Annotated in this window: 85 protein-coding genes, 2 tRNA genes and 3 pseudogenes (1 of these 90 running past the window's edge); 47 read left to right on the top strand and 43 right to left on the bottom strand. The window is 69.8% G+C overall.

Annotation, left to right across the window (positions count from 1 at the left end; genetic code table 11):
• On the top strand, positions 1-2011 hold the 3' portion of the coding sequence (gene addA / locus GGD88_RS03470; RefSeq protein WP_184431755.1) for a double-strand break repair helicase AddA. The gene continues 1508 nt to the left of window position 1, outside the view; only the last 2011 of its 3519 coding nucleotides appear in the window; the start codon falls outside the window, past its left edge; the stop codon is at positions 2009-2011.
• A gap of 195 nt (positions 2012-2206) precedes the next feature.
• Here the strand turns inward: addA and GGD88_RS03465 are convergent, their stop codons facing one another.
• The 4 genes from GGD88_RS03465 to GGD88_RS03450 form a co-directional block, all read right to left on the bottom strand.
• A complete protein-coding gene (locus GGD88_RS03465; protein WP_184431753.1) occupies positions 2207-2560 on the bottom strand; it encodes a carboxymuconolactone decarboxylase family protein in 354 nt (117 codons plus the stop codon).
• A gap of 127 nt (positions 2561-2687) precedes the next feature.
• Complete coding sequence (gene mtgA / locus GGD88_RS18655) at positions 2688-3452, bottom strand: monofunctional biosynthetic peptidoglycan transglycosylase (protein WP_184431750.1); 765 nt, start codon at positions 3450-3452, stop codon at positions 2688-2690.
• A gap of 2 nt (positions 3453-3454) precedes the next feature.
• Complete coding sequence (locus GGD88_RS18650; protein ID WP_184431749.1) at positions 3455-4861, bottom strand: hypothetical protein; 1407 nt, start codon at positions 4859-4861, stop codon at positions 3455-3457.
• A gap of 75 nt (positions 4862-4936) precedes the next feature.
• Positions 4937-5524: a hypothetical protein gene (locus GGD88_RS03450; protein WP_184431747.1), complete on the bottom strand. Its 588-nt coding sequence runs from the start codon at positions 5522-5524 to the stop codon at positions 4937-4939.
• Positions 5525-5800: 276 nt separating this feature from the next.
• On the opposite strand from GGD88_RS03450, the gene GGD88_RS03445 reads away from it, so the two are divergent.
• The 10 genes and pseudogenes from GGD88_RS03445 to GGD88_RS03405 form a co-directional block, all read left to right on the top strand.
• Entirely contained in the window at positions 5801-9853 is a 4053-nt protein-coding gene (locus GGD88_RS03445; RefSeq protein WP_184431746.1) for a chemotaxis protein CheB, read from the top strand.
• 395 nt (positions 9854-10248) lie between these two features.
• A complete protein-coding gene (locus GGD88_RS03440; protein WP_184431744.1) occupies positions 10249-10722 on the top strand; it encodes a PAS domain-containing protein in 474 nt (157 codons plus the stop codon).
• A 375-nt stretch (positions 10723-11097) separates the two neighbouring features.
• Positions 11098-13422, top strand: coding sequence for a DNA translocase FtsK (locus GGD88_RS03435; protein WP_184431742.1), 2325 nt, complete (start codon positions 11098-11100; stop codon positions 13420-13422).
• Complete coding sequence (locus tag GGD88_RS03430) at positions 13419-14534, top strand: DUF1835 domain-containing protein (protein ID WP_184431740.1); 1116 nt, start codon at positions 13419-13421, stop codon at positions 14532-14534. The genes GGD88_RS03435 and GGD88_RS03430 overlap by 4 nt, the downstream gene beginning before the upstream one ends.
• Before the next feature lie 233 nt (positions 14535-14767).
• Positions 14768-16357, top strand: coding sequence for an OpgD/OpgG family glucan biosynthesis protein (locus tag GGD88_RS03425; protein WP_184431738.1), 1590 nt, complete (start codon positions 14768-14770; stop codon positions 16355-16357).
• 73 nt (positions 16358-16430) lie between these two features.
• Entirely contained in the window at positions 16431-16859 is a 429-nt protein-coding gene (locus GGD88_RS03420) for a hypothetical protein (RefSeq protein ID WP_184431736.1), read from the top strand.
• Positions 16860-16878: 19 nt separating this feature from the next.
• A pseudogene (gene mdoH, locus GGD88_RS03415) lies at positions 16879-18954 on the top strand (glucans biosynthesis glucosyltransferase MdoH); the annotation flags it as partial.
• Positions 18955-19054: 100 nt separating this feature from the next.
• Positions 19055-19537 (top strand): MmcB family DNA repair protein, encoded by a 483-nt coding sequence (locus tag GGD88_RS03410; RefSeq protein ID WP_343056234.1) that lies wholly within the window; start codon positions 19055-19057, stop codon positions 19535-19537.
• Positions 19538-19632: 95 nt separating this feature from the next.
• Positions 19633-19767, top strand: a complete 135-nt coding sequence (locus GGD88_RS18460; RefSeq protein WP_221236982.1) for a transposase — start codon at positions 19633-19635, stop codon at positions 19765-19767.
• A 32-nt stretch (positions 19768-19799) separates the two neighbouring features.
• Positions 19800-20015: pseudogene (locus tag GGD88_RS03405) on the top strand (transposase); the annotation flags it as partial.
• 265 nt (positions 20016-20280) lie between these two features.
• On the opposite strand, the gene GGD88_RS03400 reads toward GGD88_RS03405, so the two are convergent.
• Together GGD88_RS03400 and GGD88_RS03395 are read right to left on the bottom strand one after the other, a co-directional pair.
• Positions 20281-21915: a hypothetical protein gene (locus GGD88_RS03400; RefSeq protein ID WP_184431732.1), complete on the bottom strand. Its 1635-nt coding sequence runs from the start codon at positions 21913-21915 to the stop codon at positions 20281-20283.
• An 11-nt stretch (positions 21916-21926) separates the two neighbouring features.
• Complete coding sequence (locus GGD88_RS03395) at positions 21927-23465, bottom strand: GlsB/YeaQ/YmgE family stress response membrane protein (RefSeq protein ID WP_184431730.1); 1539 nt, start codon at positions 23463-23465, stop codon at positions 21927-21929.
• Between the two features lie 264 nt (positions 23466-23729).
• Between GGD88_RS03395 and GGD88_RS03390 the strand changes: the two genes are divergently transcribed.
• The gene (locus GGD88_RS03390) at positions 23730-24122 is read left to right on the top strand and encodes a hypothetical protein (protein WP_184431728.1); all 393 of its coding nucleotides are present in this window, start codon (positions 23730-23732) and stop codon (positions 24120-24122) included.
• Between the two features lies 1 nt (position 24123).
• Here the strand turns inward: GGD88_RS03390 and GGD88_RS03385 are convergent.
• Positions 24124-24198: transfer RNA gene (locus GGD88_RS03385), tRNA-Val, on the bottom strand.
• Between the two features lie 1073 nt (positions 24199-25271).
• Between GGD88_RS03385 and GGD88_RS03380 the strand changes: the two genes are divergently transcribed.
• Positions 25272-27626 carry a methyl-accepting chemotaxis protein gene (locus GGD88_RS03380; protein WP_184431726.1) on the top strand — a complete coding sequence of 785 codons (2355 nt, stop codon included), beginning with the start codon at positions 25272-25274 and terminating at the stop codon, positions 27624-27626.
• A 109-nt stretch (positions 27627-27735) separates the two neighbouring features.
• Here GGD88_RS03380 and GGD88_RS03375 read toward each other — a convergent pair whose 3' ends face one another.
• On the bottom strand, positions 27736-29103 hold the full coding sequence (locus tag GGD88_RS03375; protein WP_184431724.1) for a class I SAM-dependent RNA methyltransferase: 1368 nt from the start codon (positions 29101-29103) through the stop codon (positions 27736-27738).
• A 242-nt stretch (positions 29104-29345) separates the two neighbouring features.
• Between GGD88_RS03375 and GGD88_RS03370 the strand changes: the two genes are divergently transcribed.
• Positions 29346-30464, top strand: coding sequence for a CaiB/BaiF CoA transferase family protein (locus GGD88_RS03370; protein WP_184431722.1), 1119 nt, complete (start codon positions 29346-29348; stop codon positions 30462-30464).
• A gap of 8 nt (positions 30465-30472) precedes the next feature.
• On the opposite strand, the gene GGD88_RS03365 is transcribed toward GGD88_RS03370, so the two are convergent.
• The gene (locus tag GGD88_RS03365; RefSeq protein ID WP_184431720.1) at positions 30473-31069 is read right to left on the bottom strand and encodes a nicotinamide-nucleotide amidohydrolase family protein; all 597 of its coding nucleotides are present in this window, start codon (positions 31067-31069) and stop codon (positions 30473-30475) included.
• Entirely contained in the window at positions 31066-31533 is a 468-nt protein-coding gene (locus GGD88_RS03360; protein WP_343056233.1) for a phosphatidylglycerophosphatase A family protein, read from the bottom strand. The genes GGD88_RS03365 and GGD88_RS03360 overlap by 4 nt, the downstream gene beginning before the upstream one ends.
• A 373-nt stretch (positions 31534-31906) precedes the next feature.
• On the opposite strand from GGD88_RS03360, the gene GGD88_RS03355 reads away from it, so the two are divergent.
• Positions 31907-33238 (top strand): M23 family metallopeptidase, encoded by a 1332-nt coding sequence (locus GGD88_RS03355; RefSeq protein ID WP_184431718.1) that lies wholly within the window; start codon positions 31907-31909, stop codon positions 33236-33238.
• Positions 33222-33821, top strand: a complete 600-nt coding sequence (locus GGD88_RS03350; protein ID WP_246423538.1) for a bactofilin family protein — start codon at positions 33222-33224, stop codon at positions 33819-33821. The genes GGD88_RS03355 and GGD88_RS03350 overlap by 17 nt, the downstream gene beginning before the upstream one ends.
• 193 nt (positions 33822-34014) lie before the next feature.
• Here GGD88_RS03350 and GGD88_RS03345 read toward each other — a convergent pair whose 3' ends face one another.
• A complete protein-coding gene (locus GGD88_RS03345; protein ID WP_184431717.1) occupies positions 34015-36030 on the bottom strand; it encodes a protein meaA in 2016 nt (671 codons plus the stop codon).
• 271 nt (positions 36031-36301) lie between these two features.
• Between GGD88_RS03345 and ccrA the strand changes: the two genes are divergently transcribed.
• From ccrA to GGD88_RS03315, 6 genes are all read left to right on the top strand, one after another.
• The gene (gene ccrA / locus GGD88_RS03340; protein ID WP_184431715.1) at positions 36302-37585 is read left to right on the top strand and encodes a crotonyl-CoA carboxylase/reductase; all 1284 of its coding nucleotides are present in this window, start codon (positions 36302-36304) and stop codon (positions 37583-37585) included.
• A 151-nt stretch (positions 37586-37736) separates the two neighbouring features.
• Complete coding sequence (locus tag GGD88_RS03335; protein WP_184431713.1) at positions 37737-39422, top strand: acyl-CoA dehydrogenase family protein; 1686 nt, start codon at positions 37737-37739, stop codon at positions 39420-39422.
• 279 nt (positions 39423-39701) lie between these two features.
• Positions 39702-40673 carry a TAXI family TRAP transporter solute-binding subunit gene (locus GGD88_RS03330; protein WP_184431711.1) on the top strand — a complete coding sequence of 324 codons (972 nt, stop codon included), beginning with the start codon at positions 39702-39704 and terminating at the stop codon, positions 40671-40673.
• A 40-nt stretch (positions 40674-40713) separates the two neighbouring features.
• Entirely contained in the window at positions 40714-42576 is a 1863-nt protein-coding gene (locus GGD88_RS03325; protein ID WP_343056232.1) for a TRAP transporter permease, read from the top strand.
• Positions 42577-42634: 58 nt separating this feature from the next.
• A complete protein-coding gene (locus GGD88_RS03320) occupies positions 42635-44221 on the top strand; it encodes a gamma-glutamyltransferase family protein (RefSeq protein ID WP_184431709.1) in 1587 nt (528 codons plus the stop codon).
• Positions 44222-44349: 128 nt separating this feature from the next.
• Positions 44350-44565 carry a DUF3126 family protein gene (locus GGD88_RS03315; protein WP_184431707.1) on the top strand — a complete coding sequence of 72 codons (216 nt, stop codon included), beginning with the start codon at positions 44350-44352 and terminating at the stop codon, positions 44563-44565.
• A gap of 105 nt (positions 44566-44670) precedes the next feature.
• Here the strand turns inward: GGD88_RS03315 and GGD88_RS03310 are convergent, their stop codons facing one another.
• The 3 genes from GGD88_RS03310 to motA all read right to left on the bottom strand — a co-directional run bounded on the left by GGD88_RS03310 (position 44671) and on the right by motA (position 47720).
• Complete coding sequence (locus tag GGD88_RS03310) at positions 44671-45396, bottom strand: arginyltransferase (protein ID WP_184431705.1); 726 nt, start codon at positions 45394-45396, stop codon at positions 44671-44673.
• Between the two features lie 148 nt (positions 45397-45544).
• Positions 45545-46627: a flagellar motor protein MotB gene (locus tag GGD88_RS03305; RefSeq protein WP_246423537.1), complete on the bottom strand. Its 1083-nt coding sequence runs from the start codon at positions 46625-46627 to the stop codon at positions 45545-45547.
• A 235-nt stretch (positions 46628-46862) separates the two neighbouring features.
• A complete protein-coding gene (motA, locus tag GGD88_RS03300; protein ID WP_184431703.1) occupies positions 46863-47720 on the bottom strand; it encodes a flagellar motor stator protein MotA in 858 nt (285 codons plus the stop codon).
• Between the two features lie 243 nt (positions 47721-47963).
• Between motA and GGD88_RS03295 the strand changes: the two genes are divergently transcribed.
• The 5 genes from GGD88_RS03295 (at position 47964) to GGD88_RS03275 (ending at position 52967) form a co-directional block, all read left to right on the top strand.
• Positions 47964-48437, top strand: a complete 474-nt coding sequence (locus GGD88_RS03295; protein WP_184431701.1) for a flavin reductase family protein — start codon at positions 47964-47966, stop codon at positions 48435-48437.
• A gap of 70 nt (positions 48438-48507) precedes the next feature.
• Positions 48508-50088: an ABC transporter ATP-binding protein gene (locus tag GGD88_RS03290; protein ID WP_184431699.1), complete on the top strand. Its 1581-nt coding sequence runs from the start codon at positions 48508-48510 to the stop codon at positions 50086-50088.
• On the top strand, positions 50078-51199 hold the full coding sequence (locus GGD88_RS03285; RefSeq protein WP_246423536.1) for an ABC transporter permease: 1122 nt from the start codon (positions 50078-50080) through the stop codon (positions 51197-51199). The genes GGD88_RS03290 and GGD88_RS03285 overlap by 11 nt, the downstream gene beginning before the upstream one ends.
• Positions 51200-51214: 15 nt before the next feature.
• Positions 51215-52144, top strand: coding sequence for an ABC transporter permease (locus tag GGD88_RS03280; RefSeq protein WP_184431698.1), 930 nt, complete (start codon positions 51215-51217; stop codon positions 52142-52144).
• A 112-nt stretch (positions 52145-52256) separates the two neighbouring features.
• Positions 52257-52967 (top strand): GGDEF domain-containing protein, encoded by a 711-nt coding sequence (locus GGD88_RS03275; protein ID WP_184431696.1) that lies wholly within the window; start codon positions 52257-52259, stop codon positions 52965-52967.
• Positions 52968-53000: 33 nt separating this feature from the next.
• On the opposite strand, the gene GGD88_RS03270 is transcribed toward GGD88_RS03275, so the two are convergent.
• From GGD88_RS03270 to GGD88_RS03260, 3 genes are read right to left on the bottom strand one after another with little or no spacing between them, the layout of a single operon-like run.
• Positions 53001-54329, bottom strand: coding sequence for an ATP-binding protein (locus GGD88_RS03270; RefSeq protein WP_184431694.1), 1329 nt, complete (start codon positions 54327-54329; stop codon positions 53001-53003).
• Between the two features lie 36 nt (positions 54330-54365).
• Positions 54366-55094, bottom strand: a complete 729-nt coding sequence (locus tag GGD88_RS03265; protein WP_184431952.1) for a response regulator — start codon at positions 55092-55094, stop codon at positions 54366-54368.
• On the bottom strand, positions 55094-55585 hold the full coding sequence (locus GGD88_RS03260) for a MarR family winged helix-turn-helix transcriptional regulator (RefSeq protein ID WP_184431692.1): 492 nt from the start codon (positions 55583-55585) through the stop codon (positions 55094-55096). Before GGD88_RS03260 ends, GGD88_RS03265 begins: the two co-directional genes overlap by 1 nt.
• Positions 55586-55739: 154 nt before the next feature.
• On the opposite strand from GGD88_RS03260, the gene GGD88_RS03255 reads away from it, so the two are divergent.
• From GGD88_RS03255 to aguB, 4 genes are read left to right on the top strand one after another with little or no spacing between them, the layout of a single operon-like run.
• Positions 55740-56654, top strand: a complete 915-nt coding sequence (locus GGD88_RS03255) for a branched-chain amino acid aminotransferase (RefSeq protein WP_184431690.1) — start codon at positions 55740-55742, stop codon at positions 56652-56654.
• A 38-nt stretch (positions 56655-56692) separates the two neighbouring features.
• Entirely contained in the window at positions 56693-57451 is a 759-nt protein-coding gene (locus GGD88_RS03250; RefSeq protein ID WP_184431688.1) for a glycosyltransferase family 25 protein, read from the top strand.
• Positions 57452-57481: 30 nt separating this feature from the next.
• Complete coding sequence (locus GGD88_RS03245) at positions 57482-58543, top strand: agmatine deiminase family protein (protein WP_184431686.1); 1062 nt, start codon at positions 57482-57484, stop codon at positions 58541-58543.
• Positions 58544-58560: 17 nt separating this feature from the next.
• Positions 58561-59481 carry an N-carbamoylputrescine amidase gene (aguB, locus tag GGD88_RS03240; RefSeq protein ID WP_184431684.1) on the top strand — a complete coding sequence of 307 codons (921 nt, stop codon included), beginning with the start codon at positions 58561-58563 and terminating at the stop codon, positions 59479-59481.
• A gap of 124 nt (positions 59482-59605) precedes the next feature.
• Here aguB and GGD88_RS03235 read toward each other — a convergent pair.
• The 6 genes and pseudogenes from GGD88_RS03235 to GGD88_RS18455 all read right to left on the bottom strand — a co-directional run.
• Positions 59606-59863 (bottom strand): annotated as a pseudogene (locus GGD88_RS03235) (transposase); the annotation flags it as partial.
• Between the two features lie 121 nt (positions 59864-59984).
• Positions 59985-62885: a hypothetical protein gene (locus tag GGD88_RS03230; protein WP_184431680.1), complete on the bottom strand. Its 2901-nt coding sequence runs from the start codon at positions 62883-62885 to the stop codon at positions 59985-59987.
• 283 nt (positions 62886-63168) lie between these two features.
• Positions 63169-65118, bottom strand: a complete 1950-nt coding sequence (locus GGD88_RS19255) for an HD domain-containing phosphohydrolase (protein ID WP_184431678.1) — start codon at positions 65116-65118, stop codon at positions 63169-63171.
• Between the two features lie 61 nt (positions 65119-65179).
• The gene (locus GGD88_RS03220) at positions 65180-65926 is read right to left on the bottom strand and encodes a hypothetical protein (RefSeq protein ID WP_184431676.1); all 747 of its coding nucleotides are present in this window, start codon (positions 65924-65926) and stop codon (positions 65180-65182) included.
• Between the two features lie 2 nt (positions 65927-65928).
• Entirely contained in the window at positions 65929-67251 is a 1323-nt protein-coding gene (locus GGD88_RS03215) for an HlyD family type I secretion periplasmic adaptor subunit (protein WP_184431674.1), read from the bottom strand.
• Positions 67248-70934: a type I secretion system permease/ATPase gene (locus tag GGD88_RS18455; RefSeq protein WP_221236981.1), complete on the bottom strand. Its 3687-nt coding sequence runs from the start codon at positions 70932-70934 to the stop codon at positions 67248-67250. Before GGD88_RS18455 ends, GGD88_RS03215 begins: the two co-directional genes overlap by 4 nt.
• 451 nt (positions 70935-71385) lie before the next feature.
• On the opposite strand from GGD88_RS18455, the gene GGD88_RS03205 reads away from it, so the two are divergent.
• Positions 71386-72090 (top strand): transglutaminase-like cysteine peptidase, encoded by a 705-nt coding sequence (locus tag GGD88_RS03205; protein WP_184431672.1) that lies wholly within the window; start codon positions 71386-71388, stop codon positions 72088-72090.
• On the opposite strand, the gene GGD88_RS03200 is transcribed toward GGD88_RS03205, so the two are convergent.
• On the bottom strand, positions 72041-73045 hold the full coding sequence (locus tag GGD88_RS03200) for a helix-turn-helix transcriptional regulator (protein WP_184431670.1): 1005 nt from the start codon (positions 73043-73045) through the stop codon (positions 72041-72043). The two genes, GGD88_RS03205 and GGD88_RS03200, sit on opposite strands and share 50 nt — an antisense overlap.
• Positions 73046-73322: 277 nt before the next feature.
• Here GGD88_RS03200 and GGD88_RS03195 point away from each other — a divergent pair, with 277 nt between their 5' ends.
• A complete protein-coding gene (locus GGD88_RS03195) occupies positions 73323-75461 on the top strand; it encodes an HD domain-containing phosphohydrolase (protein WP_184431668.1) in 2139 nt (712 codons plus the stop codon).
• Positions 75462-75731: 270 nt separating this feature from the next.
• Positions 75732-77369 (top strand): TolC family outer membrane protein, encoded by a 1638-nt coding sequence (locus GGD88_RS03190; protein WP_184431666.1) that lies wholly within the window; start codon positions 75732-75734, stop codon positions 77367-77369.
• A 221-nt stretch (positions 77370-77590) separates the two neighbouring features.
• Here the strand turns inward: GGD88_RS03190 and GGD88_RS03185 are convergent, their stop codons facing one another.
• The 12 genes from GGD88_RS03185 to gap all read right to left on the bottom strand — a co-directional run bounded on the left by GGD88_RS03185 (position 77591) and on the right by gap (position 91969).
• Positions 77591-79108 (bottom strand): GH3 family acyl-acid amido synthetase, encoded by a 1518-nt coding sequence (locus tag GGD88_RS03185; RefSeq protein ID WP_184431664.1) that lies wholly within the window; start codon positions 79106-79108, stop codon positions 77591-77593.
• Positions 79109-79121: 13 nt separating this feature from the next.
• Entirely contained in the window at positions 79122-81461 is a 2340-nt protein-coding gene (locus GGD88_RS03180; RefSeq protein WP_184431662.1) for a penicillin acylase family protein, read from the bottom strand.
• Positions 81462-81587: 126 nt separating this feature from the next.
• Positions 81588-82586 carry a lysylphosphatidylglycerol synthase transmembrane domain-containing protein gene (locus GGD88_RS03175; RefSeq protein WP_184431660.1) on the bottom strand — a complete coding sequence of 333 codons (999 nt, stop codon included), beginning with the start codon at positions 82584-82586 and terminating at the stop codon, positions 81588-81590.
• Entirely contained in the window at positions 82583-83848 is a 1266-nt protein-coding gene (locus GGD88_RS19085) for a glycosyltransferase (RefSeq protein ID WP_184431658.1), read from the bottom strand. Before GGD88_RS19085 ends, GGD88_RS03175 begins: the two co-directional genes overlap by 4 nt.
• A 156-nt stretch (positions 83849-84004) precedes the next feature.
• Positions 84005-84080: transfer RNA gene (locus GGD88_RS03165), tRNA-Glu, on the bottom strand.
• An 83-nt stretch (positions 84081-84163) separates the two neighbouring features.
• Positions 84164-84847, bottom strand: coding sequence for a hypothetical protein (locus GGD88_RS03160; RefSeq protein WP_184431656.1), 684 nt, complete (start codon positions 84845-84847; stop codon positions 84164-84166).
• 148 nt (positions 84848-84995) lie between these two features.
• Complete coding sequence (locus tag GGD88_RS03155; RefSeq protein ID WP_184431654.1) at positions 84996-85481, bottom strand: type II toxin-antitoxin system RatA family toxin; 486 nt, start codon at positions 85479-85481, stop codon at positions 84996-84998.
• A 4-nt stretch (positions 85482-85485) separates the two neighbouring features.
• Complete coding sequence (gene lipA, locus GGD88_RS03150; RefSeq protein ID WP_184431652.1) at positions 85486-86445, bottom strand: lipoyl synthase; 960 nt, start codon at positions 86443-86445, stop codon at positions 85486-85488.
• A 19-nt stretch (positions 86446-86464) separates the two neighbouring features.
• Positions 86465-87868, bottom strand: a complete 1404-nt coding sequence (lpdA, locus tag GGD88_RS03145; RefSeq protein WP_184431650.1) for a dihydrolipoyl dehydrogenase — start codon at positions 87866-87868, stop codon at positions 86465-86467.
• Between the two features lie 169 nt (positions 87869-88037).
• Positions 88038-89318 carry a D-amino acid dehydrogenase gene (locus tag GGD88_RS03140; protein ID WP_184431648.1) on the bottom strand — a complete coding sequence of 427 codons (1281 nt, stop codon included), beginning with the start codon at positions 89316-89318 and terminating at the stop codon, positions 88038-88040.
• Positions 89319-89589: 271 nt separating this feature from the next.
• The gene (locus GGD88_RS03135; RefSeq protein ID WP_184431646.1) at positions 89590-90786 is read right to left on the bottom strand and encodes a phosphoglycerate kinase; all 1197 of its coding nucleotides are present in this window, start codon (positions 90784-90786) and stop codon (positions 89590-89592) included.
• Positions 90787-90961: 175 nt separating this feature from the next.
• Positions 90962-91969 (bottom strand): type I glyceraldehyde-3-phosphate dehydrogenase, encoded by a 1008-nt coding sequence (gap, locus tag GGD88_RS03130; protein ID WP_184431643.1) that lies wholly within the window; start codon positions 91967-91969, stop codon positions 90962-90964.
• Between the two features lie 391 nt (positions 91970-92360).
• Between gap and pap the strand changes: the two genes are divergently transcribed.
• The gene (gene pap, locus GGD88_RS03125; protein WP_184431641.1) at positions 92361-93896 is read left to right on the top strand and encodes a polyphosphate:AMP phosphotransferase; all 1536 of its coding nucleotides are present in this window, start codon (positions 92361-92363) and stop codon (positions 93894-93896) included.
• A 114-nt stretch (positions 93897-94010) separates the two neighbouring features.
• On the opposite strand, the gene map is transcribed toward pap, so the two are convergent.
• The 3 genes from map to GGD88_RS03110 are packed head-to-tail and all read right to left on the bottom strand — an operon-like array spanning position 94011 to position 96530.
• The gene (gene map / locus GGD88_RS03120) at positions 94011-94823 is read right to left on the bottom strand and encodes a type I methionyl aminopeptidase (protein WP_184431639.1); all 813 of its coding nucleotides are present in this window, start codon (positions 94821-94823) and stop codon (positions 94011-94013) included.
• Complete coding sequence (gene sfsA, locus GGD88_RS03115) at positions 94820-95545, bottom strand: DNA/RNA nuclease SfsA (protein ID WP_184431637.1); 726 nt, start codon at positions 95543-95545, stop codon at positions 94820-94822. The genes map and sfsA overlap by 4 nt, the downstream gene beginning before the upstream one ends.
• Positions 95546-95600: 55 nt before the next feature.
• Entirely contained in the window at positions 95601-96530 is a 930-nt protein-coding gene (locus tag GGD88_RS03110) for a methyltransferase domain-containing protein (RefSeq protein WP_246423542.1), read from the bottom strand.
• Positions 96531-96639: 109 nt separating this feature from the next.
• Between GGD88_RS03110 and GGD88_RS03105 the strand changes: the two genes are divergently transcribed.
• Positions 96640-97425: a ComF family protein gene (locus GGD88_RS03105; protein ID WP_184431635.1), complete on the top strand. Its 786-nt coding sequence runs from the start codon at positions 96640-96642 to the stop codon at positions 97423-97425.
• 250 nt (positions 97426-97675) lie between these two features.
• On the opposite strand, the gene GGD88_RS03100 is transcribed toward GGD88_RS03105, so the two are convergent.
• Positions 97676-98626 carry a dihydrodipicolinate synthase family protein gene (locus GGD88_RS03100; protein ID WP_184431633.1) on the bottom strand — a complete coding sequence of 317 codons (951 nt, stop codon included), beginning with the start codon at positions 98624-98626 and terminating at the stop codon, positions 97676-97678.
• Between the two features lie 164 nt (positions 98627-98790).
• Between GGD88_RS03100 and GGD88_RS03095 the strand changes: the two genes are divergently transcribed.
• A complete protein-coding gene (locus GGD88_RS03095) occupies positions 98791-99297 on the top strand; it encodes a hypothetical protein (protein ID WP_184431631.1) in 507 nt (168 codons plus the stop codon).
• A 22-nt stretch (positions 99298-99319) separates the two neighbouring features.
• On the opposite strand, the gene GGD88_RS03090 is transcribed toward GGD88_RS03095, so the two are convergent.
• Together GGD88_RS03090 and GGD88_RS03085 are read right to left on the bottom strand one after the other, a co-directional pair.
• On the bottom strand, positions 99320-100108 hold the full coding sequence (locus GGD88_RS03090; RefSeq protein WP_184431629.1) for a PleD family two-component system response regulator: 789 nt from the start codon (positions 100106-100108) through the stop codon (positions 99320-99322).
• 62 nt (positions 100109-100170) lie between these two features.
• A complete protein-coding gene (locus GGD88_RS03085) occupies positions 100171-101283 on the bottom strand; it encodes a bacteriohemerythrin (RefSeq protein ID WP_184431627.1) in 1113 nt (370 codons plus the stop codon).
• 213 nt (positions 101284-101496) lie between these two features.
• Between GGD88_RS03085 and GGD88_RS03080 the strand changes: the two genes are divergently transcribed.
• The 4 genes from GGD88_RS03080 to GGD88_RS03065 all read left to right on the top strand — a co-directional run bounded on the left by GGD88_RS03080 (position 101497) and on the right by GGD88_RS03065 (position 107051).
• Positions 101497-102750 carry a glycosyltransferase family 2 protein gene (locus GGD88_RS03080; protein ID WP_184431625.1) on the top strand — a complete coding sequence of 418 codons (1254 nt, stop codon included), beginning with the start codon at positions 101497-101499 and terminating at the stop codon, positions 102748-102750.
• An 80-nt stretch (positions 102751-102830) separates the two neighbouring features.
• Positions 102831-104957 (top strand): glycosyltransferase, encoded by a 2127-nt coding sequence (locus tag GGD88_RS03075; RefSeq protein ID WP_184431623.1) that lies wholly within the window; start codon positions 102831-102833, stop codon positions 104955-104957.
• A gap of 49 nt (positions 104958-105006) precedes the next feature.
• Complete coding sequence (locus GGD88_RS03070; RefSeq protein ID WP_184431621.1) at positions 105007-105423, top strand: response regulator; 417 nt, start codon at positions 105007-105009, stop codon at positions 105421-105423.
• Complete coding sequence (locus GGD88_RS03065) at positions 105420-107051, top strand: Hpt domain-containing protein (protein WP_184431620.1); 1632 nt, start codon at positions 105420-105422, stop codon at positions 107049-107051. Before GGD88_RS03070 ends, GGD88_RS03065 begins: the two co-directional genes overlap by 4 nt.
• Here the strand turns inward: GGD88_RS03065 and GGD88_RS03060 are convergent.
• Positions 107035-107988, bottom strand: a complete 954-nt coding sequence (locus tag GGD88_RS03060; protein ID WP_184431618.1) for an ROK family protein — start codon at positions 107986-107988, stop codon at positions 107035-107037. The genes GGD88_RS03065 and GGD88_RS03060 overlap by 17 nt on opposite strands.
• Before the next feature lie 124 nt (positions 107989-108112).
• Between GGD88_RS03060 and GGD88_RS03055 the strand changes: the two genes are divergently transcribed.
• The 6 genes from GGD88_RS03055 (at position 108113) to GGD88_RS03030 (ending at position 115113) form a co-directional block, all read left to right on the top strand.
• Positions 108113-109189 carry an MBL fold metallo-hydrolase gene (locus GGD88_RS03055; RefSeq protein ID WP_184431616.1) on the top strand — a complete coding sequence of 359 codons (1077 nt, stop codon included), beginning with the start codon at positions 108113-108115 and terminating at the stop codon, positions 109187-109189.
• Positions 109190-109281: 92 nt separating this feature from the next.
• Entirely contained in the window at positions 109282-110223 is a 942-nt protein-coding gene (locus GGD88_RS03050; RefSeq protein WP_184431614.1) for an exopolyphosphatase, read from the top strand.
• A 93-nt stretch (positions 110224-110316) separates the two neighbouring features.
• A complete protein-coding gene (locus tag GGD88_RS03045; RefSeq protein WP_184431612.1) occupies positions 110317-111606 on the top strand; it encodes an adenylosuccinate synthase in 1290 nt (429 codons plus the stop codon).
• Positions 111607-111796: 190 nt separating this feature from the next.
• The gene (locus tag GGD88_RS03040; protein WP_184431610.1) at positions 111797-113875 is read left to right on the top strand and encodes a protein kinase family protein; all 2079 of its coding nucleotides are present in this window, start codon (positions 111797-111799) and stop codon (positions 113873-113875) included.
• 52 nt (positions 113876-113927) lie between these two features.
• A complete protein-coding gene (locus GGD88_RS03035; RefSeq protein ID WP_184431608.1) occupies positions 113928-114389 on the top strand; it encodes a hypothetical protein in 462 nt (153 codons plus the stop codon).
• A 94-nt stretch (positions 114390-114483) separates the two neighbouring features.
• On the top strand, positions 114484-115113 hold the full coding sequence (locus GGD88_RS03030; RefSeq protein ID WP_184431606.1) for a ParA family protein: 630 nt from the start codon (positions 114484-114486) through the stop codon (positions 115111-115113).
• The last annotated feature ends 230 nt before the right edge of the window (positions 115114-115343 follow it).

Below are 115343 nucleotides of genomic sequence, written 5' to 3'. Positions count from 1 at the left end.
TGTCTCCTTTCGCTCGACGCAGGCGGTGCTGGACGTGGTCAACCGGGTATTCCGGCAGGCCGACGCGCGCGACGGCGTGGCGGTCGGCGACGAGGACATCACCCACACACCCGCGCGGGCAGGGCAGGCGGGCCATGTGGAGCTGTGGCCCGCGCTGGATCCGCCCGAGGCCGCCGCGCCGGAGCCCTGGAAACCGCCGGTGGAGCGCCTGCGGGTGGAGAGCGCGCCGGCCCGGCTGGCGCGGCTGGTGGCGGACCGCATCCACCGCATGGTCACGCAGGGGGAGCGGTTGCCGGCGCGCGACCGGGCGATCCGCCCCGGCGATATCCTGGTGCTGGTGCGCCGCCGCACCGGGTTCGTCACCGACCTGTCGCGGCACCTGAAAACGCGGGGTGTGCCGGTGGCGGGCGCCGACCGCATGGTGCTGACCGAGCAACTCGCCGTCATGGACCTGATGGCGCTGGGCCAGGCGCTGTTGCTGCCCGAGGACGACCTGACCCTGGCCACGGTGCTGAAGGGGCCGCTGATCGGGCTGACGGAGGAGCAGCTTTTCGAGCTGGCTCACGGCCGCGACCCGGGCGAACGCCTGTGGCACCGGCTGGAGGCGCGCGCCGGCGCCGCCGATGCCTTCGGGGCCGCCTGGGCCTATCTGGCCGGTCTGCGCGACAAGGCCGACGTGCTGCCGCCGCATGAACTGTTCGCCCATGTGCTGGAGGTTCTCGACGGCCGCCGTGCCCTGGTGGCCCGGCTGGGCCGCGAGGCCGACGATCCCCTCGATGAGTTCATGGCGCTCGCGCTGGCCCATGACCGCGATCAGCCGCCGTCCCTGGGCGGGTTCCTGCGCGCCCTGGCGGTCTCCGGGACCGAGATCAAGCGCGACCTGGAGCATGGGGGCGGCGCGGTGCGGATCATGACCGTGCACGGCTCCAAGGGTCTGCAGGCGCCGGTGGTGCTGCTGCCCGATACCCTGGGCACGCCGCCGGCCGGGGACACGCACGTCTATTTCGATGGGGCCGGCGATGATGACACCGCCCTGCTGCTGTGGCCGCCGCGCGCCGCCGACCGGGAGCCGGTGACCCAGGCGCTGCACGACGCCCGTCTGGCGGCGCAGGCCCAGGAGTACCGGCGTCTGCTGTACGTCGCCATGACGCGGGCCGAGGACCGGCTGGTCGTCTGCGGCTGGAACACCCGCCGGGCGGCGGCGGATGACTGCTGGTATCACCTGGTGGCGCGGGCGCTGGACGGTTATGGCGTGGCGGCGCCGGATCCGGATCTCGCGGTCTGCGGGCTGGACGACGAGGCGGCGGTGGTGCTGCGGCACCGCTCCGACCAGACGCGGCCGCCGCGTCCCGATGGATCGGCGGCGGCCGGCGCGGGTGCGGCGGACACGCAGAAAGCGCCGGCCTGGCTGGAGACGCCGCCCCCGCCGGAGCCGCGGCCGTCGCGGCCGCTGTCCCCGTCGCGCCCGCCCGTGGACCCGGCGCCGGTGTCGCCCTTGGTCGCCGCGGGCGGGGCCGGGTTCCAGCGCGGTCGCCTGATCCACCGGCTGTTGCAGACCTTGCCGGATGTCAGGCCGGACCGCCGCGCCACGGCCGCGCGGGCGTGGCTGGCGCGGCCGGCGCACGCCCTGTCGGCGGCGGCGGTGGCGGACCTGACCGGCGAGGTTCTGGGCGTGCTGGAGGACCCGCGCCTCGCGCCGGTCTTCGGCCCTGGGTCGCGCGCGGAGGTGCCGATCGTCGGCGTGGTCGCGGGGGACGTGGTGTCGGGCCAGGTCGACCGGCTGCGGGTGACGGATGAGCGGGTGACGGTGGTGGACTTCAAGACCAGCCGGCCGGTCCCCGCCGGCCCGGCTGAGGTGCCAGCGGCCTACCTGCGCCAGATGGCGCTGTATCGGGCCGTGCTGGCGCAGATCTATCCGGACCGGGAGATCGACTGTGCCCTGGTCTGGACCGCCGGGCCGGGCCTGATGGTACTGGACCCGGCGCGGCTGGAGGCTGTGCTGGCGTCGTAGTCACGGCCCGGCGGGTCGGCGCGCCCACGCGGGAGCGTGGGCGAGAGAGGAAACCGGTCTCGGTCCCACGCTCCGGCGTGGGACCGCATGGTTCGGCCTGACACCCCAGCGCGCCCACGCGGGAGCGTGGGCGCAAGAGAGGAAACCGGTCTCGGTCCCACGCTCCCGCGTGGGACCGCATGGTTCGGCCCCGGTTCACCCCTTCTTCTGGGCGGCGAACTGGTCGTAGGCCTCCAGCGTCATGGCGCCATAGACCGAGGACGGCCCCCCGCCCATGTAGACCGCCATGCCGATGGTCTCCAGGATCTCGTCCCGGGTGGCGCCGTGACGCACGGCGGTGCGCACGTGGAAGGCGATGCAGCCGTCGCAGCGCATGGCGATGGCGATGCCGATGGCGATCAGCTCCTTGGTCTTGGGGTCGATGGCCCCGTCCTTGGTGGCGGCGCTGGCCAGCTTGGAGAAGGCCCCCCAGGTCTCGGGGATGCCGTCGCGGCAGCCATGCATGGCACCCGACAGGTCCTTGGCGTATTGGGGCCAGTCCTTGTACATCGCGCAGTCTCCTGTGAGATCGAGGGAGGGGCGGGGCGGACGCTGCGACGGCGCCCCGTATATTCGTGGCCGCTTATATACAAGCCGGGGGCCGGCCGGTCTACCCCCCGGCCGGTGCCCGGGGGCGTTACGATGGATCCGGGCACGGGGCATTGCGATCGCCCAACCGCACGTGGCGGGCGCGGGCCTGGATGGTGGCGGCGCGGCGCCGCACGTGCTCGCCTGGGGCCGCCGCCGACCAGGTCCGTGGCGCCGGCAGGATGGCGGCGAGGCGCGCGGCCTGGGTCGGGGTCAGCGCGGTGGCCGGCACGCCGAAGTGATGCCGGGCCGCGGCCTCGGCGCCGTACACGCCGGGGCCCCATTCCGCCACATTCAGATACACCTCGACGATGCGGCGCTTGGACCAGCCCCATTCCAGCGGCACGGTGAGCGCGACCTCGGCGGCCTTGCGCACCGCATCGCGGTTCGGCCACAGGAACACGGAGCGCGCGGTCTGCATGCTGATGGTGCTGGCCCCGCGCAGCCGACCGCCGTCCTGCCAGTCCTCCCAGGCGGTGCGGATCTCGCGCCAATCGAACCCGGTGTGGGTGCAGAAGCGGGCATCCTCGCTGGCGATGACCGCGCGCACCAGGGCCGGCGCGATGCTTTCCAGGGCGGTCCAGTCGTGGCGCAGGCCCTCGCCCTGGGCCACGCGGACCAGCATGAGCGGCGTGACCGGCACCGGCAGCCATCGGAACGCCATCAGTCCCAGCGCGGGCAGACCGAGACTTACCAGCGCAACGACCGCGAGCAGGCGGCGCCAGACGCGCCGGCGTGGCCGCGTCGGAGACGCCGGCCGCGAACGGCGCCGCGATCCGCCCCTGCGTCTCCCCGGCGCGGTCGGGTCGGCCACCGTCAGAACGTCTCCGGGTGACCGAGCCGCAGCGACTGGAAGATGGCGGCGCAGACCATGCGCAGGTCCTCGCTGTTGCGCGGGCCATGCCCGGCCAACGCGTCGCGCTGGTAGGTGTAGGCATTGTTGAACTTGGCCGGCAGGGCGTTCCAGATCGGTTTGCGCGCCGGATCGCTGAGGTGAAACGCGAGTTCCTCGTCGGAGAAGGACTGGCGGGCGAACGTCAGCAGGTCCTGGGCCAGGGCGCGGTCCCGGATATGCCCCAGAATGGCGGAGATGTCCGGCGGCACCCGGCGGCTGATCCGACCGAGGACCGGGAGCAGGTGGTCCGGCATCCGGCGGGCGTTCTCCAACGCCTCCGGCTGCGCCATCAGGTCCCAGATCTCGTCGCCGAAGATGGGGGTCAGCTGGCGGACCACGCCGCGGGCGTCCAGGCCGAGCGCCCGGATCATCGCCACGGCGCGGGGATGCTCGACCATGAGCGTATCGAACGTCATGCTCTCGACCATGGCGATGCGCTCCTCGGCCTCGGTGCGCGCGTCCAGGTCCTTGGCCGAGAACTGCCAGCGCGGTCCGGGCTCCAGCTTGAGGTTCAGCCAAACTTCGGCGAAACCACGGCAGACGGTGCGCATCAGACCGATGTCGTCGACCGAGAGGGCAACCACGCGCTCGAGCGCGGGGCGGCTCCTGAACCGGCCGAGCAGGTGGCCCAGGGCCCGCGCCTGGGGGGTCCCGATCCGGGCGTACAGGTCGAGGTGGGCGAACTGCCAGCTTTCCTGGAGGTGCGGCTTCAGCACGGGATACAGGTCGCGCCCGGGGTAGCGGGCGCGGATCGCTTCCGGGTCCGGATCCGCCTCGCCGCCGTCCAGCATGGTCTTCAGCGGGGCCATCAGGCGTGCATGCAGGGCGCCGCGGGTTTCCTCCTGGCGCCGTCTCTGGCGCCGTGCCCGCTCCTGATGCAGGCGCCGGTCGGTCCATTGGCGTTCGAGGCGGTCGAACGCCAGCCGCGCGGCGCCCCACAGCAGCGCCCGCGCGACCTGATCGAAGGTCAGATCGCACGGCGCGATCGGCTGGCCGCGATGGGCGACGGGCGCGTCCCCGGCGCGGTCCAGAAAGAAGGGCCGGAAGTCGGGGGTGTCGCGCAGTTGCCACGCCAGATCCAGGAGCGTGGGGACCTGTTCCGGGCAGGCGCGCAGGACATCGTCGACGCGCTCCAGGCCGGAGAGCGGGGCCAGAACGTCGTCGCGGCCGGCCTTGCGCAGACTCCGGAGCAGGCGCTCGTAGACCGCCTGCAACGCGGCGCGGACGTCGGGGTTGGAGCGGCGCTCCCCACCGCCGCTCGGGTCGCTTGCAGGGGCCCGGCTCCACGGGGGCGACGCGGGCAGCCGCGGGGTCGCGTCCCGTCTCATGGGGGCGTCGCTCCGTGTGCCGTCCGGGCGGCGCTGTAGCCGCGGCCGGTGGCCAGCGACCGGGACCGGACGCGGCTAGCCGAGATCGAGCAGGCGCGGGGCACGGTCAATGATCTCGTTCAGGATCTTCTCGGCCTGGCGATGCTTGCCGAGCAAGGGTGGCGGCAGGCGCTCGGCGAAGCGCTCCTGCGAGAGGGTCCCATGAGCGTCATGTAGTGTCTTGATTTCGTGCAGAAAAACCTCGCGGGAGCCGAGCGGCAGATGCTCCTCCTCCGAAATGGCGCGCAGGAACGCCAGCGAGCATTCGAGCAGGGTGCCCCACAGGGTGATCGTGTGGGTCTCGAAGGCGTCGCGGGGGGCGGGTTGCATGTCCTCGGGCAGGGCCTCAATGCGGCGCTCGATGACAATCATGAACGCCATGCACTCGGACGTCAGACGGCGGGTGCGGGCGTAGTCGATGAAGCGCGGCGGGTGCTCCGCGTCGCCTTCCAGGACGTGACCGGACTCGGCCAGCGTGTCGATGCGTCGCCCCAGGGAGTCCAGGAATCGCTCCAGTTCCTCGGCCTGACGCGCGGCGGCCGCCAGGCGACGCTCGCGGCGGGCTTCGGCGTGGCGGGCGCGCCGACTGTCGCGGATGCGGTCTTCCTCGTCCAACACGTCCATCCGGTCAATCCGATCGAAGTCGTCACCATATCTTCCGCAGGACTGTACCTGCTGCGGCTCGCATGCGAAAGTGGCGGGCCAAGGGCGGTCCACAAGGGGGCTGGTTGCCGTGCGCCGGTGCGCCGCGCCGGTACGCCGGGATCCGTGTCGGGACAACCGGGGACACCGCCTCGAACAGCATTCCACCGCAGCGATGAAACGCGTATGTCTGGCCACAGAACAGCAGGGGCTTCATCGATGACGACATCATCGCCCCCCGGAGGCGGACCGTCACCCATGGAGTCGCCCGAGGCAGGCGGCGCCACGATGCCGGCCGACCGGGGGGACGATCCGGCGGGCGCGGGGGCGACGGCGGCGAGCCCGCCCGACGACTCTCAAGCGGTTGATCCGCCGGTGGCCCCCGAGCGTGGTAAACGCGGCGAGCGCGCGCCGGCCGAGGTGCCGTCGGCCGACGGCAACGCGGGTGAGCCCGACGGCGGTGTTGAGGATACCGATGCGGAGCCGGACCACACGAGTCCGGAAGAAGGCGGCCTGACCGTCGTCGGCGTGGGCGCGTCCGCTGGGGGGCTGGAGGCGCTGCGGCCGTTCGTCGCCAATCTGCCGGCGCAGTCGAACATGGCCTACGTCATTGTCCAGCACATGGCGCCGCAGTATCGCTCCATGCTGGTACAGCTCCTCAGCCGCGAGACCAGTCTGCCGATCAAGGAGATCGAGCACGGCTCGCCGCTGGAGACCAACACCGTTCACATTTGCCCGCCCAACAAGGATGTGCGCTTGGCCGGCGGGCGCCTGATGCTCAAGGAACCGTCGGCGCCGCACGGGCCCAAGCCGTCGGTCGACGTGTTCTTCTCCACCCTGGCGGACGGCAAGGGTCCGAACGCCATCGGCGTGATCCTGTCCGGCACCGGCAGCGACGGGTCCCAGGGGGTGCGGGCGATCAAGGCCCACGGCGGGCTGACCGTGGCGCAACTGCCGTCCACCGCCAAGTACGACGGCATGCCGACGGCGGCCATCGAGACCGGGTGCATCGACCTGCGCCTGGCCCCGCACGAGATCGGCCCCGAGCTGGCCTCGATCGTCCGGTTCCCCCGGGCGATGATGCTGGCCGAGGGCGAAGGCGACCATACCGACGACACGATGGGGAGCATCTTCCATCTGGTGCGCGAGCGCACCGACATCGACTTCTCGAAGTACAAGCCGAGCACCATCCGCCGCCGCCTGGAGCGCCGGCTCGCCGCCAACCGCATCGAGAGCCTCGACGCCTATCTGGAGTTCGTGAAGCGCAACCGCGACGAACTCAACCTGCTGACCAAGGACATCCTCATCTCGGTGACGTCCTTCTTCCGCGACGAGAGGGCGTTCGGGGAGGTTGACGACATTCTGGGCGAGATCATCACGGCCAAGCAGACCGGTGACAGCCTGAGACTGTGGATCCCGGGGTGCGCGACCGGTGAGGAAGCGTATTCCTTCGCCATGCTGCTGGCCGACCGCCTGGCCGGCAATCCGCGCGGCTTGAAGGTGCAGATCTTCGCCACAGACGTGGATCTGGACGCGATGGCGCATGCCCGACGGGGCATCTACTCCGAAACCACGGTCGAGAACCTGGATCGGCGCTTCGTCAAGCGGCACTTCGAGCCCATCGGTCAGGCGTTCCAGGTCCGCAAGGAAATCCGGGACATGGTGGTGTTCGCGCGCCAGGATCTGGCCAAAGACCCGCCGTTCGTGCGCGTCGATCTCGTCAGTTGCCGCAACCTGCTGATTTACTTCGACGCGGCCTTGCAGGATCAGGTCCTGCGCACGTTCCACTACGCTCTCAACCCGGGCGCCTATCTGTTTCTCGGCAAGTCGGAATCCCTGGGCCAGAACACCGAACTGTTCCGCCCGGTAAAGTCGCCGTCGTCGAAGATCTTCAAGAAGCGCGCCGCCCAGGGGCTCTCGCACGCGTTGCCGCCGTTCGGCTCGCTTCGGGCGCGCATGCCCGAGGGCAGCAGCCGCCAGGTGCCGCAGCGCAGCCAGGACACGGTGGAATCCCTGGCCGTCCGCACCTTCGTGAACAGCGCCATGCCGCCCAGCGTGGTGGTGGACGAGAATCTGGACATCCTGTTCCTGCACGGCGACCTGTCGCCGTTCGTCCGCATGCCGCAGGGCAAGCCGGACATGAACCTCGCCCGCATGGTGGTCAATGAGTTGCGCACCGAGACCCGCGCCCTGGTGCACAAGTGCCGCAACGAGGGCGGCGTGGTGCAGGGCATGCGGCGCACCCTGCGGGTCGAGGGCCGGCCGCAGGTCATGGTGCGGGTGGTGGTGCGTCCGATGGGCGCGTCGGTGGATCACGATGCGCTGTTCCTGGTGTCGTTCGAGACCGTGGAGCCGTCGACCGAACTGCTGGCCATGGGAGAGGACGGCGGTGAGGCCGGGGCCGCCGCCGGCCGCGAGGCCGACCTGCGCGCCGTCGAACTGGAGCAGGAACTGATCGCCACCCGCGAGCACCTGCAAACCGTGGTCGAGGAGCTGGAAACCTCGAACGAAGAACTGCAGGCGCTGAACGAAGAGTTGCAGGCGGCGAACGAGGAGCTACAGTCGTCGAACGAGGAACTGGAGACCTCGAACGAGGAACTGCAGTCGACCAACGAGGAATTGACCACTGTCAATGAAGAGTTGCAGATCCGGACCACCGAGCTGGCCGATGCCAACTCCGACCTGATCAACATTCAGGACAACATCGGGTTTGCCATGGTCGTGGTGGACAGCTACTTCCGCATCACCCGCTTCACGCCACCGGCGGTGCGGCTGTTCGGTCTGCTGCCGTCCGACGTGGGCCAGGTCATCACCACCATTCCCACGCACCTGGGCCTGAAGAACCTGCGCGAGCAACTCGCCAAGGTCGTCAGTACGGACGAGGGCGTCGAGGAGATCCTTGAGACCGAGGATCGCGTCTACCGGATGCGGATCATGCCGCATCACAACAGCCAGTCGGAGACCGATGGCGCCATCCTGGCCTTCATCGACGAGACGGAGAGTCGCGAGCAGCAGCACAAGATCTATCAAAGCGAGCAGTGGCTGCGGCTAATCACGGACTCGGTGCCGGTCTCGATCACCTATGTGAACGAGGACCAGAAGGTCACCTTCTGCAACCGGTGCTTCGCCGATACGTTCGCCCTCAACAGGGATGGCGCGGTCGGGTCCCAGGTCGAAACCCTGCTGGGGCGCGCCAACCATCGGCGCCTGCGCGACGCCCTGCGGTCGGCGCTGGAAAACCGGATCCAGTCCGGCGAGGCCCAGCTTCAGATCGCCCGCGGCGAGCATCGCTTCATGTCGTACCACATGGTGCCGCACTGTGACGAGGTCGGGCGCGTGCTCGGTGTCTTCATGCTGCTGAGCGATATCGACGAGATCAAGCGGGCCGAGACCTCGTTGCGCAACGCCAAGGAAATGGCGGAAGAAGCGAACCGCGCCAAGTCCGACTTCCTGGCCAACATGAGCCATGAGTTGCGCACGCCGTTGAACGCGATCCTTGGCTTCTCGGAGATCCTGTCGCACGAGCTGTTCGGCGAGATCCTGAACAAAGACTACAAGGAATACAGCCGCATCATCCACGACAGCGGCCAGCACCTGCTCAGTCTCATCAACGACATTCTCGACCTCTCCAAGATCGAGTCCGGCCGCATCGAGCTGCAGGAAGAACCGGTCGATCTGTACCAGACGGTGGACACGGTCGTCCGGTTGATCGGCGAGCGCGCCCGCAATGCCTCCGTGGACCTGGTGCTCGACCTGCCGCCGGATCTGCCGCGCCTGATGGCAGACGCGACCGGTCTCAAGCGGGTGCTCCTCAACCTGATGAACAACGCGATCAAGTTCACCGAACCGGGCGGGTCCGTCACGGTCACCGGGGCCCTGACCAAGCGGTGGCTAACCCTGGGCGTGGTCGACACCGGCGTTGGCATCTCCCAGGCCGATATCCAGCGGGTCTTCGCACCGTTCGAGCAGGTTCACGGGTCTCTGGCCCGGCGCTCCGACGGCGTCGGGCTCGGCCTACCCATCACGCGGTCCCTGATGCGGTTGCACGGCGGCGATATCAGCCTGTCCAGCAAGGAAGGCGAGGGGACGACCGTGACGGTTCGGTTCCCGCGCGAACGGGTGATGTCCCAGGAGGGATCCCCGGTCGAGGGACGGGGCGGCGACGGAACGGGCGGTGGTCGCGACAGCGACGGTGGGGGGCTTGCCCGGAACGATCAGGGCGGCGTCACCGCAGACGCGGAGGGCCGGGTGGCCGAGCCGGCGGGCGTGCAGTCCGGGGCCGAAGGCGGCGTGGGCAAGACCTCTCCCTGAAACCACGCCTGCCTGCCACCGCCCCGGTCGAGGGCGCCACCGCGCGGGCTGCCCACGGCCGGGCGATCGGGGGCCGGGCGATCGGGGGCCGGGCGATCGGGTGAAGGCTCCTGGGAGCGCCTTGACTGCTGACGTGGCATCGCGGCCTGTCGAAAACGCATCACAGGTCGCAACATCGGGCCGGCATATCCGGGACACGGCCCAAGACCCCGTTCACCCGATTGCCCTGATGCCCATGGGGGATGCCCATGGGGAAAGCCCTTGTCAGGCCGGACCACCGACTGATAACACCACCCCTCGGGCCACACCGTGCCAGCCCTGTCCGCGATGACGGCGCAGGGCCGTGCTGGCGTTGGTCCGTGCCCGTCTTGGACCCAGGATCACGGTCGCCTGCGATGAGCCGCCTCGTTCTCGTTCTCCGCCATCCGAAGCTGAAGAGCCTGTACGACTACTGGCTCGGCTTGTGCGTCGACGAAACGCCCCCGATGGCCGACGACGTCGATCCGGCGGACCTGCGGCCGTGGATGGGCAATCTGGTCGTTATCAAGGTCGATCCCGGGGACGGCGAGACCGTCGGCACGGCGGGTCCGGCAACGTCGTACACCTATTCATTCTACAGTCAGTTCTTCGCCGGCAAGTTCGGGGACGACAAGGCGGGGCAGTCCCTTGACATGCTGCCCGACGGGCCGCGCGACATCATTCGCGCCGAATACGACCGCGTGGTGCGCGAGCACATCCCGGCGTCGCGCGTGTACACGGCGGACTTCGACGGGCTCACACAGACCTGGGAGCGCCTGGTCCTGCCGCTGTTCAACCTCGATGGCGGGGTCGACAAGCTCCTGGTCGCGGCCTACGAGTTGCCGCGCTGAGCGCACCGCGCCTGCGGCCGCATCGTGGCGTGCGGCTCCCCCCTTGCGTCGCCGCCCTGCCGTCGATATCCGGTCGCGTCCCAAAGGGTCGTGGACAATCCGAGGCGATTCATACAGCATTTGGCACTTCGGTGACCGGAGACGGTCACCGGGGACGCGCCGAGCGCGCGCTCTGCGGCGCGGGCGCCGCACAGTGGGGGCGCGTCGGCCGGTCCTGGAGCCGATTGTTCGAAATCGGAACCGCAGATGCGGTCCGATTTCGAGCAATCGGCTCTACATTATTGATTTTACAGCCGATTATCGCTACAAACCGAAATCGTGCCGCGATTCCGGTTTGTCGCAATCGGCTGTAGAGCCCTGGACAGGGAACCATTCATGAATCCGACACCGCCTTCGCCCTCCTACGAGACCGCCGAGTCAGAGGTCCTGACAGCAGACGATTTCAACCTCTGGTGTGCCCTGAACAACATGCCGTTCCGGATGACCGAGCATGTCTGGCCGGACGGGGCGACGGAATGGGACGTCGAGGTGCACCCGGGCCAGGTCAGTGAGACGGTCGCCTACGGCACCGGCCAGAGTGATGAGGGGGTGGCGGCGGCGATGGCCTTCGCCTTCGTGGCTGGCGTCGAATGGGCCGACAACGCGCACCGGGCGGCCAGCGAGGCCGAGGCGGCACTGGATGAGGAGACGGACGACCGGCCGATGCCCCCGCGCCAGGTCGGCGCCGTGTTCACGGCCCCGGTGGCGGCGCTGGCCGGAGGCCTCGATGAGGCTGCGGCACCGAGCGCCGGGCGCGGGTCGGCGTCAGGCACCGACGATGCCGGACCGGAGGCCGATGACCGTCGCCAGGCCGAGGGCACGCTGGCGACCGCGCCGACCGACGCGGCCGCGGACGGCGCCGGCGGTGTGCCTGACAGCGAACCCGATCCCGAAACCGCATGGCAGGACGACGCCTGGGTCGCGGAGGATTTTGACATCGCCGACGGTCTCGATGCCGACGCCGTGGCCTCGATGACCGACGAGATGGTGGCGGAACCGGACGAGGAGACCGCTGGCGCGCTCGCTGCGGAGCCGGCGGACGACGACCGCACGGCGGCCGCCGCGCCGGTGCCGCGTCGCGCCGAGGCGGAGGCGGCGCTGTACAGCCCGCCCGCTCTGGACGTGTTGCAGGATCCGTACCATGACCCCGAGCGCGTGCTGGACGAGCACGCCCTGGCCGAGAAAGCCCGCGCCCTGGAGACGGTACTCCGCAACTTCAAGGTGCGGGGCGAGATCATGCAGGTCCATCAGGGTCCGGTCATCACGCTGTACGAACTGGAGCCGATCCCCGGCACCAAGTCGTCCACCGTCATCAACCTGGCCGACGACATCGCCCGCTCCATGAGTGCGGTGACGGCCCGAATCGCCGTGGTGCCGGGGCGCAGCGTGATCGGCATCGAGTTGCCCAACGACAGCCGCGAGACCGTCTACCTCAAGGAGATCCTGGAGTCCGGGGCGTTCACCGACACCGGCGCCAAGCTGCCGTTGGCGCTGGGCAAGGGCATCGACGGCAACCCCTGTGTGGTCGACCTGTCGCGCATGCCGCACCTGCTGATCGCCGGCACCACCGGGTCCGGGAAGTCGGTCGGGATCAACGCCATGATCCTGTCGCTGCTGACCCGCATGGCCCCCGATCGCTGCCGCCTCATCATGGTGGACCCCAAGATGCTGGAGCTATCGGTGTACGATGGCATCCCGCACCTGCTGACGCCGGTGGTCACCGATCCCAACAAGGCGGTCATGGCGCTCAAGTGGGCGGTGCGCGAGATGGAAAGCCGCTATCGCGCCATGTCGGCAGTGGGCGTGCGCAACATCGAGGGCTTTAACCAGCGCATGCGCGAGGCCCAGGCCAACGGCGAGGTCATCACGCGCCACGTCCAGGTGGGCTATGACCGCCAGGCCAAGGAGCCGGTCTACGAGGAACGGCCGATGGAGTTGCGCACGCTGCCTTACATCGTCGTCGTCGTGGACGAGATGGCCGACCTGATGCTGGTGGCCGGCAAGGAGATCGAGGCCGTCATTCAGCGCCTGGCCCAGATGGCCCGCGCCGCCGGAATCCACCTCATCATGGCGACGCAGCGGCCGTCCGTGGACGTCATCACCGGCACCATCAAGGCCAACTTCCCCACCCGCATCAGCTTCCAGGTCACCAGCAAGATCGACAGCCGCACCATCCTGGGCGAGGCCGGCGCCGAACAGCTCGTCGGGCAGGGGGACATGCTGCACATGGCGGCGGGCGGGCGCATCACGCGCGTGCACGGCGCTTTCGTCTCCGACCGCGAGGTCGAGGCCCTGGTGGCCCAGCTCAAGACCCAGGGCGAGCCGGACTACGTCCATTCGATCATCGAGGAGGACGCGGACGGCGCGCCCCTGGCGGAAGAGCCAGCCGGCGGCGGGGGCGCATCGCCGGTGATCCTGGAGGGCGGATTCGGCGAGGGCTCGGGGGACGATCTGTACGACCAGGCCGTGGCCCTGGTCCTGCGCGAGAACAAGGTCTCGGTCAGCTTCATCCAGCGCCACCTGCAGATTGGCTACAACCGGTCCGCCCGCATCGTCGAACGCATGGAGACCGAAGGGCTGGTCAGCGCCGCAAACCACGTCGGCAAGCGCGAGATCCTCGCCCGCGGCCGGGCCGACGGCTTCGGGGACGACGCCCGGTGACGGGGACCGGCGCCCGCGCCGTCCGCGCCGACCCGGCCGTCACGCCGCTGGGCGGGCGCGCCGGGCGGACGCCGGGTCAGCGGGCGCGGGCCGCCCCGGACGGCACGGCCCCGACCCTGCACGTTCGCTGCGGGTCGGACATCCTGGAGGCCCTGGCACAGGCCGGATTCCAGGGCGACTACCTGGAGATCTCGGATCCCCTGGTGCAGGGACCGGTTCCGGCGCTGCGGTCTCTCGACGCCTACCACGATACCCGCGCGACCTTCATCGCCACGGCCTATGGCGTTCCCGAGGCGAAGGCACGATCCCGGCTGGCGGAGCAGTGGGCCGCCCTGCTGGCGGCGGACCGGTACGACCGCGTTGTGCTCTGGTTCGAACACGATGCCTACGACCAACTCATTCTGGCCCGTGTGCTCGCGGCCCTGCATGGCCGCCGCGCGTTGGTCGGGCGTGTGACGCTCGTTTTGTACGATCCGGCGCGCGACGGTGCCACCGTGGGGCGGGTGCGGGGCCTGGGAGAACTGGCGCCGGCGCAGCTTCGGCGGCTGTGGGGGCGTCAGCGCGCCGTCACGCCGGCCCTGACGGCCCAGGGTGTGCGCGTCTGGGACGCCCTGCGCCAACCCGATCCGCGCGCCCTGGGGCGGCTGGCGGGCGGGACCGTGCCGGGGCTTGCGACCATGGCGCCGGCGTTGCGGCGTTGGCTCCAGGACCTGCCCTGGACCACGGACGGCCTCGGTCTGACCGAACGGGACCTCCTGCAAACCCTGGAGACGGCTGGCGGCACGGCCGGGACCGGCGCGCTGTTTCGCGCCTATCTGGAACACGACCCGCAGCCGACGCTGGGCGACGCCATGTTCGGTGCCGTGCTGCGCGGCCTGGCCCAGGGACCGGCACCCGCGATCGGGAAGACGCCCCCGGATGCCGACGACCGACGCGCCGGCTGGACCCTGACCGACACCGGCCGCGCGCTGCTGGCCGGGACCGTCGACTGGGGTGCCGTGGGCGGTCTCGACCGCTGGATGGGCGGGACGCGGCTGGTCTCCGGCCAACCGGTCTGGCGCTGGGATCCGGCCCTTGCGGCGCCGGTGCCGGACATGCCGACGGCGCCCTGAGCGGGCCCGCACCGCACGGCGCGCCGAAGCCACCACGGAACCGCCGCGTTTCCGCCATAGTCGGTTGATTATCTCTTGCGCCTGATCGCGAGGGAACCAACCCGGTCGCCCCACCTTAGTAGTGTCAGAGGGCGCGGTGACGGGGTGGGACTCGATCGCTTCACCGCCGGATGGGGGCTGACGGAGGTTCCGGCGTCACTCTGACTCTGTCCAGTCGTGGAGGTGTTGCCTGCATGGCGTCCGTGCCCCCTCTGTCCATCGCACTCGACCGTCGCTCCGTCCTCTCCGGTCTTGCCGGCGTGGGCGCCGTCGCGCTCACCGGTCTGCCGCCCTGGCGGGTTGTCCGGGCCGAAGAGGGCGGAACGCTGTTCGACCGCCTCATCGCGGACGCCGCGCGGTTGGCCCAGTCCGCCTACGCGCCGCCCGCCCAGGATCTGCCGGAGAGCCTGCGGGGCTTGTCGTACGATGCCTACCGCGACATTCGGTTCCGGCCGGATCGCGCCCTGTGGCGTGGTCAGGCGCCGTTCGAAGTCCAGGTTCTGCACCTCGGCGGCTTCCTGCGGCAGCCGGTGCGGGTGTTCACGGTCGACAGCGGGCGTCCGACGCCGGTCCTGTACAGCCCCGACCTGTATGACTTCGGCCGGACCGGGCTGGAGGCGGATGGGTTCGGGGAGTTGGGGTTCTCCGGCCTGCGCGTGCACTACCCGCTGAACGATCCGGGCATCATGGACGAGTTGATCGTGTTCCAGGGCGCGAGCTACTTCCGCGCCCTGGGTGCGGGGTGCACCTACGGCCTGTCGGCCCGGGGCGTGGCGGTGAACACGGCGGGTTCCGAAGGCGAGGAGTTTCCCGCCTTTCGGCGTCTTTACGTGGAGCGTCCGCAGCCGGCGGCGGAGTCCCTGGTTTTGTACGGCCTGCTGGATGGTCCCTCCCTGGCCGGCGCCTACCGCTTCACGGTGACACCGGGCAACTCCACCCGCGTCACCGTCCAGGCGCGGCTGTTCGCGCGCCGGCCGGTGCGCCAGCTTGGCGTTGGTGTGCTGACCAGCATGTTTGCCTTCGGCCCGGTGGACCGGGACGGCGTCGACGACTTCCGCCCGCGCGTCCACGACTCGCAGGGCCTGAGCATGCATACGGCGGCGGGCGAGTGGCTGTGGCGGCCCTTGTCCAATCCCCGCAAGCTGGAGATGAATATCTTCGGCGACAGCAACCCGCGTGGCTTTGGTCTGTTGCAGCGGGTGCGTCGGTTCGAGGCCTACCAGGATCTTGAAGCCCTGTATCACCGTCGCCCCAGTGTCTGGGTGACACCGCACGGCGATTGGGGCGCGGGAGAGCTGTTCCTGGTGGAGATCCCGACCCGGGATGAGACCAATGACAACATCGTCGCTTTCTGGCACCCGGCGCGACCGTTCGAGCCGGGCCAGCCGCTGGCCCTGGACTACGACATGGACTGGGGGCTCGACGGCCCGCCGATGGCGCTGGCGGCATGCCGCGAGACCATGGCCGGCCAATACGGCGTGCCCGGCGTGGCCCTCGACGACGCCACCCGGGCGCGTGGGCGCAAGTGGGTGATCGACTTCCAGGGGGGTCCGCTCCAGGGCCTGCGCGATCCGTCCCAGGTCGCGGTTGTGGCGTCTGTCGACGGCGGACGGCTCGATCCGCCGGTGCACATGCTGAACCCCCATACCGACGGCATCCGGGTCGTCCTTGATGCCGTGGCCGACGATGACGCGCCGATCAACCTGCGATGCCATCTGCGGCGGGACGGCGCGCCCGCCTCCGAGACCTGGACCATGCAATGGCGTCCCGCAACGGATGCATGACCCGGGGCAGGGCGGGACCGGGCCGTCGGCCCCGCCCGTCCACCACCTGACCCATCGACGGGGAAACGAAGCCATGCGTGTTCTCACAGCGATCGACGGCATTGAGGCGTCGCTTGAACGCCAGGCCCGGCATTATCTCGTCCACGCCTGCGGCCTCTCGCAGGCCCAGGCCGATGCCATGGCGGCCGAGGCCGCGCGGGCGGTTGTCGTGGCCCGACCCGCGCGCGACCGTGCCGACGCCGGAGCCGCCGTCATCCAGGTCGCCCGCGGTCTGGCCGCCGACGCGACCGCTCCCGACGTGGACGGAACCCTGATGCCGACCGCGGACGGGCGGAGCATGCGCGTGCAGCCGCTCGACCCGGTCACGCTGGCCGAACTGGGCACTCGGTCGCGCCGGGGCGGGCGCCGCCTGGCCCGGGCGTTGCCGGGGCGTGTGTCGGTGGCCTGGGGCGCCGCCGCCTTGCTGACCACCCTGCTGGCGCTGCCGCGCCCGCCGCTGTGACGGTGGTGCGCGACGACAGCCGGACCCAAGCCGGAGAGGGGGCTGTCCCATGGTGACGCGCCGCCGCGGCTTCCTGGCCTGCGTGCTCGCCCTCACGCTCGTGACCACCCAGTCTTTCGTCCAGGTACTGGCCGCCAACGGGCTGTCGGCGCTGCATGTGGCGCTGATCGTGGTCTTCGTGCCGCTGGCGGCGTGGCTGGCCCAGTCGTTCTGTACCCTGACAGCGGGCGCGCTCCTGATCGCCTGGCACCGGGTCCGGGGGCGTCGGGCCGGCCCGCCGGACGCGGCGGCGCGCGCCGCCGGGCTGGACCCGGCGTTGCCCCGAGTGGCGCTGGTCATGCCGGTCTACAACGAGGACACGGCGCGGGTGTTTGCCGGGGTCGCCGCCATGCGGGACGATCTGGCGCGTCTGGGCGTGTCCGAGCGCTTCGATGTCTTCGTGCTGTCCGATACCACGGATCCGGATTTGTGGCTGGCGGAGATCGAGGCCTGGAGTCGCGAGCGCGGCCGCGCGCCCGGGTTGCCGCGGTTGTACTACCGGCGACGGCTGGACAACGCGCGCCGCAAGACCGGCAACATCGCCGAGTTCGTCGAGCGCTGGGGCGGGGGCTACGGCGCCATGGTCACGCTGGACGCGGACAGCATCCTGGAGGCTGTCACGATCTGGCACCTGACCCGCCGCCTCGATGCCGACCCGCGCGTTGCCCTCATCCAGGCCCCCCCGAAGCTGGTGCGCGGGCGCACCGCCTTCGCCCGCCTGCTGCAGTTCGCCGGCGACGTCTACGGACCTCTGGGAGCGGCGGGCACCGCCTTCTGGGCCGGCGGCGAGGGCAACTATTGGGGCCACAACGCCATCATCCGGCTCGGTGCCTTCGCGCGGTGCTGTGGGCTGCCGACGCTGCCCGGGCGGGCGCCGCTGGGGGGCGAAATCCTGAGCCATGACTTCGTCGAGGCCGCGTTGTTGCGCCGCGCCGGCTGGCGCGTCGAGATGGCCTGGGATCTGGCGGGCAGCTGCGAGGAAGCGCCCCCGACGCTCACCGATTTCATGGTCCGCGACCGCCGCTGGTGCCAGGGCAACCTCCAGCACGGGCGCATCCTGTTCGCGCGACGGCTGCATTGGGTCAGCCGACTGCACCTGATGACCGGCATCATGGGGTATCTGACCTCGCCGCTATGGCTTGTCTTCCTGCTGCTGGCGGGCTTGCAGGCCTGGACGCTGACGGTTGCCGAGCCGGTCTATTTCCAGGGCGGGACACCGTGGCCGACCTGGCCGATCTCCCGCGAGGACGAGGCCGCCGTTCTGCTGGCGGCCATGATGGGGTTGCTGTTCCTGCCCAAGCTGTGGGGCCTGGGGCTGGCGCTGGCCGATCGCCGCGGCTGTCGCCTGCGGGGCGGGCGGGCGCGGCTGGTGGCCGGGGTGGTGGTCGAGACCGTGCTGTCGGCCCTGATCGCCCCGGTGATGATGATCCGCCATACCCGGTTCGTGGTCGCCATCCTGACCGGATCCCCGGTCGGCTGGACGGCGCAGCGCCGCCGCGCCGGCCGCGTCACGCTGCGCGACGCCCTGCGTGCGAACGTGGACGTGATGGTGATCGGGGTTGGCGCCAGTGTGGCGGTGCTGATGCACGCGCCGTCCCTGGGCTGGTGGCTGCTGCCGGTTCTCGCCGGCCTGGTGGGGTCTCCGCTGCTGACCGTGATGCTCGACAACGGCGGCGATGACGGCCTGCGACGCTGGGGTCTGTTGACGATCCCCGAGGAGCGGCGGCCGCCGCCCGTCGTGCGGATGGTGGACGCGCACGAGGCGGTGCTGGCGGATACCCTCGCGGTGCCGGCGGTCGAACGCTTCTCGGCGGTGCTGACGGACCCGGCCCTGAACGCCCGCCATTGCGCGCTGGTCGGCGAGACGGGCGGGATCTCCGGCCTCGCCCCGGACGCCGTCGCCCGGGCGGAGGCCCTCGCAATGCAGCTCGCACCGGCCCTCCTGCGCCCCGAGGAGCGGCGGGCGCTGCTGGAAGCGCCGGACAGCATGGCGCGCGTGCATGCGGCGCTGTGGGCCCGCCGCACTGCCGACCCGGCGGCGGCTGCAACCGGGTAGCCGTCGCGGCGCCCCGGGTGCGCGAAACCTTGTCGGCGAGTCCCGAGTCCGATAGCGTCGAGGGTGCAAACAGATAGGAAACGGATCGGAGACGAGCGCCGTGCCGTCGCCCTCCCTGCTGGCGCCCGTGAGCGGGCGCCGGGGCCTCGTCGACAGCGACGCGGCCGCCATGACCCGCGGCATTACCCGCGGCGTCTGCCGCCACCTGGCGAACACCGGACACGCCGTGCTGACGGAGGTCAAACTCCCGAACCGGCGCCGGGCAGACGTGGTGGCGCTCGACCCCGACGGGCGCGTGGTCATCGTCGAGGTCAAGAGCGTTCTGGCCGACTACCGCGCCGACGGCAAGTGGCGCGAGTACCTGCCCTATTGCGATGTGTTCGCGTTCGCGGTGGCGGAGACGTTTCCCGTGGACGTTCTGCCGGCCGAGTGTGGGTTGGTGGTCGCGGATCCGTGGGGGGCGGAGGTCGTGCGCCTGATGACTCTGGCGCCGTTGCACCCGTCGCGGCGGCGGGCGATGACGCTGCGGTTCGCGCAGGCTGCCGCCGAACGCCTCCAGCGTCTGGTCGATCCCCCTGTCTAACCCGCATTTCTCACGAGGGGTGGTGCATCGGGGCGTGAAATCGGCAAAAATGCAAGTGGAACCAAACATATAGGCCGATGTCACAGGAGTCCCCGATGCCGACAGAGTGTACCTCAACCGCGATGACCTTTGCACGCGTCGACGGCCGCGCGGTGGTGGCCGATTTTGATGGCCGCGTCCTCACCTCGGATGCCGGCGCGCTGCTGCTGGGCGCGATCCGGAGCGCGTGATCCACGACCTGCGGACCCTGGTGGGCCAGCGGGTGGCCTCCGTGCTGCTGTGTGCGCTGCGCCGCATCGGCCTGGCCCGCACCCGCCTGGCCAATGCCACCTGCGGTCGCCTGCGCCTGATCCTGCTGAAGATCGGCGCCAAGGTCCGACAAAGCGTGCGACGGGTGCGCGTCGCCATGGCGTCGGCCTGTCCGTATGCCGATGAGTTCGCGCTCGCCCATGCCCGATTGACCGCCGCCGCGGCGTAACGCGGCCCGCCCCGCCCCATCGTCAACCGCAGAGGACCAGACCTGACCTCACCGCCGGGCCCAAACGGCCGGACACCGACGCGCGTCCCCAGCCAATCCCGAAAGGAGCCCGCCACCCAAACGCCAAGCGGACACCGTCCGGTGAGAAATGCGGGTTAGCGCCCTACCGCGAAGCGGTTTCGTTCAATCACGGAAAATGCGGCCTTCCAAACCTTTTGATCCCACTCTTTGATCAGGTCCCGAAACCTTCCTGACAGGCATGCAGTCAGGGATAATCTGTGGAATCAAATTCATAATACAGCTCACACGCCCGCTCGATTATTATATTGCACAAGCCGGAATTTATATTTGACATAACAAGAGAAGCCTGCCCAATAATAATATCTTTTTTCAAATCGACAACAATCCACTTGCTGTCGTCATCACCAACTGCGTACTGCCTAGAAGCGATATTTTTAAAAAGCTGGCCCAGGAAGTCCCAGCCAACAAATTTTTCCACGAGATCCACAACGTCATTTTCTTCAGTGATCCTAAATCCAGAACCAGACCCAATAACATAAAGTCCGCGCCCAGTGCAAACAAGCCCTTCCTTTGCATTCCCAAACAGTGACGTATCAATAATAAATACGATTTCCTCCTCACTCGGCACCCCAACCGAGTTCTTTGCGTTAGTAAGCTGCTTTTGGCTGGCCTGATCGCCAAAAATAAAACGTTTTTCACAGGTGATCATTGGCGCATATTTCCAAGACCGAAGACCAGAACGAATATGCTCGGCAACTTTGTTAATGTCTAAATTATCTCTTCTTTTTTGAGAAGGACGCTGAAGCTTCCCAACGCCCCTGCTTTCAACATCCTTGCCTTCGCCCCCCTGGTCGCGCGTCACCGTAGTACCATCAACGGCACTCAAGTACAGCCTTTCAACTAGGCTGTAACAGAACAAAATCTCACATGCGAAGTCCCGCAAGCTATAATTTGTCGCCTTATCTATACCAGAATCCTCGATGAAGCCAATTATCGTAATCTTCATTGCATCCGCGTGAGTGCAGCTCAGATGCCCAGCCAATCGAGAAATGTGTTTCCCACTAGGACCATAATTTTCCCTCAATTGGAAAATTGAATTAAACAAAGGAGAAGATACATGCTCTATAGCAAATACCCCCTCTATTGGCGCCTTAGCAGGAGGCGAAGTCAGAGAATTAAAAATATCAATGCTATTCAGCTCCAGCTCGTCAATCAAATTTCCAACCAAAGTCTCAATGCTCAAATGAGAATCAGGATCAAGCCCCACAATATCTAGAGCCTTTTCAAGCAAAAGAAGATCATGCGCAGTCCAAGAACTTGGCTTCATAGCATAAAAATCATGAACAATCCTCAAAAGACGAAGTATACTTGGATAGCGCTTTTCGTAACCGCGCCTATCCAAGGTTATGACCCAACCATTAATGCTCTGACCCACCTCCAGGCTGGTAACGCGGTCTTCAAGTTTATTAAACCTGTCATAAATTCTATCTGCGAGTCGTACTATTTCGTTCCGAATATCTTCTTGACCCACCGATAACGCCAATAGATTATTTTTGATAACAACCATAGACTGTGCGGCGAGAAGCTCCCGCTCCTGCAAAAGCGCAAGATAGCGCCACGCATATTTCTGCATCTCCGAAAGATCTGATTGATTGGCTCTCTCTATAGCGGAATTTTTTCCACTAAAAGTGCTCCAGCATCTTTTAAAGAAACCTTGACTCTTATAGTCCTCAAAACGGTCCTCCACGCATGAAAGCAAACGCGTCGCATCTAATGCCAGTTGTTCCGTCTGCGCTCGCCTGTCTTTTGCCCACGCAAGCGCTGGCTCCAACGAATCGTCAATTTCTTTGATTTCCGATTCAGCCAAGTCAAACATCATTTAAATCCCTCTTAGATCTTGTCGATAGACGCCCGCATTTGGGCCGTGCTTTGCCTAGCCCGGCTCTGCATTCGTTGAATTTTGCCGTCAAGGTCGTGGCTTTCTTTTAAAAACTCTTCAAACAGAACCTGACCATTGAAAAACTCTTTAGAAACTTGATCAAGCCATTGAGCTGAATCTTGAAGAGTTTCCAGATCGGCGCATATTTCTCGATAAGGACCATCGATCCCTTTTTCAATAGCGAAGTTCATAGCAACAGCTCCGATAACTCCGCCTACCAGGCCGCCCGCCATAAGGGGCAACGCTGCCGTGGTGGTGAGCGCACCGACCGCTGCCGCTCCTATCGACCCCCCAACCACACCAGATGACGTGGTCATAATGCCCCTGCCCTGGCGTTCTCCAAGTTCCTCTAGAGTGATTTTGCCCGCGGCCATCAGAACGACGTCCTTTACAGCATCTACGGCACAAACGGCTCCCACTGTCACCATATTAGAGCGAAACATCACCCCGAGCGTCTGGCGGGCAAGAGGAGCAACTGCTTGTTGGCCAGTCACCCGAACAAGGGTACTGTGAACACCGGTCACTGCTGCCGCATTAATGGCGCTAGCTGCTGATGCCGCAGCGGTTTCGCCAGTAATCTTCACGACAGCCTCTTGAGTTGTGATTTTGCCGTCTTTAACAAGTTTAAGGTATCGTGAACAATTTACGGTTCCTACAATTATGGCCGACAGCGCAGCAGCGCTAGCAGCTGACCGTTTCATTTGGTAAAGCGTTGATTTTGTTTTATAGCCAGAACGAAACTTATCGAGCTCAGAGGTATTTCCGTCACCAAGCTGATTTGCTCCTTTCTTGCTAAGCGGCGATGATGAAATGCCTTCGTGCTCAATTCGGTCATTAGCTTTTTGGGCAGTCAATCGGTAAGCTTCAGCTTCAGCTTTTTTAGTTGCAATTTCGGCAGGCTCCGCCCCACTTTCTAGTAACTGTTGAGCCTTCTGGAGCAGATCTTCTGATCTCTTTTGGGAGTAGGCTTTTACAGCGCTAAGCTGATCAGAGGGGACAAGGGCTACATCGACATCGGAATACTTTGCTGCTGTATTATTAAAATTAAGTTGGGAGAGATCATGTGCCGTAACCTCCGGTGCTTTATCGTATTTTGATTGCGCCGAACGCGCCACAATGTTATCCTTGTTAACAACAAGGTCATTTATTTCATGATTTTTAGGAACCAAGTTATTATCTAAACCGGTTTCAAGACGCATAGCATTATCTTTATTTATCGCATCCATATTAAATGTATTTGCGTGAAATTCTTCAGCGAGGTGCCCGCCAAGTTGGGCTGAACGCGTATCCCAATTTAGAAATGTATTAATGTTTTCATCTGATCGAGCGATTTCTTCCACCAACGAAGCCATTTGTTGTTTTGCCGCATTGGGAAACAGGGGATTAACAGCGATGCCATTGACTAGTGCTTTCTCGTATCGCTCGCCTATATCATTGTTTTGCTGTGCTCTTTTTACGCCACTCTTAGGTTCGGACATGAAGTTTTCCATAACCGCCTCCTGGCATTGCCATTTGAAGGAAAGGAGCACTGAATAGTTATCTTTATTAGGAAGTTTTGGCCTGCGGTTGTCAAGGTGTTTTGAGTGTGGTCAGCCGTTCTAACCCGCATTTCTCACGAGGGGTGGTGCATCGGGGCGTGAAATCGGCAAAAATGCAAGTGGAACCAAACATATAGGCCGATGTCACAGGAGTCCCCGATGCCGACAGAGTGTACCTCAACCGCGATGACCTTTGCACGCGTGGATGGCCGTGCGGTGGTGGCCGATTTCGATGGCGGCGTCCTCACCTCGGATGCCGGCGCGCTGCTGCTGGGCGCCACCGACCGGGCCACCCGCACGGTCACGCCCTACACCGTGCGCCGGTCCATGGCCCGCCTACTGCGGGCGAGAGGTGTGCCGATGGCCGACACCGCCGCGTGGCTCGGGCACAGCCTGCGCGGCATGGCCACGACAGAGGAGTACGCCGACGTCGACCCGACGTTTTTGCACGTCCCGCGCGGTGTGATCGACGATCTGGCGGCCGAGATCGACGGCCACATGACCGGCCCCCGCCGCCTGGACGCGACCAAATTGCGACCAAAAGAAACGGCGACCAACGTTCTCACGCTGGCCGCCGTTCCTAAAACCCGAGCCGCTTCAGGCTCTTGAATGGTGGGCGCGGCTGGGATTGAACCAGCGACCCCTACGATGTCAACGTAGTGCTCTCCCGCTGAGCTACGCGCCCAAAGAAGCCTGAGAACCGGGGCCCGATCCGGACCCTGGCTTGCCGGGCTTGGTGCCGGTTCCGGTACTCCGGATGGGCCGGCAGCGCCCCCGAAGGCGGCCCTTCTACTCCGGCCGAACGCGCAATGCAACCCCTTTGCGGCCGTTCGTCTCGCCCGGCCCGCGACGGCCGACCCCGAGTGGGAGCCGGAGCCGCCGCCGCCCTGCGCCCTAGATGGCCGTCCACTCGATGACGGCGACAATGCTGAGTACGCCGTAAGTCATATATAGGAAGGTGGTAAGCTGTCGCCTGAAAACGAACATGACATTCCTCCTATGTCGAAAGACTGCGTGTCCGCTTTGTTGATCATGATTAGAGTATCAGCGTAGCAAAGTTTTCTGTACGTAAGGTTAATCGGTGTGGGCACCGCGAGCTGTCTTCCTTCTATATATCTTCGGATTCGGATTGCGCCGCTGCCCGCGGCTCATTTCGTGGACCCGCGCCGTCCCCCGGCTCGATGCCGCTCGAACCGACCGCAGGGGCCGGATGGTCCCGTCAGGCCACGCGTGGCGGGGCAAACCATGGCACACCGCGGACAGATCGCACGGCGCCGGGCGGGATCCTCGGCCCGGGACCGGCGTCCGGGGCAGGGGGCGCGACGTCGGTCACCTTCGGGGGCCGTGGAAACCGTCCTGCAAACATCGGCAGCCGTCCCGACGATTGTCATTGCGCCGTTCGGCTCACGGCGTTCATGCTGCGAAAGAATGAAGGTGGCCGAGAGGAGCGCGGGACTTCCGCCAGTAGAGGGATACCGCCGCCGGCGGAATGCTTTGGGGGTGCCTTCGTGAGGGGCGGGGCGCTGAACTAATACCTCCCAAGCCATATTCACAACCCGTGCCACAGTATACTAGGGTTTTCACTCATCTTGGCCGGTAGCGGGTTAGTTAAGAACGAATAAAAGGAACAGTCGGCCACCTGCCAAGAGTTGAGGTGGCGGACATGTTGGACGAGCCTGGGTTTGGCGGTCGGAACAGCGCTTGGACGGGCGACATGCCGGACGGACACGCTTTTCGGTGGGGCAAGAAATGAACCTTATGAAGTCGTTGACCGCGAAGATCACTGCGACCGTGGTCGTGCTCGTGATTGTGATCGCGCTGATCAACACCGGCCTCGTCTACTACTTCTCGACGATCGTCCGGTCCGAGACGCAGGACTTTGCGTCCGACGTGAACGCCATCATCGAGCAGAAGGACGCCTTCATCGGTGAGGTCGTCGACGAGGAGGTCAAGGCCGGGCTGGCGCGCCTGGCGGCCGAGCACGAGGCGGCCACCACCGAGGCCCGCGCCGACAGCGTCGGTGAGCGCCGGTTCATCGCCGGCAAGCATGCGGGCATCTCGGCGTCGGCGACGACCATGATCCGCGCGGCCATGATGAGCGGCGAGGCGACCACGGCCGAGGACATCATGTACACGCTGTCGGAAAACCCCGACATCCTGTCGATCGACGTGTGGCGGCCCACCGGCATCGCGGCCTTCTCGGACAACAGCACCATCGAGACCGTGAACGCCACCCTGGGGACCACCTACTTCGAGGCGCGGTCGAGCGAGAACCCGGTCCCCATTCCCGACGACCGCCGGCCGGGGCTCGAGACCGCCCTGGCGGCCGACGACGGCGAGGCCGTGTTGCCGGGCGAGGTCGAGGACGACCAGGGCGCCCTGCAACCGGTGCTGTTCTCGTTCGCGGTGCTCGACAACGATCCGGAATGCCAGGGGTGCCACGGGCGCACCGACGAGCCCCGCGGCGTGCTTGAGGTGGCGGTCTCGCGGGCCGGTCTGGTGGCGCTCGAAGAGCGGGCGGCCGAGCGTCTGGAGGCGCTGGAGGCGGAGCAGGCCCAGGAAATGGCCGCGCTCACCGACGTGACCGAAGCCCAGCGCCAAGAGGTCAAGGAGACGTCGGCGCGCTACGGCGAGCGTCTGGACGCGCGCGTGCAGGAACTGAGCCAGACTCAGCTTCAATCCACGACGGTACAGGCCATCGTCAACCCGCTGGCCGCCCTCGTGGTGCTGGGTTTGATCGTGTTCCTGCTGAGCCGTCTGCTCAGCCGTCCGCTGCGGGCCATGACCGGTGCCATGGAACGGTTGGCCCACGACGACCTGGAGGTCGAGATTCCGGGGCGGTCGCGGACCGACGAGATCGGCGATGTGGCCGATGCCATGCAGGTGTTCAAGGAGAACGGCTACAAGCTGCGTGAAATGGCCGCCGAACAGGAGGCGATGCACCGCCGCAACGCGCGCAAGGTCAAGGCGGAGATGTTCGGCCTCACGCATGCCCTGGATGAGGAGGTGCGCAGCGCGATCGCCCTGGTGCAGACCCAGGCCGACGCCATGCACGACGCCGCGCGGGAGATGGCCAAGTCCGTCGGCCAGACGGAGAACCGGTCCGAGGCGGCAGCCGGCGCGTCGCGGGCGGCCGCGCAAAGCGTCGACGCGGTGGCCGCGGCGGCCGAGGAGATGGCCGGGTCCGTGGCCGAGATCAGCCGTCAGGTGAGCGCCTCGACGACGACCGCGCATCGCGCCGTGCAGCAGGCCGAGACCACCAACGAGCGCATCCAGGGGCTGGCCCGGGCGGCCAACGAGATCGGCGAGGTTGTCGGCCTCATCAACGATATCGCCAAGCAGACCAACCTGCTGGCCCTGAACGCCACGATCGAGGCGGCGCGCGCCGGCGAGGCCGGCAAGGGGTTCGCGGTGGTGGCCAACGAGGTCAAGACGCTGGCCAACCAGACCGCCAAGGCGACCGAGGAGATTGCCACCCAGATCGGCGCCATGCAGGCGGCCACCAAGGAGGCGGTCGACGCCATCCAGGAAATCGCCAACGTGATCGGCGAGATGAACGAGATCACGACGGCCGTCTCCGCCGCCGTCGAGGAACAGACCGCCGCCACCCAGGAGATCAGCAGCAACGCGCAGCAGGCTTCGCACAACACCCAGGAGTCGGCGCAGAACATCGGCGAGGTCTCCGAGGCGAGCACGGTCACCGGCGGGCATGCCCGCTCGGTCGAACAGGCGGCGCAGGACGTGCAGAAGCGCGTCGACGAGATGCAGGCGGCCCTGGAACACCTGGTGCGCGGCGGCACGGAGGAGGACCGGTTCGCCAATGACCTGCATGCGGTCAAGCTGTCGGTGACGGTGGACACGGGCGACGGCCGGGCGCAGATCTGCCAGCTGCGGGCGCTGGCGCGCAGCGGCGTGGGGGCGCTGGACCGGGTCCTGGACCAGCCGCGCGGGCACGCGTTCACCATCACGGTGCCGGGCCTTGGGGCGCTGCCCGGCTCCATCGTCGCCAAGACCGCCAAGACCACCCACATCCGGCTGGAACTGGAGGAAGGCGACGCGGCCGCCGCCGCGCTCGAGAAGGTCGTCGCCCGGGCCGGCCGTCTGGCGGCCTGAGACCCCCGGCCGCCTGGCGGCCTGAGACGCACGTCGTCGCAGCCGACGCGCTGGAACGGACCCACCCTGTGGGTCCGTTTTGGTTTGGTCCCCGGCCTGGGGTTTGCGGTCAGGTGGGATCGCGCCGGAACACCGCCACCACTTCCACATGGGCCGACCACGGGAACTGGTCGATCGGGGTGACCGGACCCAGGCGATAGCCACCGTCGACCAGCGTTCGTGCGTCACGGGCGAAGGTCGCGGGCTTGCAGGACACCGCCACCACCTGCGGCGGCCCGTGCGCGGCCAGGGCGGCCGCCTGGGCGGCGGCTCCGGCCCGCGGCGGATCGAACACCGCCGCGCCGTAGGTCGCCAGCGCCGCCCCGTCGACGGGATCGCGGGCCAGATCACGCACCGTGGTGGTGAGCCGGCCGCGCGGGGCGGGCGCGGCCGCCAGCGCCGCGATGGCCTCCGCGGTGCCGTCCACCGCGTGCACCGGGCGGCCGGTCATCGCGATCGGCAGCGACAGGGTGCCGAGGCCGGCATACAGGTCCAGCACGGGGCCGGTGCCGGCGGGCAGCCGGGCCAGCACCGCCTCCGTGATCGCCGCGGCGCCCTCCGGCGAGGGTTGCAGGAACGCCAGCGGCGGCAGCCTGACCGGCACGCCGGCGAACCGCACCACGGGCGCCCGGCGCTCGGCCACAGGTTCCGCGGTCTCTCCCCACTGACCGGACAGTCGCGCCACGTCTTCGGCCTCTGCGAACGCGGCCAGTCGCTCGCGGGCCGCCAGATCCGGCGGCCCCGGCAGTGTGAGGGTGCAGTCCACCCCCGTCTCGGTGTCGGTCAGGCTGACCTGTCCCGCCTCCGGACCACGTCGTCCGTCCGTCGACCCGATGGCGGCCAGCAGCGCGCGCAGCGGCGCCAGCAGAGCCCCCAGGCGCGGCGTCAGCAGGGCGCAGGTGCGGACGTCCTCCAGGCGGTGACTGTCGGCAGCGTGAAAGCCGAGCACCACGCCCGCGCCGGTACGGCGCCACGCCAGGGTGCAGCGGCGCCGCGAGCCCGGCGGGATGGTCACCACGGCATCCACGGTGACCGCGCCCAGGCCCCGCCGGGCCAGGGCCTCGACGACCTGACGGTGCTTCCAGGCCGTCAGGGCGGGCGGCGCCAGGTGCTGGAGACTGCACCCGCCGCAGGGGCCGAAGTGCGGGCACGGCGCCCCCACCCGGTCCGGGGCGGGCGTCAGCACCGCTTCCACGCGGGTCCGCCAGCCATCGCCGGTGCGGTCCCCGACGCGGGCACGCACGCGCTCCCCGGGCAGGGCGCCGGGCAGGAACAGGCGCTCCGGGCCGTGTCGGGCCAGGCCGTCGCCCTGAGCGCCGAGGGCGTCGACCGTGAGGTCCAGCGGATCGGGTCCGGTCCAGCGCGCCCGGGGCCGGCGTCGACCGGCGCCGGTCCGGCGGGGCGTGCGGCCGGGGGCGGGGTGCGGGTGTCGGGTCATGGCGCCGGAGTACGCCAGCCGGCGTGTGGCCGCAAGGCTTCCCGGGGTCTGGCGCCATGCCTATACAGCCGATTGCGACAAACCGGACTCGCGGCGCGATTTCGGTTTGCCGCACAAATCGGCTGAGAATCATATAGGTCGCGCGGATTCACGCGATCAATCCGAACCACATCGTGGTACCGATTGATCGCGATCCGCGCTAACGGGGTCTGCCTGTCCCGTGTCCGTCCGAAAGGCGCGCCATGCTGACCGATGCCATGAAGGGCCTGAAGGTGCTCGACCTGGGCCAGTACATCCCCGGCCCCTACGCCGCGCTGCTGCTCGCCGACCTGGGGGCCGAGGTGGTGAAGGTGGAGCCGCCGGGAGGAGACCCGATGCGGACGTTCGGCCCGCCCGATCCGGATGGACTGTCGCCCTTCTATCGGGTGCTGAACCGCAACAAGACGGTGATCCGGCTGGATCTCAAGACCGAGGAGGGGCGCGCCCACCTGGAAGCACTCTTGCGCAAGGCCCATGTGCTGGTGGAAAGCTACCGCCCGGGCGTGCTGGAGCGGCTTGGCTTCGGGCGCGCGCGGCTGGAGCAGATCGCCTCCCATCTGGTGCATTGCGCGCTGTCCGGTTTCGGACAGGAGGGGCCGTTGCGTCTGCGCGCCGGCCACGACCTGGGCTACCTGGCGCTGAGCGGCGCCCTGGACGCCACCGGACCGGCCGAGCGCCCGGTCATGCCGTTCCCGCCGCTGGCCGATCACGCCGGCGCGCTGACGGCGGTGATCGGGGTGCTGGCCGCGCTGCTGCGCCGCCTGCGCACCGGGCGCGGGGCCGTCCTCGACGTCAGCCTGTTCGAAAGCGCCGCCGCCCTGAACGGCCTTGGCCTGGTGTTGGGCCAACGTGGCGGCCTGGCCCGCGAGGCCGACGCGCTGAACGGCGGCGCGGCGTACTACCGCTGTTACCGGACCGCTGACGGCCGCTTCGCCGCCCTGGCCGCCATCGAGCCGGTGTTCTGGCGCGCCTTCTGTGGCGCTGTCGCGCGGCCGGACTGGGCCGACCGCCAGGCCGAGCCGCTGCCCCAGAGGGGGCTGATCGCGGATCTGGAGGCGCTGTTCGCGACCCGGCCGCTGGCCGAGTGGCAAGCGGTGCTGGGCGGCGTCGACTGCTGCTTCGAGCCCGTGCTGCACGCCGACGAGGTGCCGGACCAGCCCCATGTCCGGGCCCGCGACCTGATCCACCGCGACGGGGCGGGCGACGGCCTGATCGACACGGTGCTGCCGGTGCTGCTGGACGGGACGCCACCCCCGCCGCGCCGCCCGCTGGTCGAGGCGGACGCGGCCGCCGTGGTCGCGGCCTGGCAGGGCAGGGGATAGGGCGCCGCTCAGTCGGTCCGCTTGGGCGTTCCCGCTGCGGGGCCGATCCTGTCCGTGGCGGCGTCCGTGTCCTCGTCGTCCACGTCCTCGTCGTCCTCCACGTCCTCGTGCAGGGTGGCGAGTTCCTCCAGGAGATCGAGGGCCGCGTGGGCCGCGGCCAGGCGCACGTCGTCGCGGCCGCCGGCGAACACATAGCGTTTCGGCCGCACCAGACCGTCGATGCGGGCGGCCGCCAGGTGTACCAGGCCGAGCGGCTTGGTCTCGGTGGCGCCGCCCGGCCCGGCGATGCCGGTGATGGCGACGCTGAGGCCCGTGCCGCTGGCCGCGAGGGCGCCCAGGGCCATCGCCACGGCCACGTCTTCGCTGACCGCGCCGACCGAGTCCAGAAGCTCCGGTTCGACCCCCAGGAGCTGGGTCTTGGCGGCGTTGGAGTAGGTGACGAAGCCACGGTCGAACACCGCGCTGGCGCCCGGCACGGCTGTCAGGCTGGCGGCCAGCAGTCCGCCGGTGCACGACTCGGCCACGGTGATGAGCAGGTCGCGGTCGCGGCACACCGCCATCACGGCGCGGGCGTGCTCCACGAGATCCTTGGCCAGGGCGCTCATAGCGGCGGGCTCCAGAGCAGAAACACCAGCGATAGGGCCGCGGCGGCGAGCGCACCGGCCACCATGTCGTCGGCCATGACGCCGAAGCCGCCGCCCACGCGGCGGTCGATCCAGCCGATCGGCCACGGCTTGACGATGTCCGCGGCCCGGAAGGCGACGAAGCCAAGGCCGTAGGCCACAGGGTCCAGCGGGACCACCGTCAGCGTCAGCCACTGGCCCGCGACCTCGTCAATGACGATCTCCGGTGCATCATGACGGCCAACCCTTCGACCGTAGACCGCGCTCACCGGCACGCCAAGGGCGAACACCGCCAGCGCCGCCCCGAGCAGCAACCAGGGGCCGCCGAGCCAGACCAGGCCCCAGGCGAAGGGCAGGGCGGCCAGGGAGCCCATGGTCCCCGGCGCCCACGGGCTGAGGCCGCTGCCGAACCAAGTCGCGAGGCCGCGGATCAGGGGGGCGGGCACGGAGGGGCGCGGGGTCGGCGGGGGTGTATCGAGCGGTGTCTGTGACAATTCGGCAACGGTCCAGGTGGTTCGTCACACGATCGGCCGATTCGCCTTTTTTTCGCCCCGGTGTTGCCGCAAAGGCGCGGCGGGCCCGGCGGAGAGCCCTGAGTCACAACGGACTTCGGCGATCGGGTTGCGCACGACGGCGTTTACTCATAAGCGTACGCGGGGCGTCGGGACCCCCGCCACGGCTTCGAGACAGGGGTCGGTCCAGCTCCGGACCGCCCCGGTGTGGCATGCCTGCGGGTCCCTGGCAAGCGCCCTCACGGCGGTCGCGCGGCGGCGGCCGCTGAAGGACACGGAGCAGGACACGGACAGGAAGACGCCATTCATGTCGGAGTTTGATCCCCAGCAGCTCAGCCTGCCCCAATGGAAACGTGCCCTGCGGCGGGCGTTTCCCGAACGTCACGTGATGATCCGCACGGATACGGGGGGCTTTCAGTCCTGGACCCTGGGCAGCCTCAGCCAGGCGGTCGCGGCGGTGGTCGGCGTCATCATGCTCGGGGTCGTCACCTACAGCGTGGCGATGGTGATCTGGGTCGACGCCGTCATCGACGCCAAGACGGCGGAGGTGCAGGAAGCCCAGGACAGCTACAAGCAGCTCCTCGCGGAGGTGGCTCTGTACCGGGATCAGGTCGCCGCCGTCACCCGCAGTCTGGAGGACAACACCGCCGTGATGGCCCGGTACGTCGGCAGCGAGGACACGCCGGCCCCGCGCCAGCGGGCGGACGCGGCGGCCGGCGACGACGGCGCCGCGACCTGGCAGGAGGAAGCCGGCCGGGCGCGTGACGCGCTACTCGGCCAACTGGCCGAGATGGAAGCGGGCATGGCCGAGCTGTCGGAGGCGCACCAGCTCCTCACGCGGTTCGACGATTTCGAACTCGAAATGCGCAAGACGGTGCTCCAGCGTGATCTGGCGCTGGAGGAGAACCAGGCCCTGACCCGGCGGGTCAACGACCTGGAAGACCTGGTCATCGAGATGGAGACCGCGCAGGCCGCGCTTCTCGATCACTTCGGCGCCGTCGCTCAGACCCGCATTGCCGACATCGAGGGCAGCCTGGCCGAAGTCGGGCTCGACATCGACAGCATGCTGGAGGCGATGACCACGGCGGGGGACGGCGACGGCAAGGGGGGCCCGTTCGTCCCGGCCGATCTGCCGATCCTGGACAAGCCGGTGCTGAAAGAGTCGGTGACCCTTCTCAACACGCACGTCGACCGGCTGGATGCGCTGCGGGATCTGACCGAACACCTGCCGCTGACCCGGCCGGTGCTCAGCGGGTATCGCCTCAGCAGTCCGTTCGGGGTGCGCCGGGATCCGATCAACGGCCGCCTGGCGCGCCACGAGGGCCAGGACTTCTCCGCGCCCCCGGGCACGCCGGTGGTGGCGCCGGCGGCGGGAAAGGTTGTTTACGCTGGGTGGCGCGGCCGCTATGGTCGGACGATCGAGATCAGCCACGGACTGGGCCTGACCACCTTGTACGCCCACCTGTCGAAGATCACCGTGGAGACTGGAGAGTCGGTCTCCCGCGGCGATCTGATCGGCCAGGTCGGCAATTCAGGGCGCAGCACCGGGCCGCACCTGCACTATGAGATCCGCGTCAAGGGTACCCCCCGGAACCCCGCGAAGTTCATGAAGGCCGGCCAGCATGTTTTCCCGGGCTAACACCAAACCCACGCCGGCGGCCCCGGCGGCCCAGACCCAGGCCCCGGAGCGCAAGCCCGAGCGCCGCACCGCCGGCGAGTCGGCGCCCGAGCGGGTGGTGCCGTCGATCGTCAGCGCGGACCTGACGGTGACCGGGGACCTGGTCAGCGCCGGCGAAATCCAGATCGACGGCCGCGTCGAGGGCGATATCAAGTGCGCGTCGTTGATCATCGGCATCGCCGGGGCCGTGACCGGTGAGGTCAGCGCCCAGACCGTGCGCATGCATGGGTCGGTCAGCGGGCAGGTGATCGCCAAGTCCGTGTTCCTGGCCAGCACGGCGCGGATGATCGGCGACGTCACGCACGAGAGCCTCGCCATCGAACCCGGCGCCTTCCTGGAGGGGCATTGCCGGCGCATGACCGAGATGCCGGATCTCAGCCTGCCAGACCGCAACGCGGCGGTGGCGGAGGCCGCCGAGGCCAAGCCGCGCCTGGCCAGCAGCCGGTCCGCGGTCGGAGAGCCGGCGGCGGCCGGCGGCGCGGGCGCCAAGACCGACGAGTCCGGAACCGAGCCGGTGAGCGCGGACAGCAAAACGGGCTCCTGACCCGGCCGCGCCGGCCACCCGGGTCTTCTCTTCCGATGCCTTCATGTCTCCACCCTGGCGCGTCCGTGAGGGGCGCGCCGGACGTCCGGTGTCGCCGGCCACGCGGCCGGTCGCAGCGGGAGCGATGGGGCATGAACGGGACGACCGGGCGGATGAGGGACGCTCATCCGCCCGGTCTTCGGGGGTCTCCGCGTCAGGCGGCGCGCTTGTGGTCCGGATCGACGATGGACACGATGTCGTCCATGATCGCGGTGACGTCGTAGTCCTTCGGCGTGTAGATCCGCGCCGCCCCGGCGGCCAGCAGGGTGCGCTCGTCCTCGGGCGGGATGATGCCGCCGGCAATCACCGGGATATCGCCCAGGCCGATGGCCCGCATCCGCTCCAGCACGTCGGTGACCAGCGTGACGTGGGAGCCCGACAGGATCGACAGCCCGACCACGTGTACGCTCTCCTCCAGGGCGGCGTTAACGATCTGCGCCGGGGTCAGGCGGATGCCCTCGTAGACCACCTCCATGCCGGCATCGCGGGCGCGCACGGCGATCTGCTCGGCGCCGTTGGAGTGGCCGTCCAGGCCCGGCTTGCCCACCAGGATCTTGACCCGGCGACCGAGACGCGCGGAGACGTCGTTGACGCGCTGGCGCACCGCGGTCATGCGCTCACCCGCGGTGATCTCCCCGGCATTGCGGGCCACGCCGGTCGGCGCGCGGTACTCGCCGAAAATGTCGCGCAGCGTCTCGCCCCATTCGCCGGTCGTGACGCCGGCATGGGCGCAGGCGATCGACGGCTCCATGATGTTGCGCCCCTCGCGTGCGGCCGCGGCGAGATCGGCGAGGGCGGCCTGCACCGCGGCGTCGTCGCGCTGCGCACGCCACGCTTTGAGGCTTTCGATCTGGGCCCGTTCCGCGCCCTCATCCACCGCCATGATGGCGCCGTCGCCGGTGGACAGCGGGCTGGGGGCGCCCTCGGTGTACTTGTTGACGCCGACCACGACCATATCGCCGGATTCGATGCCGGCCAGCCGGCGGGTGTTGGACTCCACCAGCTTCTGTTTCATGTAGCTGGACTCGACGGCCGCCACCGCGCCGCCCATGGCGTCGATGCGGTCCAGCTCCGCGCGTGCCTCGGCCTTCAGCGCCTCCACCTTGCGGGCGATCTCGGTCGACCCGTCGAAGATGTCGCCGAACTCCAGCAGGTCGGTCTCATAGGCCACGATCTGTTGCAGCCGCAGCGACCATTGTTGATCCCACGGGCGCGGCAGCCCCAGGGCCTCGTTCCACGCCGGGAGCTGCACGGCCCGGGCGCGGGCGTTCTTGGACAGCACCACCGCCAGCATCTCCAGCAGGATGCGGTAGACGTTGTTTTCCGGCTGCTGTTCGGTCAGGCCCAGGCTGTTGACCTGCACCCCGTAGCGGAAGCGGCGGTACTTCTCGTTCTCCACACCGTAGCGCTCGCGGCAGATCTCGTCCCACAGGTCGGCGAACGCCCGCATCTTGCACATCTCGGTGATGAAGCGGATGCCGGCGTTGACGAAGAAGCTGATGCGCCCGACCACGACCGGGAAGTCTTCCGGCGGCACCTGGCCGGAGTCGCGCACCGTGTCCAGGACCGCGCGCGCGGTCGCCAGCGCGTAGGCCAGCTCCTGCTCCGGGGTCGCGCCCGCCTCCTGCAGGTGATAGGAGCAGACGTTGGTGGGGTTCCACTTGGGAACCTCCTTGTAGGTGAAGGCGATGACGTCGTTGATCAGCCGCATCGACGGCTCGGGCGGGAAGATGTAGGTGCCGCGCGACAGGTATTCCTTGATGATGTCGTTCTGCACCGTGCCCTGGAGCTTCTTGCGGTCCGCGCCCTGTTTCTCTGCGGTCGCGATGTACAGCGCCAGAAGCCAGGCCGCCGGCGCGTTGATGGTCATCGACGTGTTCATCTTCTCCAGCGGGATCTGGTCGAACAGCGTCATCATGTCGCCCAGGTGACAGATCGGCACGCCGACCTTGCCGACCTCGCCGGTGGCGAGAACATGGTCGGAATCGTAGCCGGTCTGCGTGGGCAGGTCGAAGGCCACGGACAGGCCCGTCTGGCCCCGCGCAAGATTCGTTCGATAAAGCTCGTTCGACGCCTTGGCCGAGGAGTGCCCCGAGTAGGTGCGGATCAGCCACGGCTTGTCGCGCTGCGGTGCAGCAGGCTTGGCGGGGGATTCGGGCGTACCGGTCATGCAGACCTCCATCGCAGCGCGAAAAGTTACGGAAACGTCAACCATCATGGGTTGTCCGGAGCGGAACGATAATTTCTCGCCCTCTGAGTCAGGCGCAATTATTTATCACTTTGTGCATTGCGATGGAAGGCCGGAGTCGGGTATAGCCTGACGGAGAACGCAACGCGGGACCGAAGCCCTTCGCGCCTGCCGCATGGATCGGCGCCATGCCCTGCATCATGATCGGGGCCGGGGCCGCGCAGAAGGGTGACGAACAAGGGAGAGCACACGCATGAGCAACGCCACGGCCGAGGTCATTGATCTTCAGGCGAACCGGGAGAAGAAGGACCTGTACGAGGTGGGCGAGTTCCCGCCGCTGGGGCACGTGCCCAAGCAGATGTACGCCTGGGCGATTCGGCGTGAGCGCCACGGCCCGCCGGAGACCGCGATGCAGGTCGAGGTGGTGGACGTGCCGAAGCTGGAGTCGCACGAGGTCCTCGTGATGGTGATGGCTGCCGGCGTCAACTACAACGGTATCTGGGCGTCGCTGGGCGAGCCGATCTCGGTCTTCGACTCCCACAAGGAACCGTTCCACATCGCCGGCTCTGATGCCTCGGGGATCGTCTGGGCGGTCGGCTCGCAGGTCAAGCGCTGGAAAGTGGGTGACGAGGTGGTCGTCCACTGCAACCAGGACGACGGCGACGACGAAGAGTGTAACGGCGGCGATCCGATGTTCTCGCCGACCCAGCGCATTTGGGGCTACGAGACGCCGGACGGCTCCTTCGCGCAGTTCACCCGTGTGCAGGCGCAGCAGCTCATGCACCGGCCCAAGCATCTGACCTGGGAAGAGTGCGCCTGCTACACCCTGACGCTGGCGACCGCCTACCGCATGCTGTTCGGCCACCGCCCGCATGTGCTGCGCCCGGGTCACAACGTGCTGATCTGGGGCGCGTCGGGTGGCTTGGGCGCAATGGCGGTGCAGCTCTGCGCGGTCTCGGGCGCCAACGCGATCGGCGTGATCTCCGACGAGAGCAAGCGTGACTTCGTCATGTCGCTGGGCGCCAAGGGCGTCATCAACCGCAAGGACTTCAACTGCTGGGGCCGGCTGCCCGACGTCAACGGGCCGGACTTCAAGGCCTACATGAAGGAGTCCTACAAGTTCGGCCGCGCCATCTGGGACATCACCGGCAAGGGCAACGACGTCGACTGCGTGTTCGAGCATCCCGGCGAGGCCACCTTCCCGGTCTCCTGCCTGGTGGTGAAGCGCGGCGGCATGGTCGTGTTCTGCGCCGGCACCACCGGCTTCAACATCACCTTCGATGCCCGCTTCGTCTGGATGCGCCAGAAGCGTATCCAGGGCAGCCACTTCGCCAACCTGATGCAGGCCGCCCAGGCCAACCAGCTGGTGATCGAGCGGCGCCTGGATCCCTGCATGTCCGAAGTGTTCACGTGGGAGCAGATCCCCTACGCCCACACCAAGATGTGGAAGAACGAGCACAAGCCGGGCAACATGGCGGTGATGGTGCAGGCCGTGAAGCCGGGCCGGCGCACCGTCGAGGAATGCCTGGAGGGCTGATAACGCCGTCGCGACGCCCCCCTGCGCCGTCGGGCGCGGGGGGCGGGCGGTCCGCGGCGCCCCAACCGACCGTATGCCCCTCATGACCGCCCCGGGTGCCCCGCGCGCCCGGGGGCGTCATTTCGAGGAAAGACCGTTTCAGGGGAAGACGATGTCTGGACCACTCATCATTCAAGATCTGCTGCACACCTGCGAGCGCTCCTACGAGACCGCGCGCCAGGTGCTGGGCGCCATCCGCGACCACCTGGCCAGCGAGGTCAGCGTCGAGGGCAAGCTGGATGCCGCCGTGATGGAGCGCGAGCAGCACGCCACCCACGGCTTCGCCTGGTTCGCCACCTGCGTGACCGCCCTGGGCGAGATGCTGGCGTGGGCCAAGCGGCTGGAGGCCGACGGACGCCTCGGCGAGCTGGAGCAGCTCATTCTCCAGGGCGCGTTCTCCGAATACCTGCATCAGATCTTCGGCGGCGTGCCGATGAGCCAGGGCGAGTACGTCCGGCTGGCCGACTTCGGCATCGAGGTGCGCGAGCGCCAGGCGTTGCAGACCCCGTACACCACCCTGCTGCGCGAGCACGGTTTCACCGCCGCCTGCAAGGCCCGGATCGCCGAACTGATCAAGGACGGCAATTTCGGCGAGGTGGGTCTGGAGGACGAGACGCTGGACATGGTGCGCGACCAGTTCCGGCGATTCGTCGACGAGCAGGTGCAGCCGCACGCCCACGGCTGGCACGAGAAGGACGAACTCATCCCCATGGAGATCATCGACCAGATGGCCGAAATGGGCGTGTTCGGCCTCACGGTGCCGGAGGAGTTCGGTGGCAGCGGCCTGGGCAAGATGGCCATGTGCGTGGTCACCGAGGAGCTGTCGCGCGGCTACATCGGCGTCGGCTCGCTCGGCACCCGTTCGGAGATCGCCGCCGAACTGATCCGTCTGGGCGGCACGGATGCGCAGAAGCAGCACTATCTGCCCAGGATCGCCAGCGGCGAGATCCTGCCCACCGCCGTTTTCACCGAGCCCAACACCGGCTCCGACCTCGGCTCCGTGCGCACGCGCGCGGTGCTGGAGGGTGACGCGTGGGTGGTGACGGGCAACAAGACCTGGATCACCCACGCCGCCCGCACCGACCTGATGACCCTGATGGCGCGCACCGATCCGGACCAGCCCGGCTACAAGGGCCTGTCCATGTTCCTGGCGCCCAAGCCGCGCGGCACGGACGCGGATCCGTTCCCGGCCGAGGGCATGTCCGGCGGCGAGATCGAGGTGCTCGGCTACCGCGGCATGAAGGAGTACGAACTCTCCTTCGACGGCTTCACCATGCCCAAGGACGCGCTGCTGGGCGGGGTCGAGGGCCAGGGCTTCAAGCAGCTCATGGAGACTTTCGAGTCGGCCCGCATCCAGACCGCCGCGCGCGCCGTCGGTGTCGCCCAGTGCGCGCTGGAGGAGGGCCTGAAGTACGCGCAGGAGCGGATCCAGTTCGGCAAGCCGCTGTTCGCCTTCCCGCGCGTCCACGGCAAGCTCGCCTGGATGGTGGTCGAGACCATGATCGCGCGCCAGATCACCTACATGTCGGCGCGTGAGAAGGACAACGACATCCGCTGCGATATCGAGGCCGGCATGGCCAAGCTGCTGGCGGCGCGGGTGGCGTGGTCGAACGCCGACAACGCGTTGCAGATCCACGGCGGCAACGGCTACGCGCTGGAGTATCCGATCAGCCGTATCCTGTGCGATGCCCGCATCCTCAACATTTTCGAGGGCGCGGCCGAGATCCAGGCCCAGGTGGTCGCCCGCGGCCTGCTGGGCGGGCGCGGCAGCGTGCAGGCGAAGAAGAGCGCGGCCTGACCGGTCGCGCGCCTGCGGCCTTTGTCGAACGGCCCGGCCCCGCCCCGTCCGGGCGGGGCCGCGCCTGTCTGGGCCGTTCGGCGGCCGGCGCGGGCGTTTCGGCGGCCCATTCCGGAACGGTTGCTTGGCCCGCGTGCTTTTGTCGCCGTGCGCGCCGGACCGGCGCCAAGGGACTTGGAGTTCCCCGCGCGGCCTGACACAGTGCCCGCGTCCGGGACGGCATGGACGGCCGCTGTCGACGCCGGACGACACCACGACCGATTGCGGGGAGACGCATTCATGACCTTCGTGCGGAAACTGGCCCTTGGACTGGCGGTGACGGCGGGCCTTGGTCTGGCGACGGTGGCCCAGGCGCAGGAGCGGGTCACGCTCAAGTCGGCGAAATCGACCTCATCCTATTACGTGATGATGGTGCAGCTCGCCGAGATGACGCGGAAGGCCAGCGACGGCGCCATCTCTCCGACCGTCGAGGAAAGCCAGGGCTCGGTTCAGAACGTCAAGGAATCGTTCGTCCGGCCGGGCAACTTCCTGTTCACCACGCCGCCCAGCCTGCTGGCGGCTGCGCGCGCCGGCGATGCGCCCTTCGAGGGCCAGACCAACGACGACGCCCGCACGCTGTTCGTGATGCCGTTCGTGACCATTCACTTCGTTGTCACGGCCGACGGCGGCATCGACAGCGTCTCGGACCTGGCCGGCAAGACCTTCATCGCCGGCGGCAAGGGGACCTTCTGCGAGAAGCGCACCAACACCATCCTGGACCTGCTCGGTCTGGCCGACCAGGTGGAGATCGTCGAGGTCGAGCTGTCGGCCGCCGGCGATGCGATGCGCGACGGCAAGGTGGACGGGTTCGCCACCTGCTCGGCCCATCCGACCCCGCAGCTTGTCGAGCTGTCGACCACCACGCCCGTCAAGATCCTGAGCTTCACCGACGCGGAACGGGAGAGGATCCTGGAGCTGGATCCGCTGTCCGGACCGCTGACCATCGCCGCGGGCACCTACGAGGGCCAGGACGCGCCGGTCGACACCGTGGGCGTGCCGGTCGGCGCCTACGGCACCGTGCGCATGAGCGACGACGTGGCCTACTTCCTCACCAAGACCTTCTGGGAGTGGAAGGAGACGCTGGCCCAGGAAAACCCCTGGTGGGACGGCGTGACCCGGGACCTGATCGTGCAGATGGGGGCAAAGGTCCACCCCGGGGCGCTGCGTTACTACGAGGAGCAGGGTGTTTCGATTCCCGACGACATGAAGTAACGCCCCAAGGTAACACCGTAGCAGCCGCGATCCCGTCACCGTGACCCAGCCCGCTCCCGTGGCCCACGATCCCGCCCCTGGCGGGATCGTGCCGCCCTCCGGTCCGACCCCGCCGCGCAGCCCGGCCGAGACCGTCCGCACCCTCGGCCGCCTGCCGCTCCTGTTCGGCCTGGCGACGGTGGGCTTCCATCTCTACCTGGTCTTCGCCGGTCTGCTGCCGCATCTGGTGACGCGGCCACTGCACCTGATGCTCGCCATTCCCTGGGTGTTCTTCATCGACAGCCAAGGCGGGCGCTGGGCGCGCTGGTCCGGCTACGGGCTGGGCGCGGCCGGCCTGGCGTCCGCGGCCTACATCGTCGCCAACCACGGCGCGCTGGCGGACCAGTACGGCTCGTTGCAGGGCGGGCTACAGATCGCGGTGGCCGTGGTCCTGATCGCCGTCGTCCTGGACATGGCGCGCCGGGCCATCAAGGCGGTGCTGCCGGCGGTGGCGCTGGTGGTGCTGCTCTACGGGCTGGTCGGGCACTGGGTGCCGGGCCATTTCGGGCATGGCGAACTGCCGCTGAACTACTTCCTGGGGACCCTGATCATCACCGAGGGCGGGCTGTGGAGCGGCCTGACCGGGGTTTCGGTGACCGTGATCGCGCCCTTCATCATCCTGGGTGCGTTCATTTCCGCCGGAGCGGCGGGCACCGGCTTCATGGCGCTGGCGACCCAGTTGGCCGGACGGTTTCGCGCCGGCGCGGCCAAGGTGGCGGTGCTGTCCAGCGCCATGTACGGCACCATCTCCGGCGTTGCGGCGGCCAATACGGCGTCGACCGGCATGGTCACCATCCCGGCCATGAAGCGTTTGGGCTATCCGCCCAGCCTGGCGGCGGCGGTCGAGGCGGTGGCCTCGACCGGCGGTCAGATCATGCCGCCCCTGATGGGCGCCGGCATTTTCGTGATGGCCGAACTGCTGCACCGGCCGTATCTGGAGATCATGGGCGCGGCCACCCCGCCGGCGGTGCTGTTCTTCCTGACCGCCTGGTGGGGGGTGCACCAGTTCGCGATCCGGCTCGGGCTGAAACCGATGGCGGCCGCGGCGATGCCCGGGTGGACCGTGGTCGGGCGCACGGTGCCGTTCTTTCTGGTGCCGTTCACCATCCTGATCGTGTTCCTGACCGTCACCGCCTTCACGCCGGCCTATGCCGCGGCGGTGGCGATCGTGGCGACGCTGCTGATGTTGATCGCCGACGATACCGGGCGGCTGTCGGTGCGCGGCTGGGTATCGCGCGTGATGACGGGGACGGTCGAGGCCGGCCGCCAGGTCGCCAACATCGCCGCCATCATCGTGTGCGCCAGCATCATCGTCGGTGTCTTCAACATGACCGGCGTGGGGGTGAAGATCACCTCGCTGATCCTGTCGGCCTCCGGCGGCGAGCTGTGGCTGGCGCTGATCCTGACCGGCCTGGCGAGCCTGGTCCTCGGCATGGAGCTGCCGACCACCGCCGCCTACATCATCGCGGTCAGCGTGGCCGGACCGGCGCTGGTGGAACTGGGCCTGCCGGAGTTGTACGCCCATCTGTTCGTGTTCTGGTATGCGTTGCTGTGCACCATCACGCCGCCGGTCTGCGGCAACGTGTTCATCGCCGCCGGCATCGCCCGGACGCCGTGGATTCCGGTGTCGTTGCGCGCCATGCAGCTCGGCATCGGCCTGTTCATCGTGCCGCTGGGGTTCGTCGCCAACCCCTCGCTGCTGGCCCTGGCGCAGGATCCCCTGATGACGCTGGCGGCGGCGCTCAAGGTGGGCGTCGGGGTGTGGCTCATCAGTTTTGCCGCCATCGACCCGCTGCGGCGCTGGTGGGCCCGTCCCCTGGCCCTGGCGGCGGGGGCGGCGCTGATCTTCGTGGGCGGGATCTGACCGGCGGTCGCCCGGAGCCGCCCGGAGCCGCAGGACGAACATGGGAGGACAGCACCGCATGTTGCGCACCACGACGAGCCTGGGCGGGATGGTGAGCGCCCCGCATCATCTGGCGGCCCAGGCCGGCCGCGATGTTCTGCGCGAGGGCGGCACGGCGGTCGAGGCCATGGTGGCCGCCGCCGCCGCCATCGCGGTCGTCTATCCCCATATGAACGCGCTGGGCGGCGATGGCTTCTGGCTGATCGCGGAGCCGGGCCGCGATCCGGTGGCGATTCGGGCCTGTGGGCCGGCGGCGGGGCGCGCCACGGCCGCGTTCTACCACGCCGAGGGTCATCACCGGATCCCGCCGCGCGGTCCCCTGGGGGCGCTGACGGTGGCCGGCGCGGTGTCGGGGTGGGCCGAGGCGCTGGCGGTCTCGCACGCCTGGGGGGGGCGGCCGGTGCCGCTGGCCCGACTGCTGGAGCCGGCGGTGCGCCAGGCCCGGGACGGCGTGGTGGTGACCCGCTCCCAGGCCGCCCTGACCGCCGCGAAATGGGAGGAGCTGTCGGACCAGCCCGGCTTTCCCGAAACCTACGCGCCCGACGGGCCCCCGGCCGAGGGGGCGGTGCTGCGCTACCCGGCGCTGGCGGTGACCCTGGAGCACCTGGGCCGGACCGGCCTGGACGATTTCTATCGCGGCGACCTGGCGCGCACGCTGGCGGCCGGGCTGGCCGAGTCCGGCTCGCCCCTCACCCTGGCCGACCTGGAGGGCTACCGCGCCACCCGCGTGACGCCGCTGGCGGTGGACCTGACCCAGGGCCGGGTGTTCAACCACCCGCCCCCGACCCAGGGGGCGGCGGCGCTGATGATCCTGGGGCTGTTCGACCGTCTCGGGGTGCGGTCGGCGGAGAGCTTCGAGCACATCCACGGCCTGATCGAGGCCACCAAGCGCGCGTTCCTGAAACGCGACGCCCATATCGGCGACCCGGACCGCATGACGGTCGATCCGGCGACCTGGCTGACGCGCGAGGCCCTGGCCGACGCGGCGGCGCGCATCGACCGCGCCCAGGCGCTGCCGTGGCCGCAGGCGGGCGGGGCCGGGGATACCGTCTGGATGGGGGCGGCCGACGCCGCGGGGCGTGTGGTGAGCTACATCCAGAGCATCTTCTGGGAGTTCGGGTCCGGCGTCGTGGTGCCGGACACCGGCATTCTCTGGCAGAACCGCGGCGCGGGGTTCTCGCTCAGCGATGGGCCGAACACGCTCGGCCCCGGCCGGCTGCCGTTCCACACCCTCAATCCGGCGCTGGCGCGGCTGAAGGACGGCCGCACGCTGGCCTACGGCACCATGGGCGGCGAGGGGCAGCCGCAGACCCAGGCGGCCGTGTTCACGCGCCACGTGGTGTTCGGGCAGGATCTTCAGGCGGCGGTGACCGCGCCGCGCTGGCTGCTGGGGCGGACCTGGGGCCGCGAGTCCACGACGCTGAAGGTGGAGAGCCGCCTCGACCCGGCCCTGTGCCAGCGCCTGCGCGACGCCGGTCATGAGGTCGAGATGGTCGGTCCGTTCGAGGACATGATGGGTCACGCCGGCGCCGTGTCGGTGGCGCCGGACGGGGTCATCGCGGGGGCGGCGGACCCGCGCGCCGACGGCCTGTGCGCGGCGCTGTGAGGGAAAACACCCGGCGCGGCATTGACCCGCCGGGGCGATCCGTGCTGGATCCGGGGCGCGTCGATGGGACCGGCGGGACCGGCGCAACCGGGGTCGTTGGCCACGCATACACATCAGGGGAGGCAGCCGTGAACCGCAAGGAAATCGCATCAGTCCAGACGTACATGCGGCGGCTGTTCGGCAACGACGGGATCTCGCTCGGCATCCCCAAGAAGCCCAATGACCCGGTCGAGGTGTGGCTGAACGGCGAGTTCATTGGCACGCTGTACCGCGACGAGGAAGAGGGTGAGATCTCCTACGACTTCAACATGACCATTCTGGACGTCGACCTGCCGGTGCAGTGACCTGCCGGTGCAGTGACACCGGGGCCGGGCACCGGTCCCGGACATTGAAGTGTCCATGTCGGAGGCCCGGCGCGGCGGTCGGCTGGTCGCCCGGGTCTTTCGCGGTCACTCCGCCAGGCGGTACCAGCCCTCGGGGCCGAACGCCTCCAGCGGGCGGAAGCGCTGCTTATAGGCCATCTTGCGGCTGTTCTCGATCCAGTAGCCGAGATAGACGTAGTCCAGCCCCTCGGCCCTGGCCTGATCCACCAGCCACATCACCATATGGGTGCCCAGGCTGCGGCGCGGCGGCGCCTCGGGATCGAAGAACGAATACACTGCCGACAGGCCGTCGCCCATGCGGTCGAGCAGACAGCCGGCCAGAAGGGTGCCGTCCGCGGTGCGGAACTCCGCCATCGCGGTGTCGATCGGGCTGTCTTCAACCATAGAGCGATAGTCGAAGAACCCCATCAGCGCCATGTCGCTCTCGCCGTGCCGGTTCTGCTGATAGCGCGAGAACAGTTGGAATTGCTCGGCCGTCGCGACCGCCGGCAGCAGATGCGTGGTCAGGTCCGCGTTGGCCTTCCAGACCCGCTTGAGGGTGCCGCGTGGCACGAACTCCTCCGCGACGATGCGCACCGGCAGGCAGGCCTGACAGCCCGGGCAGGCGGGGGCATAGGCGATGGTGTGGCTGCGCCGGAAGCCGGCGCGGGAGAGCGCGTCGTGCACCGTGTCAGCGCCGGGGCCGGACAGGTCGGTGACGATCTTGCGCTCCAGGCGGCCGTCCAGATAGGGGCACGGCATCGGCGCCGTGGTGAAGAAGAACTGCGGTCGTTTCAGCGGTGTCTGATCCATGGCCGGCCTGTCGCACGGGGGGTCCGGTTCCGTAATATGGCCCGCATGGCCGGTGCCGCCAACCCTGCCCCCGGTCTATGCCCGGGTCTATGGCCCGGTCCACGGCGTTGCCGCAGCCGTGCTTCCGCTCGCCGCAACCGGGCCGGCGCTACAGATCGTTGGAGGGCTCCAGGTCGATGATGCTCGGCAGGGTCGGCACGCGGTCGGCCTGGGCCTGGGCGTACAGGTCGGCGTCGCGCAGCAGCACGATGTCGATGCGCCGGTTGCGCGGATCATCGGGGTTGCCCTCGATCAGCGGTTCGGTTCCGGCCTTGCCGGTCACCCCGCCGATGCGCGCCGGCGCGATGCCGGCCGACAGCAGCACGCGCCGGCTGGCGAGCGCCCGGTCCGCCGACAGCTCCCAGTTGCTGTAGCCGGTTGGATCGGAGAACGGGGCGGCGTCGGTGTGGCCGGTGATGAGCAGTTTATTCGGCAGATCGGCGATGGCTTCCGCCACCAGCCCCAGCAGCAGGCGGGTGTGCTCGTACATCGCCGACGACCCGCCGGGGAACATGGCGAGCCGGTCCTGATCGAGGAGCTGGATCTTCAGCCCGTCCCTGGTCTCCTCAATGATGAGGCTGTCCTGGAGCCGCTCCAGATCCGGCACCGCCTGGATGGCCTGACGCAGCGCCTGGGCGGTCTGGTCAAAGCTCGCCTCTTGCGCCGCTTCGCGGGCGGCCTCGGCGGCCGCTTCGGTGCCGGCCCCGGACGCGCCGTCCTCCGCGCTGGGGCCGTCGCCCGGCCCCATGTTCTCGCCCTCGCCGGACGGAAAGTCCGGCTGGGTCTCGTCCAGGCTGAGACCCTCGGCGGGATCGGTGAAGTCGTTGCCACCCATGCCCACCGTGGGCGGGGGCAGCATGGGCTGCGAGGCCGTGGAGGCGCTCATGGACTGGTTGGCGCCCTGGCCGACGATCTGGCCCCCCAGGATGCCGCCGGCGCCGCTCTGGCTGGACGACACGGCCGTCGGCGCGAAGTAGTTGGAGATGCCCTCAAGCTGCTCCTCGGTGACCGAGTTGAGCAGCCACAGGAGCAGGAAGAAGGCCATCATCGCCGTCACGAAGTCGGCATAGGCCACTTTCCACGCGCCACCGTGGTGGGCATGCCCGCCCTTCTTGACGCGCTTGACGATGACGGGAGTCTTCTCTTCGGCCATGCCTCGGTCGTCGTGCTCCTCGGGCGGATCGCGCGGCATTGGGCCCACTCTCGGGCTCCCATGCCGTGTGTGACTCCGCCCTCACTCTTTGAATCAGGGCCGCGTCACGTAATCGAACCGAAGCCCCTTGGTGAGTCCGTTCGATCACAATCGGCCCTGGCGAAGCGGGCCGGCCCCGCTCCCGTGCACCGGCTCCTGACGTTACCGACCGTCGCTAAACAAACCGTGAAGGCGACCCAGGGTGAGGGCGTCGCTCACGGGGTCCGCCCCATCATCAGTCGGACAGATTGGTGACCGCGTTTTCGACCTCGGCGAAGGAAGGCCGTACGGAGGGCGAGAGGATTTTGCGGGCGAACTCAATCGACACCTGCGGCGCATAGCCCTGCATGTGGGCCAGCAGCGCCGCCTTGATGCACTGCAGGTATTCCGTATCGGCGTCATAGGCGGTGCCGATGGCGCGACCGAACGGGGCGAAGAAGCCGTACGAGAACAGCACGCCCGAGAAGGTGCCGACCAGGGCGGCGCCGATCAGGTGGCCCAGCACCTCCGGCGGTTCGGTGATCGACCCCATGGTGTGGATCACGCCCAGCACCGCCGCCACGATGCCCAGCGCCGGCATGGCGTCGGCCATGTTGGTGACCGCCTCGGCGACGGCGTGATGCTCCTTGTGGTGCGCCTCGATCTCGCCGTCGATGATGGTCTCGACTTCGTGGGCGTTGTTCGTGCCCAGTGTGAGCAGGCGCAGATAGTCACACAAGAATTCAAGGTTGTGATGGTTGGAGGAGAAGCCGGAGAACTTCTGGAACAGCGGGCTCTCTTCCGGCTTTTCCACATGGCTTTCGAGGGCCAGGTCGCCCTTGGTCTTGGCCAGACGGAACAGCGAATAGAGCAGGCTCAGCAACTCCAGGTAATCCGGCTTCTTGTATTTCGGCCCCTTCAGCATGGGGCCGATGGCCTTGATGGTGTTGGACAGCAGGGTCTTGGGGTTGCCGATGAGATAGGCGCCGATGGCGGCGCCGAAGATAATCAGGAACTCGAACGGCTGCCAGAGAACGTAGAGATGGCCGCCCGCAAGCGCATACCCGCCCAAGACACTGACTGTCACCACGATGGTGCCGATGATGACGAGCATCGATCTCCACAACCCTGACTGTATGCATGCCGTCCCTGCGGACCGGCCCGCGAGTCCTGTCGCTGGTCACGCCCGGCGCGGCCCGAGTCTCGGCGCGCCGACCGCGATGACGCGGACTCCGGACGGCTGTCCATGCAGCCCACATACCCGAACATCCCAGTTCGGCCAAAGGAAATCAAACATTGGCGCCCGAGCGGTGATGGGGTAAGACGCCTGGGCCACATGGCGAGCGAGGCGTAGCGTATGTCCGTTGACCAGTTGTCGTTCCGGAAGACCATGGGTTGTTTCGCGTCCGGGGTCACCGTGGTGACCGCGCGGACGGGGCAGGGCCGGCCGGTCGGCCTGACCGTGAACGCGTTCTCGTCGCTCTCCCTGGCGCCGCCCCTGGTCCTGGTCTGCCTCGATCACCGGGTGGCGCACCTGGAGGCCTTTCGCGCCGGTCCGTTCGTGGTCAACATGCTGACCGAGGCCCAGCGCGACCTGTCGCAGCGATTCGCCGAAAAGCGCGAGGACCGCTTCGACGGGGTGGACTACGTTGACGGCCGCAACGGCGTCCCGGTGCTGAGCGGCGGCCTGGCGTGGGTGGAGTGCGAAACCCAGGAGGTCGTCACCGGCGGCGACCACGACATTATCATCGGCGCGGTCACCCACGTGGCGCATCAGGCGGCCGCCCGCCCGCTGGTGTATTTCCGCGGCGACTACGCCGGGCTGGCCTAAAGGGGGCCGCCCGCGCGACCCGGGACCGACGGCGGTCCGGTGGGTGCCGCAGGCTTGTGGACGACGGCCCATGGACGGCAGCGTGAGGGACCCCGTGGACGCCCCGCCGCGTCTCGAATTACGGGGCATCTGCAAGAGCTTTCCCGGCGTTCTGGTCAACGACCGGGTCGACTTGACCGTGCGGGCGGGGGAGATCCACGCCCTCCTGGGGGAGAACGGCGCCGGCAAGTCGACGCTGATGAAGATCGTGCACGGCGTGCTGGCGGCCGATTCGGGCACGATTCTGTGGCAGGGCGCGCCGGTGCGCATCGCCAGCCCGGCCGATGCGCGCCGCCTGGGCATCGGCATGGTGTTCCAGCACTTCGCGCTGTTCGAGTCCCTGACGGTGGCCGAGAACGTCGCCCTCGGCCTCGAAGAGCGCGTGCCGATGGACGCACTGGCGGCGCGCATCCGCGCCGTCTCGGACGGCTACGGCCTGGCGGTTGCGCCCGAACGGCACATCCACGAGCTTTCGGTAGGCGAGCGCCAGCGCGTCGAGATCGTGCGCTGCCTGCTGGGCGATCCGCACCTTGTCATTCTGGACGAGCCCACCTCGGTGTTGACGCCGCGCGAGGCGCTGGCGCTGTTCGACGTGCTGCGCCGGCTCCAGGCCGAAGGGCGCTCCATCCTCTACATCTCTCACAAGCTGGACGAAATCCGGGCGCTATGCGACCGCGCGTCGGTGCTGCGCGGAGGGCGCCTGGTGGCGACCGTGGATCCGCGCCAGGAGACCGCGCGTTCGCTGGCCCGCATGATGATCGGCACGGAGCCCCCCGACCTGACCGCCCGCGCCGACACCGGGGCGGACGCCGCAGCGCCGATGTTGGAGGTCGAGGCGCTCGACCTGGACCGTGACGACCCGCACGGCACCGACCTGCGCGACGTATCGCTGACGGTGCGCCCGGGGGAGGTCCTGGGAATCGCGGGGGTGGCCGGGAACGGCCAGAACGCGCTCATGCGCGCTTTGTCGGGCGAACGCCTGCTGGCGCGGCCGGGGGCGATCCGCATCGGCGGGGTGCCGGCCGCCCATCTCGGCCCGCGCGCCCGGCGCGACCTGGGCCTCGCCGTGGTCCCGGAGGAGCGTCTGGGGCAGGGGGCCGTTCCCGAACTGACGCTGGCCGAGAATGCCCTGCTGTCGGCGTACCGCCACGGCGGACTGGTGCGCGGCGGATTGGTGCACCGCGGCCAGACCCATGGCTTCGCGAGCCGGGTCATCCATGCCTTCAACGTCATCGCGCGCGGCAGTGCGGCGGAGGCCCGCAGCCTGTCCGGCGGCAACCTGCAGAAGTTCATCATCGGCCGCGAGATCCTGCAGAAGCCCCGCGTCCTGGTGGCGGCGCACCCGACCTGGGGCGTCGATGCCGGCTCGGCCGCCGCCATCCACCAGGCGCTGGTGGACCTGCGTGACCAGGGGGCGGCGATCCTGGTCATTTCCCAGGACCTGGACGAGTTGTACACGATCGCGGACCGCATCGCGGTCATCGCGGCCGGGCGATTGTCGGAAAGCCGGCCGACCCACGCCGCCACCGCCGAGGACATCGGCCTCATGATGGGCGGCCTGTTCGAGGGGGCCGCGCCCGAGCCCGCCGGAGGGACGCCGCATGTGGCTTAGACTGGAGCCGCGCCCGGAGCGCTCGCGGGTGATGGTCTACCTGACGCCGCTGGTGGCGGCGGGCCTGACCGCCGTGGCCGGTCTGATCCTGTTCGCGGCCCTGGGTCACGATCCGGGGCACGCCCTCTACGTGTTTTTCGTCGCGCCGCTGACCAGCAGTTTCGGGCTTTCGGAGCTGTTCGTCAAGGCGACGCCGCTGGTGCTGTGCGCGCTCGGCCTCGCCGTCGGGTTCCGGGGCAATGTGTGGAACATCGGCGCCGAGGGCCAGCTCATCCTGGGCGCCATCTTTGCCGGCGGGCTGGCACTGTGGGCGGGGGACGCCGACCTGCCGTGGCTGCTGCCGGCGATGGTGGGGGCCGGGATGCTGGGCGGGATGGCCTGGGCGGCGATCCCGGCGCTGCTGCGCACCCGCTTCAATGCCAACGAGATCCTGGTCAGCCTGATGCTGACCTACGTCGCCGGTCTGCTGCTGGGGTATCTGGTGCACGGCCCATGGCGCGATCCGGGCGGTTTCAATTTCCCGGAATCGGCGCTGTTCGGGGACTCGGCGCTGCTGCCGGCACTGGTCGAGGGGACCCGGCTGCATGTGGGGGCGCTGTTCGCCCTGGCCGCGGTGGGGGCGGTGTGGGTGCTGCTGATGCACTCCTTTATCGGCTTTCAGGTCAAGGTCATCGGCATGGCGCCGCGGGCCGGCGGCTATGCCGGCTTCAGCCAGGCCCGGGTGGTGTGGCTGGGCCTGCTGTCGGGGGGGGCGCTGGCCGGGCTGGCCGGCATGGTCGAGGTCTCGGGCCCGATCGGGCAGTTGCATCCGCAGATCTCGCCCGGTTACGGCTTCACGGCGATCATCGTCGCCTTCCTGGGGCGGTTGCATCCGCTGGGCATCCTGCTCGCTGGGCTGTTCATGGCGCTCACCTACCTGGGGGGGGATACCCTTCAGATCGAACTGGGGCTGCCGCGCGCGGTGACCGGGGTGTTCCAGGGCCTGATCCTGTTCTTCCTGCTGGCGTCGGATGTGCTGATCCATTACCGCCTGCGGCTCGGGCCGGTGCGGGTGCCGACGGCCCCGCCGGGATCGCGGCCGCAGGCGCAGCCGGCCCAGAGTGGCGAGTGACGGGGGGCGCGTGACATGGAGGGATGGGAGGGCCTGGCGGCTCTGCTGGTGGCCATGATCCGGGCCGCGACCCCGCTGGCGCTGGCCGCGATCGGCGAACTGGTGACCGAGAAGTCGGGCGTGCTGAACCTGGGCGTCGAGGGCATGATGCTGGTCGGCGCGGTGGCCGCCTTCGCCACCGCGGTGGCGACCGGCAGTCTGGTTCTGGCGCTGCTGGCGGCGATGATCGCGGCCATGCTGATGGCGGGGCTGTTCGGGGTGCTGACGCTGTCGCTGATGTCCAACCAGGTCGCCACCGGCCTGGCGCTGACCATCTTCGGCGTCGGCCTGTCGGCCTTTATCGGCAAGGATTTCATCGGCATCCCCATCGCCGGGTTGGGCAGCGTGTCGATTCCCGGTCTGTCGGACCTGCCGCTGGTGGGGCCGGTGCTGTTCGGCCAGGATCCGCTGGTCTACGCCTCGCTGGCCCTCGCCGCCGGGGTGAGCTGGGTGCTCTACCGCACGCGGGCCGGCCTGGTGGTGCGGGCGGTGGGCGAGAACCACCATGCGGCCCACGCCATCGGCTACCCGGTGATCGGCATCCGCTATCTTTGCGTGCTGTTCGGCGGCGCCATGTCGGGACTCGCCGGCGCCTACCTGTCGCTGGCCTACACCCCGATGTGGGTGGAGAACATGACCGCCGGACGCGGCTGGATCGCGCTGGCCCTGGTGGTGTTCGCGACCTGGAAGCCGGGCCGGGTCCTGCTCGGTGCCTACCTGTTCGGGGGCGTGACCATCGTGCAGCTCCATGCCCAGGGGATGGGGCTGGAGGTCTCGTCGCATATCCTCTCGATGTTGCCGTACCTGGCCACCATCCTCGTGCTGGTGCTCATCTCCCGCGACCGGGTGAAGATCCGCCTCAATGCGCCGGCCTGTATCGGGAGGGTCTTTCGTCCGGAACACTAAGGCAGGCCGGCGGTTTGCCGGATTGTTTTCACCGGTTACGTCACATTAAGGTGTTGGCGTTAGGGTTTCGCTCGGGCATTCACGGTCGGGGGCAGCGGCGGTGTCAGAACGGATGCGGATCGGCGATCGGCCGGTCTCGGAGGTGGCGCGGGCGTACACCCGCACCGGCGCGACGCCGGAAACCGCGCCGGTGGACTGGGGCAAACCGACGGCACAGGTGTTGGGCATCCCGGAAGGGGACCTGACGCCGGCGGTGCTGTCCGCCATGGAACGTCTGCTGGGCGAGGTGCGCCAGCTCCACGACGAGGTGGAGGCCCTGCGCGAGCGGCTGCGCCGGGCCGAGACGCTGGCCGATATCGACCCGCTGGTGCCCCTGCGCAACCGCAGGTCTTTCGTGCGCGAACTGGAGCGCATGATCGCCTACGCCGAGCGACACGACCACGATATCTCGCTGCTGATGCTGGACGTGGATGGTCTCAAGCCCATCAACGACCGCGGCGGCCATGCCGCCGGCGATGCGGCCATCAAGGAGGTGGCGGCCGCCCTGATCGAGGGCACGCGGTCGTCGGACCTGCTCGGCCGGCTGGGCGGCGACGAGTTCGGCGTGGTGCTGATGGACATGGACCATACCGGGGCCGAGCAGATCGGCAGTCGCATCCGCGCGGCCATCCGCCAGCGCACCGTCGACCTGCCCGAGGGCCCGGAGCCCCTGTCGGCCTCCTGCGGCATCTGCACCTTCCGGCCCGGCCTGTCGCTGGAGGAGGCGCTGGAGACCGCCGACCGCAACATGTACCGCCAGAAGAGCGAGCGCCGCCGGCCCTGACACCGCCGCCACCGGCCGCGCTCGCCCGGTCGCTCACAACGGCAGCAGCAGGCGCACCCGCAGCCCGCCCAGAGGGCTGTCCAGGAGCGCGATCTCCCCCCCCATGCCACGCACCAGGTCGCGGGCGATGGTCAGGCCCAGGCCCATACCGCCGGTCTTGAGGTTGCGCGAGGTCTCCAGGCGCTGGAACGCCTTGAACACGTCCTCGCGCTGGGCGGCCGGGATCCCCGGGCCGTCATCGTCCACCAGGATCTGGGCATGGTCGGGGCGGGCCGTGGCGTGAACCTCGACCCGGGTCGCGTGCCGCACCGCATTGCCGATGATGTTGCCCACGCAACGCTCGAACGCCTGGCGCTTGAGCGGCAGCACGATGGGCCGCGGCACCGTCAGTGCGACGGCGCCGCCGGACCGGCGGTGACGCTCTACCACGTCGTGCAGCAGGGCGCCCAGTTCGGTCTCGGCCGCTGTCTCGGTGCCGGCGCCGCGGGCGAAGTCCAGGTAGGCGTCCACCATGCGTTCCATCTCGGCCACGTCGGCGCGCAGGTCGTCCACCCCGTCGACCCCGTCCAGCAGCGCCAGTTGCAGCTTCATGCGCGTCAGCGGCGTGCGCAGGTCGTGCGAGACGCCCGCCAGCATGGCCGTGCGCTGGTCGATCTGGCGCCGGATGCGGTCGCGCATGGCGATGAAGGCGCGCGCCGCCTGGCGAACCTCGGTGGCCCCGGCGACCTTCAGATCCGGGGCCTCACGGCCCTTGCCGAAGGCGTCGGCGGCGCGGGCCAGCCGCAGCAGCGGCCGCACCTGGTTGCGCATGAAGATCGCCGCGACGCCGAACAGGACGATCGACGAACTCGCCATCCAGAACACGAACAGGAAGATCGACTCGGTGAACAGCCGTTCCTTCGAGACCTCGACCGACAGCACCCCGCCGGTCGTCTGCATGTGCACCACCAGATTGGCCGCACCGGGACGGCCGTCGATGACGAAGGGGTGCGGCACGTACCCGCCCAGGCGCCGACTCAGGGCGCGCTCGATGGGGTCGCTCTGGCTGGGCGGGATCTCGGGCAGGCGGGCGCCCGGCCGGAAGTCGAACACGAGGCCCTGGGTGATGCGCGCGACGCTGAAGGCCCACTCCTGCACGTCTTCGCGGGGGTAGGTGCGCAGGATGCGCACGACCATGCCGATCTCCGAGGCCACCGCCGTGTTGAGGCGGCGCGAGACGATGTCCCAGTGCCGGTCGAAAAACACGTAGGCGGTGATGATCTGCAACAGCACCAGCGGGATGACGATGATGAGCAGGGACCGCGCCATCAGGTCCCGGGGCGCCAGGCGCTTCAGCAGGCGGAAGGGGCGGAGAGGGGCCATGGGGGGCTCCGCACGGGCGTGTCGGTCGGGATGGCGTCAGTCCGGCCGCAGCAGGTAGCCGCGCCCGCGCACCGTATGCAGGTAGCGGGGCGTGCGCGGGTCCGGCTCCAGCTTGCGGCGCAGCCGGGTGACCTGCACGTCGACGCCGCGCGGGTTGGCGGCGGTTCCGGTCACCTCCGCCAGGGCCTCGCGCGAGAACACCACGCCCGGTTGGCCGGCCAGCACCATCAGGAGCTGCGTCTCGGTGGTGGTCAGGTGCAGCGGCTCGCCGTCGCGCAGCAGGGTTTCCCGCCGCAGGTCCAGGGTCAACGGGCCGAACCGCAACGGGTTCGGCGCCGGGGTCGGGTCGTCGGGCGGCGCGGTGGGCCGCTCCGCCACCCGGCGCAGGATGCCGGTGATGCGCAACAGCAGCTCGCGCGGCTCGAATGGCTTCGGCAGATAGTCGTCGGCCCCGGCCTCCAGACCGCGGATGCGGGCCTCGGGATCCCCCATCGCCGTCAGCATCAGGATCGGCACGGTGCTGCCCCGCCGCAGGTCGCGGGTCAGCGACAGGCCGTCCTCGCCCGGCATCATGACGTCCACCACCAGCAGGTCGAAGGCGAGCGCGGCGAGATGCGCGCGGGCCTCCTCCGGATCGGCGGCGGCGGTCACCAGGAACCCGTTGTCCGACAGGTAGCGGGTCAACAGGGCGCGCAGGCGCTCGTCGTCGTCCACCACCAGGATGTGCGGTGTGGCGGCAATGTCCGGGCCGTCGGCCGCGGTCATCATGGCTGGTCCCGGCGTGCGAAGCGGCCGCGTTCCGGGGCATCCATGATGCCCAGCAGCACGGCCCGGAAGCCCTGCACCGCGTCGCCGCCGGCCTCGCGGTACGCGTTCGCGATGCGCTGGCGCTGTGCCTCGGTCAACTGGCGCTCGATCTCCACCCCCTTGGCGGTCAGTTCCAGCAGGCGCTGGCGCCGGTCGGCGGTGCCGCGGTGCTGGACGATGAAGCCGTCGCGCACGAGCTGCCCCAGGACGCGCGACAGGCTCTGCTTGGTGATCTTCAGGATATCGAGCAGGTCGCTGACCGAGATCATGGGATGGCGGCCGACAAAGTAGATCACGCGGTGATGGGCGCGGCCGAATCCGTACTTTTCGAGCATCGCGTCCGCCTCCGACGTGAAGTCGCGGTAGGCGAAGTACAGCATCTCGATCGCCTGGCGCAGTTCCTCCTCGCGCAGGAACAACGGATTGGCACCCGTCTTCAGGTCAGTCATGGGCGCCGGGCCCCGGTACCGCGTCGCGCATGCGGCCGTCCGATGGCAGGCATGCGGGCCGAAAATAAGTCAGTGTTGTTGACATATCGTCCTAACGATGTTACCCGGTTCCTGTCATTTGCGGACATATTCCATCACCGGGAGGCGACAGACCATGGCCATGATTCCCTTCGACGATCGCGACGGCGTCATCTGGTACAACGGTGAGCTGGTCGAGTGGCGCGAGGCCAAGCTGCACGTGTTGAGCCATGGTCTGCATTATGCCTCGTCGGTGTTCGAGGGCGAACGGGTCTACAACGGCACGGTCTTCAAGCTCACCGAGCACACCGAGCGTCTGCACGAGTCCGCCCGCCAGATGGGATTTCAGATCCCCTATTCGGTGGAGGAGATCAATGCCGCCCATGACGTCGTCCTGAAGGCCAACGGCATCGCCGACGGCTACGTCCGCCCGGTGGCGTGGCGCGGCTCCGAGATGATGGGCGTGTCGGCCCAAAACAACCGCATCAACCTGGCCATCGCGGCCTGGCAGTGGCCGTCGTACTTCTCGCCGGAGGCCCGCATGGCGGGGATTCACCTGGCGATCTCCGACTGGCGTCGTCCCGATCCGCGCTGCGCGCCGGTGCAGGCCAAGGCCGCGGGCCTGTACATGATCTGCACCCTGTCCAAGCACAAGGCGGAGCAGGAGGGATACCATGACGCGCTCATGCTGGACTGGCGCGGCCAGGTGGCCGAGGCGACCGGCGCCAATATCTTCTTTCTGATGCCGGACGGCAAGCTGCACACGCCGACGCCCGATTGCTTCCTCGACGGCATCACCCGGCGCACGGTGATCGGGCTGGCGCGCGAGGCCGGTCTGGAGGTCGTCGAGCGCGCCATCATGCCGGAGGACATGGCACAGGCGCGTGAAGTGTTCCTGACCGGCACGGCCGCCGAGGTGACGCCGGTCGGCCGCATCGCGGATCTGGCGTTCACACCGGGTGAGGTGACGCGCACGCTCATCGACGCCTACGATCGGGCCGTCAATCGGCCGCACGACCTGACCGCCGCCGCCTCCGTGTCCGCCGCCTGAGGCGGCGACAGGACCGCGGTCACCGCGGAGGACTGCCTGTGCCGCTGCCCGTCTTCGTGCTGAACCTGCCGCGCGATACCGATCGACGGGCGCGCGTCGAGGCGGACCTGGCTCGCGTCGGCCTGCAAGGCGTATTCGTGCCGGGGGTCGACGGTCAGGCGCTGACGGCGGCGGACTGGGCGCGCTACGACGGACCGCGCTGCCGGGTGCGCTATGGCACCGACATGCTGCCCGGCGAGCTTGGATGCTACCTGGGTCACGAGCGGGTGCTGCGGCGCATGCTGGAGGGGTGCCACCGGGTGGCCCTGGTCCTGGAGGACGACGCTCGGCTGTCCGAGGACCTGAGGCCGCTTCTGGAGGTTCTGCTGAGCGGACCGCCGTCGTGGCAGGTGGTGCGGCTGTCGTCGATGCGACCGCGTCAGGTGGCCGAGGCCGTGGCGGGGCGGCGCCCGGATCTGCCACTGACCGAGGGGCGCGGCCTCTTTCGCCTCAAGACCCATGTTCTGGGCGCCCAGGGATACGTGGTCACGGCCGAGGGCGCGCGCGGCCTGCTCGCCTGCGGCCGCCGGATCGTATTGCCTTGGGACCACATGATGGACCGCTTCTGGGAGAACGGCATCGTCCCCTATGTGGTCTGGCCGCCGCCGGTGCGGCACGGCACCGAGCTGCCCTCCTGTATCGGCGCGCGCGATCCGCGCCGCCGCTACGAGAGCGGCGTGGTCACCCTGTGGCGGCGGCGCATGAACCGATGGCGCGACGGCCTGGGGAAGCGGTGGTACACTCTGCGCCATCCGTGACGTTGGCATGTGTCCGGTGCCGAGGCTGCCATGACCGACTTCTCCGCCGCCGCGCCGCCGCCGGGTTTCCGCCTGCCCGGGGAGTTCGAGCCGCACGATCGCTGCTGGATGTGCTGGCCGTCCAATGCCGCGCTTTGGGGGCCACACCTGGCGGCCGCGCGCGCGGCATATGCCACGGTTGCGCGCACCATCCGCGCGTTCGAGCCGGTCACCATGGTGGCGCGGCCGGAGGACGCCGAGGCGGCCGCCGAGGCCTGCGGGGACGAGATCGAGGTCTGGGTCCGGCCGATCGACGATTCCTGGGCGCGCGACAGCGGACCCACGTTCCTGGTTGACGATGCCGGCGGGGCCATTGCCGTCGACTGGGTCTTCAATGGCTGGGGGGGCAAGGCCGCCGCGGTGGCGAACGACGATGCCCTGGCAAGCGCCCTCGGGATCAGGGCCGGTGCCCGCGTGGTGCGCGCGCCGCTGGTCCTGGAAGGCGGATCCATCTGCTCGGACGGCGAGGGCACCCTGCTGGTGACCGAACAGTGCCTGCTCCACCCCAACCGCAACCCGGGGCTCGACCGCGCCGCCCTCGAACGCCACCTGATGGCCCTGTTGCGGGTCGAAACGGTGCTGTGGCTGCCGTACGGCTTGGCCGACGATGCCGAGACCGACGGCCATGTGGACAACGTGGCCTGCTTCGTGCGGCCCGGGGTGGTCATGATGGTGGCGCCGCCGCGCGACCCGGATCATCCGGATCATGCGCGTCTGAGCGAAAACCAACGCGTGCTGATGGCGGCAACGGATGCCCTGGGGCGACAGCTTGAGATCATCCCGCTGCCGCACGCCCCCGGACTCGCGGGGCCGGACGGCCGCCCCCTGGCACGGTCCTACGCCAACTTTTATATCGCCGACGGCGGCATCGTGATGCCGGGGTTCGGCCTGGAGACCGACACCGAGGCGCTGGAGGCGGTGCGCGACGCCTTTCCCTATCACGATGTCGTCATGCTGCCGGAGGGCGCCGTGATCGCCCACGGCGGCGGCAACATCCATTGCATCACCCAGCCGCAGCCCACCGCCGTGCGCAAGCCGGGCTGCCCGGGTTGACCGAGGACGGCTCGTCCATGCCCCTTGCACCGTCGCGAATGGCCCCGCCGCGCAGCATCACCCTGGCCGCCACGCAGATGGCGTGTTCCTGGGACACCGCCGCCAACCTGGACCGTGCCGAGGCGCTGGTGCGGCGCGCGGCGGATGCCGGCGCCCGGGTGATCCTGCTTCAGGAGCTGTTCGAAACGCCGTACTTCTGCAAGGACGAGGATCCGGACCACTTCGCCTGGGCGCGGCCCGGTGCCGGGCATCCCGTGTTGGCGCGATTCGCGCGACTGGCGCGCGAGCTGGACGTCGTCTTGCCGGTCAGCTTTTTCGAATGCGCCGGCCAGACCCAGTTCAACAGCCTGGCCATGATCGACGCCGACGGCACGGTGATGGGCGTCTACCGCAAGAGCCACATCCCGCAGGGGCCGGGCTACGAGGAGAAGTTCTACTTCAGCCCCGGCGATACCGGCTTCCGCGTCTGGCACACCCACTACGCCACGCTCGGGGTGGGCATCTGCTGGGACCAGTGGTTCCCGGAGGCCGCGCGGGCCATGGCCCTGATGGGCGCCGAGGTGCTGCTCTATCCTACCGCCATCGGATCCGAGCCGGACGCGCCGGACCTGGACACCGCCGGGCATTGGCGCCGGGTGATGCAGGGCCATGCCGGGGCCAACCTTGTGCCTGTGGTGGCGTCGAACCGTATCGGCCGCGAGGAGGGCCGGCGCTGCGTGGTGACGTTCTATGGGTCCTCCTTCATCGCCGATCACACCGGGGCCGTGGTGGCCGAGGCCGACCGCGACGACGAGACGGTGCTCACGGCCACCGTGGACCTGGAGGCGGCCGCCCGGCATCGCCGCGCCTGGGGCGTGTTCCGCGACCGCCGGCCCGATCTGTACGGGGCGCTGTTGGGCCTGGACGGCGCGGACCGGGCTCGGCCCTACAGCCGGTAGCGACACACCGGACTCGCGGCGCGATTTTGGTCTGTCGCAAAAATCGGCTGAGAGCCATATCGTTAGCGCGGAGTCACGCGGTCCATCCGAACCCCGTCGTGGGTCCGATTGGTCGCGATCCGCGCTGGCCGTCGATCACGCCGGCCGTCGGGCTCGACGTGCGCCCGGCCGCCTCCCGCGCCGCCATGACGAGACGATGGTTGTCCGTCCGCAGCAGGCCATTGTCGCGCCAGTCGTTGAAGTCGCCCCGCACCGTGGACACCGGCGGAACGTCGTTCGGCAGGAGGCGCCATTGGCACCCGGTGGCGGCCATGTGCAGGATCGCGTCGAACACGTCCCGCAGGTCCGTCGTCCGAGGCCGGCCCGTCCGCTCATCCTGGGGGCGAGTGATGTCAGTCCACATGGTGCGCTTCCTTGGCTGTCCAGACACCGAGCATGGAATGCCAACTGACTGAAATCACTCACCTCTTTTCCGATCAGGCTCTCAAGGGGCGTCCCCCGTTTCACGGCGAGCGGGGGCCAAGGCTATTGCCATCCGTTTCGAGGCCGAGCACGTCGGCCCGAAAGGCAGCCAGCTTCTGCATCCCCCTGTCGATCTCCCTGGTTTGCATGGCCTTGATGTCTGCCTCGCTGTACAGTCCGGAGCGCGCGTAATAGTCCGGCGGGTGGTCAGGTCCCCAGGCCTCCGGCCGGAACACCTGGTAATAGGGGACCCACGCGGTGCCGACGCGGATCTTGAGATCGGGGTCGACGATGTAGTGCCCGTGCCGGAAGCGCCGGAACAGGAACCGATTGTACGGCGACGTGCCATCGACCTCGTTCTTGGACAGGATGCTTGAGATGTAGGTCCGCTTCTTGCGCCGGTCCGGAAGCACTTCCTCGGGCAGGATGGTGACGACCTCGGCCAGGGCCTTTGCCGTGAAGCCCTCGTTGTGCCCGTATCGCGTCGCGATCCAGGGACCCAGGCGGCGATAGAACAACGCCCCCATGATGCGCAGCAGGACGTATTCCATCAGGTGACGGTCGAGTTTGATCAGCCGACCCCGGGCCTGGACGTCGATGCTTGGGGGCGCCAGAAGGTCGAACAGCTCGGGCAGCTTCTGGCGGGCAAAGCGTTCATCCGTCAGGCCGCGTTCCAGGGCGAAGTCCACGGCGGTGAAGCCGTGGTTGGCGGTCAGGGTGGGGTCGGCCCCACGCTCGATCAGCGTCTTCGCCACCGGGATATTGCCGACGCGGGCCGCCACCATCACCGGGGTCAGGTTGAAGGGAGTGCGGTGGTCGATGCCATAGCGCTCCACATCCCGCAGCACCGTGCCCGGGTTCTTGAACGCGTAGGCCTCGAAGTGCTTCCGGTGCATCAGGGTGACCGCCTTGTCCTCGGGGTCCAGGGCGGGCTTGAAGCCGTCCAGGGTCAGCCGGTTGAGGATCGGTCGGTACCAGTGCAGCAGGGCATGTTCGAACACCGGCAGAAGCTGCTTGCGGGCACCGGACGCAAACGCGGCCTCGCTTTGCGCATCGAAGGTGGCCCGGTCCACCACGCTCCACGGTACCGGCTTCTGCTGCAGGACGCGGTCGCGGATGTCCTGGGCCTGTTCCGTCTTGCCCTGCATCTCCAGGCGGCTGGCCTCGCGCTGCCACTGCTCCAGGCTGGAGTCCTCCCGCTCGGCCGAGACGGTGACCTCCGAGAACCGGGCCATCTGCAACACATCGATGAGCGGATGGCCGTGGTCGGATTCGACCCAGTACAGGTTGCGCACGGCACGGGTGATGGCGACGAACAGGGCGTTGATGTAGAACTTGTAGACTTCCAGCGACTTGTCGCGCTTGTCGCGGGCACGCGCATAGGTCAGCGTGTCGGTCTCGAGGGCCGCCGGATCGACGTCCCGGGTCACCTCGCGGAAAGCCTTGGCTTCGTCGCTGACCACGTTGAACAGGATGATGCTGTCGTATTCCAGACCCTTGGCTTCCTGGACGGAGAACACCAGCGGGGTATTGAACCAGCGCCGGGCCTCGTCCTTCTGGTCCGGGTGCAGCACCAGCACCGCGACCCGCGTGGAGCGCCGGGTGCGGTCGTCCAGATCACCCAAGACTTCCGGGGTCTGGGGCAGCAACTGCAGCCGGCCCGGCTCGCGCGCCACGCTGCGGACCAGATAGTTGCTTTCCCGGTCAACGGACCCGAAGCGAGCGTGCTTGAGCTTCAGGATTCGGTTGGCCACCTCGGTGACGGTCGCGGTGTTGCGATAGTTGGTGCGCAGAATCCGCACGATCTCGCCGTCGTGTGCCCCCGAAAGCCCGCGCGCCTCAAAGAACAGCGACTTGATGTGCGCCCAGGAGAAAAAGTTCGGGTGCACAATCTGGTTGGAATCGCCGGTCAGGATGAACTCGCCGGCGGTGCGGAGTGACTTCAGGATCAGATAAAGCTGGATGTTGGTGATGTCCTGAACCTCGTCCACCACCAGGAAATCATAACGTGGTACCACCGCCCCCACGTACTCGTGGCTGACGATATTGGAATCGTACAGATTTGAGTCACGCAGAAAAACCCTGTACTTCTCGAAAAGATCATAGACCGCCGGCCGGTCCTCCTCGCTGAAGATCGATTGCTTGACCCCCAGGTCGAGATAGTCCTCGCGGCTCAGCCAGCCCTCGTCGCCGACCGGGCCGGTGATGACGCCCCGGATTTCCTCGAACACCTTGTGAGCGTCACGCAAGCGGCGCGCCGCCGGCTGACGGACGAACCACGCCTGGAAGTCGCGGGGCGTGACCTCGCGGCCCTCGGGCACGCGGATGCTCTCCAGGAATTCCTGGAACGACAGGAAGTCGATCTCCTGATCGTCGTTGGTGTAGTTCCGGGCGTAGTACAGATCGCGCGCATTCCGGACCAAGTATGGCGACAGGCTGACATACAGCATGTCGCCGACCATCTGCTTCATCTTCTCCAGGGTCAGCGCGGTCTTGCCGCTGCCCGCCGAGCCGATGATGATGACGGGCGGCGACAGCCCGTGAATGGCCTCCTGCTCGTCGTCGAAGGTCAGGATCTTGTCGAGGATGTTGAAGCGCGGCTTGTCCGGGTCCAGCAGCGGCAGGTCACCGGCCGGCGTGGCCGCGTCGGCCTCGATCACCGGGATCTTGTCCTCGTCGATCTCGGCGCCGCGGCTGAGAAAGCGGGATTTCTCGTAGGCGTGATTGCGGATGTGCTCCAGGATCAGGCAGCAGGTCTCGCCGCGCGCCCGGTACAGCGAGAACAGCAGCCGGTCGCTTTTGTTCAGGCGGGCGCGATAGAGCGTGTCCGTCAGCTTGCGGACGTCGGCGCGGGCGAAGTCGCGCTCGCCCAGGGCGTGGACGACCTTGTCGAAATTGGGAATCTGCTCGGGGATCAATTCGTTGTAGACAAGAACGCGCATCGGCCTTTTCCGGCGACGGTGGGAATGAACGCTTGCGCCGTCCACTCACCCGTCCACTCAGAAGCGCGGACCAAGCCGTTCGCGTGGGCGGCCAAGCGGGCGAAGGTTACCGTCACAACAACACCATGCCAAGGCCGGTCCCCGGGGCGCCCCGGCGGGGCGGTTCATCCAAACCGACATCCTGGCCCATGGCGGCTCCCCCTTCATGGCCCTACTCCTGGGGTGCGTTTGACGCGACCCCGTGCCGATCGGGAGAGCCGCCACAGGCCGCTTACGCCATGTCTCAGTAGCGCCCGGACTCCACGAGTCCGGCCAGCACCGCGACCACCTCCGCGTCATAGCGATCCGGCAGCTTTTTGAGGATGTCCAGAATATCCTCCGGCGACGCCGCGTGCCGGTAGGATCGTTCGGCCGTCCGCGCGGCGAACACGTCGGCGACCGCCAAAATCCGGCCGGGCAGACTGATCTCGTCGCCCGACAGCCCGTTGGGGTAGCCGGAGCCGTCCAGGCGTTCCGTGATCTCCGTCAGGGTATGCGTGATCGGCAGGCTCGGATCGAGATCGTCGAGCAGGGCGCAGGCATGGCCGATGTGGGCCTTGATGACCTCGCGTTCTTCCGGGGTCAGGCGCTCGGTCTTGGTGAGCAAATCGCGGGGCACGAACAGCTTGCCGATCTGCGAGACCTGTGCCGTAAACTCCAGGGTCAGGCGGTCGTCGTGGTCCAGGCCCATCTCGTCGGCGATCAGCAGGGCGATGCGCTCCATGCGGGAGGCCTGGTCGGCGAGATAGGGGTCGGCGGCCCCGGCGGTGCGCCCCAGCGCCCGGACCACGGCACGTTGCAGGCTCTCGGTGCGGATCCGCTCCTGGACCAGATCGGTGATGTCCTGGACCAGCACCACCCAGCCGTCTTCGTGGTCATGGCCTTCGCCGCGCAGGGGATTGCGCAGGACCATCACCCAGCGCGATTGTCCGCCCAGAGGACATTCGGTGGGCCAGGACAGGCGGCCTTCCTGGCCCAGGGTCAGGAGCCGGGTCGCCGTCTCGGTGTCGTCCAGAACGTCGGCCAGGGGGCGCCCGATCATGGCGGCGCGCGGCTCCCCCACCAGCGCGCAGGCGGCGGCGTTGGCATGGCGCAGCCGCCCCCGGCTGTCGACCACGAACAGGTATTCCGTGATCCCGTCGATGACGGTGTCGAGCAGGTGGCGTTCCGACTCCATCCGCGTCGCGAAGCGCTGGTACTGGTCGGCGAGCTTGCGGTTGGTGGCGGTGCCGTGGCGCCAGGAGAGCCCGAGAATGAGGGTGATCACGGCCAGGGCCGCCGCGCCCGACACCAGGTAGCCCGCGACGAGCGGTCCCCGGCTGTCGGCGAGGATGGCATCCCACGGCCGAGTGTAGTGGAGGCTCCAGGGCAAGCCCTCCGGCTGGCGCGTGGCGACCAGCAGACCGTCCGTTCGCGGGGTCGGTGCGGACGTCGCCGTGACCTCGATCGACTCGCCCGCCGTGGCGAGTGCGTCCGGGGCTTCGATCGCCGCCATCAGCGGCCCCGCCGGGAACCGGGCCGCCAGCGCCGCCACGGTCTCGCCGGCGTCCTGCAGCGAGCGCACGGGCACCACCAGGTCGACAGCGCGCGTCTCGGCGGTGCCGGCATCCGCCGTGACCGGCGTGCCCGTCTCCATGATGGTGCTCAGGCGCGCCGGCGGCATCCGCGCCAGGTCGGGCCCGGCGTCGCCCACGACCATCCAGGCCTCGCCGTCCGGGCGCAGCAGCGTCAGGCCGCTGGCCCCGAACGCCATGGCCTGCCGCTCCAGGGCGCCGCGCAGAAAGATCAGTTCCGGGGTCACCGATGTCTGGCGCCCGCTGGCCTGGGCGGCGGCCAGTTCCGTGGCCAGGATGCGCAGCGCCTCGCCGCCCGCCAGGGCGCGCAGGCTCTGGCGGCGGCTGTCCAGCCAGGTCTCGATGCGGTCGAGGCGCGTCGTCAGCACCGCCGCCGCCCGCACCTCGGCCGCCGCGCGTTCCTCGGCGCGCTCGCCTTCGGCGTACAGGTGGGTCAGGCCGATGCCCCCAAGCAGAACCAGTCCCCCGGCGGCGGCGGCGATCCACAGCGCGGTGCGCTTCTCGGACCGGCCGGCGCCATATGCCGGCTCGGGGGCCGGCGCGCCGGCGGCCTGGGCGGCCGTATCCGCGACGGGCAGGGGCGCGGGGAGGGGGGCGTCTGGATGCACGACGGTCTTCACCTTCTGTCGTCTCCCGTCATGGCGGTCGCGGTCCGGGTCCTCCCGGCGCGGGGCGCGGCCGTCAGTCCGATGGTGCCGGTGCCGCCTCGTCCAGCACCGTCTCGGGAAAATACAGCCACCGACCGCTGTGGTCGAAGGCGTAGACCGGCACGAAGGCATGCTCCCGGCCGGAGTCGGGTCTGTGCACGCCGTAGCGGGTCATGGCGATCTGAACCTGCGGGGTCTCGACCAGCACCACGTGGGTGGTCTCCAGGGTCAGCGTGTCGCGGGCGACGATCAGGCGGACATGATCCGGGTCGAGACCCGCGGCCCGCAGCGTATAGTAGCGGGCCAGGGCCCGGCCCAGGCCGTCCCGCCCGTCTCCGGCGAGGAGGTTCTGCATGGTCGGCCAGGGGCCGACATGCTCGGCGGCGATCGCCTCCGGGCTGAGCGCCAACAGGTCGTCCAGGAATGTCGCGACGGCCCGCGCCAACCGGTCCGGCGGCAGCCGGGACAGTCCCTGGATGCGGTTGAGCCACACCTTCTCCGGCAGGCTGAGGTCGGGACAGGGCCGCTCGGCGCAGGCCGCCATGCGCGCCAGCCAGGGTTCGACCTCGGCGAGGGCGGCCCGCCAGCGCGGAAACGCCGACAGGTCCGGCGCGTGCACCGACACGGTGCCCATGATGTCCAGGCGCATAGACTCGAGCGGGTCACGCTCGGCGGCCCGGCCCGGCAGCGACGCGACCAGGGCCGCCAGCCCGATCAGGCCGGCGAGCAGCACCCCGGGGCGTCGGGGGCGGGCAGGGGGGGGACCGGCGCAGGCGGCCATGGTCAACGCTCCGTCAGGGCGCGGGACTGCGTCTTCAGGATCGGCTTCAGCAGGTAGTCCAGGATGGACCGCTTGCCGGTCAGGATGTCCACCGTGGCGATCATACCGGGCATCAGCGGCAGGGTCTCGCCGTTGCGGTTCAGGGTGTTTTCGTTGGTGCGCAGCGTGATGAGGTAGTAGCTGTCGTTGGTGATCTCGTCGACGATGGTGTCGGCGCTGATCGACTCGAGGGTGCCCTTGAGGCCGCCGTAGATGCTGAAGTCATAGGCCGTGAACTTGATCATGGCCTCCAGCCCCGGCCGCAGGAACCCGACGTCCGCGGGCCGGATCTGGGCCTCCACCAGCAGGGTGTCGTCGACGGGGACGATTTCCATGATGTCCATGCCCGGTTGGATCACGCCCCCGATCGTGCGGACGGTCAGGGTCTTGACCACGCCGTGCACGGGCGAGCGGATCTCGGTGCGCTTCACCCGGTCCTGGGCGGCGGTCAGCCGTTCCGCGATCCCGGCCAGTTCGCTGCGAGCCTCCAGCAGCGCGGCCTGTGCCTCCGTGCGGAAGGTCAGGTACTTCTCCTCGATCCGTTCGCTCGCCTCCTGGAGGGCGGACTCCGCTCGGGGCAGCGCCAGTTCGGCCGCTTCGATCTCGCCTTGCAGGTCGTTGGCCTCGCGCCGCAGGCGCAGCAGATTGATGCGCGGCACCACGCCGTTGGCCACCAGCGGGCGGGTGATCGAGATCTCCTCGTAGATCAGGCCCAGGCTGTCGCGGGCCTGCTCGACCCGGTTTTCGAGTTCCAGCAACTCCTGGCGCCGTTGCGAGACCTGCCCTTCCAGGATGCTGATCTGCACCTCCAGGTTCTCGCGCCGGGTGCGCATCAGTTCGCGCTCGGACTGGGCCACGCCCGGCGCGCGCGCGACGAAATCGGCCGGAAGCTGGAGCGGTGTGCCCTCCACCTCGGCCTTGAGGCGCGCGATCCGGGCGATCAGCGTCGTGCGGCGGGCCTCCAGTTCGCCCAGGTCGGAGCCGAAGCCCACGTTGTCCAGGCGCATGAGAACCTCGCCCTGGCTGACCAGTTTGCCGGGCTGGACCAGGATCTCCTCGACGATGCCGCCTTCCAGGTTCTGCACGACCTGGATCTTGGAGGAGGGGATGACGCGGCCCTGGGCGCGCGTCACCTCGTCGATGACGGTGTACTTCGCCCACAGGAAGGCGAGCACGAAGAACACGACGATCACCATCAGGACGATGTACGCCACGCGGCTGGGGCCGATGACCTCGGCCTGAACCCGATGCTGGGCAAAGCGCACGTCGTCCCAGGATACCGTCATCGCGATCCTCCGCGGTTACGTCCGTACGAAGCGGTCGGACCCGAGGAGTCGGGCCCGGCGTCCGGCCGTCGGCCCTGGGCCGGGATCGGTCGTAGGCCGCTGGCCCGCCCGGGGCGACCGCCCTCAGCCTTGGGCCGGGTGGTCTCCTCGGCCGATGCCGGCAGGTTGGCCGCGACGGCGAGCTTCGGCCGGGGCGGGGCGGACGGCGCCAGGACTTCGCCGGGTCGCCGGCGCATGGCCACCATCGCCGCCTTGCGGGGCCGGGTCTTGCCGTTGGACGGCGCCGCGGCCGGCGGCTTGGGCGGCGCGGCGGTGCGCCAGGCCAGGGAGTCCGGCGGTGCGGTGACCCGCGACGACAGCCGCTGCGGATCCTCGAGGCGGGACGCGGGACGGGTCCCGGCGGACGGCGCCGTCCGCGCCGCGGTCTCCGGTTGCCGGGCCGCCGGCTCGGGTCTGCGCTCGGCGGCCGCTCTGGCCGTGGCGCGGACCGCAGACCTCTCGGACGCCGGTTCGGGCGTCGCCTCAGGCGCCGTCTCGGGCACTGCGGTGGGGGCGGCGGTCGGCCCCGTGCTCGACGGTGTGGTCGCCGTCGGGGCGTCGGCGGGTCCCCCGCGCGTGTTCGCACGGTCCCCGTCTTCTTGAAGCACCGCGGCGGGTGCCCTGTCAACGGGCGGCGCGGGTGGCGCCGGAGTCCGGACGAGGGTGGGGCGCGGCGGCGCAGTGCGCAGGCCGGGCGCGCTCACCGGCCGTGTCGGTGCCGGTCCGGCCGCCGCCGGCGGTGTCCGGAGCACCGGGCGCTCGGACTTGGCGTCGCCGTGGGCGGTGAGTGCGGCCGGAGCCGTCGGATCCGGCCTTTCCTCGGCCGACGCGGCGGGCGCGTCCACGGGCGCCGGGGGCGGCTCGTCGGCGGGCTGGCGCCCCGCCCGCAGGGGAACGGTGAGGGGGCGCCGGATCGACTTCGGCGGTGTCTCGCCTGTCGCGGCACCGGCGGTGGCCGCGGGGGCTGGGGCCTCGGTGGTCGCAGGTTCGGGCGTCCGCTCCACGGCCCGGGGCGGCGCGGCCGCGGCCGGAGGCTCCGGCGTCTGTGCCGGGGGCACCATTGGGGCGGAGCCGGGCCGTGGACCGGCGTCGTGGCCATCGTTGGCGGCGCGCACCCGATGGGTCGCGCTTTGGGCCGCCGGCTTCTCCGGGCGAGGGGGCGCCGGCGGCCGCGACGGCCTGGCCGCTTTCTCGGCCGTGTCGCTGTCCGTCTTCGCCTTCTTCGCCGTCTTCGCACTCTTTGCCGTCTTCACCGTCTTGCCGGCGCTGTCCGCCGCCTTGGCGTCGTCCGTCCTGGTGTCGCCGGCCTTTGCCTCACCGGACTTCGTCTTGCCCGCCGCGGCCAGATCGCCGCGCTCGATATGCGCCTTGAGGGTCCGGGCCGGCGGCAGCCCGCGGCCGCTGACGGCCCCCTTGGGCAGCAGCTTGGGCAGCACCTCGTTGACCGGACCGTCGGCGATCGCCTCGCCCTTCCGCAGCACCAACAGCCGGTCGGCGATGCTCAGCAGGGAGGGCCGGTGGGTGATGATGATCAGCGCCTTTTCCTTCAGGGCGGTGCCGAGTCGTTCCACGAAGGCCTCCTCTGTCGGGATGTCCATCATGCTGGTGGGTTCGTCGAGGACCAGGATCGGCGGATCCGGCAGCAGGGCCCGTGCCAGGGCGACCGCCTGGCGCTGCCCGCCGGACAGCAGCGAGCCGCGTTCGCCCACCGGCATGTCGTAGCCCAGCGGGTGGCGGCTGATAAACTCGTGGGCGCCGGACAGTTCGGCAGCGCGCAGGATCATCTGATCGTCGGCCTCCGGGGCGCCCATGGCGATGTTGTCGCGCACGGTGCCGGTGAACAGGACGACGTCCTGGAGCACCACACCCGCCGTGCGGCGGATGTCGGCCGGGTCGATCTGCTGGATGTCGGCGCCGTCGATCTGGATCGAGCCCTCGCCGGGGTCGTACAGACGGGTGAGCAGGCGGGCGACCGTCGACTTCCCGGATCCGATCGGCCCCATGATGGCGACGCGCTCGCCCGGGCCCACGGTGAAGGTGACGTCCTTGAGGGCCGGCGTCTGGGTGTTCGGATAAAAGAAGGTGACGTTGCGGAAGTCGATGCGGCCGGCGAGGGCGGGGCGGCTGAGGAACTGCTTGCCGGCGGGACGGTCCACCGGCAAGGCCATGATCTCGTCGATCGACTTGCGCGCCGAAAAGGCGTGATGCAGGCGGGCGACCAGACCGGCCACCTGGCCGAGCGGCGCCATGATACGCCCGGTCAGGATGGTCGCGGCGATCAGGGCGCCCATCGTCATCGCGTTGTTCGAGATCTGATAGACGCCGATGATAATCACCGAGACCGTGACGATGTGGCGCACGAAGTCGGCGAAGTGGACGCCCAGACCGGACAGGAACTTGACCCGCGCCCCGAGGCTCGCGGACTCGCCGGTGAAGGCTTCCCAGTCGCGCTGCATGCGCCCTTCGGCGCCCAGGCTCTTGATCGTCTCCAGGGACGAGATGACCTCGACCAGGATCCCGTGCTTCTGCGAGTTGCGCTCGTTGGTGCGTTGCACGGCCCGGCGCAGCGGCGCCTGCAGCAGCAACCCGCCGATGATGACCACCGGGACCGCCAGCAACGGCACATAGGCCGCGGGTCCGGCGATCCAGTAGATCACCGCGATGAACAGGAAGATGAAGGGAATGTCGACGAGCGCGACCACCGTGGCCGAGGCGAAGAAGTCGCGCACGGCCTCGAACTCCTTCAGCTTGTTGGCGAAGGCGCCCGAGGAGGCGGGCCGCGCGCCCATGCGGACGTTGAGCGCGTGGCCGAAGATGATCGACGACATCACCACGTCGGCGCGCTTGCCGGTGTGGTCGATCAGGTAGGCGCGGATCAGGCGCAGCACGAAGTCGAAGGCGTAGACGATGACCACGCCGCTCGCCAGCACCCACAGCGTCTCCAGCGCCTGATTGGGCACCACGCGGTCGTAGACGTTCATGGTGAACAGCGGGCCGGCGAGGGCGAACAGGTTGACCATGATCGCCGCCAGGATGACGTAGGCGTAGACTCGGCCCATACGGCGCAGGGTCGACCAGAACCAGTCGCCCTTGGGCGGTTCGACCCGATCGTCGGATTGGCCGCGATACGTCACCTCGGGGCGCGCCAGGATCGCGTACCCCTCGTAGCGGGCCTCAATGGCGGCCCGCGACAGGATCTCGGTCCCGGTCCCGGTCTCCGGCAGCAGAACCTCGAACTGGTCGCGGCGCACCTCGCGCAGAACGACGTAGGTCGTGCGCCCCTTCATCAGCAGCACGACCGGATAGAGATGATGCGGGATGTCGGCGAAGGGGCGCCGCACCAGCCGGGCACTCAGGCGGGCACGCTCGGCCGCGACCGGGAACAGGTGCGGCGTCAGGCGGTTGTTCTCCAGCGGCAGGCCGGCGGTGAGCGAGGCGGCGGACCGGGGCCGGCCGTGCAGCCGGCATAGCGCCAGCAGGGCGCCCAGCAGCGGATCCGCACTCTCCGGCTTGAGGTCGGTCGGACGCAGATCCCAGCCGCGCGACTCCTCGCTCCCCGCGCCGCCCCGGGAACTGTCCGGAGGCGCCGAGAACCAGGAGTCGTCTGACCTGGTGTCCTTGCCGACCATGTGGCGAACCACCATAATTCGTTTTTTTACAAGCAGGTAGAGCCTTAGGTTCGACCCACTTCTGAAGGATAGTCCTGTTCTTGACAGAGAGCAAGCGCCGAATCCGGGGTGCCCTCCCCCACCAGTTTCGCAGCAGTCTCCTGTTATCCGTTGAAGTCAGACACTTTTTCTCGCTCGTGACATCCAGCGGCGCGCCGCCGACTCCGATGGCCGCCGTCGCGGATGCGCCGGGATCGGTCTCGTTGCGGTCCACGACCCGCCGTGGCCGCTCTTGTGCCGACTCCCGCCGGTGTCCCTCTCACATATATAAAATTTATGTCTTATCAAGATGATAACGCGGCCTTCGAAGGTGTGACGTCAATCACTGCGCGGGCCACAGGGGACTGCTCCAGTGAGTCGGACGTCAGGGCTGGCTGGCGCTCTCTGCGACGGCGATCAGCCCGTGCCTTCCTGGGACCGAGACCGCATGAAGGGCCGTCCGCTGCGCGTCCGCCGGGCCGTGGCCCCTCTGCTGGCCGCGGCGCTGTCGGTCGGGCTGGCCACGGCCGTGGCGGCCGAGCCCACGACCGGCGTGTTCGGCAGCATCGAACACGAGCGTGTCGACATGACGGCGTTCCCACGCTGGGCGGCGGTCCTGCGCGACAGCGCCCAGGCCCGCCGGCCGGCGGTGGCGGCGGACTGCGGGGCGGCGCGGAGCGCGGCGTGCCAGAGCGACCCCTGGGCCGCGATCATCGGGACGGCCCGCGGCCTTGAGCCGATGGCGCAGCTGCAGCGGATCGACGCCGTGCTGGACCAACAGGACTACGTGTCCGACTCGACCAACTGGGGGCGGTCCGATCACTGGGCCACGCCGGCGCAGTTCCTCGCCCGCGGCGGCGATTGCGAGGACTTCGCCATCGCCAAGTACATGGCGCTGCGGGCGCTGGGGTGGCCGGCCTCGGCGTTGCGCGTCGTGATCGTGTCCGACCTCAACCTCGGCATCCGGCACGCGGTGCTGGAGGCACGGCATGCCGGCCGGCGCTACATCCTCGACAACCAGATCGACCGTCCGGTCACCGATGACCGGATCTCCCACTATCGCCCGATCTACTCGCTCGGCGAGGGGCGCTGGTGGCGCCACATCACGCCGGATCCGGCGAGGCCTCGGAGTCGGCCGCCGATGCGGCAATGACCGCGGGGCCGGACAGCACCATCTTGATGACGTCGGCCTGGCGCTGGGTGCTGGTCTTGCGGAACACCGATTTGAGCTGGCTGCGCAGGGTCGCCAGTTGCTGGCCGCGGTCGGCGGCGATCTGGTCCAGGGTCTGGCCACGGGCCAGGCGGGCGACGATCTGGGCCTCGGAGCGCGTCAGGCCGTACAGGGCCGAAAGACGGGCGTCGCTGATGGTGAAGGTGGCCTCGGGGTCCGCGATGAACAGGGCCGCGCCCGGATTGGCGGGGCCGGCCGGCACGACGATCACGGCATAGGGGGTGCCGCCGTCACGCGGCCGCACGGCGATGGCGCCCTCCGGCATCGTTCCATCCGGGAGCGCGCCGCCCTCGGCCACGGCCTCGATCGTGCTGCGCAACCGACTGGTCTCGTCGGCATGCGCGGCCACCAGGTAACCGCCGCGGTTGCGACCCAGGGCGGTGCCGGTCTCCAGCAGCCGCTTGGCATGGGTGTTGGCATGAACCACGCGGCCGTCGGGTCGGACCAGAACCAGTGCGAGCGGGAGCCGGTCCAGCATGTCGTAGGCGACGGTGCGGGCCCTCTCGGCGTCGTCCGAGAGAGTCCGCCGCAGGCGCGCCCGGTGCAGCGCCCGAGTCAGTCGCGCCGGCGTTACGTCAGCAAGGTCCAGAACCTCGTCGGCCCCGGCCCGGACCAGGGCCTCCTCGCCGGCCGCGGTCAGGCCGCGGACCACGACGGTCGTGTCCGCCGTCCGGCCGCGCAAGGCGGCGATCGCCTCGGCGTCGGTCTCGTCCAGCAGGACCAGCACAGGAACCGCCCCCATGCGGGCCAAGTGCTCGCGGTGCTCCAGAATGCGGTGACGCAGGCCGGCGTCCCGCAGGGCGTTCAGAACCGGGGCGGGGTCGCCCGCCAGAGGAACGCAGACCAGGGCGGGCGGTTCTTTCTGGGCTTGCAACATGGGGTCAGGCTTTCTTGTCCAAGACCACCGAATGTAGCGGCGCGGGTTGGTACGACAGTCCTTGCCGTTGGGGATGCCCCCCACACGCGCAGCCGACCCAACAACACTCCACCCAAACAGTTAACATTTTTACACAGTCCGGCGTTATTGTTTTTCGACATGGCGCCCGTGCCGCCGGTTTCACCCCCGGCCGCGCAGCCGAATTGCCGGCACCGGGGCGGCATGGCACCATGCCGTGCGGGGCGTGATCGCGGGGCGACGGCAGGAGGCGAAGCCGATGGACGAGGACGCGGGTCCGAACGCGGGTCCCAACGCGGGTTCGAACGACGTGGACCAGACCGGCGGCCGGCGGGCCCGGCGCGGCATGCTGGTGGTGATGATCACCCTCGCGGTGGTGACCGTGGTCGGCATCGGCCTGGTGGTCTCGTTCGTGCAGGCCGAGCGCGAGCGCGAGGTGCAGAACTGGCAGGTGCGGCTCGGCATCGTGGCCGACGGCCGCGCCGGCGCCCTGGCGCAGTGGCTCAGCGAGCAGGTTGGCGTGCTCAGCCACCTGTCCACCAACGCCAACCTGCAGCTCTATGCCATGGACCTGGCCTCCGGGATCGGCGACGACATCGACCAGGTCGAGGGCAATTTCATCCGCAACTTCCTGAACGCGACCGCCGACCAGACCGGGTTCGTGCCGAGCCGCCGGGCGAGCCGGGTCGATGCGAACGTCAGTGCGCCGGTCACCGCCGGGCTGGCGATCGTCAATCCCGGGGGCGGCCTGATCGTGGCCAGCGAGTTCATGCCGGGGCTGCCGGACGGCTTCGGCCCCATCCTGGCCGCTGCGTCCGACGGCAAGCCGGCGGTGTACGGGCCGCAGGACGGCCCCACCGGCGAGCCCCTGCTGGGGTTCGCCGTGCCGCTGTACGCCGTGCAGCAGGAGGCCGGCAGCGGCAACGAGATCGGCTACATCGTCGGGCTGCGGCCGTTCGACCGCACGGTGTTCGATCTGCTGGAGCAGCCGGGCAACGCCTGGGAGACCGCCGAGACCTACCTGGTGCGGCAGCGCGATCGCTCCGTGCAGTACGTCACGCCGCTGGCGGACGGCACGCCGCCGATGGGCAAGAGCTTGTCCCTGGACACGCCGGAACTGGCCGCCGCCCGGGCCATCGACGATCCCGGCCTGTTCGGCTTCGGCCGCAATCATGCGGGCGACGACGTGCTGTTCACCAGCCGCGTCATCCCGCGCACCGACTGGGTGCTGGTTCACGCCATCCACGAGGCCGAGGCCCTGGCCGCCTCCGAATCGCGGCTGCGGACGACGCTGATCGTGTTCGTGCTGCTGATCGTCTTTGTCCTGGTGGGGGCGCTGGCCCTGTGGCGTCATGGCACATCGGTGCGGCTGGCCGAGGTGGCGACCCGGCACCGCATCGCCGCCGATCGGCTGCGCAACTACATGAAGTTCGTGCGGGTGGTCACCGATGGCCAGCCGACGGCCATCGCCGCCGTGGACGAGGGCGGGCGCTACACCTTCGCGAACATCGGCGCCACTTGGGGATCGGGCCTGACGCCGGACCAGATCGTCGGCAAGACCATGTCCGAGGTCATGGGGCCGCACACCGCCCGTCAGTTCCAGGAGTTGAACGACCAGGCCTTCCGGACCGGCAGCCCGGTCTCAGAGGTGCGCGCGCTGGAGCGCGACGGCCACGAGCGGATGATCAAGTCCGACCACATTCCGCTGGCCGCTGATCGCGACCACCCGCGCTCTGTGCTCATGGTCCTGGAGGACGTGACCGAGTTGATGGCCGAGCGCGCCCGTCGCGAGGCCATCATGCGCCAGCTCGTGGGCACCCTGGTCAGTCTGGTGGATCGGCGCGATCCGTTCTCGGCCAACCACTCGGCCCTGGTGGCCGAACTGGCCCGCGACATCGCGGAGGAAATGGGCGAGCCGGAGGAGATGTGTCGCACCGTGGACATCGCCGGCAATCTCATGAACGTGGGCAAGATCTTGGTTCCGGAGGAGATCCTCACCAAGACGGGGCCGCTGACCGAGGACGAGATGACGGTGGTCCGGGACGCGATGGTGCAGACCGCGGATCTGCTCGGCGCGGTCTCGTTCGACCTGCCTGTGGCGGAGACCCTGCGCCAGCTTCAGGAGCGGTGGGATGGGCACGGGTACCCGGATGGCCTGGCCGGAGACGCCATCCTGCTGTCCGCCCGCATCGTGATGGTGGCCAATGCCTTCGTGGGCATGGTCAGCCCGCGCGCCTTCCGTGGGGCGCTGCCGGTCGACACCGCCAGCGCCGAATTGCTGAAGGACGCCGGCGCCCGCTTCGACCGGCGCCCGGTGGCGGCCCTGCTCAACTACCTTGAGAATCGGGGCGGCGCGGAGCGCTGGCGCCGGGTGGGCGAGGATGATGGCGGCGGCTAGGGGGCGGCGTCCGGCCCGCTTCCGCCGGAGCCGCGCCGGCGCGCGCGACGCCGACTCCGGTTCGATCAGGTGCCGCCGGTCGCTTTCCGGGCGTCGAACAGACTGAACAGGGATAGGGCGCGAACGCGAAACAATAGGGCTAGCCCTCGATTGACAACATCATGTAAGGTGCTCTAACCGTTATACAAGACTCGTAACAATACCTGGCCCGTCATCCTGGAGACTGCCACGCGTCGGTGTGCTGTCAGGCTTGCCCCAACGGAGGGAAACATGCGTCTTTTTCGGCCCCTGCTTCTGGCCACCAGCGCGTTGACACTCCTCGGCGGCGCCTCGGCGTCTGCCATGTCGCTTCAAGAGGCCGCGTCTCGGGCGGTGACCACCAACCCGCAGATCGAGGCCGCCAAGGAGAACCGGCGCGCCCAGGTCTACGAACTGGAGCAGGGCCGCGGTCTGTACTTTCCGCGCCTCGACCTGAGCGCGGATGTCGGGCCCGAGTGGACGCAGACGCGCGCCATCGACCCGGACAAGACCCTGCTGCGCTACGATTCCCAGCTCCGCCTGACCCAATTGCTGTTCGACGGTTTCAGCCGCGAGGCGCTGATCGAGCAGCGGGCCTCGCGCCTCGACGGGGCCTCGTACCGGGTCGAGGAGCGGGTCGAGACCCTGTCGCTGGATGCATCCGAGGTTTATCTGGACGTGTTGCGCTTCCAGGACCTGCTGGGGATCGCGCGCGAGAACGTCGCCGTGCACGAGAGCATCCTGGCCCAGGTGCGCCAGCGCGTGGAAGGCGGCGAATCCGGCGTCGGCGACCTGCAGCAGACCGAGAGCCGGCTGGCGGCTGCGCGCGAGACCGTGGTCAGTTCGGAGCAGGATCTGCGTGATGCGCGTGCCCGCTTCATGCGGGTGGTGGGCGCTGAGGCCGAGGGCCTGAATCAGGCCCCGTCGGTCGCCGGCTCGTTGCCCGGACGCCTGGACGAGGCGGTCGCCTACGCCATCAACAACAGCCCGACGCTGCGCGCGCGGGCGGCGGAGATCGACGAGGCCGCCGCCGTGCACCGGGAGGCGGCGGCGCGCTACTACCCCACCATCAATCTCGAACTCCAGCACAGCCGCAATTACAACGTCGACGGCGCCAACGGTGCCAACAATGACGCCAGCGCCCTGCTGCGCCTGAACTGGAACCTGTTCAACGGCGGCATCGACACCGCGCGGCGCTCGGAACTGGCCCACCGGGTCGGCGAACAGCGCGCCGAGACCATGAATGTCGAACGCGCCATCGCCGAGGAGACCAAGATCTCCTGGAATGCCCTGGACGCCGCGCGTACCCGGGTCGGCATCCTGCGCGAGCAGGTGTCCTCCAATACCGAGGTCGTCGCGACCTACCGCCAGGAATTCCTCATCGGCCAACGCGACCTTCTCGATCTGCTGGACAGCGAGAACGAACTCTTCCTCGCCCGCAGCGCCCTGGTCAGCGCCCAGTACGTGACGGAGTTCGCCGCGTACCGCATCCTCGCCGTCATGGGGGCGCTGTCCTCGACCCTGGGCATCGGGGACCCGGCGGAGGCCGTGGCGACGGCGCGGGCCGGGGCCGAGGTCGTGCCGGACTACAGTTTCGGCAACCGCAGCCCGGCCGACGCCAACCGGCCGGCGCCGGATCAGCCCACCATGACGTCGTCGACCGCTCCGGCGCAGCCCGCCGCACCGATGGCGGCGCGGCCGGCCCCGTCGTCGGGGCAGCATCTGTCCGCGCCGGCGGTCCCGGCCCCGGTCTCCGATCCGTCGTTGGCCTACGCACCGCCGGCGCCGTCCCCGCAGGCCGCTGCGCCCGTGATCCGCGTGTCGGGCGGCGACAACACGACGGCGTCCCTGAACGCCCGCAGCCTGGCCGCGGCCCGCGGTCAGCAATAGGCGCGCCAGGGTGGAGAGCGGACGGGGCGCCGCGTGGCGTCCCGACGGCCGGATCATCGTATGGCATCGGACCCGCTCTCGGGCTCCGATGCCGGACGAGAGTATGCCACAGCCTTTCTATATCAATGCTTTGCGGGCGTTTCCTGATAAGCGACGAGAGCATCGCCGGCCAGACGACAAGACGGTCTGACCAGTGACGCGACGGTCGGAGCGCCCGCCCGTCACCGGCCGGTGAGGGCGTCCGCCATCGCCGCGAACCGGGCCGGATCGGCCACCAGGCGCGGCACCTTGTGTTGGCCGCCGGCCTGACCTCGGGCCGCCATCCAGGCCGCGAACCGGCCCGGCGGCAGCACCGTGACCGCCGGCGGGTCCAGGCCCTCGCCACGATGGGCCTCGAAGTCCTCGTTCTCCGCCGCCAGCGCCTGGTCCAGGGCCGCCGCGAACGCCGCATTCGCGGACTCATCGGGTGGTGGAGCGGCGAACTCGATCAGCAGGCGGTGGCGACCGGTCTGGCCGGGACGGTCGGGCACCACGGCGCCCATGGTCCAGTCCGTCACCTCCAGGCCGGCGGCGCCGGCCGCCCGTGCCACGGCGGTTTCGACCTCGCTGGCGATCAGGTGCTCGCCGAACACCGACAGGCTCCAGCGGGTCCGCCCGGTGACCAGCAGCCGCGGCGGGGCGTGCTCCACCAGCCGCACGGTGTCGCCCAGGACATAGGCCCACTGGCCCGCGCAGGTGCTCAGGACCAACGCATACTCCCGGCCGATCTCAGCGTCCGCCAGCCAATGGCGCCGGGGCGCCTCCCGGTCCAGGTCCTCGACCGGCACGAACTCGTAGAACAGGCCGGTGTCCACCATCATCCGCAGACCCTCGTCCGGACCCCGGTCCTGCACCGCGATGAACCCTTCGGAGGCCGGGTAGACCTCGGCGCATTCCGCGCGGCTGCCGGCCAGCAGGGCCTCGAAGCGATGGCGGTAGGGGGCGAAGGCGACCCCGCCGTGCACGAACAGCTCCAGGTTGGGGAACAGGGCGCCCAGGGTGTCGGCCCCGGTGGCGGTCCGCAGCCGCTCGGCCAGCACCAGCACCCACGAGGGTGTGCCGGAGAGAAGACGCACATCCCGCCCCGGCAGGTCGGCGGTCAGGCGGTCCAGCTTGGCTGGCCAGTCCGGGATCAGCGCGATATCCCGGGGCGGGTAGTTCAGGGGCCGCGCGAACCACGGGATCTCCGCGGCCGCGATGCCGGACATGTCGCCGACGCGCACCTCCGGGGCCAGCCGCTCCAGGTCCGTGGAGCCGCCCAGCATAACGTTCGGGCCCCCCCAGACCCGACTGTCCGGACGGCGCTGGAGATGAAAGGTCAGCAGATCGAGGGCGGCGGCGCGGTTGCCGGCCAGCATCGGCCGCGTCACCGGGATGTGCTTGGTGCGGCCGGTGGTGGTGCCGCTGGTGACGGCGAAGTACGGCACCCGTCCCGGCCAGGTCACGTTCTCCAACACCGGGAACGGCGCCTGCCAGTAGCGCGCCCACATGTCCTCCCAGGTCCGCAGCGGGACCCGGGCCTGGAAGTCGGCCACCGAGCGGATCCGGTGGAAGGCGTGATCGCGCCCGAACGCGGTATCCTGGGCATGCCGGACAAGGTTGGACAAGGTGCGGGCCTGGACCGCCACGGCATTCTGGCGGGCCAGCCGTCGGGCACGCCGGTGACACCACAGGCGCAGCAGCGGGGTGACGTCGAGCATGAGCGCCGTCGTCTCAGCGGTCTCCGTGGGCGGGACTCAGACGATGCACCACCACGGCCTCGCGCGCCACGGTTTCCGGCCGCAGCGGCACCCGGATCAGGCGCCCGGCCCGCCACAGGTCGATCTGGTCGAGCTGGGTCGCGCTGTTGAACCAGCCGTCCTGCCCGCCCAGCAGCACGAAATGGTTGTCGTCCGGGTCGGACAGGTCGGATATGTGGCGCGCCTGGGCGCCGTAGCGCACGGTATGGGGCTCCGTGGTCTCCGGATGGGCGGCCTTCATCAGCGTTTCCTGGCTGCCCCCGGTCGGAAAGGTGCCGAACCGATAGCGGCCGCCCAGCAGCGGCACATTGCCGAGCACGGTCGCCATCGGCATGCGGTGGATGTCGCCCCACACCCGGTGGGTCTCCAGGGTCTCCGCCGCCGTCGCCAGCGCGCCCTCGGCGACCGCCAACAGCGCGGGGTCCTCCAGCGCGCGCACCACCTCGAACACACGCCACTTGCCGTCGCCCCCGCCCCAGTCATCGGGCCTGTCGAGGTCGCGCCACACCGCGGCGGCGAACGGGACATAGAAGGCCTGGAACGCCAGCGCCCCGCGGCTGTCGCCATCGAAGCGGCCGTCCCAGGCGGCGATCAGGTCCCAGGCCGGACGCCCGGCGAGGCGCGCGCCCAGCCGTGCGACCAGATGATCGCGCAGGGTCACGGCCCCCAGGCTGTAGGTGTCGGTCTGCAACTGCGCGAGTTCCTCGACCGTCCAGGGGGTATCTTTGGTGCGCACCCGCTCGCTCAGGCGGTCGATGCGGTCGGGCCCGGAGAAGAACCAGCCGAGCGGAAACGGCGCCGGCCCGGGCGGGTTGTTGGCCGACGCCACGAAGCCCTGGGGCGGGTTCTCGATCACCGGCAGCTCGGCCGTGGTCGCCAGGTCGGCCCACCAGCGGCGGACGTCGTCGGGGTCCTGGATCAGACGGTCGGCCGCATCGGCGTCGCGGCGCGGGATCTGGGTGGCCGCCACCAGGCCGATGGTGCCGTGGCGGTCGGCGTAGACCATCGACTGCGCCGACACGCCGAAGGGGGCGAAGGCGGCCCGGAAGGCGTCGAACGTCGTCGCGCGGGCGGCGTTCAGCAGGGCCGTGATCTCGTCCGTGGGCGTGTGGCCGACCCAGCGCAGGGCCACCGTCTCGTCGTCGCGGAACGGCAGCAGCGGGGCGTCCGACAGGACCGGGCCGTATGGCGAGACCCGGTTGGTGCGGGTGGTGTCGAACCAGGCCCGCACCCCCAGGCGGTGGGTCTCGGGGGTCAGGGCCGCGGCCGGCAGACCGCCGACATCCACCAGGTCACTGGAGGCGGCGCGCATATTGGTCCCGCCCCAGGCGATATCCGGGGTTCGGCCCAGGGCGAACAGCGGCAGCCCCACCGGCATCAGGCCGACCACGTGCAGCGTCGGGCTCTTCACGCCGGCGATCAGCCACAGGTTGGGCTGGCTCACGCCAAGGTGGGGGTCGCTGGCGATCAGGGGCTTGCCGCTGGCGGTGCGGGTGCCGGCGAGCGCCAGGCTGTTGGAGCCGCGCGCCCAGCCGTCCAGGATCTCGGTCAGCAGGGCAAGGGCGCGGTCGCGTCCCGGCCGCACCGGCGCCTCCGCCAGCACCGCCTCCCGGCTGCTGGGGGCGAGGCGGCCGTACTGCAACTCGCGGGCCAGAACCGCGGCGAAGTCCGGGCGGTCGCGTTGTCCCAACAGCCGCACCCACATCAGCCAGGTGATGTCGGTGCCGGCGAGCCGACCGATGGTCAGCACCTCTTCGGGCGTCCAGGGCTCGCGCTCCAGTCCGAGCACCGCGAAGTCGTGCGGCAGGTCCTCGACGGTCATGAGGTAGTGGTTGAGGCCGTCGGTGAACCGTTCCAGCCAGCGCCGGCTCTCGGGCGGCATGGCGGCCAGGATGGCGGGAGCGGCGCGGCCGAACCCGAGCACGCGCAAAGCGTGGTCGAGGTCGAGGATGAACGGGATCGGCCCGGCCATCTCCGCCACCCGGCCCTGACTGAGCCGGCGGGCGGTCTCCAGTTGCCCTAGGCGCAGGTGGGCATGGACCATCCCCAGCACGAAGGCGGCGTCGGCGTCCGTCTCGGCCTCCACGAACGGCACCTGGTGCGCGGACCAGGATACCGTGGCCGGGCGTTCCAGCGGCAGGGCGTCGGTGGGGAAGATGGCCAGGCGCTGCGCCAGCGTGGTCGGCTCGGGCAGCGGGGTGACCAGCGCGCAGCCGGCGGTGCCCAGGGCGGCCACCGCAATCAGCGGCCAGCGGGCCAGGCGCGCGCCGAGGTGGGATCGGCGGGGACGGCGGGGACGGCGGGGGTGCGGCATGCGGCGATCCCAGGGCCGTGTGGGGGCCGTGTGGTGGGCGATACGGGGGCAATATCTCAGAGCAGATGGTCTCCCGGGCGGGAAACACAAGCCCTGGGGGGCGTCGCCGCGCCCGTCGCGTGATGGTCAGTCGGCGGACTCTTCGGTATCGGTCGGCAGGGTGGCGGCCTCGCGCCGCGCCCGACCCAACGACGCCAGGCCGTCGCGGTCGCCGACGGTCCAGATGGCCGCGCCGATCAGTCCGGTCACCACCGCCGACACGCCGTACAGCAGGGAGCACGCCAAGGCCACGTCCCCCGGCAGACCGACCAGGCTGAAGCCCAGCACCAGCGCGCCCTCGCGCAGGCCCCAGCCGGCGATGGACACCGGCACCGCGGCGGTCAGGATCGCCGGCGGGAACACCAGGGCGATGGTCCACCACGGGGCCGCGACGCCCAGCGCCAGGGCGTACAGCCACACCACGGTGATGTCGAGCAGGTGCGGCAGCAGCATCAGGCCGAGAACCGGCGGCAGCGCCCGCCGGCTCCCCAGAACCCGCCACGCCGAGTCCGACAGGGCGACGAACGGACGCACCGCAGCGCGCCCCGTCAGGCCGGACGGCAGCAGGCGCAGCGCCAGCAGCACCAGCAGGCACGCGAGGCCCCCCAGCACCAGGATCAGCAGGCCGCGCGCCACCAGCGGGTCCTCGGCCCGCGCCGCCAGCACCGGCAGCCCGGCGACGCACAGCAGGATCAGGCCCAGGAAGCTGAACACCCGGTCCACCACCAGCGTCCGTGTCGCCAGCCCGATCGGCAGGCCCAGGCGCCAGCCGTTCCACAGGCGGAGCGCGTCGCCGCCGATGGTCGACGGCATGGCCTGGTTGCCGAACAGCCCCAGCAGCACGTTGCGCCAGGCGGCCGGGTAGGGCAGGGGCCGGTCGTGCACCGCCAGCACCAGGCGCCAGCGCGCCGCCGCCCCCGCGGCCTGGACCTGCAGCAGCACAAGGGCGGCGGCGGCCGCCAGGGCCACGTCGGCGTCCAGGCGCGCCCACAGGGCGCCGATGTCGACGCCGGCCAGGATGATCGCCAGCAGGCCGAGCGAGACCGCCGCCTTGAGCGCCGTCACCACCAGGGCGCGCGGGCTCATAGGCGAGGCTCCGCGCGGCCGTGGTCGCGTGCGGCCGCCCGCCAGACCGGCAGCAGGTCGGCCTCTAAAACGTCACGCCACGACGGCACCGTCTGCTCGACGATGGCGCGCGCCCGGGTGCCAAGCGCCGCCCGGGTGTCTGTATCGGCCAGCAGCGGGGCGAGGGCGCTCGCCCAGGCGGCCGGGTCGGGGCCGTCCACCAGGACCCCGTCCAGGCCGTGGGCGCGCACGAAACGCGCGCCGCCATCGCGGGCCGAGAGCACCACCGGCAGGCCGCTGGCGCGGGCCTCCAGCACCACGTTGGGCGAGACCTCGCTCTCCGATGGGAACACGAACAGATCGGCGCTGGCATAGAGTGCCGGCAGAACGTCCTGCGGCAGTGTGCCGGGGGCGGTGACGTCGTCGGGGCCGAGCAGGGCCAGGATGTCGTCGCGGCGATTGCCGGCCCCGACGACCAGGACATGCAGCGGATGGCCCGCGTCCCGCAGCAGACGGGCGGCGCGGGCCAGGGTCATGACCCGCTTGCTGTCGTCGGCGCGGCCCACGAACAGCAGCAGCGGACGGTCTGCCGGCACGCCCAGGTCCAGGCGCAGGTGGGCGCGGTCGCGGTGGCGCGGATGGAAGCGGTCCAGGTCGAGGCCGCGCCGCAACCACGCCACCCGGTCCGCCCCCACCGCCCGCGTGGCCAGGGCGCGGTCGGCGTCCTTGGACACCAGCACACGGTCGCAGGCGGTCAGGACGCGGGCGACCGTGCGGCCGGCGTTGCGACCCAGGCGTCCCGGCAGGTCGAGCCCGTCCAGAAGCCAGCGTCCGATCCGGCCGGTGCCGGTCAGGCGGGCCAGGATCTCGCGGGAATAGACGGTGGTGAAGGCCGGCAGGTCGGTGTGGACCGAGGCCACAAGGCCGGCATCCCGGGCGCGGGCAACCCGCTGGGCGGTGCGCGAGAAGGTGAAGGTGTCGGTGGCGTGCAGCACGTCGTGCCGCCGCAACAGGCGGGCCAAGCGGCGGTGATGGGGCGCCAGGTCGGTGTGACCGGCGCCCTGCTCCAGGAACGGGATGCGGGCGGTGCCCAGCACCGGGGGCAGCGCATGATGCCGCACGTGGGGGGCCAGCGGCTCCACCGCCTCGGTGTCGGCCATGGTGTAGATGGTCAGGTCGAGCGGGCCGGAGGGCAGGGTGGCCGCCGCCTCCGCGAACCGCTCCCAGCACTTGACGTGTCCCCCGGCGCCGGGACCGCGCGCCAGTGTGACGAGGACGGCCACGGACAGTGGCCGGGACAAAACGGGAGCGGGCGCGGGGGTCATTGGCGGGGTCCGGAGCAGTCTCGGGTCCAGGTCGGGCCCCAACAGGTCAGGCGAGTATCCCGCCGCCGTGACCACCACAGCCGCCCACAGGCAGCCGCGCACTCCTGAATGACGTGGCGTCCCCTAGGGGATTCGAACCCCTGTTGCCGCCGTGAAAGGGCGGTGTCCTAGGCCTCTAGACGAAGGGGACCCGGTTTAGGCGGCTGTTCTACGGTCAGCGCCGGGCCGTGTCAACACCATGGTTGGGGGATCGTGGAGCGCGCGCGCCGCCGGTCAGCGCGCCGCCGTGGCGCCCAGATGGGCGGCGAGGGCCGGCAAGGGGGTCTCGGTGCCGTCCGGTCGCCGGCAGGCGGCGGCCAGGGCCTCACCGGTCAGGCGTGTGAACACCGCCGTGGGCTGGCCACCCTCGGCGCGGCAGGCGGCCGCGCCGGCGCTCACCGCGTCCGGCAGTCCCCCGCCGTCCGCCGCCACCGGAATGCCGACCGTGGGCGCGGAGCGTCCGCCGCGCGGTGGAAGGCGCTGGAACGCCGCGGGCAGGCCGCGCGGCGCGGCCTCCTCGGTCTCTTCCAGGACGACCGTCGGGGCCGGCGCGGGCGTCGCCTCGGGTGCGGGGGCCGCCGCGCGTGCGGGCGGCGGTTCGGGGCCAGCGCCGGCGACCAGCTTCATGACCGTGGCGCGGTTGGTGGCATCTAGAAAGGACGTTTCCGCAATGGCCGTCAGGGTCGTGATGCACCAGGGTTGCAGGGGCGCGTCCGGTGTGGTGCCGCGCGGCGCCCAGACCTGGAAGGCCGTCTCGCCCAGGCGCCGCAGATAGAGGGCCTCGGTCGGGTCCGGGAAGCTGGCCGCCATCGGCTCCAGCCGCGCGGCGCAGGCGCGGGCCTCGTCCTCGCTGACCGTGAGGGTTGGACCGGCCGCGTCCTCGGCGCTCTCCGCCCCGCCGTCCGCCCGTCCGTCCATCTGGGCGATGGCTCCGCCCGTGAGCGCGGCCCAGACCACCGCTCCGCCGACAATCGCCCTTGCTGCTCCAATGCCCGCGGCCATGCCCGTCCCCGCCCGGTCGCGTCCCGCGTCTGTGTCGCGCCGCCGCGCCATGCCTGTCGACCGGCTACAGGGTCGACGGGCTCGGCCGCGGCTTGGGCGGCCGGCCCGGTGAGGCTGGTGCGCGCCCGTAAAGCTGCTCGGCGCGGCGTTCGAAAGCCGCGACCATGCGCCGGACCGCCTCGTTGAACAGCGCGCCCATGATCTTCTGCAGGAACGCCGAGCGGAACTCGAAATCGACATAGAAGTCGATGACGGTGCCCCCCTCGGTGGGCTCGAAAATCCAGTGATTGTTGAGATACTGGAATGGCCCTTCCGTGTAGGACACGTCGATCCGTTCGCCGCTGGTCAGGGTGACGCGGGATGTGAACCGCTCCCGCACCATCTTGAAGCCAATCACCAGGTCGGCATAGAAGACGTTGCCCTCGCGCTTCTTGATGCGCGACGCCAGGCACCACGGCAGGAACTTGGGATACTTCTCGACGTCCGCGACCAGATCATAGAGCTGCCACGGCTCGTAGGGCAGAAACCGCTTTTCGGCGTGTGTGGGCATGGGATCAGGCGGTCCTCAGGCGGTCCAAGCGGGCGGCGCGCAGCGCCTCGAAGTCGCGGTCGGCATGGTAGGAGGACCGGGTCAGCGGCGTGGCCGAGACCAGCAGGAACCCCTTGGCCCGGGCAAGGCGGGCGTAGTCCTCGAACTCCTCCGGCGTGACGTAGCGGTCGACGGCGGCATGCTTGCGGGTCGGTTGCAGGTACTGACCGATGGTCAGGAAATCGACGTCGGCGGCGCGCAGGTCGTCCATGACCTGGAGCACCTCCTCGCGGGTCTCGCCCAGGCCGACCATGATGCCGGACTTGGTGAACACCTCGGGGGCCAGTTCCTTGGCCCGCTGCAACAGCCGCAGGCTGGCGAAGTAGCGCGCGCCCGGGCGGATCGACGGGTATAGGCGCGGCACGGTCTCCAGGTTGTGATTGAAGACCTCGGGCGGCGTCTCCATCACCGTCTCAAGCGCGCCGGCCTTGTCGCGGAAGTCCGGGGTCAGGATTTCCACCGTGGTGCCCGGCGCGGCGGCGTGAATCCCCGCGACACAGCGCTGGAACTGGCGGGCACCGCCGTCCGCCAGGTCGTCACGGTCCACGGAGGTGATGACCACGTGCTTGAGCGCCATGGCGGCCACGGACTCGATCACCCGGTCGGGTTCGTCGGGATCGAGGGCATCGGGTCGGCCGGTGCGCACGTTGCAGAAGGCGCAGGCGCGGGTACAGGTCTCGCCCAGGATCATGAAGGTGGCGTGGCGCCGCTTCCAGCACTCCCCGATGTTCGGGCAGGCGGCCTCCTCGCACACCGTGGCCAGCTTCTTGTCCCGCATCAGGCGCCGCACCTCGGCGGCCTCCCGCGAGGTCGGGGCCTTGGCGCGGATCCAGGCCGGCTTGCGCGGCGACGCCTGGTCCGGACGATGGGCCTTCTCGGGATGGCGCGGCCGCGGCGCGGCCGTCTCGGACTCCGACGATGTCATGGGCATGTCATTCATGGGCTTAGAAATGGATGGCCCGTCCGTAGGCGTCAAGAACGGACTCGTGCATCATCTCGGACAGGGTGGGGTGGGGGAAGACGGTATGCATCAACTCCGCCTCGGTGCTCTCCAGGGTCATGGCGACGGCGTAGCCCTGGATCAGCTCGGTGACCTCGGCGCCGATCATGTGCGCCCCCAGGAGCTCCCCGGTGCCCGCGTCGAACACGGTCTTGACCATCCCGTCGGGCTCGCCCAGGGCCAGCGCCTTGCCGTTGCCGACGAACGGGAAGCGGCCGACGCGCACCTCGTGGCCGGCGGCGCGGGCCTTCTCTTCCGACAGGCCGACGCTGGCGATCTGCGGGTGGCAGTAGGTGCAGCCCGGAATGCGGCGGGGGTCGAGCGGGTGTACGCCCTCGACGCCGGCGATGGCCTCGACGCAGACCACGCCCTCGTGGCTGGCCTTGTGGGCGAGCCAGGGCGGCCCCGTCAGGTCGCCGATGGCATAGACGCCGGGCTCGGCGGTGCGGCCGTAGCCGTCGGTGACCACGTGGCCGCGCTCGACCTCGACCTTGGTCTGCTCCAGGCCGATGTCCTCGACGTTACCGACAATGCCCACGGCCAGGATGACGCGATCCACCGTGATCTCGCGGGTGGCGCCGTCCTTGCCGGCAAGGGTACAGGTGACGGCGTTGTCGTGGCGGGTCAGCGCCTTGACCTGGGTCTCGGTGTGGATGGTCAGGCCGTCCTTCTCGAACCGCTTACGGGCGAAGGCGGAGATCTCCGGGTCCTCGGCCGGCACGATCCGGTCCATCACCTCGACCACGGTGGTCTCGGCGCCCATCTCGTGGAAAAAGCTGGCGAATTCGATCCCGATGGCCCCGGACCCGATCACCAGCAGGGACTGGGGCATGGCCTCCGGGACCATGGCCTCCTTGTAGGTCCACACCAGGCGGCCGTCCGGCTCCAGCCCCGGCAGCACCCGGGCACGGGCGCCGGTGGCCAGGATGATGTGGCGGGCCGACAGCTCCGAGACCGTCGCGCCGTCCTTGTGCACGGCCAGCCGACCGCCGCCCTTCAGCACGCCATGGCCGTCGATCACCGTCACCTTGTTCTTCTTCAGCAGGTGCCCGACGCCGCGCGCCAGTTGGCCGGCGACCGTCCGCGACCGTTTGACCACCTTGCCCAGGTCGAAGCGCACGCCGTCGGCCTCCAGGCCGAAGTCGCTGGCATGGCGCAGGGTGCGGTAGACCTCGGCCGTGCGCAGCAGGGCCTTGGTCGGGATGCAGCCCCAGTTCAGGCAGATGCCGCCCAGATGCTCGCGCTCCACCACGGCGGCTCGAAGGCCGAGCTGGGCCGCCCGGATGGCGGCGACGTAGCCACCGGGGCCGCCGCCGACGACCACGATGTCGAAGGACGTTTCACTCACAACACTACGCTCCCGGAGACAAGAGGTCGGGGGTCGGGGGTCGGGACCGGGGAGGGACCGGCACGGTAGCCGGTGTCGGCGGGGCGGTCCCGTACACATTGGCATCCCCGCCGGTCTCGTCCAGGGCCGTCCAGGACCACCGGGGCGGACGGCCTGGAGGGGCGGCCCGCTACGGCTCCCAGCGCAGGAACCGGTGGGCGGTCAGGCCCTTGAGGTCCAGACCCGGGGTCCGGCCGGTGATGAGATCCGCCGTGACCTGGGCCGAGCCCGCCGCCATGGTCCACCCCATGGTGCCATGCCCGGTATTGAGAAACAGGTTTTCGATGTTCGGATAAGCCCCGAGAATCGGGACAGAATCCGGTGTCGCCGGCCGCAGGCCACACCACGGCTGCGGGTCGTCGTAGTCGCCGCCGCGCGGGAACAGCGATCGGGCATGCCGGATCGTCACCGCCACCCGGCGCGGGTTCAGCGTGGTGTTCCAGCCCTCGAAGGCGGCGGTGCCGGCGCAGCGCAACCGGTCGCCCAGGCGCGAGAACACCATGCGGTGCTCGTCGTCGGTCACGCTGACCGTGGGGGCCGCGGGCGCGCCGCGCGTGTCCAGGGTGATCGAATAGCCCTTGGCCGGGTAGATCGGCAGCGACAGGCCGATGGTGCGCATGACCCGCGGCGCATAGCTGCCCAGGCACAGCACCACCGCGTCGGCGGTGAGGGGACCGCGGCTGGTGGTGGCGCCCATTACGCGACGCGGCACTCGCAACGCGCGCAGCAGGCCATGCACCTTGGTGTCGTAGAGAAACGTCGCACCGCGCCGTTCGGCCTCGGTGGCCATGGCGCGGCTGAACAGGTGGGCGTCGCCGCTTTCGTCGTCCGGGCTGTAGAAGGCGCCGGCGAGGTGTGGCGCCACGTCCGCCAACGCGGGTTCCAGGGCCACCGCCTCGTCGATGCTCACGGGGTGGCGGTCCAGGCCGGCGGCGGTCATCAGTTCGGCCGCCGCCGTCGCCTGCGGCAGGCTGCGCCGGTCGCGGTAGATGTGAAGGATGCCGCTTGAGCGGCCGTCGTATTCGGGGGCCACCTGCTCGCGCATCAGGCGCAGACGCTGGCGGCTGTACAGGGCCAGACGCACGGCCCGCTCCAGGTTGCGCGCCTGCGCCCCCGGCCGGCAGTTGTACAGAAACCTCAGGCCCCAGGACCACAGGGCCGGATCCCATCGCAACCAACGGACCTGAAGCGGGGCGTCGGCCCGACCGATCCACTGTGCCAGCTTGACCAGGGTTCGCGGACTGGCCCACGGCTCGGCGTGGCTGGCGGCGATCTGACCACCGTTGGCGAAACTGGTTTCCAGCGCGGGGCCGGGCTGGCGGTCGACCACGGTGACGGCATGGCCGTCCCGGGCCAGCAGGCAGGCGGTGGTGGTGCCGATGACACCGGCCCCCAGGACCAACACCTTCACAGGACCAACACCTTCAAACGGGTTCTCCTCCGTTTCGGAACCCATGCGATCGGGAGCGGCCGGCCGGTCCCGCCGCGCGAGACTCTCCGGCCGGTCGCCACGGCCATGATGCGGTCGGCGCGCCGCTGCTTGGCGAGAGCCGATCATGACGATAGGAAACCGCCAAGGTGCTTCGGTATCGTCGCGTCAATCGGCCCTAAATCAAAGGGGGAGAATCGAGTCACGGATCCCCTGTGACCCGTTTTGTGGGTCACAAGGGACGCGATCCGTCCTAGTCGCGCAACGCGGCCACGCCCGGCAGCGTCTTGCCTTCCAGCCACTCCAGGAAGGCGCCGCCGGCGGTTGACACGTAGGAGAACTGGCCCTCCACGCCGGCGTTGCTCAGGGCCGAGACGGTATCGCCGCCGCCGGCGACGGTGAGCAGCTTGCCCTCGGCGGTCAGGCGCGCGGCCGCCTGGGCGACGGTGTTGGTGGCGGCGTCGAACGGCTTGATCTCGAAGGCGCCGAGCGGCCCGTTCCAGACCAGCGTCTTGCAGGCCCCCAGCTTGTCGATGACCATCTGCGCCGACGTCGAGCCGACGTCCAGGATCATGCGGTCGGCGGGCACGGCGTCGATGGCGACGGTGCTGTTCTCGGCCCCTTCCTTGAACTCGGCGGCCACCACCGCGTCCACCGGGAGCACGATCTCGCAGCCTTCGGCCTTGGCCTTCTCCAGGATGGCGCGGGCGGTGTCGGCCATGTCCTTTTCGCACAGGCTGGCGCCGACCTCGACGCCCTTGGCGTAGAGGAAGGTGTTGGCCATGCCGCCGCCGATGATGATCTTGTCGACCTTGGCGACCATGTTGCCGAGAAGGTCCAGCTTGGTGGAGACCTTGGCGCCACCGACGATGGCCGCCACCGGCCGGGCCGGGTTCTCCAGCGCCTTGCCCAGCGCCTCCAGTTCCGCCTGCATCAGGCGCCCGGCCGCCGAGGGCAGGAGCTGGGCGATGTATTCGGTCGAGGCATGGGCGCGGTGCGCCGACGAGAAGGCATCGTTGACGTAGATGTCGCCCAGTTCGGCGAGCTGGCGGGCCAGCGCCGGGTCGTTCTTCTCCTCACCGGCGTGGTAGCGCACGTTCTCCAGGAGCGCCACGTCGCCCGGGGCGAGGCCGTTGACCAGCGTCTCGGCCCCGGGGCCGATGCAGTCGTCGGCGAAGGCCACCGGCACGCCGCCGAGAGCCTTGGACAGCGGCTCCACGATCGGGCGCAGCGACATTTCCGGCACACGCTCGCCCTTGGGGCGGCCGAAGTGGGACATCACGACGACGCACGCGCCCTTGGCCATCAGGTCCTTGATGGTCTCGGCGGAGCGGTCGATGCGGGTGGTATCGGTCACCACACCGTCGCGAATCGGTACGTTGAGATCGGCGCGCACGAGCACGCGCTTGCCGTTGACGTCCAGGTCGTCGATGGTCTTGAACTCGGGCATGGTGGCCTCTCCGAATCAGGGGGCAGAGTCCGGTTCACCCGTCCCGGCGGCCCTGGTCGCGCGATGCGAGCCGGCAGTCCTCTGGCCGGCCACATCGCACGGCGGGGCCCCACGGTGAACCGGAGGTCGCGCCGGCCGGCACCCGGGTTCGGGCCGGCGCGCCGCCCCGCGCAGGTTACAGGGTCTTCGCCATCTCCACGGCCACGTCGGCCATGCGGGTCGAGAACCCCCACTCGTTGTCGTACCAGCTCATGACCCGGACGAAATTGCCATCGATCACCTTGGTGCCGGTGGCGTCGAACACGGAGCTGAAGGGGTTGTGATTGAAGTCGCTGGAGACCAACGGCGCCGTGTTGACGTCGAGCACGCCCTTCAGCTCGCCCTGGGCGGCGGCGGTCATGGCCGCGTTGATGGCGTCGGCGTCGGTCGCCTGGTTCAGTTCGGCCTTCAGGTCCACCAGCGAGACGTTCGGGGTCGGCACGCGGATGGCCACGCCGTCCAGCTTGCCGGCCAGCTCGGGCAGCACCAGGCCGACCGCCTTGGCGGCGCCGGTGGAGGTCGGGATCATGTTGTCCGCGGCCCCGCGGGCGCGGCGCAGGTCCTTGTGCAGCGTGTCGACGGTCCGCTGGTCGCCGGTGTAGCTGTGGATGGTGGTCATGAAGCCGCGCTTCAGGCCGAACGAGTCGTTCAGGACCTTGGCGACCGGCGCCAGGCAGTTGGTGGTGCACGAGGCGTTGGAGACCACCAGATGCTCGGCCGTCAGCTTGTTGTTGTTGACGCCGTAGACCACGGTCAGGTCGGCGCCGCCGGCCGGGGCCGAGACCAGCACGCGCTTCGCGCCCGCGGTCAGGTGCAGGGCCGCCTTGTCACGGTCGGTGAAGATGCCGGTGCATTCCATGACGATGTCGATGCCCAGGTCGCCCCAGGGCAGCTTGGCCGGATCGCGTTCGGCCAGAACCTTGATCGGCTTGCCGTCGATGACGATGCTGTCGTCGGTCGCGGTGACCGCCTTCGGCAAGGTGCCGTGGACGGTGTCATACTTCAGCAGGTGGGCGTTGGCGGCGGCCGACCCCAGGTCGTTGACGGCCACCACCTCGACGTCGGTTCGCCCCGTCTCCAGCAGGGAGCGCAGGGTCAGACGCCCGATACGGCCGAAACCGTTGATCGCAACACGAACAGCCATTCAGAGTTCCTCCTCCGGGTCACGGACCAAGGCATGGTCTTGTGAAGGCATGCGATTGAGAGGAGGCATCCGCGCAAGGGACAGCGCATCGGCGGCCGCGGTGCCGCCAAAGCCCCTGTCCCGCGTTCGGTGACGCGGCCTGCCGGGGCGAGCGCCCGACACGACCGGCACCCGGGAGGCCTGCCCTCCAGGATGGCGACACCCTAGCAGAGGGTCCCGCATTTTCACACCCCCTTGGTCAAGCGTGTGCCGCGGGACCCGTCTCGCGCGGTTTTGGCGCCCGCGTCCGGCGCCCGCCGAACCTTGGCCTCGCCGCCGCTGGGGCGGTAGGGTGGGGCCGAGGGCGTCGTCTCCGGGGGGGCGGGCGCCGCAGGGCCAGGGGGAGGCAGCCATGTTCCGCACCGCCGAACTGGGACGCAAGGTCAGCAAGGAGGAGTTCGAGCGCCAGGCCCCCGACCTGCGCATCGAGCTGGTGGACCTGCAACAGGCCCTGCGCCAAGCCGATTTCCCCGTGATCCTGGTGTTCGCCGGCGTCGACGGCGCCGGCAAGAGCGAGAGCATGAACCTGCTCAACGAGTGGCTGGACCCGCGCTGGATCCTGACCCGCGCTTATGGGCCGGCCTCGGACGAAGAGCGCGAGCGGCCCGAGTACTGGCGCTTCTGGCGCGACCTGCCGCCGAAGGGGCGGATCGGCCAATTCCTGTCGTGCTGGTACTCGCGACCGTTCATGGACCTCGTCAACGGCGCCATCGACGTGGCGACGTTCGACGAGTACATGGCGCGGGTGATCACCTTCGAGAAGACGCTGGCCGATGATGGCGCTCTTATCCTCAAGTTCTGGATGCACTTGAGCAAGAATGCCCAGAAGAAACGGCTGAAGGCCCTGGAAAAAGATCCGAACCAGAGCTGGCGCGTGACCAAGCAGGACTGGCGGCATTGGGAGATGTACGACTCCTTCATGTTCGCCGCCGAGCACCTGATCGCCCGCACATCGGTGGCCGATGCGCGTTGGAGCATCGTGGAGGGCGAGGACCATCCGTACCGGTCGCTGACGGTGCTGTACACGCTGCGGGATGCGCTCAAGCACCATCTCGACCGACGCCGCACGCTGGCCCGGGCCGACCTGCCCCCGGCCATCCTGGGGGGCGGGGGCGGTGGCGTGGCCACCGCCGCCCCGCCCGTCACCGATGGCCTGCCGACGGTGCTGGACGCGCTGGATATGTCCGCCACGCTGTCCAAGGGCGACTATCGCAAGGATTTGGCCCGCCAGCAGGGGCGGGTCGCGGTGCTGCAACGCAAGGCCCGGGCGCGCGGGATCTCGACCGTGCTGGTGTTCGAGGGCTGGGACGCCGCCGGCAAGGGAGGCTCGATCCGCCGCCTGACCCGAGCCCTGGACGCCCGTCAGGTGACCGTCATTCCAGTGGCCGCACCCACCGACGAGGAACAAGCCCAGCACTACCTTTGGCGCTTCTGGCGCCAGCTCGGTCGCGCGGGCCGGGTGCTGGTATACGACCGATCGTGGTACGGCCGGGTTCTGGTCGAACGCGTCGAGGGATTCGCGGCCGATACCGAATGGCGCCGGGCCTATGCCGAGATCCGTGACTTCGAGGACCAGCTTGTGCAGCACGGCATCGTGCTGTGCAAGTTCTGGCTTCACATCACCAAGGACGAGCAACTGGACCGGTTCCGCCGGCGCGAGGAGATTCCCTACAAGCGCTGGAAGCTGACCGACGAGGATTGGCGCAACCGCGAGAACTGGCACGCGTATACGCTGGCCGTCAACGAGATGGTGGAACGCACCAGCACCCACTTCGCACCCTGGACCCTGGTGGAAGCCAACGACAAGCGCCACGCGCGCGTCAAGGTCGTCCGGACGGTCGCCGATGCCCTCGAAGCGGCGTTGGCAGACGGGGCCGGGAAGACGTGAGCGGACGGAGGCCGGCGCGATGACCGCCGATCGCGACACACCGGATTCGCGCCGCGATTTCGGTTTGTCGCAAAAATCGGCTGAGAATCATATAGTTAGCGCGGCGTCACGCGATCAGGCGCCCTCGTACGGCGGGCAGTGCCAGCCCTTCGGCGACAGCGTGAAAATCTCGCAGCCGTCCGCGGTCACGCCGATGGTGTGTTCGAACTGGGCCGACAGGGACCGGTCCTTGGTCACGGCGGTCCAGCCGTCCCCAAGGATCTTGGTCTCCCAGCGCCCGGCGTTGATCATCGGCTCGACGGTAAAGATCATGCCTTCCTGCAACGTCATGCCGGTCCCCGGCTGACCGAAGTGCATCACGCTGGGCGCGGTGTGGAACACCCGGCCGACGCCGTGACCGCAGAAGTCACGCACCACCGAATAGCGCTGGGCCTCGGCGTAGGACTGGATGGCGTGGCCGATGTCGCCCAGGGTGGCGCCGGGGCGGATCACCTCCAGGCCGCGCATCAGGCAGTCGTAAGTGATCTCGCACAGCCGCCGCGCCTTCACGCCCACCGTGCCGACGTAGAACATGCGGCTGCTGTCGCCGTGCCAGCCGTTGACGATCGGCGTGACGTCGATGTTGAGGATGTCGCCGTCCTTGAGGGTCTTCGGCCCCGGGATGCCATGGCAGACCACATGGTTGACCGACGTGCAGATGCTCTTCGGGAAGCCCTTGTAGTTCAGCGGCGCCGAAACCGCGCCGTGATCGGCGATAAACGTCGCGCACAGCCGGTCCAGTTCCTCCGTCGTCACGCCTGGCTGCACGTGGGGCGTGATGAAGTCCAGGGTCTCGGCGGCCAGACGGCCGGCCAGGCGCATGGCGGCGAAGGCTTCCGGGCCATGCAGGACAACCTGGTTTTCGGAACGGGCGGCGGCTTCGATCATGGCGGCGGAGAATCCAGGTCCAGGGGAAGGGGGCCGGCCACAGAAATGCGCTCCGGCGTGACGGTACAGGACACGCAGAGCGCCTCGACACCGAGCGACAGGGCGCGGTCCAGGGCTTCTAGATAAGCCGGATCGATATCGCCTGCAATCCGGAAGCGCCCGCAATCGCCGCGCTGGACCAGGAACACCATGACCGCCCGATAGCCCGACGCGACCATATCGACCAGTTCATCCAGATGCTTGGCGCCGCGGGCGGTCACGGCGTCGGGGAACTCGGCGGCGCCCCCCTCCGCGGGGTCGCGCTTCATGTGGACGTTCTTGACCTCGACGTAGCAGGTCGGGCGGTCCCGGCCTTCCAGGAGCACGTCGATGCGGCTGTTGCGGCCGTACTTGACCTCGCGCCGAAGCCGGTCGTAGCCGGCCAGTTCGGGAATCGTGCCGTCCGTGATCGCGTCCGCCACCAGCGCGTTGGGGTGATTGGTGTTGACACCGACCAGGTGGTCCCCGATCCGCACCAACTCCCAGGTGTACTTCAGCTTGCGCTTCGGGTTGTCCGACCGCGACAGCCAGACCTCGGCGCCGGGCGGCTTGACGGTCAGCATGGAGCCCGAATTGGCGCAATGCGCGGTGACGGGCGTGCCGTCATCGAGCACGACGTCGGCCATGAAGCGCTGATAGCGGCGCACCAGCGTGCCCCGGATCAGAGGGGTGGGAAAGTCCATCGCGGTCGCATACCTCGGTCGCGCTGCGGCGCGGGCGTCAGGATTGGAAACAGGGTCAGTGAACCGCCGTTGGATCGTCCTGGGGATCGTCCAAGGAACCGCCCAGGGTCTGGCGCAGGCTGGTCTGGCCACTTCCCGGCGCCAGCGGTTGCGGTTGATCGGGGGCGGGCGCCCAGGCGGTCAGCGTGATGACCTCGAAGGTCGCGGCGACGCGTCCGTCCGGCCCGGCGTGGCGCTCCTGGTACATGTGGGCGGCGCGCAGGATGAGGTCACGCCGCGTCGGGGTCCGGCGCCGGGCCAACACGGCGTTGCTCTCGCCCATCCCGCGCAGATCCTGAAACAGCTTGAACGGATGCTCGTAGTGCACCGTAATCACGTCTGAATCCGCCGTCGGCAACGCGAACCCGGCGCGCGCCAGCAGGTTGCCGGCGTCGCGCACGTCGGCCAGCGGCGAGGTGCGCGGAGACAGGCCCCCGGTGATCTCCTGCTCGGCGTCGGCCAGGCAGGTGCGCAGCTCGCGCAGTGTGGCGCCCCCCAGCAGGCAGCCCAGGAACAGGCCATCCGGCTTGAGGGCATGGCGAATCTGGATCAGCGCGCCGGGCAGGTCGTTGACCCAGTGCAAGGACAGATTGCTCAGGACGGCATCCAGGCTACCGCGCGCGAACGGCAGCGCCTCCTCGTCACAGGCCAGCCCCGGCCCCGCCCCACGAGCCGCGGCGCGGCGCGCCATCGCGGGGGCGAGGTCGGCCTGGATCAGGGTCCGGATACCACCCCGTCCGCCCAACGCCCGGCCCACCTCGCCGCCGTGGCAGCCCAGGTCGAGCGCCAGCGGGAAGGCGCGGGTCATGTCGTCCAGGCGGTCCACCAGTCGCGCGGCGGTTTCGCGCACCAGGAAGTCGAAGCCGTCCCAGCCGCCGGCGGCCCGCTCGCGGTGGTGGCGGACCAGGCGGCGGTCGAACACGGTCATGCTGTCGGGGCTGTCCATCATGCCGGGGAATATGGCGCGCGGGCGTGGCGTTGTGAAGGCAACGGCCCTCGCCCGCGCGCGGGTCGGGACGCATACTCATCCGAGGACCCTCTGTCCGGGACGTGCCATGACGGGATTCGCACACCGCCCGACGGCCGCGAGCCGGGTCGCGGCGCGGCTGCGGCCGGCCCTTGATCTCGTGCTGCCGCCGCGCTGCCTGCGTTGCGGGGCGCTGGTGGCGGCCACCGGGGCGCTGTGCGCCGACTGCTTCGCCGAGGCGACGTTCATCACCCCACCGCTGTGCGACCGCTGCGGCGTCCCGTTCGGGGGCGACTGGGGCGCGCCGGCGGCGGAGGAGGCCGCCGGTCTGCTGTGCGGTGCCTGCGCCCGGCGCCGCCCGGCCTGGCGCCGGGCGCGGGCGGCATTGGTCTATGACGACGGCGCGCGGCCGCTCATCCTGGCTTTCAAGCACGGGGACCGCACGGATGCGGTGCCGGCCCTGGCGGGCTGGATGGGCCGGGCGGCCGGGCCGTTGCTCGATACGGCCGATCTGATCGTGCCGGTCCCTCTGTATCGCTGGCGCCTCTGGCGGCGCCGGTTCAACCAGTCGGCCCTCCTGGCCGGCGCGCTGGCGCGCCTGAGCGGGCGCGCCTGGGCACCCACGGGCCTGATCCGGTGGCGCGCGACCCCGTCGCAGGGCGGACTCGGGCACGCGGGCCGGGCCGCCAACGTGCGCGGTGCGTTTCGCGTCTCCCGGCCGGAACGCATTGCCGGGCGGCGGGTCCTGTTGGTGGACGACGTGCTGACGACCGGGGCGACGGCCGCCGAATGCTGTCGGGTCCTCGATCGCGCCGGCGCCGACTCGGTCGACGTGCTGACCCTGGCCCGGGTCATCCGGGACGAGTGCGGGTAGCCCCCGGACGCCCACAACCGCCCGCGTCATGCGATTTTTGCATCGCAGCAACGAATTTCCTTGCATGGAACGCATGGCTGGGGTGTCATCGCGTCGACCGCGCAAGTGGGTCAGGGAGGACCGTCCGGCGGCGCCACCACACAAACACAACCGCGCCGCAGATCGAGCCGCCGCGAGGACATCCTCGCGGCGGCTGTTCGTTGTGGGGGCGGATACGTGCCCCAGGGTCGGGCCGGAACACCGGCCGCCGTCACGACCGCGCGGGGTCGACCCCGAGGCCGGCGAGGGTCTCGCGCAACAGGGCGCCCTCCGCCGCGTCCAACGGGCACAACGGCGGACGTGGCCGGCGCCAGGTCTCGTCTTGCAGGGCGTCGGCGAGAATCGCCTTGAGGGTCGGGATCAGGGGGCGCCCGTTGAACACGGCCCGAACCTGGGTGGCCCGCGCCTGGGTCTCGGTGGCGTCGGCCGCCTGCCAGCCGGCGATGACCGCGGCGATGCCGGCCGGGTTGACGTTCGCCGTAGCCGAGATGCACCCGGGCGCGCCCAGTCTCAGGGCCTCAAGGAGGCGGGCCTCCGAGCCCGGGAAGACACCGAATCCGGGGAACCGCTCCAGCAGCGCCCGGGTGTTGTCCCAGTCCCCGGAGCTGTCCTTGAGGCCGGCGACGGTCTCCGGGTGGGCCGCAATCAGGCGTCCCACCAGGTCGAGGGACAGCGGCGCCTGGCTGAGCTGGGGGAAGTGGTACAGGTAGACACGCAGCCGGCGGTCGCCGACCGCCTGGATCACGGCGTCGAAGCTCGCGAACAGGCCATCATCGGACACCCCTTTGTAGTAGAACGGCGGCAGCATCAGGACCCCCCGGCAGCCGGCCTCGACGGCGGCCCGGGTCAGGCGCACGGTCTCGGGCAGGGCGCAGGTGCCGGTGCCCGGCAGCAACCGATCCGGGGCGATGCCGCCCTCGTCGATCAGCCGGGCCAGCAGGTCCAGCTTTTCGTCAACCCCCAGGCTGTTGGCTTCGGAGGTTGTTCCGAACACCGCCAGGCCATCGGCGCCGTGCGCCAGGAGCCAGCGGCAATGGTCGAGGAAGCGCGGCACGTCGACGGACAGGTCGGCCCGGAACGGGGTCAGGACCGGGACGAACAGACCGTGCGCCGGGGCGGGCGCCGGGGTGGGCGCCGGGGCGGGAGCAGGAGTCGGAGTCATCGAAACCTCATGGCGGCGAAAGACCGGAGGCGGTGCACGATAGACGGCCCCGCCGGCCTGTCCAGCGGTCCGGGCGGAGGTGGTCCATATGGTTGCGGGCGGCCCAGCCGCCGCCCATCTGCTGAGGGGAATACTGCGTCGCGGCCCAATGGAAGAGCCCGCCCATGACCCTGTTCCCCCTCTCGCCCCTCTCGCCCGCGCGACTCCGCGGGGTGCGCCTCGCGGGGGTCTCGGTTGCCATCCTGCTGGGCGGGGCCGTGGCGGCCTGCGCTCCGGATCCCCCGTACGCGCATCTGCCCGAACCGGGCCAGGGGAGGGCGGTGGGCGAGGGCGCGGCTGGGCGCGCGGTGGTGCGCGACGCGACCGAGGCGACAACCGACCTGGGCGCCGGGCCGGACTCCGGCGGCGAAGCCGCGCCGGCGTCGGGCGCCTGTGGCCGGCTGTTGGCGTTGCAGGACTACCAGGCGCGCCTGCGCGACCTGATCGCAGCGATCGAGGCCGACGGCGTGACCGACGCCGAGCGCACCGACCTGATGCGGGCCTACAGCCGCCTGCACGAGGCCGAGGCCGAAGCCGCCGCGGCCGCCCGTGACGTGGCGGGGGCGCGTTACCGGCTAGAGGCACTGACCGGCGGCAGCCTGAAGGCGCATGAGATGCCGGCGTGTCGGTAGCGCGCCGGGAATGGGGCACCGATCAGATCAGGAACAGGCTGTCCAGGGCGCGAAACAGGTCGTCCCCGAAGCTCGCCCCCTTCTTGATGATCGGCACGCGTTTAGGCAGCAGGCTCAGAAGGTCGCTGTCGGGATCGAGGCTGGTGATGAGGGCCGCCGGCACGTTGCGGGTCTGGGGCATCGCCGTCAGCCCGATCACCAGGTCGATGCCGCTCAGCCCCGGCATGACCGCCGAGACGATCACCATGTCGGGATTGGTGCGCACGATGAGCGGCAGCGCCTCGAACGTCGAGCCAATCTGAGCCGTGCGGTACCCGCACTGCTGCAACTCGCGCTCGACGTAGTGGGTCTGGGCGCCGGGCTCCATGACCAGCATCACCTCGATGTCCCGGACCTCGATCTCCGCCGGGGCGAACCCGCGCTTGGCGGGCAGGCGCCGCACCAGAGGACCCTGGTCGGTGTCGGGGGCGATGCGGCCCTCGCTGACCCCCACGATGACCTCCAGGAACCGCTCCAGGTCACCCAGGATGAGGGACGGGGCGACGTTCCGGGTTTCCGACAGGTAGTCGCCCAGGCGCAGGCCCAGCGCCGTCAACGGGCTGAGGCCCAGCGTCTCGCCCTGGCCCCGGAGGGCCAGGCCAAGCCGCTGGCCGAGGCGGATCGCGGCCGCCAGGGCCTCCGGATCGCGCCGGGCGGTGTCCAGGGCGAGGGTGAGATCACGGGCGAAGTCGGCAATCTCGTCGAGGAATTCCTGGCGCATTTCGGCCAGCACGACCTCGGCGCCGCTTCCGTTCTGACGGGCAGCACCCATGCCAACGGCTCCTTCCAGTCCGGCAGGGACAGATAATGGCGCGAGGAGACCCGCGGGGTTCGCTAGGGCCGGTCCGGGTCCGTCGGCACGATTGCCTCGGCCGTACTACCCAGCCTGTCGAGCAGGTGCGGGTCGGCCACAACCGCCGCGGCGATGGCCTGGGCGTCCGTGTTGTTCTCTACGTACGGCTTGTAGCGCATGTCCTCGCCCAGGATGTGGTTCATCAGCCACCCCTTCAGGAACGACAGCAACTCGCGGGCGTCGACCGCCGCCGGATCCGCCTGATAGCGATCCAGCCACGTGCGGATCTGCTCCTTCAAGGTGGCATGACGCGCGGCATGCTCCGCGGCCCCTGGAAAATTCGCGGCGCGGAGCAGAGTCTCCTCACGGTCGAAATGGAAGGCCGTATAATCCCATAGATTGTTAAGGACGCTGCCGACCACCCACTCGCTGTCCGGCGCGCGGAAGGCCTGCGGCAGCGCATTGACCAGATTGACCAGGATGCGGTGATCGCGGTCCATCGCTTCGGCCCCGACGGTCCAGGTCTCGCTCCAGGTCAGCGGTTCGCTCGCCTCGTCGTCGATGTCCGCCCGGGGTTCCGCATCGCCGACCGGCGCTCTGCCGTCGTCTGTGCTCAGGTCCTGGTCCGGCACCAGGGCCAGCTCCGTGTCCTCGGCCTCCGCCGCCTCCGGTCCGGGATCGAGCGCCACCGTATTGGCGTCGACCGCCTCGTCCGCCTCGAACCCGAGAGCCGGCTCGGGCGGGGCCTCTTCGAACACGAGTTCGTCGCCGTCCAGCGTCTCCAGCATCGACGAGGCGCCCGCGGCCACCTGCGGCGGTCCCTCGTCCTCTCCGACGATCGCACCGGCGAGGTCGGTCTCCTCGGGGGTCGGCCCCGCATCCGGAGGCCGCGTCGGATTGGCGTTGCCGCCGGTTCCGAAGGCATCCGAGACCAGGGATTCGGAGCGGCCGATGGTGTCGGCCAGGGCCGTATCGTCGAGCGCCAGGGCGTCGGCGTTGTCCTGCACGCGCGCCGTGAGGGCGCGCAGGGCCGTGACCAGCGAGTCGTTCACCTCCTCCAGAACGCGGATCTGCGCGTCCCGCTCCCGCAGATCCTGTTGCAGGGCCTGATAGCGCTTCTCGACCACGACGAAAAGCGACGCCAGCTTCTGCAACTGATCGGCTCGCCTGCCCTGCTGATCGCCGAGGGTCGATACGGCGGCTTCTGCCGCTGCGATCGCACCGTTGGCGACATCTCTGTATTCGCGTTCGCCCATTGTCTCGCGACCCCCTGCCCGCGCTCCCGTTCTGGCGTCCGGTACAGTAGCATGGCGATTCTGCGGGCTCAAAGTAGACAGAGGTCACACGACTGACACCCCGAAAGCACGATGAAGTCACTGCTTGCGTCCTATGATCGGCGCGTCGACGTGCAGGTGGTTCTTCCGGCGCCCGGCCCGATGCCGGTTCTCGACCGTTTGTGGGAGGTCGGGGTGTCGGTGGCGCCCGTCTTGGTTCCGCAGGGCGGAGCGGGCGTGGCACCGGGGGCTGTCGAGACCGGTCCGGCGGCCTTTGCCCGCCGCGTGGCGGCGCGACTCGCGCGGCTGCCGCCGGCCGCGAGCCTGATCCTGATCGGGCCGCCGTGGTGGTTCGGCATCGCTGCCCAGGCCCGCTGCGCGGTGGCGGACTCCGACCCGCCGCTTTGCATCCTGTTGCCGACCCCGGAGTCGGCCCCGGACCCGTCGCGCCGGACCGTGCTGCTGCGGGCCTGGCTGGGTGCGCGGACGCAGGAGGCCGCGGACTGGAGCGGCCCGGTGCGCCCGGTCACGGACGTGGACCTGCCGCCAGAGGCGGGCGCCGACCCGCGGGGCTGGCTGGCGTCGCGGTGCCGTTCGGCGCGGACCGGGGTGGGCGCGGCGGCGCGGGTGTCGATCGGCGTGGTGCTGGTGCATCGGGACCGGCCTCGGTGGGCGGCGCAGGCGCTTGCGTCGCTGGCGCGCCAGACCCGCCCGCCCGACGATCTGGTGGTCGTCGACGCCGCCAGCGCCGACCCGGCCGCCCGCGCAGCCGTGCGGCGGGCGGTGGCGGGCTTCGGGGTGGCGCCGGCCCGGGTGCTCGAATGCGCGCAAGCCAGCCTCGGCGCGGCCAGGACCGCGGGGGCCGCCGCGCTGACGACGGACTGGGTCCTGTTCATGGACGACGACAACCTCGCACCGGATGACGCGCTCGCCACCTTCGCCGGCGCGGCCGCCACCGGGGCCGCCGCCATCTGGACCTGCTGGGCGGCGCTGTTCTCGGGCGAGCCGCCGTCGCCCGGGACCGATCCGGCCACGGCCCCGCTGTACATGCCCCTCGGCCCGGTGCCGGGGCTGTTGGCAGAGGGCAACGATCTGGGCGACGCCAACCTGCTGATCCGCCGCGACGCGTACATGCGGCTCGGCGGCTTCGATCCCGATCCGGCCGTCGGGGCCGAGGACTGGGATCTGCTGGTGCGGGCCTGGCTTAGCGGCGTGCCGCAGCGGGTGATCCCGCGGCCGCTGGTGTGGAAGCGGCAATCGCCCGACTCGATGTCGGCCACCATGGACCGGGCGCGGGCGCACCAGCGGGTGCGCGACCGCCTGCGCGCCGCGGGTCTGCCACTGTAACGCCCGGCGGTGTGGGCTGTGCGCCGCCGTCGCGCCGGGATAGGATGCGGCACGGGACACCCCGCACCCAAAGAGGATCCGTGTCGCAGGAAACAGGCGCCCGCATCTGTCTGGTCACCACCGAGATCCTGGGCGTGACCCGGACCGGGGGCATTGCCACGATGCTGTCGGCGCTGGCCGACCTGCTGGTCGCGGAGGGCCATGCGGTCACGGTCCTGTGCGTGAACGGCCCCAGGGCCATGGATGGGACCTTCGCCGACTGGGTGGCGCACTACCGCCGGCGGGGTGTGACCCTGGCAGCCCTGCCGGCCCCGGGCACGGATCCGCTTGCTCCGGTCATGGCCGGGGTCTGGGTGCGGGGCACGCTGGCCCGGCGCTGGGCGGTGCTGGCATGGCTGGCGGCGCGCCGCTTCGATCTGGTGCACTTCAACGACTGGGGCGGCGATGCCCTGTTGTGCGGCCGGGCGCGCCGCCAGGGACTGGCGCTCGGGACGACGCGGCTGGTGCTGGGGCTGCACGGCGCCTCGGACTGGACCCTGATCGGTAACGACACCCCGCTCGACGACCTCACCCGGCTGATCCAGATCGAGATGGAGCGGGCCGCGCCGTCGCTCATGGACGCGGTGTGGGCGCCCGGGCCGTTCATGCCCGGGTGGCTGGCGCGACGGGGGGCACCGGTGCCCGGCGTGCGCATCCTGCCGCAGCTCGTACCCGATCCCGGACCACGACGCCCGTCGCGGCCCGCAACGCCGGTCACCGAACTGGTCCTGTTCGGACGCCTGGAGGATCGCAAGGGACTGCCGGTCCTGTTCGACGCGCTCGACCGGCTGACCACGGCTCCGGGGCCGCACCCGACCCGAGTCACGTTCCTGGGCCGGGCGGCAACCGTCCACGGCGAGCCGGCCGGGCGCGTCATCGCCCGGCGGGCGGCCGCCTGGCCCTGGCCGGTCTCGGTGCTCGATACGCTGGACCGGGACGCGGCGCTGACCCGGCTCCAGGCGCCGGGCTGCCTCGCGCTGGTCCTGGCGCCGATGGAGAACAGCCCGCTCACCCTGCACGAGTGCCTCGCCCTGGGGGTACCGGTGCTGGCCAGCGCGACCGGCGGCATACCGGACCTGATCGCGCCGGAGGACCGCGACCGGGTCCTGGTTCCTTATGCGGCGCCCGCGCTGGCGGCGCGCCTGTCCGCCGTGCTCGGCACCCCCTTCGCGCCAGCCCGGCCGGCCGCCGAGGCGGCGGCGGCGGCAGCGGCGTGGCGGGCCTGGCATCGGGCACTGCTCGCGCGGCCGGCGGCGCTGCACGGCCCCCAGACACACGCGCCCGCGCTGTTCCCCGTGCAGGCGCCGGCGAACCGCGCCTGCGCGGCCTGGGCGGCGGCGCTGGCGCGGGTGGAGGACACGGAGGGCCCGGTGTGCCTGTTGACGGATGCCGACCACCTGGACCCCGACGCCCTGCCGACGGTGGCCGCTATCCTGGTGCGCACCGGTGCCGACCTGCTGGCCCCTGGCTGGCACGAGGGCACGCCGCCGCGCCTGCGGCTGTGCCTGGATTCGGTGCCGGCCAGCGCCTGCGCCGTCAACCTGGTCGCGGGACCCGGCCTGGTGCTGGGACCGCGCGCGCGGCGGGTGGCCGTGCGCGACTGGGACCCGGACAGCGGCCTGTGGGGGCTGGTGGCCCTCTGTGTGGCGGCCGGCCTGCGGCACGAGGCCGCGCCGGTGAGCGTGCTGACGCGGGCGCCGGTATGGCGGGATCCGAGCGCCGCCCTGGCGCGGGCGCCGCGCCTGTGGGCGGGGCCGGCGGCGGCACGGGACGCCGATCTGCTGGCCGCGACCCTGGCCGGCACCCTCGCCCAGACGGACCCTGCCTCGAACGCGCAGCGCGGCGACGCCGGAACCGCCGATCCCTGGCGGCCTGCCGCCCGGCGCGACCGGCGGCGGGCGCGGGCGCTATGGCGGTCCTGGCCCTGGCGGATGACCCGGCCGCTGCGCAACCGGCGCCGCCGTCGGCACGGACTGGCGCCGGAGCCGGCGGAGCCGCCGCCGCTGACGGCGCCCGGCACGGCCAGCGCGGTGCTGTGGGAGATTCTGGTCTCGCGGTCCTGGGCGTTGACGGCGGCACCGCGCGCCGTCGCGAGCCTGCTGCGGCGCCTGCGAGGATCGCTGCGACACGCCGCGGGTTGCATTCGCTCCGGCCGCATGGATAGTTGACCCGAGACCCGTACGGAAGTGGTCCGACCGGAGAAGAAGGGCAGGGCCGATGACCGATCGACGCCGGGATGTCCAGGACCTGCGGACGGTCCTGGTCGTGGAGGACGACGAGGCGGTCCGGAGCCTCGTGGCGGCGGCGCTGGGCGATATCGGCGGACTGGACGTGAGGAGCTGCGGCAGCGCCACCGAGGCCCTGGCCGTGGTGTCCGATGTGGCGCCGGATCTGTTCCTGCTCGACGTCCAGTTGCCCGACATGGATGGCGCGGCCTTGGCGGGGGCCCTGCGGACGCGGCCCGGTCTGGCGGGCACGCCGACGGTGCTCCTGACCGGACGCCCCGATCTGGCCGAGCGGATGCGGCACGACGACGCGGCCATCATCGGGGTGTTGGGCAAACCCTTCGATGTCTTCGCCCTGGCCGATGCCCTGCGGGCGGTCTGGACCGCGTGGCGGGACTCCAGGGCATGACCGATCCGGCGGGGCATGGGGGCCATAGCGGGCCCGTGCGGCGCAGCGTCACCCTGTTCGTGGATCAGGCGCGCGGACAGGTGGCGGCGCTGGAGCGCGCGGTGGCCGACGCCGGCCCGGGGGATGCCGACGCGGCCTTGGGAGCCGCGCGAGGTCTGGCCCACACGCTGGCCGGGGCGGCCGGGTCGATGGGCTTTCCGGATCTGGGGCGCCTGGCCGCGGCCTTGGAGATCCTTTTGGAGGGGGCGTCGACCCACGGCCCGTCCCGCCGGGTGTGGGCGCAGATCCGCGTCCTGGCACACCGGGTGGTCGGTCGGGTCGAGGCGCTGTCTGTCGACGATTCAAGCTTGGTGACCGGCCCCGGTCCCGCACCGCCACCGGCCCCGCTGGCGCCGGGTCTCCCGGGGGCGCGCGTCCTTGTCGCCTGGGGTGGAACCGGCACCGTCGAGGCCGGGTCGTCGGTGGCCGAACGCCTGGCGCTGTACGGCTGGAAGGTGCGCTTGGTCGCGGATACGACCACCGCCGACGAGGGGTTGACCGCGCAAACCGGCGTGAAGCCCGACCTGGTTGTCGTGGATCTGGATGCCCTGCCGGAGGGTGTGGCGACGCTAACGCGGCTGACGGGTCCGGACGGACCGTGGTCCGGCGTCCCCTGGTGCGGTGCCGCCGCGCAGCCCTCCGCCGCCTTGCGGATGCGGGTGGTGGCGGCCGGGGCTGCCGGCCTGCTGTCCGTGCCACTCACCGCCGACGCCGTGGTCGATCGGCATGCCGATCTGCGGGAGGGTGGGCATGAGGAGGCGGTCCGCGTGCTGGTCCTGGAAGGCGAGCCCACCCTGGCCAACCTGTGGCGGTGGATCCTGGAAGGCGCGGGCGCCCTGGTCGACGTCGTCGACGGACCCGACGCGGTGCCGTTCGGCGGCAGCGATGATCCGGACGAGGGGATCTGGGATGCCGTCCTGCTGGCGGCGCCCGACGCGTCGGACGGGGCTGCGACTCTCGCGATGGCCCTGCGGCGGGATCCGGGCCTGGCGGCGGTCGGCTTGGTCCTGCTGGTGCCGTCACCGGATCTGGGGCCGGTGGCGTCGACGCTGGCCCGCGGCGGCGATGCCGTGATGACCGCACCGGTGGAGCCCGACCTGCTGGCCGCCACCGTCCTGGGGCAGGCCGCGCGCGCCCAGGCCGCGCGTCGGCGGGCGGGGCGCGAGGGCGGCGGGCCGGTGCTGCTGCGGGGAACACTGGAGCGGCGGCTGGCGTATCGGATGGGGCGGGCGCGGGCGCTCGACATGCCCCTGAGCGTGGGCTGGCTCGGACCGGGCGACACCGAGGCCGGCGGCGCTGTGGAGGACTGGGCCGCCGCCGACCGTGGCCTCGCCCGTCTCCTGCGCGAACGGGTGCGCCCCAACGATCTGCTCGGACGCGGACCGGGCGACGGGCTGGTGGTCGGGCTGCCCGCGGTGACGGACGCCGACGCGGCGACGCTGCTGGCGACGGTGCGTGACGCGTTCGCCGGACTGGTCCCCGACACGCCGCTGGCGGTGGGGTGGGCTGGCCTGACCGACCCCGACGCGCCGGCCGACGAGACAGCGGCCGGCCTGATCGCCCGGGCGCGCTTCAGGGCGCGGGCGTGAGGCCCTCCGCCGGCCACAGCCACGCGGCGCCGCGCACGCCGCTGGAATCGCCATGGACCGGCGGGCGTAGGGCGGTCGCCACGGTGTCCGAGAACACGAACCGGGGCCACAGTTCGGGTACGCGCGCATAGAGGCGGCCGATGTTGGACAGGCCGCCCCCCAGGACCACGACCGCCGGGTCGAGGATGTTCAGCACGGTCGCCGTGGCCCGCGCCAGACGCTCGGCATAGCGGTCCAGGCTGGCGCGGGCGGCGGGATCCCCGGTGTCGGCGCGCGCCGCCAGGATCTCGGCGGTCAGGCTCTGGCCGGTCGTCCGGGCATGGTCCGCGGCCAGGCCGGGGCCGCTCAGGAAGGTCTCGATGCAGCCGGCGAGACCGCAGTAGCAGGGTGGGCCGGGCCGTTCATCGTCGGTGGGCCAGGGCAGGGGGTTGTGGCCCCATTCGCCACCGATGGCGTTCGGACCCGACACGATACGGCCGTCGACGACGAGGCCGCTGCCCACCCCGGTACCGAGGATGATGCCGAACACCGATCGCGCCCCGGCCCCGGCCCCGTCGGTGGCCTCCGACAGCGCGAAGCAGTCGGCGTCGTTGGCGATCCGCACCGGCCGGCCCAGCACGTCGTGCAGGTCATGATCCAGCGGCCGGCCGATCAGCCACGTGGAGTTGGCGTTCTTCACCAGGCCCGTCGCGGGCGACAGTGTGCCCGGGATGCCCACGCCGACCGAGCCGCGGCCGCCGGCCTGCTGCTCCAGGGCGGCGACCAGATCGCGGATGGCGGCGAGGGTTCCCGGGTAGTCGCCGCGCGGGGAGGGCACACGCCGGCGGGCGCGGGGGGCGCCCCCGGCGTCGAGGGCGATGCCTTCGATCTTGGTGCCGCCCAGGTCGACGCCAAGGCGCAGGGGGTGGGCGGAGGCTGGCGCGCGGCTGTGGCTCATGGGCGGCAGCCTACCCGGGCCTGGGCGGGGCCGCCACCGCGATCGTCCATCGCCGCTGCCCGGCCGCCGGTCCCCGGCGCGGGCCGGCTTGCGCCGGGCCGGAAAGCGCGCTACCACCCCCGCCATGAGCACGTCCTTCGCCGCCGGTTCCGCCGGTCCTGCCCAGACCGGCGCCAACGGTCTGCGCTTTCCCCACACCACGCCGCCCGAGCCCGGGACGGTGATCCCCGTCGCGCCCGGCGTCCTGTGGGTGCGGATGCCGCTGCCGTTCGCGCTCGATCACATCAATCTGTGGGTCCTGGAGGACGGCGACGGCTGGACCCTCGTCGACACCGGCATCGCGACCAGCGAAACACAGATGCTGTGGGACGCGCTGCTCGCCGGAGCGCTGGCCGACCGTCCGGTGCGCCGGCTAATCTGCACGCATTTCCACCCCGACCACATGGGGCTCTCCGGTTGGCTGACCGACCGCCTGGACGCGCCGCTGTGGGCGCCGCTGGCCGAATGGGCCTTCGGCCGCCAGCTGGCCGCGATGGCGGATGGCGAGTTCGCGGCGCTGGCGCGTCGGTTCTACGAGCGCGCCGGATGCGGCCCGGAGATGCTGGCTCGGGTCGACCAGCGCGGCAATCCGTACCGGGCGCGTGTCGTCCCCCATCCGCCGGCGGTGCGCCGCATCATGGCGGGACAGGACATTCGCATCGGGGCGCACGACTGGCGCGTGGTCATCGGTCACGGCCATTCCCCGGAGCATGCCGGGTTGTGGTGTCCGCACCTGCGCGTGCTGATTTCCGGCGACCAGGTGCTGCCGCGGATCAGTCCGAACGTCAGTGTGTGGCCGACGGAGCCGGACGAGGATCCGCTGTCGCTGTTCCTGGCCAGCCTGCATCACTGGCGGGCGACCGTGGACGACGACGTGCTGGTGCTGCCGTCGCACGGTCTGCCGTTCCGGGGTCTGCACGCCCGTCTCGGGGTCCTGCTGCACCATCACGACGGCCGCCTGGACGAGACGGCGGCGCTGTGCCAGGCGCAGCCGCGCAGCGCGATGGATCTCGTTCCGGCCTTGTTCCGGCGTGAGCTGGACGATCATCAGCGCTTTTTCGCGATCGGCGAGACCCTCGCCCACCTGCACCATCTGGAGCGCGTGGGGCGCCTACAGCGCGTCGTCGGCGGCGATGGCGCGGAACGGTTCTCGGCCGTGTGAGCGGTCGCCGCTGCGGGCCGTTGGCCCGGCGCGGTAAGCCGGGTATTGTCCTGCGGGGAGCGGAGCACCCTCTGGGGAGATAGGGCGACGAGATGCAGGACGGTGAGGCGACGGGGCGGACCTTCCGCCTGATTACCCGCCCCGATTTCGACGGGATCGTGTCGGCGGTACTGCTGCGCGAACGGGATCTGATCGACGATATCGTGTTCGTGAAGCCGAACGACATGCAGGCCGGACGGGTGCCGGTCAGCGACCGCGACATCACCTCCAATCTGCCCTACGTGGACGGGGTGCATCTGGCGTTCGACCATCATGCCTCCGAGATCACGCGCGTGGGACCGCGCCCGAACCTCGTGATCGACGGCGCGGCGCCCTCGGCGGCCCGCGTCATCTACGATCACTACGGCGGCGCGACGGGGTTCCCGGACATCAACCCGGAGATGATGGCGGCGGTCGATCAGGCCGATTCGGCGGACTACAGCGAGATGGACATCCTGGCGCCCGATCGCTGGACCATGCTGAACTTCATCGTTGATCCGCGGACCGGCCTGAGCCGCTTCCGCGACTTCGCGATCTCGAACGAGCAGTTGATGCGCGACCTGAGCATCTATTGCCGGCGCCATCCGATCGAGGAGATCATGCGCATCCCAGACGTCGAGGAGCGCGTCCATCTCTACCTGGAACACAAGGAGCGGGCCGAGCATCAGACGCGCCGCCACGCCCGGCGCGACGGGCCGCTGGTCGTCGTGGACTTCCGGGCCGAGCCAACGCTGTATGCCAGCAACCGGTTCATGGTCTACGCCCTGTTTCCGGATGCCACGGTCTCGATGTACCTGATGCCGGGCTCGCATCCCGGTCTGACGGAGATCGCGCTCGGCCGCTCGATCCTCAATCGCGCTTCGCGCGCCGATCTTGGGCATCTGCTGCTGGAGTACGGAGGCGGTGGCCATGCGACGGCCGGCACCTGCCAAGTGCCCGATGCCGCGGTCGACGAGACCGTGGCGGCGCTGAGCGCCCGCATCAAGGCGGATTAAGCCTGACGGCGCCCGCCGCGTCGCCCGATGGCGCGGCGTCCGTGCGCACAACGAACCCTTCCCGGAACCCAAGGACCAGAGTCGGAGTATTCGATGACCAACGTGGCCGTGGTCGGCGCCCAGTGGGGAGACGAAGGCAAAGGCAAGGTGGTGGATTGGCTCTCGGAACGGGCCGATGTCGTGGTGCGGTTCCAGGGCGGGCACAACGCCGGACACACTTTGGTTGTCGACAATGCGGTCTACAAGCTCAGCCTGCTGCCGTCCGGCGTGGTCCGGGGCAAGCTGTCGGTGATCGGAAACGGCGTCGTCATCGACCCCTGGGCGCTGTTCGACGAGGTGGAGCGCCTCAAGGGGCAGGGGATCGAGATCGGTCCGGACGTGCTGCGCATCGCCGACAACGCCTGTCTGATCCTGCCGATCCACGGCGAACTGGACCGGGCGCGCGAGGAAGCGGCCGGCGGCGGCCGCATCGGCACCACGGGGCGGGGCATCGGTCCGGCCTACGAGGACAAGGTGGCGCGCCGGGCCGTGCGGGTCTGCGACCTGGCGGAGCCGGACACCCTGCGCTTCAAGCTGGAGCGGCTGCTCACTCACCATAATGCCCTGCGCAAGGGGCTGGGCGCTAAGCCGCTGGACGGGGATGCGCTGCTTGAGGATCTGCTGGCGCTGGCCCCGCGGTTCGCGCCCTACGTGGCCCCCGTGTGGCGGGTGCTGGACGAGGCCCGCCGGGCCGGCAAGCGTATCCTGTTCGAGGGCGCCCAGGGCGCCATGCTCGATGTGGAGCACGGCACCTACCCGTTCGTGACCTCCTCCAACACCGTGTCGGGACAGGCCGCGGCGGGCTCCGGCATGGGGCCGGGCGCGGTGGCCTACGTGCTCGGGATCACCAAGGCCTATACCACCCGGGTGGGCAGCGGCCCGTTCCCCACAGAGTTGCACGACGAGACCGGCCAGCGCCTGGGCGAGCGCGGCAACGAGTTCGGCACGGTCACCGGCCGCCGGCGCCGCTGCGGCTGGTTCGACGCCGTGATGGTGCGCCAGGCGCTGAAGGTCGGCGGCGTGGACGGCATCGTGCTGACCAAGCTCGACGTGCTCGATCAGATGGAGGAACTCAAGGTCTGTGTCGGCTACGATCTGGACGGCGAGCGCCTCGACCATTTCCCCGCCGGCATGGCGGCGCAGGCGCGCGTCCAGCCCGTCTACGAGACCCTGCAGGGCTGGTCCGAGAGTACGCGCGGCGCCCGCACCTGGGCCGACCTGCCGGCGACGGCGGTCAAGTACATCCGACGCATCGAGGAGCTGATCGAGGCCCCGGTGGCGATCCTCTCGACCGGCCCGGATCGCGAGGAGACGATTCTCGTTCACGATCCCTTCGCGGATTGACGGCGCGGGGCGACTATCGACTTTGGGTAGATTGTCGACCGGGGGCGCTGGCCTTATGGTAACGCGGTCCCGGTGTGCCGGCGGCGCGTGATCCATCGGGCCGGGAGGGCCGCGGACGGGCGTTGCGGACGGGCGTTGACGGGCAAGTCCAACGGGGGGCGATCCACTCTCGGAGAGGAACGGCGGTCCCATGGCGCGCGAACGCCAGACCAGAGCAGCAGACGCAGGCGGCGCCGCCGCCACCGCTGCGCCGGCGGCTCCGGCGGGCAGCGGCCCCGCGGTGACGCTGCGGGACCGCTTCGCGATCTTTCCGCAGAACCGGCTGCCGGACCTCGACACCCCCAACGCCACCGCCTTCGTCGCGGAGGACAAGCGTCAGCGCGGCCGTTCCATGTTCGCCCTGATCGTGACCGGGGGCTTGCCGCCACGCATCCAGGTCATGAAGCACCTGAAGGGCCTGCGGTCGCCGGGCCTGATGGCGCTGGTCGAGTGGGGGCCGGTCGACTGGACGCCGGACGGGGCGGTGCGGCTCGCCCTGGTCTACGAGCAGCCGCTGGGCGGCCGGGTCATGACCCGCATGGCGGACACCATTGATCCGATCACGGATCAGCAGTTCGTCAAGACGATCCTGCGGCCACTCGCGGTGGCGCTGGGCGAGTTGAACAATCACGGTGTCACGCACCGCGCCATCCGCCCGACCAACCTGTTCTTCGCGGATGCCGCCGGCACGCGGATCGTCCTGGGCGACTGCGCCACCAGTCCGCCGGCCATCGACCAGCCGGTGGTGTCCGAGCCCATCGAATCCGGCATGTGCCTGCCGGAGGGGCGCGGCCCCGGCAGCCCGGCCGACGATTTCTACGCCCTCGGCGTCAGCACCGTGATGCTGTTGATCGGGCGCGATCCGGTGGCGGGCGTGGGCGACGCCGACCTGATCCGGCGCAAGCTGCACCACGGCACCTATGCCACGCTGGTCAGCGACCAGCGGGTGCCGCTCAACATGATCGAGGTTCTGCGGGGGCTTCTGGCCGACGACACGGATCAGCGCTGGGACTTCGAGCAGCTTGATCTCTGGTTCAACGGCCGCCGCATGTCGCCGGTGCAGGCACGGCCGATGCGGCGCGCACAGCGCGCGTTCGTGTTCCTGAACCAGGAGTTTCTCACACCCCGCAACCTGGCCCATGCCATGGCCACCCACTGGGACAAGGCGGCGCCGGTCGTCCTGGAGGGCAAGCTGGAGATCTGGTTGCGGCGGGGCCTGGAGGACAACCAGCTTGCCGATCAGGTCGCGATGGCGATCCGCAATGCCACCTTCGGCGGCGATCGCAGCCGGCGCGGCACCAACGACATGGCCCTCGCCAACGTCCTGATCGCACTCGATCCGCAGGCGCCGATCCGGTATCGGGAGTTCCGCGCCCATCTGGACGGCTTCGGCAGCGTGCTGTCGGCCTTCGTGGCGCGCGGACAGGACACCCGCCTGGTCACCGAAGTGATCCTCAAGGAGGTCCCCAAGATGTGGCTGGGGGCGCGGGATCACTTCTCGCCCGAGTACGTGCAGCTCGACGGCACCTTCAAGGAACTGCGCGACTTCCTGCTGGACGGCGCCAACCGCGGGGCCGGTCTGGAGCGCTGCCTGTACGAGATGAACGAGAGCCAGCACTGCCTGAGCCCGCTGTTCGCCAAGGACCTGGTGATGGACATCCGGGAGGTGCTGCCGGCGCTCGACCGCCTCGGCGCCCGGATGGACGCCAAGACCAACCCCCTGGACCGCCACGTCGTCGCCTTCATCGCCGCGCGGTTCCCGAAGGACATTGATCCGCAGCTCGCCGCGCTGAACGAATCCGACCCCAAGCGCTCCACCCTCGGCATGCTCAGCCTGCTGGCCGTGCTGCAATGGCGGCTGGGACCGGAGGCGGTGTACGGGCTATGCAGCTGGGTCGGCGGCCTGATGGCCCCGATCATCAACAGCTATCAGAGTCGGGAGCGCCGGCGCGGGCTGGAACGCGAAATTCCCAAGCTGGTGCGCAAGGGCAGCCTGCCGGAACTGTACAATTACGTCGACAACGCGGACGAGCGGAAGGCGGACTTCGACGACTTTCAGCGTGCGCGCGCGGAATGGGCCATGGCCCAGCAGCAGATCCGCAACCTGGAGACCGGCCAGGCCGGGGTCGACGAGAACGCGGAACGCACGGGACAGCGTGTGGCGGCGACCGGCTCGGTGGGCATCGCGATCGTGACCGTTGCGATCGTGCTGATGGGCTATATGTTCTGACGACGTTGCGACGGTGGGACCGGGCGCCCCACCGGAACGGGAAAGGGCTGGCATGGCGGCGAGGTCTGAGAGCGCGGGCATCGGGGTGGCAGCCAAGGTCGGCGGCGTCCTTCTGTTTGCGATCGGTCTGTTCCTGTTCCTGCCGACCGTGCTGCTGGTGACCGTCGCGATGCTACCGACCGCCGTGGCCCTGGTCGTCGACCGCTCCGCCAGCCGCACGGGCTGGCTGTGCGTGGGCGGGCTGAACTTTGCGGCCCTGGCCCCCAGTCTGTTCTCGCTGTGGTTCGAGACCCACACCCTGGAGCACGCCACGGCGATCATCGGCAACGTGTTCACGCTGATGATGATCTACGGGGCGGCCGCGTTCGGCTGGCTGCTGTACATGACGACACCGGAGATCATCGGCGCCTTCATGCAAATGACCTCGACACGCCGGATCACGACGCTCAAGAGCCACCAGAAGCGCCTGGTCGACGAATGGGGGCCGGAGGTGGCCCGCGAGGACGGCGAGTGACGCCCGGTCGGGCGCACGGTCGCAGGCGGCGGCGACGACAGGGGGCGACGAGAGGGTGGTATCGTCGCCGGTCGGGATGCTCTAGGCTCGGGCCATGTACATCGTGGCCGTCGCGAACAACAAAGGGGGGTGCGGCAAGACCACCGTCGCCACCCACATCGCCGCGCATTTCGCAGGGCGCGGGTTTCGCACGGGGCTGGCCGACCTCGACCGTCAGCAGAGCGCGCGCGCCTGGCTGGAGCGGCGCCCGGCGACGGCACCGCCGATCGCCGCCGTCGACCTCGATATCGAGGACGGGAAGCTGCCGAAGAAGCTGGACCGCCTGATCGTGGACTGCCCGGCTGCCATGACCAAGGACGCGGTCAAGGACGTGGTGCGCCGCGCCGACACGGTGATCGTGCCGGTGCTGCCGTCCGCCTTCGACGAGGACGGGACACGGCGCTTCCTGAAACAGCTCGGCCGGCTCAAGACCATCCGCCACAACCGACGCGATGTGGCCTTCGTCGCCAACCGGACCCGCGTCCGCACCCGGGCGACCGACCGTCTGGAGGCGTTCCTGGCCGACCTGGCGTTTCCCGTGGCCGCCCGGCTGCGCGATACCCAGCAGTACGCCAATGCCGTCGCGGAGGGGGTCACGCTGTTCGAGACCGGCGGCCCGCGTGCGCACAGCCACCGCGACGACTGGCGGCCCTTGTTCGACCTGCTGGAGCGGTGGGCGGATTAGGGCAGATCGCGCCAAAATGGAATCGCGCCGCGGTCCCATTTTGGCGCGTGACTCTGCTCTAAAATCAACAATGTAGAGCCGATTCATGTTCGAAATCGGACCGCATTTGCGGTTCCGATTTCGAACAATCGGCTCTAGCAGGCTGCGGAAAAAGGCTTCCGTTTGGGGCTGTGGGATGATTCGCTATGCCATCGGGTTTGGGAGGATGGCATGCGCGGCACGGATGATCG

It is taken from the genome of Roseospira goensis, from assembly GCF_014197795.1.
In the GTDB taxonomy this organism is placed as follows: domain Bacteria; phylum Pseudomonadota; class Alphaproteobacteria; order Rhodospirillales; family Rhodospirillaceae; genus Rhodospira; species Rhodospira goensis.
This window is presented reverse-complemented; position numbering and strand designations above follow the sequence as displayed.

Bases quoted from the DNA above. Each gene is read 5' to 3' on its own strand.
- GGD88_RS03060 (WP_184431618.1), bottom strand. From the start codon at position 107,988: ATGAGCCACAGCCGCGCGCCAGCCTCCGCCCACCCCCTGCGCCTTGGC.
- GGD88_RS18455 (WP_221236981.1), bottom strand. From the start codon at position 70,934: ATGGTGGTTCGCCACATGGTCGGCAAGGACACCAGGTCAGACGACTCC.
- GGD88_RS03345 (WP_184431717.1), bottom strand. From the start codon at position 36,030: ATGACCGGTACGCCCGAATCCCCCGCCAAGCCTGCTGCACCGCAGCGC.
- GGD88_RS03045 (WP_184431612.1), top strand. From the start codon at position 110,317: ATGACCAACGTGGCCGTGGTCGGCGCCCAGTGGGGAGACGAAGGCAAA.
- ccrA (WP_184431715.1), top strand. From the start codon at position 36,302: ATGAGCAACGCCACGGCCGAGGTCATTGATCTTCAGGCGAACCGGGAG.
- GGD88_RS03055 (WP_184431616.1), top strand. From the start codon at position 108,113: ATGAGCACGTCCTTCGCCGCCGGTTCCGCCGGTCCTGCCCAGACCGGC.
- GGD88_RS03305 (WP_246423537.1), bottom strand. From the start codon at position 46,627: ATGCCGCGCGATCCGCCCGAGGAGCACGACGACCGAGGCATGGCCGAA.
- GGD88_RS03195 (WP_184431668.1), top strand. From the start codon at position 73,323: ATGGACGAGGACGCGGGTCCGAACGCGGGTCCCAACGCGGGTTCGAAC.
- GGD88_RS18460 (WP_221236982.1), top strand. From the start codon at position 19,633: ATGCCGACAGAGTGTACCTCAACCGCGATGACCTTTGCACGCGTCGAC.
- GGD88_RS03260 (WP_184431692.1), bottom strand. From the start codon at position 55,585: ATGACTGACCTGAAGACGGGTGCCAATCCGTTGTTCCTGCGCGAGGAG.
- GGD88_RS03070 (WP_184431621.1), top strand. From the start codon at position 105,007: ATGACCGATCGACGCCGGGATGTCCAGGACCTGCGGACGGTCCTGGTC.
- GGD88_RS03100 (WP_184431633.1), bottom strand. From the start codon at position 98,626: ATGACTCCGACTCCTGCTCCCGCCCCGGCGCCCACCCCGGCGCCCGCC.
- GGD88_RS03155 (WP_184431654.1), bottom strand. From the start codon at position 85,481: ATGCCCACACACGCCGAAAAGCGGTTTCTGCCCTACGAGCCGTGGCAG.
- GGD88_RS03435 (WP_184431742.1), top strand. From the start codon at position 11,098: ATGAATCCGACACCGCCTTCGCCCTCCTACGAGACCGCCGAGTCAGAG.
- GGD88_RS03040 (WP_184431610.1), top strand. From the start codon at position 111,797: ATGGCGCGCGAACGCCAGACCAGAGCAGCAGACGCAGGCGGCGCCGCC.
- GGD88_RS03365 (WP_184431720.1), bottom strand. From the start codon at position 31,069: ATGAGCGCCCTGGCCAAGGATCTCGTGGAGCACGCCCGCGCCGTGATG.
- GGD88_RS03445 (WP_184431746.1), top strand. From the start codon at position 5,801: ATGGAGTCGCCCGAGGCAGGCGGCGCCACGATGCCGGCCGACCGGGGG.
- GGD88_RS03105 (WP_184431635.1), top strand. From the start codon at position 96,640: ATGACGGGATTCGCACACCGCCCGACGGCCGCGAGCCGGGTCGCGGCG.
- aguB (WP_184431684.1), top strand. From the start codon at position 58,561: ATGCCCCTTGCACCGTCGCGAATGGCCCCGCCGCGCAGCATCACCCTG.
- GGD88_RS03465 (WP_184431753.1), bottom strand. From the start codon at position 2,560: ATGTACAAGGACTGGCCCCAATACGCCAAGGACCTGTCGGGTGCCATG.
- GGD88_RS03380 (WP_184431726.1), top strand. From the start codon at position 25,272: ATGAAGTCGTTGACCGCGAAGATCACTGCGACCGTGGTCGTGCTCGTG.
- GGD88_RS03290 (WP_184431699.1), top strand. From the start codon at position 48,508: ATGGACGGCAGCGTGAGGGACCCCGTGGACGCCCCGCCGCGTCTCGAA.
- GGD88_RS03220 (WP_184431676.1), bottom strand. From the start codon at position 65,926: ATGGCCGCCTGCGCCGGTCCCCCCCCTGCCCGCCCCCGACGCCCCGGG.
- lipA (WP_184431652.1), bottom strand. From the start codon at position 86,445: ATGACATCGTCGGAGTCCGAGACGGCCGCGCCGCGGCCGCGCCATCCC.
- GGD88_RS03095 (WP_184431631.1), top strand. From the start codon at position 98,791: ATGACCCTGTTCCCCCTCTCGCCCCTCTCGCCCGCGCGACTCCGCGGG.
- GGD88_RS03420 (WP_184431736.1), top strand. From the start codon at position 16,431: ATGCGTGTTCTCACAGCGATCGACGGCATTGAGGCGTCGCTTGAACGC.
- GGD88_RS03280 (WP_184431698.1), top strand. From the start codon at position 51,215: ATGGAGGGATGGGAGGGCCTGGCGGCTCTGCTGGTGGCCATGATCCGG.
- GGD88_RS03370 (WP_184431722.1), top strand. From the start codon at position 29,346: ATGCTGACCGATGCCATGAAGGGCCTGAAGGTGCTCGACCTGGGCCAG.
- GGD88_RS18650 (WP_184431749.1), bottom strand. From the start codon at position 4,861: ATGAGACGGGACGCGACCCCGCGGCTGCCCGCGTCGCCCCCGTGGAGC.
- GGD88_RS03205 (WP_184431672.1), top strand. From the start codon at position 71,386: ATGAAGGGCCGTCCGCTGCGCGTCCGCCGGGCCGTGGCCCCTCTGCTG.
- pap (WP_184431641.1), top strand. From the start codon at position 92,361: ATGTTCCGCACCGCCGAACTGGGACGCAAGGTCAGCAAGGAGGAGTTC.
- GGD88_RS03355 (WP_184431718.1), top strand. From the start codon at position 31,907: ATGTCGGAGTTTGATCCCCAGCAGCTCAGCCTGCCCCAATGGAAACGT.
- GGD88_RS03230 (WP_184431680.1), bottom strand. From the start codon at position 62,885: ATGCGCGTTCTTGTCTACAACGAATTGATCCCCGAGCAGATTCCCAAT.
- GGD88_RS03255 (WP_184431690.1), top strand. From the start codon at position 55,740: ATGGCCATGATTCCCTTCGACGATCGCGACGGCGTCATCTGGTACAAC.
- GGD88_RS03440 (WP_184431744.1), top strand. From the start codon at position 10,249: ATGAGCCGCCTCGTTCTCGTTCTCCGCCATCCGAAGCTGAAGAGCCTG.
- GGD88_RS03245 (WP_184431686.1), top strand. From the start codon at position 57,482: ATGACCGACTTCTCCGCCGCCGCGCCGCCGCCGGGTTTCCGCCTGCCC.
- GGD88_RS03135 (WP_184431646.1), bottom strand. From the start codon at position 90,786: ATGCCCGAGTTCAAGACCATCGACGACCTGGACGTCAACGGCAAGCGC.
- GGD88_RS03185 (WP_184431664.1), bottom strand. From the start codon at position 79,108: ATGCTCGACGTCACCCCGCTGCTGCGCCTGTGGTGTCACCGGCGTGCC.
- GGD88_RS03050 (WP_184431614.1), top strand. From the start codon at position 109,282: ATGCAGGACGGTGAGGCGACGGGGCGGACCTTCCGCCTGATTACCCGC.
- sfsA (WP_184431637.1), bottom strand. From the start codon at position 95,545: ATGGACTTTCCCACCCCTCTGATCCGGGGCACGCTGGTGCGCCGCTAT.
- GGD88_RS03180 (WP_184431662.1), bottom strand. From the start codon at position 81,461: ATGCCGCACCCCCGCCGTCCCCGCCGTCCCCGCCGATCCCACCTCGGC.
- GGD88_RS03395 (WP_184431730.1), bottom strand. From the start codon at position 23,465: ATGGAAAACTTCATGTCCGAACCTAAGAGTGGCGTAAAAAGAGCACAG.
- GGD88_RS03330 (WP_184431711.1), top strand. From the start codon at position 39,702: ATGACCTTCGTGCGGAAACTGGCCCTTGGACTGGCGGTGACGGCGGGC.
- GGD88_RS03425 (WP_184431738.1), top strand. From the start codon at position 14,768: ATGGCGTCCGTGCCCCCTCTGTCCATCGCACTCGACCGTCGCTCCGTC.
- GGD88_RS03400 (WP_184431732.1), bottom strand. From the start codon at position 21,915: ATGATGTTTGACTTGGCTGAATCGGAAATCAAAGAAATTGACGATTCG.
- GGD88_RS03080 (WP_184431625.1), top strand. From the start codon at position 101,497: ATGAAGTCACTGCTTGCGTCCTATGATCGGCGCGTCGACGTGCAGGTG.
- GGD88_RS03215 (WP_184431674.1), bottom strand. From the start codon at position 67,251: ATGACGGTATCCTGGGACGACGTGCGCTTTGCCCAGCATCGGGTTCAG.
- GGD88_RS03200 (WP_184431670.1), bottom strand. From the start codon at position 73,045: ATGTTGCAAGCCCAGAAAGAACCGCCCGCCCTGGTCTGCGTTCCTCTG.
- GGD88_RS03160 (WP_184431656.1), bottom strand. From the start codon at position 84,847: ATGGACGGACGGGCGGACGGCGGGGCGGAGAGCGCCGAGGACGCGGCC.
- GGD88_RS03350 (WP_246423538.1), top strand. From the start codon at position 33,222: ATGTTTTCCCGGGCTAACACCAAACCCACGCCGGCGGCCCCGGCGGCC.
- GGD88_RS03320 (WP_184431709.1), top strand. From the start codon at position 42,635: ATGTTGCGCACCACGACGAGCCTGGGCGGGATGGTGAGCGCCCCGCAT.
- GGD88_RS03030 (WP_184431606.1), top strand. From the start codon at position 114,484: ATGTACATCGTGGCCGTCGCGAACAACAAAGGGGGGTGCGGCAAGACC.
- GGD88_RS03035 (WP_184431608.1), top strand. From the start codon at position 113,928: ATGGCGGCGAGGTCTGAGAGCGCGGGCATCGGGGTGGCAGCCAAGGTC.
- GGD88_RS03335 (WP_184431713.1), top strand. From the start codon at position 37,737: ATGTCTGGACCACTCATCATTCAAGATCTGCTGCACACCTGCGAGCGC.
- GGD88_RS03295 (WP_184431701.1), top strand. From the start codon at position 47,964: ATGTCCGTTGACCAGTTGTCGTTCCGGAAGACCATGGGTTGTTTCGCG.
- GGD88_RS03270 (WP_184431694.1), bottom strand. From the start codon at position 54,329: ATGGCCCCTCTCCGCCCCTTCCGCCTGCTGAAGCGCCTGGCGCCCCGG.
- GGD88_RS03065 (WP_184431620.1), top strand. From the start codon at position 105,420: ATGACCGATCCGGCGGGGCATGGGGGCCATAGCGGGCCCGTGCGGCGC.
- GGD88_RS03090 (WP_184431629.1), bottom strand. From the start codon at position 100,108: ATGGGTGCTGCCCGTCAGAACGGAAGCGGCGCCGAGGTCGTGCTGGCC.
- gap (WP_184431643.1), bottom strand. From the start codon at position 91,969: ATGGCTGTTCGTGTTGCGATCAACGGTTTCGGCCGTATCGGGCGTCTG.
- GGD88_RS03175 (WP_184431660.1), bottom strand. From the start codon at position 82,586: ATGAGCCCGCGCGCCCTGGTGGTGACGGCGCTCAAGGCGGCGGTCTCG.
- GGD88_RS03265 (WP_184431952.1), bottom strand. From the start codon at position 55,094: ATGACCGCGGCCGACGGCCCGGACATTGCCGCCACACCGCACATCCTG.
- GGD88_RS03375 (WP_184431724.1), bottom strand. From the start codon at position 29,103: ATGACCCGACACCCGCACCCCGCCCCCGGCCGCACGCCCCGCCGGACC.
- map (WP_184431639.1), bottom strand. From the start codon at position 94,823: ATGATCGAAGCCGCCGCCCGTTCCGAAAACCAGGTTGTCCTGCATGGC.
- motA (WP_184431703.1), bottom strand. From the start codon at position 47,720: ATGCTCGTCATCATCGGCACCATCGTGGTGACAGTCAGTGTCTTGGGC.
- GGD88_RS03285 (WP_246423536.1), top strand. From the start codon at position 50,078: ATGTGGCTTAGACTGGAGCCGCGCCCGGAGCGCTCGCGGGTGATGGTC.
- GGD88_RS03275 (WP_184431696.1), top strand. From the start codon at position 52,257: ATGCGGATCGGCGATCGGCCGGTCTCGGAGGTGGCGCGGGCGTACACC.
- GGD88_RS03190 (WP_184431666.1), top strand. From the start codon at position 75,732: ATGCGTCTTTTTCGGCCCCTGCTTCTGGCCACCAGCGCGTTGACACTC.
- GGD88_RS03310 (WP_184431705.1), bottom strand. From the start codon at position 45,396: ATGGATCAGACACCGCTGAAACGACCGCAGTTCTTCTTCACCACGGCG.
- GGD88_RS03110 (WP_246423542.1), bottom strand. From the start codon at position 96,530: ATGGACAGCCCCGACAGCATGACCGTGTTCGACCGCCGCCTGGTCCGC.
- GGD88_RS03450 (WP_184431747.1), bottom strand. From the start codon at position 5,524: ATGGACGTGTTGGACGAGGAAGACCGCATCCGCGACAGTCGGCGCGCC.